The following is a 115,343-nucleotide window of genomic DNA, read 5'->3' as shown; positions in this document are numbered from 1 at the left end:
TGCTGACGCCGCAGGGCAAGATCCTGTTCGACTTCATGATCTGGCGCGACGGAAGCGGTTTCGTCTTGGAAACCGATGCGGAACAGCAAGAGGGCTTGCTGAAGAGGCTGACCATGTACCGGCTGCGTGCGGCCGTCGAATTGAGCGTCGATGAGGTCGAGGGCGTTACCGTCTCCTGGGGTGACGACGCGTCGGAAGGCCGGGAAGACAGCCGCTTTGCCAAGGCGGGCATCCGGCTGCTGCGCCGCGTCGGCCAGCATGGCGCTGATGCGGAAGCGCTCTATGAGGCGCTGCGCATCGAATGCGGCGTTGCTCTCTCGGGCGCGGATTTCGCCCTTTCCGACGCCTTTCCGCATGATGTGCTGATGGATTTCAATGGCGGGCTTTCCTTCCGCAAGGGCTGCTATGTCGGCCAGGAAGTCGTCTCCCGCATGCAGCATCGGGGCACGGCCCGCCGTCGCGTCGTGATCGTCAGTGGCGAAAACGCGCTGCCTGTGGCCGGAACTGAAATTTCGGCTGGCGGCAAGCCGATCGGCACGCTCGGGTCGGTGGTCGGCAACCATGGACTTGCGATCGTGCGGATCGACCGGGCCGGCGAAGCCATGGCAGCGGAAACGCCGATTCTCATCGGCGATGTGAAAGCTTCCCTGGCGCTGCCGGCATGGTCGGGCCTTGCCTTCCCGCCCAGTGCCGACGAGGCGACGGCGTGACGGACGCCCCGCGCGCATGGCAGCGCATGCTTTCCGGCCGGCGACTGGATCTACTTGATCCGTCGCCGCTGGATGTCGAGATCGGTGACATCGCCCACGGCCTTGCCCGCGTTGCGCGATGGAACGGGCAGACATCGGGCGAGCATGCATTCTCCGTCGCCCAGCATTGCCTCGTGGTTGAGACGATTTTCTGCAGGCTCGGAGCGACCACGGCGGACGAGCAACTGGTCGCATTGCTGCACGACGCGCCGGAATACGTGATCGGAGACATGATCTCGCCCTTCAAGTCGGTCGTCGGCGGCGGTTACAAGGCGGTCGAACACCGGCTCGAAGGCGCAATCCATCTGCGCTTCAGCCTTCCGGCCCACCCCTCCCCGGAACTCAAGGATCGCATCAAGAAAGCCGATACCATCGCGGCCTATTTCGAAGCGACGCTGCTTGCCGGCTTCAGCCGTGAGGAGGCGAAGAAGTTCTTCGGACAGCCGCGTGGCATTACGCAGGATATACTGCCCATCGATCCCATGCCTGTCATGGAGGCCCAGAGGCTCTTCTGCGAGCGTTTCGAAGCGATCGAAGCCGTGCGAGCCGACGCCAAAGCGGGGCTTCGTTCATGACGACCATCATCGTCTCTCCCCTCGCCCGCATTGCCGAAATGGCCGTCCGCCATGGCGCCCGCGAGATGATCAGCCTCATGGCCAAGGAACAGACCTTTCATCGCCCAGCGGTCATTCGGGCTGATCGGCATCTGCTCCTCAACATGAACGACATCACATTTGCCGGCACCGGCGATCTCGTGGCGCCCCAGGAATTACACGTCCGGCAGATCATCGATTTTGCACAAAGCTGGGATCGGAGCGCACCGCTGGTCGTCCATTGCTGGATGGGCGTCTCCCGCTCGCCGGCGGCAGCGCTGATCGCAATGCTCGCCGTTCATCCGGAAGAAGACGATCTCGCTTTGGTGGGGCGTCTGCGGCTCGCTTCGCCCTATGCCACGCCGAATGCGCGGCTTATTCAGATCGGCGACGCGATGCTCAATCGTGGCGGCCGGCTCGTCGAAGCGGTCCGCTCGATCGGCCGTGGCGCGGATGCCGACGGCAACGCCCCCTTCATTCTGGCCTCGGAAACCGAGAAACTCTTTGGTTGACTGACCTGACGGTCGCCCCATCTACCCCGTTCGACCTTGCGTAACGGATAGACGGCGGACATATGGAACAGCAGGCAACGGACTTCATCGTGGCAACACGGACCGCGCTCAGCCAGGCGAGCGCCCTTGCGGTCCAGTATTCCTTCTCGGTGCTCGGCGCCCTCATTCTTCTCATTCTTGGATGGGTGCTCGCGGGCATCGTCAGCCGCTCGGCCTATGAAGGACTGTCTCGCATCCACGGCATAGACGAGACCCTGGCGCGTTTCTTCACCAACGTCCTTCACTACGCGCTTCTCATCCTGGTCTTCGTCACCGTCCTTGCGCAGTTCGGCGTCCAGACGGCCTCGATCATCGCCACGCTGGGTGCTGCAGGCCTGGCAATCGGCCTGGCCTTGCAAGGCACGCTGCAGAACATCGCGGCCGGCATCATGCTGCTTGTGCTGCGGCCCTTTCGCGTCGGCGAGTATATCGAGACGGGAACGATCACCGGAACCGTGAAGGAGATCGGCCTTTTCGCCACGGAGCTGACGACCAGCGACGGCCTTTATCGGCTGGCGCCCAATTCGACGCTCTGGAATACGCCGATCACCAACTACAGCCGCGAGCCGACTAGGCAGCATCAGGTCACAATCGGAATTGTCTCGAAAGACGATCTGGAGGTTGCGCTTTCCACGTTGCTGGATCTCGCAAATGCCGAGCCTCGCATCCAGAAGAGGCCGGAGCCGCAGGCATATGTCAACAGTATCGGCGCGACGGTCAGCATAACATTACAATACTGGGTCAAGACCGGCGAGTGGGCGAGCGTCAGCCGCGAAATGATCATGAGGGTGAAGCGCACACTCGACGAAAAGGGCATAGCCATCAGCTGAGTGATTGTCCCCGGCGGAATCGGACAGCATCGCCCGACAAAAGAAAACCCAGGCCCGATCGGGCCGGACCCGGGTTCAGAAGATAGAGGCTCAATCAGGCGGAAAGAGCATCCGTCGGGTCGGAAGCATATTGACCATAGGTGTTCTGGTAGACGCTCATGGCCGCCTGCATCTCGGCAAGGAGATCATCCGACGAATTCTGGCCGGAGGTTGCTGGGCCGGAATTGCTGCCATTCGAATTGGACGGCTCCAGCGAGAGGACATCCGCAGCTGCCGAATCCGTCGAACCCAACACGTTGAGCCCTTCGGAGAACTGATCCTTATCGAGAGAGCCCGCGTTTTGGGTATCGAGCTTCTTGAACAAGGCGGTAGCATCGTCCGCGCTCATGTCCTTCGGGCGCCCGGCGACGAATTCGTCGGACGAAACCTTGCCGTCGCCGTTCGTGTCCATGCTCGCAAAGAGCTGATCGATCGGCGACTGATCCGTGGTGCCGTCGGTCGACGTGCTGCCGGACTGGGAGGCGCTGCTCTCCTGCATCTGCAGCAGCATGCTCGCCAGATTACCGGAAAATTTATCGGTCGCGCTCGGATCGCTGTTGTCATCCTCGTCGCCAAGGATGCTCGCCGAGAGAAGACCGGACTTCGCTGCCGCCTGCAGTTCTTCGGCGGAAACAACGCCGTCGCCGTTCGTGTCGAGCGGGCTGATATAGGCTGCGCTCGTGCTTGAACTGCTTCCGACGGAAGAAATACCACTCATATTGATCTCCTATAGTGGACGCGGCCGGGCCTTGCCCACGCCGCGTGAGAGGATTGCTGAAAATCAAATGTTGGGAAAACCGATCCGCGAGGGGAATGAGAACGATTCCCGCCCATCACACTGCGCATTCATCGCGCCCGGCACATCTCGGCTTTGCTTGTTCGGGGTCGCCCCCACGCTTTCCGGATAATCCCAGGACCAAAATGCAGGCAAAACCCCACATCAGCACCAGTCAGCACAGCTCACGCCCTATCCTTCAAACAGCAAGGCGATCATTGAAAGGCGATGATTTTCGTCAGCAGTCAGATCTGAGGATAGATGCGCAGAACAAGGTTGCCCGAGGCTGGCGGCCTCCTTGTCTTTCGCAATTCCGGATGCAGCCGCGCCTTTACTCGACGACTGCGCAGGCAAGCCGCTTCCCCGAGGAACCACTCGGCTGGCTGCGATTGTCGTCCGAATTCTCATGAATCATCAATGTGCGCCCGCGAATGGCATTCTTGTCGTCGAGCGTCACCATGCCGTTGAAGACCTGGGCGCGCAGCACGCCGTCCTGTCCAACATATTGGTTCGGCATGTCGCCCGCATGAGGGCCATTTGCCGCCAGGAGGCCGTGTTCCGCCTTGTCGGGATTGAAGTGCCCACCTGCCGAATCATACCCGTGGGCGGCATCGCATTTTCCCATCTCGTGAATGTGGAACGCGACCCACTTGTTGGCCGGCAGTCCCGAGATCTCCAACTCGATCAGGACCCCTGTTTTCGAAGCTGTCAGTGCTGCGCGACCGGATTGCTTGCCGTCTTCGCCGACGAAATTCGCCACTGCCGTCTGCTTCTCCTGAGCAAGGACGGGAGAGCCGGCGGCAGCGGCGAGTAGCGTAATCACGAGAAGCGCTTTCATGGAATATTCTCCTTCCAGGGTTTTTATTCCAACGCATCGAGGGAAAAGCTGTTCCGAGATATGAGCATTCCGCGGTAAGCCATAAGCAAAACGGCCCGTCTTTTGGACGAGCCGTTAAAACATATCACGAAATATCGCGGATCACGCAGCCATAGTACTCACGTCATACTGACCATAAGTGCCGCGATAGGCATCGCTTGCTATCTCGAGCCCGGAGTCCGTTGCCGAGCTCCCTGGCGTTGCGGCACCGTACGCTTCCTGCTTGCCGTTCGGAGCCGATTGAATCAGCAAAGCTATGATATTGCTCAGTGCGGCCTGGGAATTGCCGCTGCCGCTATTGGTGCTGTCATCGCCATCTTCGCCGAGAATTCCCGGGCGTTCGCTGGCTTGGATTTCTTCTTGGCTAAGCACGCCGTCACCATTCGTGTCGAGACGCGAAAGCGTTCCGTGAAAGGCATACGAACTACTGGATATGGAAGAAACATGGGACATACAAACCTCCTGAAGAAGGAGCCGCCTCATGCGACGTCGTTTGTACGCAATACAATTCGTTAACAGACAATAAGAATCTAATAAGCTGATTCGCCCAATACTTCAAAACAAATTCTTAATGGGAATTAACGATAATTTCCAAGTCGTAAACGCTCTGGATCGGGAACATTCGTCAAACCCTGGCTCGCCGAGATTGCGAGGTTTGGATGGCCGACGGGTTTCTTCATTCGCCGGCCAACATCTCTTCGCCCTTCTGCATCAACCCGAAAAAGGTCCTCCCAAGAACTGGAAGCGTGGCAGGACGCGGGTGCAGGAAGTTCGTTTCTTGCGCCCCAAGAAATGCCCTAAATTTTTAGGGGATTTTTCCCGGCCGGCCTCAGATTGACGGCATATTTAGTCAGTTCCTACATTTTTCCATTCTAAAGAATATGGAAAATCTTGTATCTTTTCAATATTTTGCAACTGATTATTAATAGGCGATGATCACTGTGCATCGATAGCGTGACAGCCGTGACCCGGTGATAGCAACCGGGCAAAGCCGTCGGATTACCTCGAGCGAATTTTCTAATTTGAGTTTTCGGAGAAAGGCATTCGATGCGCCTCATGCGCAAAGACGCCATCGGGTTCGATGCGAGGAAAGACAATGCAAACGTCCGGCATGAGCGTCGGGTTCGCGTCGGGGGATGTTCTCTGCTCAATGGATTCAGGGAGACCGCCCCTTATGCCGGATGCTGAGGCGCTCCTTAGGGAACAATACCGCCGCGCCGTTAAGAAGGACGGATCGCTGGACCAGCAGCGTCTGCTGGATATGATCGTCGATACATACCGGGAGCAGCGTACCGAAATAGTACGCACCGACGATGCGATCCTCGCGATTCATCTCCAGAATATCTCGCTGAAGGAAGAACTCGCCAATACTTCCTCCAACCTGTCGAGGCAGAACGCGATCATCGAGGCGATCGTTCACAATCTTCCGCTCGGACTGAGCGTTTTCGACGCCAATCAAAGGCTGGCCGTCTGCAACGCGCGCTTCCGCGATCTTTTCGGCTTTTCAAACAAGGACGTCGAAGTCGGTACGCCGATCGCAACGTTGCTGTCGCGCGTTCCGGGGATAGAGCATACCACCGGACAGCCTATGCCGACGCGGCCGGTGAAGCGCCTTCCGAGAGGAACGAAACTGCGCCGGCGCGAATGGCAGATGCATGACGGTCGATCGATCGAAAGCATCGTGACGATCCTGCCTGACGGCGGCAGCGTCTCGATCCATGAGGATGTCACCGACGAACGCAGGGCCGCCGAGCGAATTGCCTATATCGCCCATCACGATCCGCTGACGGGTCTGCCAAACCGCATCAAGTTCGGCGAAGAGGTCGAGCAGGCCCTGGGCAGGCTTGGGCCGGGAGAGCGTCTTGCTCTCGTGCATCTCAATCTCGACCGGTTCAAACTGGTCAACAACACGGTCGGCCTATCCATCGGCGACGACATCCTGCAGCAGGTCGCCGAACGGCTTCGATCGAGCGCCGGCAGCCGAAACATACTTGCGCGGCTTGGCTCCGATGAATTCGCCATCCTGCAGGTGGGGCGCCAGCAGCCGCTGAATGTCACCGCACTTGCGGAACAGATCAGCCGCGAACTGGCGACGCCCTTCATCGTCGGCGACAAGCAGGTGGAACTCAGCATTTCGTCCGGCATCGCGATCGGTCCGGAGGATGGCGCCGAAACCCACATCCTGATGAAGAATGCCAGCGTCGCGCTTGCGCATGCCAAGGCGGATGGCGGGCGACGCAGCCGCTTCTTTACCGGTGAGATGGAAGCGCAGATCCAGGTGCGTCACGCCTTGGAAGCCGACTTGCGTCACGCGGTGAAAAACGAAGAGTTCGAGCTTCATTACCAACCGCTTTACGATGTCGCGCGCGCCCGAATCTCCGGTTTCGAAGCGCTGTTGCGCTGGAATCACCCCGATCGCGGCCGGATATCGCCGATGGAATTCATCCCTCTTGCCGAAGAGATGGGGTTGATCGCCGATATTGGCCGCTGGGTATTACTGCAGGCCTGCCGCGATGCAGCCAAATGGCCGGGTGACATCAAGGTTGCTGTCAACGTATCAGCCATCCAGTTCCGCAATGGCGATCTTCCGGGCGATGTCATGGCCGCCATCGCCGCCGCCAATCTGTCGCCCTCGCGGCTTGAGCTTGAAATCACCGAAAGCGTCCTGATGGAAAATCGTGATCAGACGCTGCCGACGCTTCATGATCTCAAAGCCCGCGGCATCCGCATTTCCATGGATGATTTCGGCACCGGCTATTCATCTCTCGGCTATCTCAGAAGCTTCCCCTTCGACAAGATCAAGATCGACAAATCCTTCGTCAACGACATCATCGACAACAGGGAAGCGCAGGAAATCATGCACGTGATCATCCTGCTCGGAAATGCGCTCGGAATGCGCGTCACCGTCGAGGGGGTCGAGACGAAGAGCCAGTTCGACCGGCTGCGTCGGGAAGGATGCGACGAGATCCAGGGCTATTTCATCAGCCCGCCGAAACCCGCCGCCGATGTCCCGGTTCTTCTGGCCGCGCCCCTCGCCTCCCTGTAGTCAGCGGCTCTCCTGAGAATTGCACAGATTGTCTGTGCCCGGTAGGAACGATGGACGATCCGATTCCGGGAATGGCCAATGGACACGAATTCTATGGCGGGAGCATTCGCCCCGTTCGAGACGCTTGCAGCACAGCTTGTCGCCCACGCAACCGAGGGCGATGACGGCTCGCATGACATCGCGCATATTCTGCGCGTCTTCCGCAATGCGATGCGCATCCAGGCAGAGGAAGGCGGCAATGCCCGCATTTTGACGGCCGCCGTGCTGTTGCATGATTGCGTATCCGTCGAGAAGAATTCTCCGCACAGGGCTCAGGCCTCGGCGCTTGCCGCCGAAAAGGCCTCTCGCCTTCTTAGGGAACTCGGCTGGGCCGAGAGCGATATCGGCGCGGTTGCCCATGCGATCACCGCCCATAGTTTCTCTGCGAATATTCCGCCCGAAACGCTGGAAGCCAAAATTCTGCAGGACGCGGACAGGCTGGATGCCATCGGCATGGTGGGTGCGGCTCGCTGCTTCTATATTGCCGGTCGCATGGGCTCCGGCCTCTACGATCCTTTCGATCCGATGGCCGAGAACCGGCCGCTGGATGACAAGCGCTACGCCATTGACCATTTCGAGACGAAGCTGTTCAAACTGGCGGATGGGTTTCAGACCGAGACCGGCCGCATGTTGGCCCGCGAGCGGCATGCGCGGCTGAAGACTGTACTTGACCTGTTCATCGAGGAAATCTGAGAGCGCCATGCTGGTCAGTGATCTCTTCATCTATCCGCTCAAGAGTGCACGCGGCATTGCGAGGACCTCCTCGCCAGTCGATGCCTTCGGCCTTGTCGGCGACCGGCGGGCGATGATTGTCGATCCTGCAGGCCACGGCATCACCCAGCGCGAGTTGCAGTCCCTGGCGCAGGTCGGCGTCGAGATCGGGCCTGATCTCATTCGCCTGACCAAGGACGGAAAGGCGGATATCGTCGCAGCGCTGCCGCCGTCCGACAGACGCATGGATGTCGATATCTGGAAATCCGTCATCAGCGCCGCGATCGCCGATGACGAAACGAACATCGGGCTCTCCGAATGGCTGGGGCGGGATGTGAAGCTTGCCCATTTCGATGGGCTTGCAAGGCGCTCAGCAAGCATCGAGTGGGCCGGCAGCGATACGCCCGTCACCTTCGCCGACGGCTACCAGATCCTCGTGACGACGACGGGATCGCTGAAGGCGCTGAATGCCGATCTTGCGTCTCATGGCGAGGGATCGGTCAGCATGGAGCGTTTCCGTCCCAATATCGTCATCGATTGCGACGAAGCCTGGCCGGAGGATCGCTGGGCGGCGATCGAGATCGGCGGCATCAGGCTTGATCTTGTCAAGCCTTGCGCGCGCTGCATCATGACGACACAGGACCAGTTGAGCGGCTCTCGCGAGGTTCCCAATCCCATGCCCGCAATGGGCCGCATCCGCATGTCCGCCGACCGACGCGTGCCAGGCCCATTGTTTGGCTGGAATGCAGTTCCGCGGAGCGAAGGGACCATTTCAATCGGGGATGCCGTCACCGTCATCGAGACGCGTCCGGAAGGCTGGGCGTTCAAAATACGCAATCGCGCCTAGAGCATTTCCGCTCTTCTTCGAATCGCGGAGGCGCTCCATCTCTTTGACTTGACGCAATTCTGGACGCAAAACCGTGTGACACTTTTGCTGGAATTGCTCTGGCCTTATTTCCTCTTGAAGCGGCCCGAAGTCGCTCAGGCCGAGATCTTGCCGGACGGATGGGAATCGGCCTTCTCTTCACCGTTCAATGCCTTGAGTGCCGCCTGGATGAAGCCGTCGCGCGCGGCGCCGAAGTCGAGACCGCGCGGCTCGTAGACATGGCGATGCAGAAAGAAACCGGTCATACGGAAAGCGGCGGCGAGGCTCTCGCGATCGGCGGCCCCGCCGTCTCCCGTTCTCAGAAAAGCCGGTAGCGCGAACATCTTGTCGGCCCAGGGCGCACCGGCGCTGCGGCAGACTGCGCGACCAGATTTGGGCGAGACATAGGCCAGATCCTCGCGCGTGCCGGTCGCGGCGCATTCGGTCAGGTCGAGACCGAAACCGAGATCGTTGAGAACCGCAAGCTCGAAACGGACGAAAAGCTCGCCGGCATCGGCCGGATCGTGAAGGTTTTCCAGGATGACCGCCAGTGCGTCATAGAGATGCGGATGCGGGTCCCGCTCAGGCAGCAGGCGCAACAATGCGCCCATGGCCTGGACGCCATAGACCGAGGTCGCGGCTTCCATCAATCGCGCTGCCCTGAGCGTGACCGGCTCGATGCGGAACTCGCCCAGATGTTCATGCAGGCGCGCACGCCATGTCACGTCGACCTCATTGCCTGCCTGCAGCACCGGCTGCATGGAACGCGACCGCCCGGAACGCACCATGCCGAGGTGTCGCCCGCGATCGCGCGTCATCACCTCGGCGATGACGCTGGTCTCGCCGTGACGCTTGATGCCGATGATGATGGCGTGGTCCTGCCACTGCATGCAGGGTTCTTCCTATGAACGGTCCGATTCCATTTTAGAAGAAAGAAGCGGCGCTGTCATTGACGCCGACAAGGCTCACGCGAGGCCCAACGCTTTCAACCCAGGTCGCTGAGGCCGACGCGCGTCGGGAAGACCCTGTTCAGGAATGCCAGCATGGCGCCTTCATTGAAGGGCTTCACCAGCAAGGGAATATGCTGCAGATCTTTCGGGAAATCCTGTGTGTCGGAATAGCCGCTGACGAAGCCGAACGGTATCCCGCGCTCGATCAGTATCCGCGCGAATCCAAAACTCATCGCATCACCAAGATTGACGTCGAGCATGGCGCAATCATATTGCCCGCTGTTGATCGCATCGGTTGCCTGAGCCAGGTTTCCGACGATATCAACGGTCTCAGCGCCAATCTCCCGAAGAATTTCCTCGGCTTCCATGGCAATGATCAGGCTGTCTTCAAGAATGAGAACCCTGCTCGCCATCATGATAAAGCTGCTTCCATATACGCGCCCCCGCAAGCGCTGTCTGGCCTAGATTCCCGCATCGATTCCTCTGGCCCCACACGGCCCGTTGTCCTTCCGGATGGCGCCCGCCAATCCGTGTTTCTCAGCCGCAATTCACTGCTCGTTAATAAAATCTAAAACTGGTCGAAAAGTGACAATGTCGTCAACCTATTCCGTTCCCACTCATCATAGCATTTAAAAAAGACACTGCGCCTATAGGAATGCTAGATAAAGGGTCGCCTGGTTTCGCCGAGGCCTTCCCAGCCAGCCAGTTCCGACAGGCCCTCACCGTTCAGAATTTCGCATCCACGCTCCTGCCAGCGGATCAAACCGCGCTGCGCGAGCTTCTTGAGTGTCTTGTTGGTATGAACAATCGAAAGGCCCAGCGTATCGGCTATGTGCTGCTGCGTAATCGGCAGGAAATCCTTTGTAGAGAATAGCTTGAGCACCGTGGCTCTTTGGTACAGGTAGGCGAGCAGATAGGCGGCCCTTTCAAGCGCGGTCCGCCGCCCGACACTCAGGAGATGCTCATCAAGGATGCGCTCCTCACGCGCTGCGATCCAGGTGAGATCGAAGGCAAGGGACGGATGCGTGTTGTAGAGCGTCATCAGCTTGTCTCGCTCGAAGACGCAAAGCGTCACCGGCGACAGCGCCTCGACCGAATGCTGCATTTCCCCCATGATCGTGCCCTGCAGACCGACCAGATCGCCGGCCATTACATAGTTCAGAATCTGCCTTCGACCATCTTCCAGGGTTTTATAGCGGAAACCCCACCCGGAAAGCACCGTATAGAGATGGGCACTGTGCGAACCTTCGACAAGGATGGTTGCGCCGGCATCGATCGCGAGTTCGCCGCGCTTGAAATGCGAAACAAAATTTAACTCGTCCGGGGTGAATTCTCGGAAATGCGGCAAGTCTCTTAGCGGACACATCTCGCAGGATGTCTTCAAGGCATGCGTAGCTGGCGTCTTGGCCATTGGTGACCTTATGAAATTTCGGCGGGACAGCCCCTCACGCCTAGGCAGTTTCAGACACACTAATGCACAAAACCGAGCCCAGTTCTACGATGATGTTTCCTGTCGGGAATACTGTCCGCCAAGTCTCACGGGGTCAAATGGCGCTTCCTCAACGAGGAAATTCGAGGCCCATTTCGCGGAAGCGTTCGGGATCGTCGCCCCAGTTCTCGCGCACCTTGACGAACAGGAAGAGATGTACGGGCTGTTCGAGGATTTCCGAGAGTTCCTTGCGCGAAGCGGTCGAGATCGCCTTGATCGTCTCGCCGGCCTTGCCGAGCGCGATCTTCTTCTGGCTTTCACGCTCGACGTAGATCACCTGCTCGATGCGGACCGAGCCATCCTTGCGCTCTTCCCACTTTTCCGTTTCCACATGCGAGGAATAGGGAAGCTCCTGATGAAGGCGCAGGAACAGCTTTTCGCGGGTGATTTCGGCCGCAAGCTGGCGCATCGGTAGGTCGGAAATCTGGTCCTCCGGATAGTACCAGGGGCCTTCCGGCAGGGTTGCGGCGAGATAATTCATGACGTCGTCGCAGCCGGAGCCGTTTTCGGCCGAGATCATGAATGTCTGGTCGAACTTGATCTTCTCGTTGGCCGCAGCGGCGAGCGCCAGCAGGTCTTCCCGCTTGACGCGGTCGATCTTGTTGAGAACGAGGATCTTCGGCTGGTGGACTTCGTTCAGCCCTTCCAGAATGGCCTCGGCGTCGCCGCGCAAGCCGCGCTCACTGTCGATCAGCAGCATGATGAGGTCGGCATCCTTGGCACCGCCCCAGGCGCTTGTCACCATCGCGCGATCGAGGCGACGGCGCGGCTTGAAGATGCCTGGTGTGTCCATGAAGACGATCTGCGCGTTGTCATGGATTGCGATGCCGCGCACGATGGCGCGCGTCGTCTGCACCTTGTGGCTGACGATCGAAACCTTCGCGCCGACCAGCCGATTGACCAGCGTGGATTTGCCGGCATTTGTCGGGCCTATCAAGGCAACAAAGCCGGAATGGGTCGGACGATCATTGGTTTCGGGCGCGCCGTCGCCGGCCGCCATGTCTTCGTTTTCTGTCATTCTATCCGTCATTTCCTGGCGGGCAACGCCTGCCATACACCTTCCCGCTCCAATATCCGTGTCGCGGCCACCTGTTCGGCAGCGCGCTTGGAGCGGTCTATTCCGGTCTCGGGCGCAGTTCCGGCAACTTCCACCGTCACTGTGAAGCGGGGATCATGGTCCGGTCCGCTGCGCTCTTCAACCCGGTAATTCGGCGTCACGCCAAACTTTGCGTGCGCCCATTCCTGCAATTCGGTCTTGGCATCCCGTCGGGCGCCGTCAGGATGTATAGCACGGCCTTCCCAGTAGCGCAGGATGAACTTGCGCGCTACCTCAAGTCCGCCATCAAGGTAGAGCGCTGCAATCAGGCTCTCGACCACATCGGCGCGAACGTTCAGCATCCGCTTGCCTGTCAGCTTCTTTACGTCGGCGCCGGTGCGGATGAAGAGATGCAGTTCGAGCTCGTCAGCGACCTGCGCGCAGGTTTCGGCGCTGACAAGCTGATTGAGGCGAACGGAAAGCTCACCCTCCGAAGCAGCGCCGAAGGTCTTGAACAGCAATTCGGCGATGCAGAGGCCGAGTACGCGGTCGCCCAGAAACTCCAGCCGCTCGTAATTGGCACCCTTGACGGTACGGGCACTGGCATGGGTCAGGGCCCGGTCTAGGCGCTCCCTTTCCGCAAACTCATGTCCTATGGCAAGTTCCAGCCGGGCACGGTCCGCCGATGAGAGCGTCAATGATTTCGTCATTCGACAACCTTGAAGAGACGGTCCCAACGCATGTTGGTCGGCCATTTCCAGATCTCGCGGAACGAGGTGTCGTTGCCGAGCGAGAAGAAGATGATGCTGGCGCGGCCGACAAGGTTTTCCGCAGGCACGTAACCGACGTCAAAACGGCTATCGAGGGAGTTGTCGCGGTTGTCGCCCATCATGAAAAAGTGGCCCGGCGGAACGATGAATTCCTGGGTGTTGTCGCCGCGGGAAACCGGGGATTGATCGAGCGTATCGTAGGTCTTGCCGTTATCCAGCACTTCCTTGTAGACGGGCACGTCTTCGCCGGGATCGAGCTTGTAATCGGACGTAAAGGTACCATCCGGCTGGCGCGGCACGGCCTTACCGTTGATGTAGAGGATATCGTCCTTGACCTGGATATGATCGCCGGGCAGACCGACCACCCGCTTGATGTAGTCGATGTCAGGGTTGGGCGGGAAACGGAAGACCACGACGTCGCCGCGCTTCGGATCGCTGCCGAAAATACGGCCGCTGAACAGGTTGAGACTGCCGGGCAGCGAATACTTCGAATAGCCGTATGCGAACTTGTTGACGAAGATGTAGTCGCCGACGAGAAGCGTCGGCATCATCGAGCCGGAGGGAATAGTAAAAGGCTGAAAGAACACCGTTCGGATGACCAATGCCAGGAGCAACGCCTGGATAATGACCTTGATGTTTTCCAGAAGGGCATTCGATTGTTTTTCGGCTTTCTCGGACACGCGGTCTTATTCCTTTTTCGCACACCCACGGCGTAATTTGCTGAGGCACTCTCTAACCGCTTCATATCACGGCGGCAATGGTATGAACATTAAAAGCCGTCAAGGGGAGCGGATCACGCCTGGGATGGCAGGGCTTCGATGATCACAAAGGCTTGAGCCAAAGGAAAGTCATCCGTTATCGTCAGGTGGATTGCGGCATGGTGGCCTTCGGGAAGCATGGAGGCCAATCGGCTCGCCGCTCCGCCTGTCAGTTGCATCGTGGGCTTGCCGCTCGGCAGATTGACGACACCCATGTCACGCCAGAAAACGCCCTGAGCAAGCCCGGTGCCGAGAGCCTTGGAACAGGCCTCCTTGGCAGCAAAGCGTTTCGCATAGGAGGCGGCCCTGTTCTTGCGCCCATCCGACTTGGCGCGCTCGATATCGGTAAAGCAGCGCTGGGTAAAACGCTCGCCGAAGCGCTCGATCGACTTCTCGACGCGCCTAATATCGATCAGATCGCTGCCGATCCCGATGATCATGAGAAGGACCTCTCTTCTGGCATGGTGAAGCCGGCGCTCCGTCAGACGCTGGAAGCATTGTCCGCAGCGAGCGTCATGCGCGCCCGCGCACGCTCCATGAGACGATGCCTTCGCCGCGTCTGAAAACTCTTCACGCCATAATAGGTCACGGCGTAGACGATGACGCCCGAGATGATCGCCGGAGGAATCCCGCCAATCAGCATCGGCTCCAGCACCGGGCCCCACAGTTGCGACAGGTCGAGCTTATGGAAGAGTGCCGGCAGGTCTATGCCGTTCTGCTGGCCGCCATCCCTTTGCAGGATGATGTGGCCGATCTCCCAGGTGATGCCCCAGATGAACGGATAGGTGATCGGATTGCCTGCCGCGAGACAGCCGAGCGCTGCCGCAACCAGATTGCCGGCAACGAGATAGGACAGGACGATCGCCATGATGATGTGGACGCCGATGAAGGGCGTCCAAGAGACGACGATGCCGGCGGTAAAGCCCGCCGCGATCGCGTGCGGCGACGCAGTTAGCCGCACGATGCGCTTCTGGAAGTAGAGAATCGGGCGATGGAACCCTTTGCGCGGCCACAGGGCCTCGCGCAACTTTTCCTTTAATCCCGGTGGTTTTCGGCGACGGAACAACATGTCGCCTATGTAGTGCAACGGACGCCGCCATGACAAGGGCGACAAGACATATTACGCAGCCAATAGCCTGTTGCAGTTCTTTACTCGCAAGGGGCGTTGCGAATCTGCCGCCCCTACACCAACTTCAAAGTATTAATCAGCTATTAATACCGACGGAACAGGCCGCGGTCTACCTGGCGCTGACGATACTCAAGATCAAAGCGGTCATGCGAGTTGTTCAGGTAAGCCATTTCACGTTCCTCAACACTCGGAACGCGCAGGGCACGGGCGATCTTCTTGATAGGGGTAAACATTGGTTCTTCCTTTTTTCGGTTTCGATTATCCGATGACCAGAAGATAGGCCCTGCAAAGATTAATTACCACCTCTCTAAAATAGAGACAGCCATGCGCAAGACGCATGTCTAAGCCTCCAGATCGGAGAAACTGATCATAAAACGATCACAAAATGTGCAATCGCCTCCAAAATGAGGCGATAGAGCGGCTTAACTATTCGTAAAGCCGCTTTACCGTGGCGATGCAATCGAGCTCCTTCAGCTGCACCAGGAGCTGGTTGAGCTGCCTGAGATCCCAGACTTCGACATCGAGCTGCATTTCCGTAAAGTCCGCCGCCACCCTCACCGTGTTGAGGAGGCGAATGTTGACATCGATGTCAGCAACGGTTTGGGCCACCTTTGCAAGCGTGCCCGGCTCGTTCAGTGCATTGACGAGGATGCGGGCGGCAAAGCGGGATTTGTTGGCCTCGTCGAGATCCCAGCGCACATCGATCCACCGCTCCGGCTCATCGTCGAAGCGTTGGAGTACCGGCGACTGGATCGGGTAGATGGTGATACCCTTGCCCTTCTCCATGATGCCGACGATCCGATCGCCCGGAACGGCTCCGGTCGGTGCGAAATGCACCTCGACATCGGAGGCTAGCCCGCGGATCGGCAATGCCTCGGCTCCCTCTAGAACGGCGATGTCCGATGTACTCCCATCCGGGATCTTGAAGATCATCCCCGACGCGCTGCGCACGTTGAACCAGCCTGCATCGCCGGCGGGCTTGACGGTTACGCGCTCGTCCTGATGGTCGGGATAGACGGCGCGCAACACATCAAGCGACGACATCTCCCCTCGCCCGACGGCGGCGATCGCGTCTTCAACGTCCTTCTGGCCGAGACGATGCAGCGCCGGCTTCAGCGCCTCACGGGAAAAGATCTTGCCGGCGCGCTCGAATGTGCGCTCCAGAATGCGATGGCCGAGGCCGGCATATTGCTTGCGGATCGCCATGCGTGTCGCACGGCGGATGGCCGCGCGCGCCTTGCCGGTCACCACGATCTCTTCCCAGGCGGCGGGAGGAACCTGCACGCCTGAACGAATGATCTCGACCTCATCGCCATTGTTGAGACGGGTAACCAGGGGCATGATCCGGCCGTTGATCTTGGCGCCGACGGTCGTGTCGCCGATGTTGGTATGGACCGCATAGGCAAAGTCGATCGGCGTCGCACCGCGCGGCAGCGCGATCAGCTTGCCCTTCGGCGTGAAGCAGAAGACCTGGTCCTGGAAGAGTTCAAGCTTGGTGTGCTCCAGGAATTCTTCGGGGCTGTCGCCTTCCGCCAGAGCCTCGATCGTATGGCGAAGCCAGGAATAGGCATTGCTCTCGCGCGACAGCAGTTCGCCCTCGGCGTTGACGCCTTCCTTATAGAGCGTGTGGGCCGCAATGCCGTATTCGGCGATCTCGTGCATGCGCCGCGTGCGGATCTGCAGTTCGATACGCTGGCTGGACGGACCGACGATGGTGGTGTGCAGCGAGCGGTAATCGTTCTGCTTCGGCGTCGAGATGTAATCCTTGAAGCGGCCGGGAACGACGCGCCAGCGCGTGTGGACGATGCCGAGTGCGCGATAGCAGTCGGGGATATCTTCGACGAGCAGCCGGAAGCCATAGACATCGGACAGCTGCTCGAAGGAGAGCGACTTCGACTGCATCTTGCGAAAGACCGAATAGGGCTTCTTCTGCCGGCCCTTGACCACCGCGTGCGAGAGGCCGTTGACGACAAGGAGATCGCTGAGCTCCGTCTCGATCTTCTTGACCAGACCCTCATTGCGCCGCGACAGCTCCTCCAGCCGCTTGGTGACCGTGTCGTGTGCCTCAGGGTTGATATAGCGGAAGGAAAGCTCCTCCAGCTCGTCGCGCATGTCCTGCATACCCATGCGGCCGGCGAGCGGCGCATAGATATCCATCGTCTCTTCGGAAATGCGGGCGCGCTTTTCCTGCGACATGTGCTCCAGCGTGCGCATGTTGTGCAGCCGGTCGGCAAGCTTGACCAGGAGAACGCGGACATCGTCGGAGATGGCAAGCAGGAGCTTGCGCAGATTTTCCGCCTGCTTCGCCTTCTTGGTGACGAGGTCGAGCTTCTTGATCTTCGTCAGGCCCTCGACAAGACGACCGATGTCTTCACCGAACAGCTCGTCGATTTCGGCGCGCGTGGCGGTCGTATCTTCGATCGTGTCGTGCAGAAGTGCTACGGCGATCGTCGATTCATCCAGGTGCATGTCGGTGAGGATGGCGGCGACTTCGAGGGGATGCGAGATATAAGGGTCGCCGCTGGCGCGTTTCTGCTGTCCATGCTTCTGCATGGCATAGACGTAGGCTTTGTTGAGAAGAGCTTCGTTGGCGTCGGACTTGTATTTTTGCACGCGCTCAACGAGCTCGTATTGCCGCATCATCCAACGTCACTCCTAGCAAAAAATAAAAGCGCGCCAATCGGACGACTGGCGCACGCAATTACTCATATTATCGCTCCGGAATAGAGCATCAAGATTGACGATTAGTAATCGTCGCTCTTTTCCGGCGGAACAAGGCCTTCGATACCGGCAAGAAGCTCTTCTTCCGACATCTGATCGAAGGTGACCGCTTCCGGCTGGTCTTCGTCCGCATCGCTTTCGGTCGAAGCGACAGCGCCGGCAGCAGCAAGGCTTGCCGGATCGGGTTCCGGCTCGTCGACTTCGACATGCTTCTGCAGCGAATGGATCAGATCTTCCTTGAGATCGTCGGGAGAAAGCGTCTCTTCAGCGATTTCGCGCAGAGCAACGACCGGGTTCTTGTCGTTGTCGCGGTCGATGGTAATCGCAGCGCCCTGCGAAACGAGGCGGGCGCGATGGCTGGCGAGCAAAACGAGCTCGAACCGGTTCTCTACCTTATCAATGCAATCTTCTACTGTGACACGGGCCATTGCCTGTCCTTTACGGTCATGATGTCTTCGACATGTCTGGAGTTAGCATGCCCGATACAATCAAAAGAAGGCAAATTCAAGTTTTTCCTGCCTCCCCCCTCCCAATTGCTTGTTCTTACGCTAAAATTCCTTATACAAAAACACGCATTCTACTTATGGTTGCTTGGAATATCCCGAATCGTGCCCTAAATCTCGTTTATATGAATGATTCATAAAGTAAGTGAATTATTCCGCGCCATCGCGCAAAGCTTTGTTTTGATTGCATTTTGGCGAAGGTAATTGCGTTTTTGATAACAATGGATAAGCAAGTGATGTTTGACCCACGCGAAAAAATTGCACTTTTCATAGATGGCGCCAATCTCTACGCTGCATCAAAGAGCCTTGGCTTCGACATCGACTACAGGAAGCTGCTGAAGGCATTCCAAAAGCGGGGCTATCTGCTGCGGGCCTATTATTACACGGCCCTTATCGAAGATCAGGAATATTCCTCGATCCGCCCGCTGATCGACTGGCTCGACTACAACGGCTACAAGGTAATTACCAAGCCTGCCAAGGAGTTCACTGACTCCATGGGTCGCCGCAAGATCAAGGGAAACATGGATATCGAGCTGGCCATCGACGCGATGGAACAGTCCGAAACCGTCGACCATCTGGTGATCTTTTCCGGCGATGGCGACTTCACCACGCTGGTCGAGGCGCTGCAGCGACGGGGCCGAAAAGTATCGGTCATCTCGACGATGGCAACACAACCCCCGATGATTGCCGACGACCTGCGCCGGCAGGCCGATCACTTCATCGACCTCATTTCCCTGAAGGCCGAAATCGGCCGCGATCCGTCCGAACGACCCGTCCGCCAGACGGAACCGACGACGACAGAGGCCGATCACTAAGTTCGATGGGGTGGCGGATATGCGCCAACCCATCCTACGGAGATCACTCGGCCGGCGGCAGACGTGTCAATTCGTCGGCGCTGTCGAAGGTAAGATCATCCTTGCCGGTCCTCACACCAAACGTCGTTCCATGACTGCGCAACGACCGCTCCGAGATATCGATGAGCGGCTGCGCCTGAATTTGGTGAGCGAGCGGCAGAGGTTCGCCATGCTCTTGCGATGACGGATCATTCACGAGGATGCTTGCGCGTTCGCCGCGGGCGACTTCGAGCTGCCCGGCCATGATCGCGCGCTCCGCTCTCAGTTGACGAATTTCGGCTTTGGCAATTTCGAGGCTCGTCCGCAGCTGGTCGACATCATGACGGTCGGTCTCTGCGCGCATGTCCATGTCGCGGCGCAAGGTCTCCGTCTCGCGATCACGTCGGCTACGAAGCCCTTCGGATTCCTTCAGCCGAATGGTCAACTCATTGCACTGCGCGGCAAGGTCACGACGGGCAGCTTCGCTCTCCGCCGCGGTCGAACGAACGCGCGTGAGTTCCGACTCAAACCGCTCTGCCCGCGACGAGGCCGTTGCAAGATCGGACCGTACGCGCTTCAGCTCTGCCCTTGCGGTCTGCAGCTCTTCATCGGTCATCTTGTTGCGGCCATTGGCCGTCAGCAACAGCTTCTCGACGAGTTCCGCCTTGGATCCTACCGCTTCCTGCTTGGTGTTAAGCTGCGCGATCTCCAGAGCGGAAGAGGCCTGCAGATTTTCAAATTCTTCTTCAAGCCGTCGATGCCGCTCTTCGAAGATGGAAAGCTCCTGCTTGAGGCCTGAAGCGCTGGATTGAAGGTTGCGAACCAAGGCCTCCTGCTGCGCGAGGCTGCTTCTCAGATGGCTTCTCTCTTCGTTCAGGCGCGCCAGTTCGCGGGTATGAATCCCGTTCTCCCGACGCGTGGTCTCCATCAGAAGCTGATGTGCTGTCGTTTCCTGATCCAGCTTGTTGCGCGCAGCGGCGAATTCGCGGCTGCGCAGGTCCAATTCCTGCTGGGTCCGCTTGAGAAGCGTCGTCGCCTGATCATATTGACCGGCCTGCTCGGCCAATTCCCTTTCGACATCGAGCAGGCGCGTTTCGACGATCGTAAACTCCTTGCTCTTCACTTCATGCAAGGCCTGCAGCTTCACAAGCTCGTCGTGCACTGCTTCGATCTCGATAAGGAGCTGCGCGTTGTCCGCCCTCATCCCCTTGTTCTCAGTGGCGAGGCGAACGCTGTCCTGCTCGAATTTGCGGCGGGCGCTACCCTCGTAGTCCAGCAAGGAGGTGACACGCGCGCACTCGGAGCGCAGTGCGCCGACTTCGTCCAGCGAGCGGCTGTGGGCTCCAAGCAAGGAAGACACACGCTCCTGAATGGATGCCAGGCTGGCCATCAATTCGTGCGAAGACTGCTGATTTTCCTCCAGCGCGGAACCGAATGCCTCATAGTCGGAGACGTCAGGAGCAACAAATGGAGCAGCTACGGATTCAGTGGCCAGTGTAGATACCGGAGCGAAAACGCTCTCGTTTCTGGGCATCGCAAATCCGCCCTTTGCGCTGTCCTCGTTCCGACGAAAAAAACTTCTGACCATCCGTAGACCCCATTGGATATGAAATTTCTATAACGCTTCTATGTCGACATGATTTTGTACTAATAAAGGAGATTATGCACCAATAACTACTTTAGCTTTTTGAGTTAAACTCCCGGTTGGCGCAAGTAAAACGCGCCTAAGATTGCAAGTCAAAGACAGCGCGCCGGCGGAGGATGATCCGCAAGGGGAAATCAACAGCTTTTTTCATCGATCGAAGAAGGCGCCAGAATCCCGGGCTCATCATTCCCCTGATTATTGAGGGGAATGATGAGTGCGAGCCACAGCGAACTCAGATTCCTGCCAACGCGACGGTCGGCAGGAATGCACAAACTCACTCTGACGAGATGATACCGGCAGCAGTTCGGCTCTGCGGTTCAGCCGTTGTCCTTGAGCAGGCGGCTCTTCTGCCGGTTCCAATCGCGTTCCTTTTCGGACTCGCGCTTGTCATGCAGCTTCTTGCCCTTTGCCAGCGCCAGTTCCAGCTTGGCGCGGCCCTGATCGTTGAAATAGATCTTCAACGGGATCAACGTCATGCCTTCGCGGTTTACCCCGACACGCAGGCGACCGATTTCGCGCGACGACAGCAGAAGCTTGCGGCGGCGGCGGGGCTCATGGTTGAAACGGTTGGCCTGCAGATATTCCGGCAGATAGGAATTGATCAGCCAGATTTCGCCGTCCTCGTCGGATGCGTAGGATTCGGCGATGTTTGCCTTGCCTTCGCGCAGCGACTTGACCTCGGTGCCCATAAGCATGAGCCCGGCTTCATAGGTGTCGATGATCTCATAGTTGAAGCGGGCCTTGCGGTTCTCGGCCACGATCTTCTTTACGACGCGTTGGCTGCCTTTGGGTGCCATTGTTCCATCCTCGAAATTCCAGCAGCGACTTGCGCATACGAGAATGCGGGGCCTACTGACTTACAAGCCTTAAATAAGCGAGCGCGTCGATAATGTGAAGACGGCAGCGGGAGACACGTCCTGTGCCCCCCGTCATCTCTCGTCAGTTCAGGAGGCCTGCGTGACGCATCGCGGCGTCGATTGCGGCTTCCGTGGCTGGCTCGAGCGTCGACATCAGCGGCGAGCGGACGTTGCGGCTCATGCGGCCGAGACGCCAGAGGCCGTATTTGGCGCCGCAGACGCCGGGCTCCATGAAGATCGCCTTGTGCAGAGGCATCAGGCGGTCCTGATATTCCAGCGCGCTTGCGTAATCGCCGGAAAGCATGGCGGCTTGGAACTCTGCGCTCAGGCGCGGCGCGATATTTGCCGTTACCGAAATACATCCGACGCCACCATGGGCGTTGAAGCCAAGGGCTGTTGCATCCTCACCGGACAGCTGACGGAAATCCTTGCCGCAAGTTATCCGCTGCTCCGAGACGCGCTCGATCTTGCCGGTCGCATCCTTGACGCCGACGATATTGGAATGGGCGTTTGCAAGCGCACCCATCGTCTCCGGCGACATGTCGATAACCGAGCGGCCCGGAATATTATAGATGTAGATCGGAAGCTTCACGGCCTGCGCGACCGCGGAGAAATGGGCGAAAAGACCCTTCTGCGTCGGCTTGTTGTAATAGGGCGTCACCAGGAGAATGGCGTCGGCGCCAACCTCTTCGGCGTGCTGAGCCAGTTCGATCGCTTCGCGCGTATTGTTGGATCCTGCGCCTGCCATGACGGGTACCCGCTTCGCGGCGACCTCGATGCAGAGCTCGACCACCCGTTTGTGCTCAGCATGAGACAGGGTCGGCGATTCACCGGTCGTGCCGACGGGCACGAGCCCGCTGCTTCCTTCCTTGATCTGCCAGTCGACATGGGACGCGAAAGATGCCTCGTCGAACTTGCCTTCATCGGTGAAGGGAGTAACGAGAGCGGGAATGGATCCCTTGAACATGCAAGTCTCCTCAAGGCCGGACATTCATGCTTCGGCCGCATTCCATAGTTATGAATCCGCGCACCATAAAGCGACGACTTGACTGCGACAAGCGCGCTTTGCATGGTTCAGGGCAAATTCCGATATCATAATTGATTGAAATTCAGTGCCTGCGCTAAGGTTTCGTTAAGATGCCTTTCGGCAAATGGAGGGGGCCCGATTTTCTTGTTGCGAGTACCTGGATGAAAAAAACCGTCCTGATCCTGTCCGCCGCTGGCATGGCCTTCGCGTGGAGCAGCGTCGCATCGCAACTTCCTGGGCAGAACGTACCGACGCCGGGCAGCAAACCGACCACCGACGTGGCCATGACCGTGCCGGAAGAGGATGTCATCACCGGCTCCATCCCCCGGCCTTCGGGGGAAACGCCGGTCAATAGCGACCTCAAGGTGGGTCTTGATGCCCTCTCCTCCAAGAACCCGCTAAAGGCGCTTTCCGTTCGAGACGGGATGGCTGCAGGCTCGCTAGACCGACATATCCTGACCTGGGCGATCGTCACATCCGGTCAGCCCGGTGTGCCTTCGGCCGAAATCGCCGCTGCTGCGCGCGAATTGTCCGGCTGGCCCGGTCTCGGCAGCCTGCGCGGAAATTCCGAACGCGCGCTCTATAATGAGAACCCGCCCGCCGACCAGGTACTTGCCGCCTTCGGCAATACGCTGCCGGAAACACCTGAAGGTGCCGTCATCCTCTCTCGTGCGCTTGTGGCGCGCGGGCAGTCGGCAAAGGCTGCCGGGTTCATCTCCAGGATCTGGCGCACGGAAGCGCTCGACAAGCCGTTCGAAGACAAGATTCTCGCAGAATTTTCAGGGCTGCTCACCGCCGCCGACCAGAAGGCGCGTATGGACTATCTTCTCTATCGCGACCGGACAGCGCAGGCGAAGCGGTTCGGCGACCTCGGCAAGGCCCAGCCTCTCTATAATGTGCGTGCCGCCGTCAACAATCGCGCCGCCAATGCCGGTGCACTGCTGAATGCCATGGACCCGAAATGGCGCAGCGATCCGGGCTATCTTTTCGCGCGTATCGAATATCTGAGACGCCAAGATCAATATGACGACGCCGCAGCCCTGTTGCGGCAGATGCCGCGCGACCGCGCAGCGCTCGTGAACCCCAGCCAATGGTGGGACGAGCAGCGCATCATCAGCCGCGGATTGATGGATCAGGGCGAGTTCAAGGCCGCCTACAACGTCGTCGACAACAATGTCGCAACGAGCGCATCCGATATAGGCGAAGCGGAATTCCACGCGGGCTGGTATGCGCTTCGAGGCCTGCAGAACGGCGCGGCGGCGGAAACGCATTTCCGCAAGATACTTGACGTCTCCAAGGGGCCGATTTCGATGTCGCGCGCCTGGTATTGGCTGGGCCGCTCTGCGGAAGCCGGTGGGCCGGGCAAGGCAGCCGACTTCTATGTCAAGGCTGCCGGCTATCCCAGCACCTTCTATGGCCAGCTTGCCGCCGAAAAGCTCGGACGCAGGACGCTCGACGTTACCTACCCGACGCCGACGCCTGACGACAGGCAGCATTTCCAGTCACGCGAGGCGGTGCGGGCAATTTCTCGCCTTGAGGCGGCCGGTTACGGCTGGCGGGCCGATGCTCTCTATCGCGCGCTTGCCCAGCAACTGCAGAGCCCGGGTGAGATCGCCATCCTCGCTGCGCGCGCGGAGCGCGCCGGCAATCACCAGCTTTCGCTGCAGGTCGGCAAAATCGCCTATAGCCGCGGCATCGACGTCGCCGCGCTGGCATTCCCGATCGGCGTCATTCCCGATAGCGCCAATATCTCGGGCTCCGGCAAGGCGCTTGCCTATGCCATCGCCCGGCAGGAAAGCGCCTTCAATCCCGAGGCCGTATCCGCGGCAAATGCGCGTGGCCTTTTGCAGCTTCTGCCGAAGACGGCAAAGGCCGTGGCCGACCGCCATGGCATAGCATATTCCGCAAATAAACTGACTCAGGATCCTGGCTATAATGCAACGCTCGGCGCGCACTATCTCGGCGAGCAGATCGACGCATTCGGCGGTTCCTACATCCTGACTTTCGTCGCCTATAATGCCGGCCCCAACAAGGTTCCGGACTGGATCAGCCGCTATGGCGATCCGCGCGGCAAGTCGCTCGACGATGTCATCGACTGGATCGAGCGGATCCCCTTCCCCGAGACGCGCAACTATGTCCAGCGTGTCATGGAGAACTACCAGGTTTACAAGGCGAGGCTCGGCCAGAAGACCGATATCGAGCACGACCTGGTCTACGGTCGAGGTTAAGCAGAGCAGCCCCTCAACGCATCTGTCGCAGTCTGAGACACCCCTGCGTGCGCATCCCCTAAATTAGAGGGGTTACTCGAAGGGAGTAGGTTGTCGAAACCCCTAAAATACAGTTACAACTGTCGCGCGGAATGACGTCCGCGAGGTGCGCCGATGACCAGCGATTATGAAACTGGCTTTCTTGCTCGGATATTCACGGCCTCTGATGGGCTGAAGCTCTATGCGCGCGACTATGGACACGACAACCCATTGACTGCCGATCGCGCCCCCGTTCTCTGCCTGCCGGGGCTGACGCGAAATTCCCGCGACTTCCACCAACTTGCTCTGATCCTGTCGCGCGATACGATCGCGCCGCGCCGGGTGATCACGGTCGACGCGCGCGGCCGCGGCCTTTCGACATGGGACGAAGACAAGAGCCATTACAATCTGAACGTCGAGGCGGATGACGTGCTTTCCGCCTGCGCCGTTTTCGACATAGCGCAGGCTGCCTTCATCGGCACGTCGCGCGGCGGCCTTGTGCTGCACATAATTGCTGGCACGCGCCCCGATATTCTGAAAGCTGTCGTGCTAAACGATATCGGCCCGGTTCTGGAAATGGAGGGACTGCACGACATCCGGACCTATCTCAATCGCGAGCGGAAGCCTGCGGACTGGGATGACGCTGCAGAAATACTCAAGGAGAATCACGGCGCGAGTTTTCCGGCGCTGATCGCGGACGATTGGCAGGACATGGCTTACGCCATCTATGCCGAGATCGAGGGAAAGGTTACGGCGGATTTCGATCCGGCAATTGCGACGCAAATGCTGGCGCTCGACCTGGACGCGCCGCTGCCCGATCTCTGGCAACAGTTCGACGGCTTCAACAGCATCCCAATGATGGTGATTCGCGGCGAGAATTCAAAGCTTCTGTCGGCCGCGACGGTCACGGAAATGGAAAAGCGGCATCCCGGCATGATCGCAGTCGAGGCGATGGGACAAGGTCATGCGCCGCTTCTGCATCTCGACAATATTCCGCACGCGATACAGAGCTTCCTCGCCGCAAATTCATAAAGGCGGTTTGCCGCTAAGGGCGCCGTCCTCAGAGCGTTTCTGCTCTTCCCCGAAACACTGACGGGCTCAACTTTTTGTTTTTCCGAAATTGCGGACACAGGGTCGCCGCGGCCGGAATTGCCTCAGCCTTGAAAACGAAACTGGCCCGGGTGGGAGACCGGGCCAGCCTTGATTGATCGGAGGTTAATCAGATCAACTTGATATTAGAAGTTACGCTGGAAGCGGATTTCGCCAGCCCAGGTGTCTTCGTTCAGGCTGTCGTAGTTGACGTAGGTGACTTCCGGCTCGATGGTCAGGCCCTTAACCGGGGTGAACTTCACGTTCGTCGTAGCTTCGAAGGTCTTCAGGTCGTTGTAAGCGAGCTGAACGTTCCACTTGAGCTTGTCGTTAAGCGGAACGCCAACGCCACCCCAAACTGCCCAGTCGCCCCAGCCTACACCAGCGCCGCCAGCAGCAGCGTACTTGTTCAGCTTGTCGCCGTCGGTGTTCCAGCCGCCCATGACGAAGGCCTGAACGCCAGCGATGTTGGCGTCGAGGCGAGCCTTGATAGCGCCTTCTTCGACAACCGAGTCGTAGCCGCCAACAACCTTGAAGCCGAACTGCTTGGTCGTGTAGCCGAAGCCGAGGACGCCGTCCGGAGCGTAGTGGTTGGAGCTGTCTTCGCCGTTAACGCCCTTTGCGCCAGCGCCGGAGTTGTTGTCTTCAACCGAAGCTACAGCCGTGAAGCCGTTGCCAGCGTCGTAGGTGTAGGTGATCTGGTTCAATTCGTCGGTCGAGTTGATACCGTATTCGATCACGTCGTCGTTGATGACGTCGCCGGCGTAGCCGAGGTAGGACGAATACTGCGAGTCAGCCTTACCAACCAGGAAGCCGCCGAGGCTGATGTTGCCCCAGAGGAGCTTTACAGTCGTGGCATTGCCTTCGCTCCAGTCGAAGCGATAGGTCTGGTCGGTCTTCAGAGCACCCCATTCCGTGTCGGTAGCGGTGTCCATGCTGAACTGGTTACGCGTATGCCAGAAGGTACCACGGCGATATGCGGACTGGCCCTCAACAGCGTAAGCGTTACCCCAGGTACCTTCGGTACGGATGTAACCGCCGAACTTAAGGCAGGTCTCGGTACCAGGAATGTAGAAGTAGCCAGCGCCGTAGGCATCGCAGATGCGAACGTATTCGAGCGGCTCCGGCTCGGCAGCAACAACAGCGTCGGCTGCATGAGCACCGGATACTACTGCCAGAGCGGCAGCGGAGCCGAGAAGAAGGCTCTTGATGTTCATAGTAACTCCAGTTCTTAAAATAATTAGGTATGAGAATTGGCGTCTGCTTTGACGTACCTACCCTACCCCGGTTCAATGGATCCCTTGCGGGAGAACCAAGACGCTCCGGCCTTGTTTCCGAAGCTGAAATTACAGATCGAATTTTACAGAGCAATATCAACGGCAGACTATAGCGTCATATGACAGCGCGTTTGGAATATCGCGTTGCACAAAAAACACGTCACATAATTGTCACAAATAGAGAATGATAAGATATACTTAGTATCTAAGTCTAAAAACTGGAATATTGGGAAATAATATTGCACATAAATCGATTATATGCTTCTGTAGCACCTCAATATATACTTTTATACTACATTAGTATTCAATACTAAGCTAATTTATCTAATTCTTATTTATTGGCCGATTCGACTGCACGTGGGAGTGATTCTCGAAGAGAGTTCTCGATCGACGAAGAGTGTTCGCAAGCGACAAGGTACAGACCAAAAAAAAGCCCGGCTCGAAAGCCGGGCTTTTCCATTGGCCGAAGCCAACGATATTAGAAAGTACGTTCGAAGCGGAGGATACCGGAAACGGTGTCGTCGCTGATGAAGTCGTAGTGAACGTAGGTGATTTCCGGCTCGACGAGCAGGCCCTTAACAGGGGTGAACTTCAGGTTCGTCGTAGCTTCGAAGATCTTGCTGTCGCTGTAAGCGAGCTGCAGGTTCCACTTGAGCTTGTCGTTGAACGGAACGCCAACGCCACCCCAAACAGCCCAGTCACCGATACCGCACTGCGATTCTTCGACAGTACCGTCAGATCTCGTGCAAGCAGAAACGTTCTGGTTGGTGCCGGCATACTTGTTCAGCTTGTCGCCGTCCGTATTCCAGGTACCCATCAAGAAGGCTTCTACGCCACCGAACTTGGCATCGAAGCGAGCCTTGATAGCGCCTTCTTCGACGATCGAGTCGTAACCGCCAACAACCTTGAAGCCGAACTGGCCGGTCGAGTAGCCGAGACCAGCGACGACGTCAGGAGCGTAGTGGTCCGAGCTGTCTTCGCCGTTCGCGCCGGTAGCGCCAGGGCCAGAGTTGCTGTCTTCCAACGAGATCACGCCCGTGAAACCGGTACCGGAATCATAGTTGTAGGTGATCTGGTTCAGTTCGTACGGGCCGTCATAGATCACGTCGTCGTTGATGACGTCGCCGGCGTAACCAACGAACTGGTTGAAGTAGGAGTCCGTCTTACCGACGAGGAAGCCGCCGAGGCTGATGTAGGACCACAGCAGGTTGGTGCTGGTGGCGTTGCCGTCATTCCAGTCCCAACGGATGATGGTTTCCGTCTTCAACGCACCCCATTCGGTGTCGGTCGCGGTGTTGACGTTCAACTCAGCACGGGTGTGCCACTTGGTGCCCAGGCTACTGTCCGGGTTGTAAGCGTCGTACCACTGACCTTCGGTACGAACCTTGCCGCCGATCTTGAGGCAGGTTTCGGTGCCCGGGATGAAGAAGTAACCAGCGCCGTATGCGTCGCAGATGCGAACGTATTCCAGCGGTTCTGGCTCAGCAGCAACAACAGCGTCTGCTGCATGAGCGCCAGATACTACTGCAAGAGCAGCAGCAGAGCCGAGAAGAAGGCTCTTGATGTTCATATTGACCTCCAATCAAGTTTCAATCGGATCTGAGAACTTGCCCAAAGGCAATTCCCTGCCCCAGCTCCGTGTTTCAAGAAGTCGGACGATCAACGCCCTTGCTTCCGAAGTTGAAAATACAAGACGCCGTCCGTCACGCAATCGACATCTTGCTAGAACGGGGTGTTTGCCCAAGCCTTCCACAATTCCTGTTGCCGAAAGGACACAAGTCCATCATGCGGCCCGTCGCTTTCTTTATAGTTCGTTAAGAAAAGCCTTACGCGGCAGGAACTTAACCGGCTTCGGCAAGGGCGGGGCTTTCCATGAGCCGGACGCCAGCACTCTCAATCCCCCTGCCTTAAGGGACATCATAGCGGCCAAACGGGCCCAGCCGTGCCATCTTCCGACGGGAATTCACGGATCTGAACGCTTGTTGAGGCACGTAAACGCTTTGAAAAGCCGTTCGAGACGGATCCGATTCGGAGAATCAGCACCCTGTCTGCAACCATCTCGATTAGGCGCTGCCATATGGGCCGATCGACTTGGAAATCATGGTCGTTGGATTTGGTCAGTTGGGACTAGGTAGATAAGCGACGGAAAAAAGGCCCGGAGGGAAACCGGGCCTTCTCTCTTCTCTGATTGGAGGTCAATCTAATCAGGTCAGAAGTTGCGCTCGAAGCGGAGGATACCGGCAACGGTATCGTCGTTGATCGAGTCGTAATGGACGTAGGTCAGTTCCGGCTCGACGAGCAGGTTCTTGACCGGGTTGAACTTCAGGTTCGTCGTGGCTTCGAAGATCTTGGAGTCCGTGTAGGCCAGCTGCAGGTTCCACTTCAGCTTGTCGTTGAACGGAACGCCAACGCCACCCCACAGAGCCCAGTCACCCCAGCCGCAAAGCTCGGGACGGTCGGCCGGGCAAGCCGAGCGATCCTGGTTGGTGCCGGCGTACTTGTTCAGCTTGTCGCCGTCCGTGTTCCAGCCACCCATCAAGAAGGCTTCCACGCCGCCGAACTTGGCGTCGATACGAGCCTTGATGGCGCCTTCTTCAACGATCGAGTCGTAACCGCCGACAACCTTGAAGCCGAAGTTATCGACCTTATAGCCGAGACCCGCGACAACGTCAGGAGCGTAGTGGTTTTCCTTGTCGTCAGTCCACCAGCCGGCACCGTAGGAAGCCGAATCCGTGGATGTGGAGTTGCTGTCTTCCAGCGAGATCACGCCGGTGAAACCGGTGCCGCTGTCGTAGCTGTAGGTCAACTGGTTCAGTTCGTACGGACCGTCATAGATCACGTCGTCGTTGATGACGTCGCCGGCATAACCGATCCACTGGTTATACTGAGAGTCCGTCTTACCGACGAGGAAGCCACCGAGGCTGATGTAGGACCACAGCAAGTTGGTGCTGGTGGAGCCGCCGTCGTTCCAGTCCCAACGAACGATGGTTTCCGTCTTCAACGGACCCCATTCAGTGTCGGTCGCGGTGTCGACGTTCAACTCGGCGCGGGTATGCCACTTGGTACCAACCCGGCTGTTCGGATTGTAGGCGTCATACCATTCGCCTTCGGTACGAACCTTGCCGCCGATCTTGAGGCAGGTTTCGGTGCCCGGGATGAAGAAGTAGCCAGCGCCGTATGCGTCGCAGATGCGAACGTATTCGAGTGGCTCCGGCTCCGCAGCGACGACGGCGTCGGCTGCATGAGCACCGGAGACTGCTGCGAGTGCAGCAGCGGAGCCGAGAAGAAGGCTCTTGATGTTCATTTTAACTCCAATCTGGTGTCGATTGGGCATGAGAATTCGCGTCAGAGCGACGCGTCCCCCCCATCCCAGTCCTAGTTCCCTAAACAGACGAAGCACTAAGCTTCGCGTATGATTTGTGACCTTATGATCAGCCTATTGCAATATGTACTAAGGCGGACTGAGTGTTCTACAGGGCACAAGTGCGCGCGATGTTGCAAAAAGCACACAAACCGTGATCGCGGCGGGGCGACTTCTTTATATTCCCTTAAGATTGAGGAGGATGGCATGCGTTAGCCCGCACTTGCGCGGCGCGTCCGGTTGCCCTTCGAGGGCAGGATTCTGTCTGGAATGAAATTAGCCCGGTAAGAGATCAAGCTCAGTTGAAAGGCTGAAATGTCCGGGAAACAAGAATGGCGGAGAAGATGGGATTCGAACCCACGATACCCTCTCGGGTATACTCCCTTAGCAGGGGAGCGCCTTCGACCACTCGGCCACCTCTCCGGTGGGAGCCCTGATAGGGCCATTCGCCGGGATAATCAAGTTGCAATTTGCCGGCTGATAAATTTCCCCAAAAGCGACCTTAGACGAGAGGGCGCGAAGCTGCTTTGGTTGGGCAATATCCGATCAATAGCTGGGCGGTGTCCGATCTTCGTTGACGTCCGCCTGCCGGTAACGGCTGGAAAGGCGTTGGAGCGCTGCCGAGAATTCGGCCACATCCGCTCCGACAGCCACGAAACTCGCGCCAAGCTCCAGATAGCGGCGATTGAGCTTTTCGTCGAAGGTCAGGATACCCGCGGGCTTGCCGGCCTTCAAAATAGCAGCGATTCCCTTTTCTATGGCCGCCTGGACCTCAGGCGCGCCGAGATTGCCGGGAAAGCCCATGTCCGCAGCCAGATCGGCCGGACCTATGAAGACACCATCGATGCCGTCGATCGCAGCGATTCGTTCGATATCGGCCATCGCAGCGCGAGTTTCGGCTTGAACGACCAGGCAGATGTCGTCTTTGGCTCTCTCCGCATAGTCGGCGACGGTACCGAAACGCGATGCACGCGCGATCATTGCGCCCATGCCTCTGATGCCATCGGGCGGATATCTGACGGCGCGGACCAGCGCCTGCGCCTGTTCGGCAGAATCGACCATGGGAATCAGCAGCGAACGGGCGCCGATATCCAGCGCCTGCTTGATCATCCAGGTTTCGCCGACCGGCAGGCGAACCACCACTTCGGACGGCGATCCCTGCAGCGCCTGGAGCTGCGCCATGATGCTGCGGAGATCATTCGGGCCGTGCTCGCCGTCGACGACGAGCCAGTCGAAACCGGCATAGCCTGCGAGTTCGGCGGCATAGGCATCGGCCATGGCCAGCCAAAGTCCAATGATCGGGCGGCGGTCGCGCAATGCGGCCTTGAAGCCATTCGGCGGAAGGGTCATGGGCTTATCCAAGCAAGCTTTTGAGATCGGAGGCGGGGTCGGCAAGGACGGCACGGTCCGGATTGAGGCCGGTTTCCAACAGTTTCTTGCCGGTTACATAGGCACGGGCGTCGTTGATCGCATCGACGGCGATCAGCTTGCCCTCCCTAAAATACCAGACGGAGGCCGAGCCTTCGCGAGAGCCGGCGCGCAGCAGCGTCGAATCATAACCCTGGTTGAAGCCGGCGATCTGCAGTTTGACGTCGTACTGATCCGACCAGAACCAGGGGTTTGGGTCATAGGCTTCATTGCCGCCGGCGATGATTGCGGCGGCAGCCTCTGCCTGGTCGACAGCATTCTGCACCGATTCCAGGCGAATTCGCTCGCCGTTCCATGGCAATGCCGCACAATCCCCGACCGCATAGATTGCTGGATCCGACGTGCGGGCAAGCGAATCGACGACAATGCCGTTTGCGACCTCGAGACCCGCTTCCTTGGCGAGTTGATCGTTCGGCACGACACCGATACCGACAATGACGAAATCGACCTCGATCGTCGAACCATCGGAGAGCTCGGCGGCGGCGACGCGGCCATTGCGGCCGACAAGGTGTTTCAACCCGGTCTTTTCGCGGATGACCACATCGCGGTCCTGATGGATCACGCGCATGATATCGGCCGTTTCCTTGGCGGCGACACGCTGCAAGATGCGATCGCCCATTTCGATGACGGTGACCTCGAGGCCGCGATGGCGGGCAACGGCCGCCGCTTCCAGACCGATATAGCCGCCGCCTATTATAAGGACTCGGCGCCCCGCCCGCATTTCACCGGCCAGGAGATCGGCATCGCGCTTGTCACGGGCGACATAGACGCCGTCGAGATCGCCGCCGACGGCAGCCGGCAGGCTGCGCGGCGTCGAGCCTGTCGCAAGCGCCAGCGTCTCATATTCCAGCCGGGAGCCATCTTGGGTGATCACAATTTTCTTGTCGCGGTTGATCTGCTCGACCCAGGTGGAGAGGCGAATCTCGACATCATTATCGGCATACCAGTGCTCGGGCCGGAACAGCAGTCGATCGAAGCTCATTTCGCCAAGGAGATATTTCTTGGTGAGCGGCGGACGCTGGTAGGGAAGACAATCCTCGGCGCCGATGATGGTGATCGGCCGCGTGTCCTTCAGCGCCCTCAGTTTCGCAGCAAGCGCAAAACCCGCCTGCCCTGCCCCGACGATCACCAACCTGCCCGTCACGATCCGCACTCCTATATATAAGGAGAGGTTTCGCCCTTCGGCGCACCTTTCTCCCTCATTGCTGGCAGGCGTAACGCCTCTCCGGGAAGGCGTCAACCATGGGCGAGTTGTAAGGTAGGATGGGGATGGCCAAGGGCAATAAGCAATTAGCCGGCCAGCTGAAAATCAACCCGCGATCTCGATCCATCGCCTCTCCTGGAAGGATTGCGCCATGGCATGGACGGATTTTTCGATGCGCAGCCCGTTGGCAAAATCGACCGTCGATGAAGGCTTACCCGAAATGGCATGGATCAGTTCGTGGCATTCGATGATCTTCAGATCGTTGAAGCCGAGGCCGTGACCGGGTGCGGGAATGAAACGCTCATAGGGATGGTGGTCAGGTGCCGCCAATATCTTGCGGAAGCCCTGTTCCGTTCCTCGTCCGTCCGCCTGATAGAGTTCGAATTCGTTCATCCGCTCCTGATCATAGGCGATCGAACCCTTCGAGCCGTAGATCTGCAGGGCGATTCGGCCCTTGCGACCCCAGGCGGCGCGGTTCGCCATCAAAACAGCGGAGATGCCGCCGCCGAGCCGCATCAGCACGCTTGCCGCATCGTGATTCTCGACCGCTCGACGACCGCCTTCCTTCAAAGGACGATCCGCGTAGGGCTTCAGCATATCCGTGATGACAGCCTCGACATGGCCGAAGAGGAACCAGAGCAGCGACAGCGGATGAACGGCGAAATCATCGAGCGCGCCATAACCGGAAGACAGCTCGCTCTTCCAATAGAAGAGCGCCTCCGGATCGGCCATGAAATCCTCGTCCATCTCGACACGGACGTGGTTGACGGAGCCGATCGCTCCCTCGCCGATCAGCTGTTTGATGTGCCGCATGATCGGGTTCTGGATATAGTTGTAGCCGAGAACAGCGACCTTGCCCGAGGCCTTGGCAGCTCTAAGCATGCGTTCGGCGGCATCATAGGAAGGCGCCATCGGCTTCTCGCACCAGACATGCTTGCCGGCCTCCAAGGCAGCAATCGCCATTTCAGCGTGAAACTGATTCGGTGTGGTGACCGAGACGACATCGACCTCAGGGTCGGCGATGAGGGCGCGCCAATCGGCTGTTGCCTTCTCGAAGCCGAATTCGGAGCCACGTGCCGCTGCGAGTTCCGCGTTGGCTTCGGCGAGATGGACGAGCCTTGGGCGCTCCACGTCGCCGAAGACGGTCTTTACAGCATTCCAGGCCAGCGCATGGCATTTGCCCATGTAACCGGTCCCGATCAGCCCAACGCCCAACGGTTTCATGCATATCCTCCTCAAGCCCTCTCCGCTTTAATGCGATTTTTGGAATATTTGGACCGTTTTTACAAGATGGGATTCATCGCGTCGATGGCGCAAAGCGCCCGGATTTCGCGATTAATCACGACGATTCATAGACTTAAAAATATTCGTGCTGTGACCGTCGAAATCCGCTATGGTCAAAATATGGAATGTTTATTTCATTGATGGATGAAATTCGCGAAGGGCCAGCGATGGATAATGAGGTAAAGGCACAGCCGAAGGTGCCGCGTGATTTCGAGAGCCTGCGCAGCACCATCATCGAGCGAAAGAATGCGATGCCGAAGCGGCTTGCGCAGGTCGCAGCCTTTGCCCTCAGCAACCCCGACGAAATAGCCTTCGGCACGACAGCCAGCATCGCGGCGGCCTCCGATGTGCAACCCTCAACGCTTGTGCGACTGGCCCATCACTTGGGCTATGAGGGCTTTTCCGATCTGCAGAGCATATTTCGCGAACGCCTGCGTGACCGGACACTGAGCTATGAAGAGCGGCTGATTTCCCTGGAAGAGGCTGGCGGCGAGGACGAGGATGCCAATCTTCTTTCCGGCTTCATTACGGCAGCGAGCCAATCGATCAACCGGCTGGCCGCAACCGTCGAGACCGACACTTTCGCAAGGGCGGTCGACATATTGGCGGCGGCAGAAACCATCTATCTGATCGCCAAGCGGCGTTCTTATCCGCTGACGGCGCATATGACCTACGCCTTCTCGAAGCTGAATATCCGCCACCAGATCGTCGCCTCGCCCAACGGTGTCGATCCCGAGCTGGTGCAGTTCGCGACGCCTAAGGACGCGGCAATTGCCGCCAGTTTTTCCCCCTATGCGGCCGATAGCCTTGTTCAAAGCCAGGAGCTGGCGAACCGCGGGGTTCCCGTGATCGCGATTACCGATTCGGCCTTCTCGCCGCTTGCCGCCTGCGCCACGCATTGGTTCGAGATTGCCGAGGCGGATTTTGCCGGCTTCCGCTCGCTCTCGGCGTCCATGGCGCTCACCATGGCCCTGCCTGTTGCCATTGCCGAACGGCGGCGCAAACGTTCCGGCACAAAACACACTGCGCGGAAAATGGAATAAATATTCCGAATTGACAAAATATCGGAACCAATGTTTCATTATGCCAACCAGATGCAGACACCGGGAGATGTCTGCCGCGATCTTTACGGGAGGACATCATGGCGCCATCCAATCCCGGCTCCTCGCCGGAGCCGACCCTCGATGTGATCACCATCGGCCGTTCCTCCGTCGATCTCTACGGTCAACAAATCGGCTCGAGACTTGAGGATATTGCCAGCTTTGCCAAATCCGTCGGCGGCTGCCCGTCGAACATTGCGATCGGCACGGCGCGGCTGGGGCTCAAATCGGGTCTGATCACGCGTGTCGGCGACGAACAGATGGGCCGCTTCATCCGCGAGCAGGCGGCGCGCGAAGGTGTCGCGACCGATGGAATCGTCACGGACAAGGAGAGGCTGACGGCACTGGTGCTGCTGGCCGTCGAGGCGGAAGGCGTTTCGCCGATGATCTTCTACCGCAGCGACTGCGCCGACATGGCGCTTTGCGAGGAGGATATAGACGAGAGCTTCATCCGCTCGTCGGGTGCCGTGCTGGTATCGGGAACGCATTTCTCCAAGCCGAATACCGAGGCCGCGCAGCGCAAGGCAATCCGCATCATCAAGGCCAATGGCGGCAAGGTGATCTTCGACATCGACTACCGCCCAAACCTCTGGGGCCTTGCCGGCCATGCGGAAGGCTTCGAGCGCTACGTCAAATCCGACCGGGTTACTGAGAAGATGAAGGCGACGCTGCCGGACTGCGATCTCATCGTCGGCACGGAAGAGGAAATCCTGATCGCCTCGGGCGCCGACACCGTACTTAGCGCGCTCAAGGAAATCCGCCGCCTGTCATCGGCAACGATCGTGCTGAAGCGCGGCGCCATGGGCTGCATCGTCTATGACGGGCCGATTTCCGACAATCTCGAGGATGGCATTGTCGGCCAGGGCTTTCCGATCGAGGTCTTCAACGTACTCGGCGCGGGCGACGCCTTCATGTCCGGCTTCCTGCGCGGCTGGCTGAAGGGCGAACCCTTGAAGACCTGCGCCACATGGGCGAATGCCTGCGGCGCCTTCGCGGTCTCCCGCCTGCTCTGCGCGCCGGAATATCCGACCTGGGCGGAACTCGACTTCTTCCTGACCAAGGGAAGCAAGCACCGGGCGCTGCGCAAGGACGAGACGATCAACCACATCCACTGGGCTTCGACCCGTCGAGACGAGATTCCGCTGCTGATGGCGCTGGCGATCGACCACCGCTCGCAGCTCGTCAGCGTCTGCGACGAACTCAACGTGCCTTATGAGCGAATCGCCGCCTTCAAGCGGCTGGCCGTCGAGGCCGCCGCGCGCGTCGCCGATGGCCGCGAAGGCTACGGCATGCTGATCGACGAACGCTTCGGCCGCGACGCCTTTTTCGATGCCGCAACCAAGAACTTTTCCTGGATCGGTCGTCCGGTGGAACTGCCGGGCTCGAAGCCGCTGCGCTTCGAATTCAGCCAGGACATCGGCTCACAGCTGGTGGAATGGCCGACGAACCATTGCATCAAATGTCTCTGCTTCTATCATCCCGACGATCCGGCGGATCTCAAGCTCGAACAGCAGGAAAAGCTGCGCACGCTTTTCGAAGCGGCGCGCAAGGTCGGCCGCGAGCTGCTGGTCGAAATCATTTCCAGCAAGAACGGGCCTCTGACCGACGACACCGTTTCGACCGCCATGGAAGAACTCTATGCCCTCGGCATCAAGCCGGACTGGTGGAAGCTGGAGCCGCAGGCCTCGGCAGCGGCCTGGAAAAAAATCGATGCCGTGATTGCCAAAAATGATCCATGGTGCCGCGGTATCGTGCTGCTCGGCCTGGAGGCGCCGGCGGAGGAATTGTTGAAAGGCTTCGAGGCGACGCTCGCCGCACCCTCGGTCAAGGGTTTTGCCGTCGGCCGCACGATCTTTGCGGATGCGGCGCGGAGCTGGATGGCTGGCGGCATGAACGACGAAGAGGCGATATCAGATATGGCTGGGCGCTTCAGGCATTTGACGGAAGCGTGGCTTAGGACGCGCGGTTTGAATTGAGAATTTACCCTCCCCTTGAGGGGGAGGGTCGAGCGAAGCGAGGGGTGGGGTGATCTGCCGCGATCTCATACGTTGAGGCGTGTCACCCCCACCCGCGCGTTCCGCGCGACCTCCCCCCCTCAAAGGGGAGGTTAAGGCAAATAGAGTGAAGGTTCGGGAGGACCCGATGGGCAAGACGATCAGACTGACGATGGCGCAGGCCGTCGCACACTTCCTCGCCAAGCAGATGACCGTGATCGACGGCAAGACCGTGCCGATCTTCGGCGGCGTATGGGCGATCTTCGGTCACGGCAACGTCGCGGGCATGGGCGAAGCGCTCTACCAGGTTCGCGAGGAGCTCCCGACCTATCGCGCCCACAATGAACAGGGCATGGCGCATGCCGCAATCGCCTATGCCAAGGCGAGCTTCCGCCGGCGCTTCATGGCCTGCACGACCTCGATCGGTCCGGGTGCGCTCAACATGATCACCGCAGCGGGTGTTGCGCATGTCAACCGCATCCCCGTCCTCTTCCTGCCCGGCGACGTCTTTGCCAATCGCGCTCCCGATCCGGTGCTGCAACAGATCGAGGATTTCGGCGACGGCACGGTTTCCGCCAACGATGCCTTCCGCTCCGTCTCGCGCTATTTCGACCGGATCACACGGCCGGAGCAGATCATGTCGGCGCTGAAGCGGGCCATGCAAGTTCTGACCGATCCTCTGGATTGCGGCCCCGTCACGCTGGCGCTTTGCCAGGATGTCCAAGCCGAAGCCTTCGACTATCCCGAGAGCTTCTTTGCCGAGCATGTCTGGACGCATCGCCGGCCGCAGCCTGACGCCGATGAGTTGGCCAACGCCATCGTCTTGATCCGCAAGGCCGAACGGCCCGTGATAATCGCCGGCGGCGGCGTGCTCTATTCGCAGGCGACCAAGGAGCTGACGAGCTTTGCTGAAACGCACGGCATTCCCGTTGTCGTTACCCAAGCCGGCAAGTCAGCGATCGACGAACGCCATCCGCTGGCGCTCGGCTCCGTCGGCGTGACGGGAACCTCAGCCGCCAATGCGATTGCCGAGGAAACCGATCTTGTGATCGCGGTCGGCACGCGCTGCCAGGATTTCACGACAGGTTCCTGGGCGCTCTTCAAGAACGAAAAGCTTCAGATGATCGGGCTCAATATCGCCGCCTATGATGCCGTAAAGCACAATAGTCACCCCTTGGTGACCGATGCCCGCGAGGGGCTCAAGGCCCTGTCCGCCGGCCTCTCCGGCTGGAAGGCATGGCCAGCGCTCTCTGAGAAGGCCGCGAGCGAAAAGAAGGTCTGGATGGATGCCGCCGCCAAGGCGATGGCGCCGACCAATGCCGCCCTGCCCTCGGATGCGCAGGTCATCGGCGCTGTGTCGCGCACGATCGGTGGCGAGAATACGATCCTGCTCTGCGCCGCCGGCGGCCTGCCGGGCGAATTGCACAAGCTGTGGCCGGCCACCGCGCCGGGCAGCTACCACATGGAATACGGCTTTTCCTGCATGGGATACGAGATCGCAGGCGGGCTCGGCGCCAAGATGGCGCGGCCGGACAAGGACGTCGTCGTCATGGTCGGCGACGGCTCCTACATGATGCTGAATTCCGAGCTGGCGACATCAGTCATGCTCGGCCTCAAGATCACGGTCGTCCTGCTCGATAACAGAGGCTATGGCTGCATCAACCGGCTGCAGATGGCGACCGGCGGGGCCAACTTCAATAATCTGCTGAAGGATGCCCGCCACGAGATCATGCCGGAGATCGACTTCCGGGCACATGCCGCTGCAATGGGTGCGGTTGCAGTCAAGGTCTCCTCGATTTCGGAGCTGGAACAGGCGATCGAGGCTTCGAAGAAGAACGACCGCAGCTCCGTCATCGTCATCGACACCGATCCGCTCATCACCACGGATGAAGGCGGCCACTGGTGGGATGTCACCGTGCCCGAGGTTAGTCCTCGCGATGAGGTCAACAAGGCCCGTGCGGCCTATGAGAAGGCGCTGATGGCGCAGAAAATCGGCTAAATGGATAGCGTTAGCGCAAGGAGCCCCCTCATCCGCCCTTCGGGCACCTTCTCCCCACGGGGTCCGAAGGACGGGACGAGACCGGTGGCTCGTCCCCGGGTGGCGGCAGCCGGATGAGGGGGCCGCGCTCACTGATTTGAGAGAATGACGAGGAGAAATAGCAATGAAGGCCAAACTCGGCATGTCGCCCATCGCGTGGTGGAACGACGATCTTCCCGAACTCAGCGACGACGTCTCGCTTGAGGAATGCCTGCGTCAAAGCAGGAACGCGGGCTTTACCGGCATGGAACAGGGGCGCCGCTTTCCCAACAATCCGGCCGAGATGCTGCCGATCCTGCGCGCGGCCGATGTCACGCTCTGCGGCGGTTGGTTCTCGGGCACGCTCGTCAATGAAGAGCTGGCCGCCAACAAGGACCGCATCGCGCCGATGATTGAGCTGTTTAGGGCGGTCAACGCGCCCTGCATCGTCTATGGCGAAGTCGGCCGCTCGATCCAGGGCGACCGCTCGAAGCCGCTTGCCACCAAGCCGCGTCTTTCGGACGACGAGATGAAGGCCTATGGCCGCCGCGTCACCGAATTCGGCGAATGGTGCGCCGATCAGGGCATGCCGCTTTCCTACCATCATCACATGGCCGCGGTCGTCGAGACGGAGCCGGAACTCGATGCCTTCATGCGCAACTCAGGCGCCGGCATTCCGCTGCTGCTGGACGCAGGGCACCTCGCCTTTGCCGGCGGCGACGTGCTGCGCGCCATCGACAATCACCATGCCCGCATCAACCATGTCCACGTCAAGGATATCCGCCAGCCGGTCATCGATGGGCTGGATCGCAGCAGGCAATCCTTCCTCGACGCAGTGGCGCTCGGCGCCTTCACCGTGCCGGGCGACGGCTCGCTCGATTTCGGCGCGATCGTCAAGCGTTTCGCCGATTACGGCTATGAGGGCTGGTTCGTGGTCGAGGCCGAGCAGGATCCGCGCAAGGCGCCGCCGCAGAAAATGGCCGAGATCGGCCATGCGGAACTGATGCGGGTGATGACGGCTGCCGGCTATACGGTGGAGACGGAAGGGTTTCCGAAGGGGTGATAGGGTAACAAGCCCCCTCCCCAACCCCTCCCCACAAGGGGGAGGGACTTAATGCGCGGCGCCCTCTCGCCAAATTCGGGCCTCCTGCTGAATGCGACGTATCTGCGGGAATGCAGACAGTGCAGCGGGTTGGCCCCTCCCCCTTGTGGGGAGGGGTTGGGGAGGGGAATTTCTCGAAACAACTGAGGAGAAACACCCATGCCAAACCTCAAGGTAAGACCATCCGGCGCCTATGGCCGCGTCACGCATGTCACTCCGGAAAATGCCGGCTGGACCTATGTGGGTTTCGACATGCATCGGCTGAAAGCAAGCGAAACCGTGTCGGGCGAGACGGGCGAGCGCGAGGTCTGCCTCGTCTGGGTCAGCGGCAAGGGCACGGCGAAGGCGGGCACGCGGGATTTCGGCCTGCTTGGCGAACGCATGAACCCGTTCGACGGAGCGCCGCATGCGCTCTACATCCCGATGGAATCGACATGGACAGTCATCGCCGAGACGGATCTCGAGCTTGCGGTCTGCTCGGCGCCGGGCGGCGGCAGCTATGAGGCGAAGGCGATCCCGCCGGGGACGCATCCCGCGCTGACACGCGGCAAGGGCACGAATGTACGCCACGTCAACAATATCATGCCGGAGGATGACGGTTCGGCGCACTCGCTACTTGTCGTGGAAGTGATCACGCCGGGCGGGCACACCTCGTCCTATCCGCCGCACAAGCACGATCAGGACGACCTGCCGAACGAGAGTTTTTTGGAAGAGACCTATTACCATCGCCTGAACCCGCCGCAGGGTTTCGGCTTCCAGCGGGTCTATACGGACGACCGCTCGCTCGACGAAGTGATGGCGCTGGAAGACGGCGACGTGACGCTGGTGCCCAAGGGATATCACCCCTGCGCCGCCTGCCACGGTTATGATCTCTATTATCTCAACGTCATGGCCGGGCCGAAGCGCATCTGGAAATTCCACAATGCCGTCGAGCATGAGTGGCTGCTGAAGGCTTGATGAATGAGTTGCCGCGCCGAGCAGGCGCGGCTTTCTTTCAGGCCGGCAACAAACCATACCGCCAGCCGCGTGCCTTCGCGAGGCGCGAGAGCACCGTCGCGGCGATGACCAGCATGCCGCATTCCGCAAAGACCGGCACCATCCAGATGCCGATTTCGCCGAAGATACGCGGCAGCAGGAAGGTCAGCGGCAGTATGAAGACATAGGGCCGCGACAGGCCGAATATGGCTGCCCTCTTGGCATCACCGATCGCCTGGAAATAGCCTGACAGCACGATCATCTGGCCGAACAGGAAATAGGCGCCGACCGTCCAGGGCAGGATGCGCGAAACCTCGGCGATAAGGACGGGATCGGCAACGAAGATAGCGCCCAGCCGGGTCGCAAGACTTTCGACTGATAGCTCTACGGCGGCGCAATAGATGAGGGCCGACAGAAGCGCAATCTGCACGCTCCGCCCGACGCGGTCCATTCGCCCTGCGCCGAAATTATTGCCGCAGATCGTCTGGAAGGCGATGTTGAGACCGAGCAGCGGCAGGTAGGCGAAGGTCATGATGCGGGTGATGATGCCGTAGGCGCCGACGGTCGCGACATAGTTCGCGCTTTCGAAGAGCGACAGGTTGAAGATGACCGCCGCCGACCCCAGCGAGATGCCGATGAAGCCGAGGCTCATCGGCGCGCCAAGCGCGATGATCGCCTGCCATTCGCGCGGATGGAATGTCCTGATGGGGCGAAGTGCAGCGGCATGTCGCCAGCGGAAAAACAGGACGGCGGCAAGGCAGATCGCCTGCGCGGCAACGGTGCCGATGGCGGAGCCGGCAACGCCCCAATGCATGACGGCGATGAGGAACCAGTTCGCCAGGATGTTGAGCAGCGTCGAGGCGAGCGTGACCATCGTCATGAAGCCGATCCGTCCCTCGCATCGGAGCGCATCGATGTTGAGCGACAGGAAGAAGGCGACCGGCGAGGAAGCGATCATGACCGCCATGAACTGCCCGGCATAGGCCGCGACCCGGCCATCTCCCGCAGCCGCCGCCTCTATGATGGCGGGACCGATCAGCCAATAAACGGCGTTCAGCGCTGATATAACAAGGATAGCAAGGACATGGGCAGCGGCGAAGGTCTGGCGGGCAGCCTCACGATGCCCGGCGCCGAGCTGGCGCGCCAGGATGCTCGCCATGCCGTTCGACACCAGCGACTGCAGTGCCACCATCACCATCAGGCCGGGGAAGATCAGGGTGACGGCCGAAAGCGCATCCGGCCCGACATAGGCTCCCAGGAAATAGGCATCGACCACGGCGAAAAAACCGCTGATCGTGGTGATCAGGATAATCGGCGCTGCCGTGCGGGCAAAGACCTGCGGCAGCGGACCGGTGAGAAAGCTATTCTGTTCGGGATCGTCTCTCATTTTATGAAATCCATGTAATCGGCCTCCCGCGAAAGCGAGATGGTCGACGAAAACCACAGGTTGACGCAATTAGAGGTCGAGCACCAGATGCGGCACACCATTCGACGTCTTGCGCGGCGAAATGCCGTTCTCGTCGATCTGGGCGTTGATGCGCTGGCGGAAGGCCGAAAAGCTCTCGAAGGTCACCACATCCACGGGCTCGTCGAAGTGGATGGTGATCTTGTATTGGCCGCTGCCTGAAAGTTCCTGCAGGGCGAGCACCTTGCCGGTGAAGGGTTGGTCGAGATAGCGGCCCCGGATCTCTGCGCCGACCGAAATTCGGCTTGCCGGCGGCGTGTTGGGCTTGGCGGCGAGCGCCGACAGCGTGTTCCAGTCGCGCGCGCCATGTTGCTGCGCCAAGAGTTCAAGTGCGGCGCTATGCGATACGGGCGTGCCGCGATCGGTCATGGCCTGGCGCAAACGCTTGGCCTGCGCCTTGAGGTCGTCGATGGAGGGATAGAGAGTCGTCACGGATTCTGGCCTTTCAAGGCATGCCATTTCGACTTCGCAGGGAGCTCGCATTACCAACAGTCAGCATGCATCGGATTGGCTGTGACGTGTCTCAACAAGGCTTCACCATGGACTCTTCGTCCGCGAGCGGCAGGTGCCTTGAACCGACAGGTGATATGCGTGAAATAGCGGGCAATGTCAATTCAGCTCAGGATGAGCCATTTGCTCACCTTGGGATGGCTCATCTGCCTGTTTTTCCGACACCGGCCACAAAAATTGTGCAACAATATCTTGCATTTGAGTGATCAAGGTCGGGCTTTCTAAACAATCATGTCCTATTCTGATCCCATAAAAACAGCGGAGGGTAACATGCCCTTTCAGACGCACCTCGACACGCAGCATCCCCAGCCCGAACGCGCATTGGAAGAATTCTCCATCGACCGTCCCGGGGGCATCATCCTCATCGGCCATCATCTCAGCACCAGCCAGCAGATTCGCTGCCTCATTCGCACGATCTCGCTTTCGGGCGCTGTCATAGAGGTCAATTCCGGGATCGAAGTGCCCAACCACTTCTTCCTCGAAATTCTCGGCATCAAGGACGAAATCGGCTCCACGCTCGTCAAGCGCGACGGCGCCATGGCGACCATCAGCTTCAACATGCTGCTCAATCCGGAATTCCTGCATCATGTCCTGCGGCTGGACTTCGAGACCAGTCACTGAACGGCAAAGGCGCGGCCCGCCCAAGCGGACCACGCCTTGTTTTTCAGCTTAGCAGGGGATGTCAGGCTGCAAGATGCCGCTCGATCTGATCGATGGGGAAATTCGTCAGGTCTTTCGGGACCTCCACTGATATCGCAGCCTGTACGTCGGCACTAAAATTCGCGCGCAAGGCGCCGAGCGCCTTCGGTGGCGCTACGATCACGATCCGCTTTGCCTCCTTCTCATGCACCAGTTCGTCCAGCCTTGTGGCAACCTCCTTCAGAAACTGCTCTTCTGCCTGATCGTGCCAACTGATCTCTTCGACGGCACTGCCGCTCATGCCATCCGCGGCATGCGACCGGCCCGGCTTGTCGGTTCCGATCTCCCGGTCCGCCTCGTTCGGTTGCGTCAGGGTTTCGTGCACCTGCAGGTTCAGCAGTTCGGCGTCGCCGGCGTTTTGCAAAATCAACGCTTTGGCACCATCGCAAACCACCACCCACGACTTCCACGGAACCGTGATCCTATCCATTGTTCTGTCCTCGCAATGTTTGTTCGGCGCATCCTTGCGATGTGCCATCTCACCATGGACTAACGTCCGACAGCGCGGAGGGTTCGAAGAAATGTGGCAGCATTTTACCTGCGCCTGCGCTCCAGCGTTGATGGGGCACTCCGACACGGCAACCCTGCAGAGCAGACGGTGAGAGACCGCGAGCGGGACCCCTCACAAATCACGGAGTTTCTAAAATTCTAACGTTCTCGTTGACGAAAGCACAAAACCTTCGTGCAAGCCTCGCCGGTGTAGGATCGAAATCAGTTCGATCGACAACGAGGAATGACTATGCTTCGCGCAACGCATCTGGCTAAGGTCAAATCCGAAGTTTATGAGCACCAATGGGAGCGCTTCTATGTGCAGCGGCCTGCACGCCTCGTCGCGGTGCGGCCCTGCCTGACAGGGGTTTCCATTCGTAGCGCAGAGATCATCGACATCTCCCAAGGCGGCGCCACATTCGTCGTCGGCACGACTGTCGGGCTGTCGCAGCATTACTATCTCAATATTCTCGGCCTTGCCTATCGTATCGGTTGCGCGGAGAAGCATCGCAGCGACAACAGGGTCACGGTCCGCTTCATCAATCTGCTAACTCCAGAGACGCTCCGCCTCGTCGTCCGCGCCGATTTCATGATCGGCAATACGGAGGCAATGGCGGCGCGCGGTATTCGCAGGCACTGACGCCAGGATCACTCGGACTGTTGCAACGTCGATGCAAGCGCCTATTGTGCGTGCGTCTTGCAAACAGTCCGGGAAAACAGTCAGAATGTCCGCCTTCTCGCGCATCACGCCGCTGATCAGCGCCCTGCCCTCCACAGTTCCTTTCGTCGGTCCGGAAGCGCTGGAACGCCAGCGTGGCCTGACCGTCCAGGCCCGCATCGGCGCCAATGAAAACGGCTTCGGCCCGGCGCCCTCGGTGCTGCAGGCAATGCGCGAAGAAGCCGGCGATATCTGGAAATATAACGATCCGGAAAACTTTGCGCTGAAGCAGGCACTGGCCGCCCATCTCGGGGTCAAACCGGCCAATGTCTGCGTCGGCGAAGGCGTCGATGGACTGCTCGGCCTGATCGTCCGCATGGTGGTCGAGCCGGGCACGCCTGTCGTAAACTCGCTGGGCGGCTACCCGACCTTCAATTTCCACGTCGCCGGATTCGGCGGCCGGCTGGTCACCGTTCCCTACGTCGATGACCACGAGGACATTGAAGGGCTGCTGGATGCCGTCAAACGCGAAAACGCGCCGCTGGTCTATTTCGCCAATCCCGACAACCCGATGGGAAGCTGGTGGGATGCCGATAAGGTCGTAGCTTTCGCGCGGGCATTGCCGGAAACCACGCTTCTGGTGCTCGACGAAGCCTATTGCGAGACTGGTCCGGCAAGTTCCGTGCCCGCAATCTCCGACCTGATCGATATGCCGAACGTGCTGCGCACCCGCACCTTCTCCAAGGCCTACGGCCTTGCGGGCGCTCGCGTCGGCTATGTCATCGGCACGCCGGAGACGGTTCTGACCTTCGACAAGATCCGCAATCATTTCGGCATGAACCGGCTCTCGACCGTTGCGGCACTCGCGGCGCTGAAGGACAAGGCCTATCTGAAAGACGTCATCGACCGCATCCATGCGGCGCGCGAGCGCATCGGGAGGATCGCTCGCGACAACGGGCTTTCGCCGCTCGCCTCCGCAACCAATTTCGTGACCATCGATTGCGGCCGCGACGGGGTCCATGCGAAAGCCATCGTCGACGGGCTTATCCAGCACGGCGTCTTCATCCGCATGCCCGGAGTGGCGCCGCTCAACCGCTGCATCCGTGTCAGCGTGGGGCCGGATCGCGATCTCGATCTCTTTGCCGAAGCCCTGCCGAAAGTGCTGGGCACGCTTCGATAGCGCATAAACGAAAAGACCGCGCCGGCCTTGTTTCGACCGGTCGCGGTTCTTTCATATGGCCGCCGCCCCTGTCCGGATTGCGGCCGCTTCCCCCTCTTTTGAGGTTGTTATTTCTGGAGTCTCGTTGAACTGCGCTGAGTTGCCTCAGTGCATCGTCATCCATTCGCGAGCGGCGCGAAGGGCAGCAGCCAGTTCCATCTTGGAGAGCGTAGCACCGACGTCGGCACGCAGTTCGGCCGCACGATCGCTGCCCTTGATGGCGGCGATGTTGAGCCATTTGTGCGCGGCGACGAGATCGATGTCGCAACCGCGGCCGGTTGCGTACATCAGACCCATTTCACAGAAGACGTCGGCGTTATTGTCGCCACCCATGGTGGCCATTTCAGAAGTCGTCATTTCGAAGCGTGCCATTGGTTTTAATCCCTGTTTCAGCCTGTTGGTTACTACCCTGTCTTACCTTCCGGACCGCGCTGTCTATCGCAGCTTTTTGTCCTTCCGGGCGGCGGGTTTGCCCCGCTCGTTTGATGGCTTCACTATCGCAGACGGCTTTCAAAAAACGCCTAAAATGCATGATTAATTCGATGCAAACAAAGTGCAAATGCTTGGTAAACTTGGGTTTTTGTTAAACATCACATCCCTTGCAAATTAAGGACTTTTGCGAGACTTTTACGAAAAATTCAGACTTGGATTTAAACGGATTATTCACCTTAAAATCAGCTCTCGTTCGAGCCGATGTTATTTTCTTCCCATCGAAAGCCCCACAAATCCTGCCTTTTCGGGCTCGCGCTTCCGCCGCTTAAGCGCCTCGCGTCGATCCGATGTTCGGTCGCTCCCGCTATTCATAAAGCTGAACGCCCGATGAACCCGCCTCTCAGCATCGGTTCAGCCCAACCGTGTCAAAACTGCGTCAACGATGGGGCAGGTTCAGATGCAGGACACGAGTATGGTCGTCATGGCGCGGCGTTTGGTAATTATCATGCTGTTTGGTGCGATCTTCGCATTCACGTTTTCGACTGCCGTTCAATATGGCGGCCGCAGCGGGGCACAGTCGCATTTCGGCGCCAGCTTCACCTGCGTGCAGCAGGGAAGCCCATATTGCACGACAATCCAGTAAAAACCGGCGGGCCAGTAAGAATCAGCGGGTAGCAGACTAATTTCCGTCCAATCCGAGCAAATCCGCTCGAAAATAGCGACGAAATCTTCCTTTGGGCACCTTCGCGTCGTTTGCTTGTCAAGGACAACCCTCTATAATGCGCCATGACAAAACGAATCTCTTCTTTACTCGACATCTCCTCGCCACCAGCATTTCATCCGCAAAGCTTCGACGACCCCGCAAAGGCCGTTGAGGTCATCATAGAGCTTTACGAGCGCAACACCGCTTTCCTGATCAACAGCTTCACTGAGCTGGCGAAGGGCGCGCCGATCGAGCAGCGCTACCGCGCCTTTTATCCGCAGGTCAGCATCGAGACGACAAGCTTCGGCCATGTCGACTCCCGCCTCTCCTATGGTCACGTCACGGCTCCCGGCGTCTATACGACGACGATCACACGGCCGAAGCTTTTCCGGCATTACCTGGAAGAACAGCTGGCGCTGCTGATCCGCAGCCACAATGTGCCCGTCGTGGTTTCGGAATCGGCAACGCCGATCCCGCTGCACTTTGCCTTTGGCGAAGGTGCGCATGTCGAGGCCTCGGCTTCGGCCTTCGTCGATATCCCCCTGCGCGATATCTTCGATACGCCCGACCTCAACACCACGGACGACGAAATCGCCAACGGCGAATATATCCCGCCGCCGGGCGAGCCCTCGCCGCTTGCCCCCTTTACAGCGCAGCGCATCGACTACTCGCTTGCCCGCCTCGCGCACTATACGGCGACGAGTGCCGCGCACTTCCAGAATTTCGTGCTGTTCACGAACTATCAGTTCTACATCGACGAATTCTGCAGCTGGGCCCGCAAGCTGATGGCGGATGGCGGCGACGGCTACACCGAGTTCGTCGAACCCGGCAACATCGTCACCAAGGCCGGCTCCAGCCAGCCGGAGACGGATGCCGTGCTTTCGCGGCTGCCGCAGATGCCTGCCTATCACCTCAAGAAGAAGGGCCATGCCGGGATCACGATGATCAATATCGGCGTCGGCCCTTCCAACGCCAAGACGATCACCGACCACGTTGCTGTGCTCCGCCCGCATGCCTGGCTGATGCTTGGCCATTGCGCCGGCCTGCGCAACAGCCAGCGCCTTGGCGACTATGTGCTGGCTCACGCCTATATGCGCGAGGATCACGTGCTCGACGACGATCTGCCGGTCTGGGTGCCGATCCCGGCGCTGGCCGAAGTCCAGGTGGCGCTCGAGGCGGCCGTTGCCGAGATCACCGGCTATGAGGGCTTCGAGCTCAAGCGGATCATGCGTACCGGCACCGTCGGCACGATCGACAACCGCAACTGGGAACTGCGCGACCAGGCAGGGCCTGTGAAGCGGCTTTCCCAGGCGCGCGCCATTGCACTCGACATGGAGTCGGCGACGATTGCCGCCAACGGCTTCCGTTTCCGCGTTCCCTACGGCACGCTGCTCTGCGTTTCCGACAAGCCGCTGCACGGCGAGCTGAAGCTGCCGGGCATGGCGACGGCCTTCTATCGGACACAGGTCAACCAGCATCTGCAGATCGGCATTCGCGCCATCCAGAAGCTGGCGGCCATGCCGACGGAAGCGCTGCACTCGCGCAAGCTCAGAAGCTTCTTCGAGACCGCTTTCCAATAGACCTGCCGCGGCTCATTCCGCGTCGGACGGACCTTGCAAACGATCGGCTGCAATTGCCTGCAGCCGATCGTTTTTGTTTTCATAGGCCAGGTTCAGCGACCCAACCATAAGGGCAAAGACCCCGAAGCCTATGGCAAGCCGCCAGCCGAGGCCTTTCATCTCTCCCGACTGCATGAGTTCTTCTTCCGTCAACCGTCTCGGTCGCAACAGCGCGAAACCCCAGGGGTACATGAGCGTCTCTCCTCATTTGACATGACGGAAGCTTATCGAATGGGGAGTCGCGTTTTCGACAGCAGTCGATGATCGAAAAAAATCGAATGTGAAGGCATGATGGCTGTCGATTTGCCCGATGCCCGTTCGTCCATGTCCGTCAGCAGATGCAAGGAGGAGAATCCGATGAAATATCTTTGTCAGGTCTGGTTCGAGAGCGCGACGCTCGAAGCCATGTCGAAGGAGGAGAAGGAGACGCTGGACCGGGACTCGTTGGCTTATGACGAGCGACTGGTGGAGAGCGGGCATATGATCGTCGCCGAAGCGCTGCAGTCGCCACGCTCGGCCGTAACAGTCAGAATGCGCAATGGCGAGATCTTGGCGACCGACGGTCCCTATGCCGAAACCAAGGAGCAGCTCGGCGGCTTCATCCTGATCAATGCCAAGGACCTCAATGAGGCGATCCGCATTGCCGGCGGCATCCCACTTGCCAAGATGGGCAGTATCGAAGTCCGGCCGATCCATTCCTTCGACAAGTAAGCCGGGAGGCGATCATGAAATTTCTCTGCCAGGTCTGGTTCGATACCGCCGAGATCAGCAACATCTCCGAAGAGGACGGCAAGCGGCTGACCGCCGACTCCATCGTCAACGACGACAGATTGCGAGCGAGCGGACATCTCCTGGAAGCGCAGGCGCTTCGCGCACCTTCCACGGCGATGACAGTCAGCGTCAGGGATGACAAGATGTCTGTCACCGACGGCCCATTTGCGGAGATCAAGGAACATCTCGGTGGTTTCGTGCTGATCGAGGCCCGCGACATGGAAGAGGCAATCTGCATTGCGGCCACCTTCCCCGTCGCCAGATATGGCAGAATAGAAGTCCGTCCCGCCTATTCGATCAAGGAGGAGTGTTGAGCCATGCGTTATGTCTGCCTCATCTATAATTCCGCCGATACCGACGGCACGCTGACATCTGCGGAAACCGACGCGCTGATCAAGGCGCATTTCAGCTTCGACGACACGCTCCGGCAAAACAGCGCATTGATTTATGCCGACGCGCTTGAAATGCCCGACAAGGCATCGGTCCTACGCGTGCGCGACGGACATGTTTCCCTCACCGACGGGCCCTATGTCGAGACCAAGGAGCATCTTGCCGGTTTCTATGTGATCGAGGCGGCAGACGATGCCGAGGCACGCGAGATCGCGGCCAGCATCCCTTCAGCCCGATATGGCGCAGTGGAATTGCGGCCTGTCCGACTCCTAACATTGCCGGAATGAGGTATCCCGTTTGGAGACAGTGATCGAGGAGGTTTACCGATCCCAGTCGCGGCGCGTGCTTGCGACGCTGATCCGGCTGCTCGGCGATTTCGACCGTGCGGAGGAGGCCTTGCACGACGCCTTCGCGGCCGCCGCCCGTCAATGGCCGGTCGATGGCCTGCCCGCCAATCCCTATGCGTGGCTGGTGTCGACGGGCCGCTTTCGCGCCATCGACCAGCTGCGGCGTCGCGCGCGTTTCGACGCTTCGCAGGCACATATCGTCGACAGCCTTTATCCGGAGGGCGAGATGATCCAGAGCATCGATGGCAACGAGATCGAAGACGACATGCTGCGGCTGATCTTCACCTGCTGCCATCCCCTCCTGCCGAGGGACGCGCAGATGGCAATGGCGCTGCGGGAAATCTGCGGCCTGACGACGGAAGAGATCGCGCACGCTTTCCTCGTGCCTGCACCGACGATTGCACAGAGGATCGTGCGGGCAAAGAGCCGCATCCGTACGGCCAACCTTCCCTACGAGGTGCCGGACAAGGCCGCCTTACCGGACCGGCTGGGAGCAGTGCTGCACGTGATCTATCTCGTCTTCAACGAGGGATATCTCGCCTCGTCAGGCGAGGAGCTGATCAGGGCCGATCTGGCCTCGGAGGCGATCCGCCTTGGCCGGACGCTCGCCGGCCTGCTGCAGCACTCCGAAATCTCGGGCCTGCTGGCGCTGATGCTGCTGCAGGATTCGCGGCGGTTTGCCCGAACCGATGCGAAGGGCGAGCTCATCCTTCTGTCGGATCAGAACCGCTCGCTCTGGAACAGGGAGATGATCCGCGAAGGGCTGGAATTGGCAGACGATGTCCTGCGTAACGGGGAGATTGGCCCCTACACGCTACAGGCAGCGATCGCGGCGGAACATGCCCGTGCGGCGCGGCCGGAAGACACGGACTGGAGCCGGATCGCAGATCTCTACGGGCGCCTGCTCGAGATCCAGCGCTCGCCGATCGTCGAGCTCAATCGGGCCGTGGCGATTTCGATGCATGAGGGACCGGCGAGCGGCTTGCGGCACGTGAATGCCATTCTGGAACGCGGCGATCTCCAGAAATATCATCTTGCGCATTCCGCAAGGGCTGACTTTCTGCGCCGGCTGGGCCGAACCGAGGAGGCGCGACAGGCCTACGAGCGCGCATTAAGCCTTTGCCATCAGGCTTCCGAACAGGCCTTCCTGCGGCGGCGACTGGCAGAGCTTGCGGCAAGCAAAGAGGGCTAACCCTGGATCAGCGCGTTTTCCGCTTGGGCACGAGAAGCGCCAGCGCCGTGCCGGTCAGGGCAGAAACGACGATCAGGAGGTGGGTATTGATGCTTGCCTGCGCTAGAATATCCAGCGCCTCCTTCTGCCGCGATGCGCCGAAGGCGATGGCACCGGCTGTAATGCCGGCTGGATAGGTTCCGACCCCGCCCGGCGCGTGCACCGGCAATACCGACGACAATTCACCCCCGAGCGCGCCGCCGAAGCTTGCCGCAAGGGGCGCCACCTGCATCAGACCAAGCGCCCAGGCGAGGACTGCGACCTTGACCAGCCAGTTCACGATTGTCGTCATCCACGCGCGCGCAAAGGCAGCGGCATCTGCCGGCAGGCCGCGCTCGATCTCGTCCACCAGCGCCTTCGCCTTGCCGGGCAGCACCTTTGCAGCAAGCCGGATCAGCGGTCGTCTCAGCGCGAAGGCTGCGACGGGTACCAGCAGGAAGCAGAGCCAGACGACCCAGGCAAGAATGCGATGAGGCGACGCGATCGCAAGGCCGACGCCCGCTGCAGCAAGCAAGGCGTGAAGATCGAGAAGCCGCATGACGAGGAGCGCCGACGTGGCCCGCGCCAGCGGGATGCCGAATTCGGAGCGCATCAGGACGGGGAAGCTGGTTTCTCCCGTGCGAAAGGGCATCATGATGTTCAGCAGATTGTGTATCTGCGTGACGCGGAACAATGTGCCATAATGGCCAGCCGTTTCGCGCGGAAAATAGTCATAGAAGCGCCAGGTGCGAAGAAAATAGGTGCTGGTCAGCAGGAGCAGCGCAACCAGTATCGGGACCACGCCGACTTCAGCCCACTGCGCCAGGATGGAATTCCATCCCCAGAACCACTCAATGAATGCGGCATAGGCGAAGACGACGACCAGTGTCAGCAGCATCATGCGGTTGCGAATAAACCAGGATTGTCGGCTGGCAACCATCGGAGTCTTCATGTAGTTAAGGCCCAACACGAGCGGCGGCTGGCAGCCGGACATACCGCTCAATCCGTCCGACCGTTTGACGGTCTTTTAGGAGAAAGAAGAGTTGCAGACAACGGCAGAGTCTATCCGGGTAGTTACGGATGCAGCGGGCCCGGTCGAGCTTTCGCTGGTCGTGCCGGTTTTCAACGAGGAAGAAAGCGTCGGGCCGCTGATCGAGCGCATCACTTCGGCGATGGTCGATTTTTCCAGGCCTTGGGAGTTGATCCTTGTCGATGACGGCAGCACGGATGCCACCCTCGTCAACGCTCGCCGTGCTCTCGGCCAGGAAGGCCTGGTTCTTCGCATCATCGAGCTGCAGCGCAATTTCGGCCAGACGGCGGCCATGCAGGCTGGTATCGATGCAGCAACCGGCCGGCTGATCGCCACCATGGATGGCGACCTGCAGAACGATCCGAAGGACATCCCTTCGATGGTGGCGGAGCTGGAGCGGCGAGAACTCGACCTGCTCGTCGGCTGGCGTCAGAACCGGCAGGACGGCCTGTTTCTTCGCAAGATCCCGTCCTGGTGCGCCAACTATCTGATCGGCCGCATCACCGGCGTGAAGCTGCACGATTACGGCTGCAGCCTGAAAATCTACCGCGCCTCGATCATCAAGCAGGTGAAGCTGATGGGCGAGATGCACCGCTTCATCCCGGCCTGGGTCGCGGGCGTCGTCCCGAGCTCGCGCATCGGCGAGATGGTCGTCACGCACCATGCCCGCCAGCACGGCAAGTCGAAATACGGCATCTCGCGTACCTTCCGCGTGATCCTCGACCTGCTCTCGGTCATGTTCTTCATGCGCTACAAGGCGCGGCCAGGCCATTTCTTCGGCTCGCTCGGGCTTGGGCTCGGTGCGCTTTCGGTGCTGATCCTGCTGTGGCTTTTCGTTTCGAAGTTCATCTTCGGCGACGATATCGGCAACAGGCCGCTGCTGCTGGTCGGCGTGGTCCTGCTGCTCGGGTCCGTGCAGATGATCACGACCGGCATCCTCGCCGAAATGATCGCGCGCACCTATTATCGCGACGACGCATCGCCAAACTACATCGTCCGCAAGATCTTCGATCGGGATAATAAGGATGCATAAACTTCTGGTCCGCCGACCAGATGCCGTCATTCTTCTGATCGCCGGCTACTTCGTGCTCGAATTCCTGACGCGCATGGCGATGCCGCACAGCATGCGCTACGACGAGTCGCAGCAGGTCTTCTTCTCGCAATGGCTGACGCTCGGCTACGATTCTCAGCCGCCGCTCTACAACTGGCTGCAGACGCTGTTCATATCGATGTTCGGCCTGTCGCTGGCGGCGATCTCGATCGTCAAGAACATCGTCCTGTTCCTGATCTACCTGACCTATTACAAGCTGGCGCGGCTGGTTCTGTCAGACAAGGTCTTTGCCGTCATCGCGACGCTGTCGCTTTTGACCATTCCGCAGTTTTTCTGGGAGGCACAGCGCGATCTTACCCACACCGTCGCGCAGCTGCTGACGATCAACCTCTTCCTCTACGGCATCATCCGCACCCTGAAGGCGCCGTCGCTGGCGACCTATCTCATCACGGGCGCCGCGCTCGGCCTCGGCATGTTGTCGAAATACAATTTCGCGCTGCTGGCGGCCGCCGCCCTTGTCGCCGTTTGGCTGCATCCGCAAGGCAGAGCGCGGCTGTTCGACAAGCGTTTCCTGCTGACGGTCGTCGTGGCACTTCTCATCTTTCTGCCGCATGGCCTGTGGCTCATCCACAACCTCGGTCTCGCATCCGGCCGGACGCTCGGGATCATGGAGCAGAATGCGCCGAAGGACGGCTTCATAAAGATCATCCAGGGGCCGCTCGAATTCATCGAACTGGTGGCGGTCATCTGCGCGCCAACGCTCGTGTTCTATTCGCTGGTCTTCGGCAAGACGCTCTTTGGCAACCTGCGTCAGACGGACGAATGGACGCGTTTCTTCGAAACGCTGCTGCTGGTCATCGGACTGCTGGTGCTGGTGCTGATCCTCGGCATCGGGATGACGGCGCTGCGCGACCGCTGGCTTTTGCCCTTTCTGTTCCTGCTGCCGATCTATCTTTGCCGGAAGATGGAGATCGCGGGTGTCAGAGGCGAGGATTTCGCCAAGCGCTTCGTCTATGTCCCGCTGGCGATGATGCTGATCATCCCGACGCTTCTGCTGGCACGGGTGACTTTCCCCGGGCTCTTCAAGTCCTACGAAGCCTATAACGTGCCTTATGCCGCCTTCATGCAGCAGGTCGTCACCGAAGAAGGCAAGAAGCCGGGTCTGGTCCTGACCGACGACTGGTTGCCCGCTGGCAATCTGCGCCTGCAGGTTCCCGATGTGCCTGTTATGTCGATGTTCTTCTCGAACCTCAAGGTCGGCTACCAGTGGACAGCCGACAAGCCCATCCTGCTTGCCTGGCTGCCGAGGAAGGGCGCGGATGACATGCCAGCCACGCTGACCGCGTGGCTGCACGACACTCTAGGCCCGGATTATGCCGCCCCAGCAGTCAGGCAAGCGCAAGTTCCCTATATCCACGGGCGGGATGGCGATACTTACCGCTTTTACTATTCGTGGGTCTATCCGAAGTAAGACCGCGGGATGCCCGGGATAAAGCGGGAAGCCTCAGGCTCGCCGCTCTTGCCAAACAGCATCGAGCGCCTGACGGGCGATGCGGACCATCGTGTCTACTTCTTCATGGCTGATGATCAGCGGTGGAGACGCGAGCATGCGGTCGGAGGTCGCGCGCAGTACAAGCCCGTTTGCCAGCGCGTGATTGCGGACCGCCGAGCCGGCGGCGTCCGGCTTGGCGAAGCGGCGGCGGGTCTTCTTGTCGGCCGCAAGCTGCAGTGCACCCATCAGCCCGACACTGACAGCCTCGCCCACCATATCGTGATCCGCGAGACTGCCCCAGGCCTTGGCGAAATAGGGACCGATATCGTCGCGAACATACTCGACGAGCCGCTCTTCCTCGATGATCCGCAGGTTCTCAAGAGCCGCAGCGGCGCAGACCGGATGGCCGGAATAGGTGAAGCCGTGATTGAACTCACCGACCTCGTTGATGAACACGTCGGCGATGCGGTCGCTGATCAGCACGCCGCCGATCGGCAGGTAGCCTGACGACAAGCCCTTGGCGACGGGGACGAGATCGGGCTCGACGCCATAATATTGATAGCCGAACCATTCGCCGAGGCGACCGAAACCGCAAATGACTTCGTCGGCGACCAGAAGGATGTCCCGTGCCTTGCAGATGCGGGCAATTTCCGGCCAGTAGGTCGGGGGCGGAATGATCACGCCGCCAGCGCCCTGGATCGGCTCGGCGACGAAGGCGGCGACATTGTCCTCGCCGACTTCGTCGATCTTCTCTTCCAGTTCCCTTGCGACCTTCAGTCCGAATTCTTCTGGCGTGAGATCGCCGCCCTCGGCATACCAGTAGGGCTGGTTGATGTGAACGACGCCTGGGATCGGCAGGTCGCCCTGCTCGTGCATGTATTTCATGCCGCCCATGCTGGCGCCGGCGACAGTCGAGCCGTGATAGGCGTTGCGCCTTGCGATCACGATCTTCTTCGTCGGCTTGCCCACGGCGCTCCAGTAAACGCGGGCCATGCGGAACCAGGTATCGTTGGCCTCGGAGCCGGAATTGGTGAAAAAGACATGGTTGAAATGCGGTCCGGCATGGGCACAGACCTTTTCGGAGAGCAGGGTCGTGGGTGTCGTCGTCGTGCCGAAGAAGAGGTTGTAGTAGGGAAGCTCGTTCATCTGCCGCGCCACGGCCTCGGCAATCTCCGTGCGGCCATAGCCGATGTTGACGCACCAGAGGCCGGCAAAGCCATCCAGATATTTCCTTCCCGTCGCGTCGAAGATATGCGCGCCCTCCCCGCGCTCGATGATGCGCGTGCCTTCCGCGTTCAGCTTCTTCATATCGGTGAAGGGGTGGATATGGTGGGCGGCGTCGACGGCGGCGAGGTTGGACGGGCGGCTTGTGTCGGACATCGTTTGCAACAATCCTTCGATCTGCTTGGCCTTGGGGCGGCTCGCTCCCGGGAGTCTGTTCGGAAAGGCGGAATTGAAAGGCCGATCCCGATCGTTTACGACCATGACGTCGGCAAGGGGGATTTTCAAGAGCATGTCGGATGGAACTGCAACTGGAAAGACAGGTGGCGGCATGCCTCGGATCGAGGTGCTGACGATCGACATGAATGGCCGGTTGCGCGGGAAGCAGTTGCCGATCGATGCCGAAAAGAAGATTTGGGAGGGCGGCGTCCGCCTGCCGCTGTCGACGCAATCGCTCGACATCTGGGGCGACGACAATGACGATCTGACCGGGCTGTCGCTGACAATCGGCGATCCGGATGGAACCTGCGTTGCCGATCCGCGCACCCTGGTCGACATGCCCTGGGCTGCGGCGGGATCGCGGCAGGTGCTGGCAAGCATGTACGAACTCGACGGCCGGCCGAGCTTCATGGATCCTCGCGCCATCCTGTCTGCGATGGTCGACCGCTTCAAGGCGATGGGGCTGACGCCTGTCGTCGCGACGGAACTGGAATTCTACATTGTCGAGGATGGCTGGCGCGAGCGCGGCATCCCCTCGCCGCCGTCAAAGCTGACCTATCGCGGCGAACCGAATGGCTTCCAGCTCTACGACATGGATGCGGTCGACCTGCTCGACGACTATTTGGAAACGCTGCGCAACTATGCGAAGGCGCAGAACCTGCCGGCGGATGCGACCACTGCTGAGTTCGGCCCCGGCCAGTTCGAAGTGAACCTTTTGCATCGCGCCGATACATTGGCTGCCGCTGACGATTGCATCCTGCTCAAGCGGATTGCCGAGCAGGCAGCGCGGCGGCATGGTTTCAAATCCACCTGCATGGCCAAACCCTATACGGACCACGCCGGATCCGGCCTGCATGTGCATGTCAGCGTCATCGACGAGCAGGGCCGCAACATCCTGGATGCAGCGGGTGGAGAGCCAACCAAGCTGAAGTCCATCTGCGCCGGCCTGCTGCTGCAGACATTGCAGGATGCACAGCTGGTTTTCGCGCCCTTCGCCAATTCATACCGGCGCTTTCAGCCGGGCTCCTTCGCACCAATCGATCTGACCTGGGGCTTTGGCCATCGCGGCACCGCCGTTCGTATCCCCGAACAGAATGGACCTGGGGCACGAATCGAACACCGGGTGGCCGGCGCCGACGCCAATCCCTATCTGGTCTTGACAGCAATTCTTGGCGGAATTCTCCGCGGGCTGGAATGCGATCTAGATCCCGGCGAGGAGACGACGCCGAGCCATGTGCCAACAGATGCGCCAAAACTGACTCACGACTTCCTGACTGCCGTCGAGCGTCTTCGCGCGTCCGTCTTCATTACCGACATCTTTGGCGATCGCTATCAACGACTCTATGGCGACACCAAATACAAGGAGGCGGTGCGTCATCTGCGAACGGTGTCGGACTTTGATTATCGGACCTACCTGCCGCGACTCTGATCGGCGTGCCCAGAGCATTTCCGAACGCAAACCGCATGACACTTTTGCTGGAATTGCTCTAGACGGCTTCGCTTTCCGCTTCCCGGGCCAGCCGTCTCGCAGTCCCCTGCCTTACCATCACCTTCAGTTCGCCTGGATGCGCCCTTAAGGAAACGTCCTGTGCCAGCGGTGAGAGTTCGCCATCCATGACACAGTTGGCCTTGGGACTCATTTTCGGGAAATGCAGGTCCAGCATTTGCGTATGCATCACCTTGAGGTCGGCATTCTCGCGAAAGCGGCCGCGCAACATGTCGACGGCCAGGCGGGCTACGCCTAAGGGCTTCATGGGCTTTGCGGTGTAGAAACCGAGCGTGCCTGTCGTCAGGTCGTCGGCATAAAACAGCGTGTTTTGTCCGAACGGATTATTGGACACCGATATCGCGGAAACATGCCGGCGCTCGCGAATTTCGTCAGCGCAGAACTCCACATCGAATTCCGGAGGATTGAACACGACGCCGAAGGCGGCGCGCATGCTTGCCGACATCTTGCCGATGCGGGACCGATAGGTGAAGTTGTTGCGGTACCGGACCATGCGGGCATGCATGCCCGCCGAAAACTGGTGGATGAAGGGCCTGCCGTTGGCGCTGCCAATATCGACATGTTCGACATCGCCATAGGCCAGCACGTCGAGAACATTCCATATGTCCAACGGCAGGCGCAGCGAGCGGGCGAAGAGGTTCATCGTGCCGGCCGGGATGACGCCGAGCGCAATGCCGTTTCTCCAGGCAACGCTGGCGGCCGCCGAAATCGTTCCATCCCCACCGCCGGCGACGATGCCATCGATATCGTCACGTCGGGCGGCGCGCTGCATTGCAGGGACGATATCCCTGCCGGCGATTACGATGCCTTCGAAATCGTGGCCCGCCTCGCGAAAAACCTGTTCCGCCCTCTGCTCATAGACAGCCATGTCAGTTGTCCTGAACGTACCGCCGTCGCGATTGAAAAAGCCGATCAGTTTCATCGAGGATCCCGGTTTTCCTCAGCCCAGCGCCCACGCCAAACATGACGCGCAGGGCAGCCGTGACACTTTCAATCTGCTCCACAATTTCATCCTTCGATCGATGCCGTTTCAAAGGAATTCTGCAGGAGCCTGGCGCATCTGAAGGACAACCCACTCCTTCGATACATCTGGAGAAATGGTCTCCCCAACAGCCATTTCAAGCAGTTGACCCATTCCTTTCACGATAAGAATCAACCGGAGGTCGCTGCACCAGCGCAAGGCACTTATGCACCGAGCGCCATACTGCACTGCAAAAAATGCACACGACAGCGACAAGCCCGTGAATCATAAGTCTTATTAGGGCGTTTTGCGCCTTCCCAACCATTTTTCCAATATGTCGTCCCAGCCCGCCAACCGTAACGATCGGCTCGCTTCAGACGATATTTGCATGACAAGCGCCAAGGAGCAGCCGTGAGCGATATCGCAGTTGAAACACTCGATTCGGCAAGCGTGGCGGAAGCCCCTTCTGGCACTGCAATCGCGCTTGTCACGCTTGCGCTTGCGGTCGGAAGCTTCGGCATCGGCACCGGCGAATTCGTGATCATGGGCCTGCTGCCCAATGTCGCCGACACGTTCGGCGTTACCACGCCGCAGGCGGGCCATGTGATCAGCGCCTATGCGCTCGGCGTCGTCATTGGCGCCCCTGTCATCGCAGTTCTCGCCGCAAAGATGGCGCGACGCACATTGCTGCTTCTGATGATGGCGATCTTTGCGATCGGCAACATATCCAGCGCGCTTGCCCCGACCTTTGAAAGCTTCACCATCCTGCGCTTTATCACCGGCCTGCCGCATGGCGCCTATTTCGGCGTCGCGGCGCTGGTGGCCGCTTCGATGGTGCCCGTTCAGCGCCGCGTCCGCGCCGTCGGCCAGGTCATGCTCGGCCTTACCATCGCTACGCTGATCGGTACGCCGATCGCAACTTTCCTCGGTCAGCTTTTAAACTGGCGCGCCGCCTTCATGATGGTGGGCAGCATCGGCATCGTGACCATGTTGCTGATTGCCCTGTTCCTGCCGCGCGACAAAGTCGAGGAAGGCGCCAGCATCGCCCGTGAACTTGGAGCGCTCCGCCGCATACAGGTCTGGCTGACGCTTGGCGTCGCAGCGATCGGCTTCGGCGGCATGTTTGCGATCTTCAGCTACGTGGCTACGGCAACGACCGACGTCGCGCGTCTGGGACCCGAAATGATCCCCGTCGTGCTGGCGCTCTTCGGCATCGGCATGAATGTCGGCAATATCGTCGGCTCGCGCCTTGGCGACATTTCGCTGAAGGGAACGATCGGCGGCATGATGGCGCTCAACATCTTCATCATGGCACTCTTTGCCCTGACCGCCGCAAATCCGATCATGCTCTGCCTCTGCGTCTTCCTCGTCGGCTGCGGCTTTACCGCCTGCCCGGCCGTTCAAACGCGACTGATGGACGTCGCCGCCGACGCCCAGACCCTGGCTGCCGCATCCAATCATTCGGCATTCAACATCGCGAACGCCGTCGGCGCATGGCTCGGAGGTCTCGTGATTTCCTGGGGCCTGACCGCCGCTGCGACGGGTTATGTCGGCGCGATCCTCTCCGCTGCCGGCCTCGTCGTGTTTGTGATTTCAGTTTCCCTGGAGCGCAACGGCCGGACCGCATGAGCCTTCCGCGGTAACGTCGCGGATGTGGCGCCCGTCCGGGCGGCAGAAGACATATTCGTCACCCCAAGCCGCTAAAGCCAGTATGACGGGCTTCAACGTCTCTCCCAGCGGCGTCAGCGCATATTCCACGCGTGGCGGGACAACGGGATAAACGGTCCGGGACACGAGACCGGACTCTTCCAGCTCCCTCAATTGCTTCGTGAGCATGCGCTGCGTGACGGCCGGCAGCTTGCGCCGCAATTCGTTGAAGCGCAGCGTGCCGTCCATGAGGTGGAACAGGATGACGCCCTTCCATTTTCCATCGAGAAAACTCAGTGTCGCCTCGACCGGACAGCCCGGGAAATTCTTGAGCAGCTTGGCGCGGGGGAGCGACATTGACGGTATCCTTTTTGGTACTACGTACAGAATTTGTGCATTCTTGCGCTTATCGAACATAAGTCGCATCTAGCCTCCGTGCAACAAACACAGGAGTTCTTCCCATGCGCGCCGTCGCCTACAAGACCCCGCAACCGATTTCCGCCGAGACCTCATTGATCGACATTGAGCTGCCAGTCCCGGAAGCCCGAGGCCGTGACCTTCTGGTCGAAGTGAAAGCCGTTTCCGTCAATCCCGTCGATGTGAAGGTTCGCGCAAACGCCGCGCCCGAATCGGGCCAGGCACGCGTGCTCGGCTTCGACGCCGCCGGCGTCGTCAAGGCCGTCGGGTCTGATGCCAGCCTCTTTAAGGTCGGCGACGAGGTGTTCTATTCGGGCGTCATCAACCGGTCGGGCTCCAATGCCGAGTTCCAGCTGGTCGACGAGCGCATCGTCGGCGTCAAGCCGAGGAGCCTCGACTTTGCGGCAGCGGCCGCCCTGCCCCTGACATCGATCACGGCCTACGAGACGCTGTTCGACCGGTTGAAGGTCCAGGACCCCGTTTCCGGTGCAGCGAATGCGATCGTGATCATCGGCGGCGCCGGCGGCGTCGGTTCGATCGCCATCCAGATCGCCCGCACCCTGACCGACCTCACGATCATCGCCACCGCCTCGCGGCCGGAAACCCAGGCCTGGGTGAAGGAGCATGGCGCTCATCATGTCGTCGATCATTCCAAGCCGATCGCCCCGCAAATCGCGGCACTCGGTATCGGCGCACCCGGCTTCATCTTCTCGACGACCAATACCGATCGGCACATCGCCGATATCGTCGAAGCCATTGCGCCGCAGGGCCGCTTTGCCCTGATCGACGACCCGAAGGTGATGGATGTCATGCCGTTCAAGCGCAAGGCGGTCTCGACCCATTGGGAACTGATGTTCACCCGCCCGCTCTTCGGCACGCCCGACATGATCGAGCAAAACAAGATCCTCAACAAGATCTCCGAGCTTGTCGATGCGGGCAAAATCCAGACGACGCTGACGGAAACTGTCGGCACGATCAATGCCGCGAATCTGAAGAAGGCGCATGCCCTCGTCGAGAGCGGCAAGATGAAGGGCAAGGTCGTTCTGGCCGGCTTCTGACCCTCACCCTTGAGCTGTCCGGCCGCCGGAACAAACGCGGCCGGATTGCGTTTTTACCTTTTGGAAACAGAAATTTAATCCTCGGTTCAGGCTGTTAGCCGCCAAACTAAAAAAACGCTGCGACATTCTGGCATTAACCCACTCCGTCTCTTGACTTTTCACGATATCGGAGCGACCTATCGCCACGTGGAGAACATGCAGTTTTTCATACCGATTAACCGGAGCCATCTCACGATGCCTAGCGACAGTAGTAGTCGATTGCCTTTGCCGTCCGCGGCGTTCGTGCTCTGACCGACTCCTGTCGGCTCGCCACGATCTGCTGCGACGGCGGATCGACAGAAAGGCGAGCATATGAACATCAACAGCTTTCCTATCCGGGCTGGTAACGCTGCCCGCGCCCTCATGGGCAACACCCGCGGCACTTCGATCGCGGAACGCGTTGAGGCGCTGAACGCGGTTAGCGTGTCTGAAGCCGCTCGCACCATTTCGCACATGCCGCTGGAACGGGCCGTTGCGGTCCTCGACCGGCCGGAACTGCGCAATGCAGCACCCGTGCTCGCGCATATGAGCGCCGATGCGGCAGCCAAACTGCTTCACGGCATGTCGAATGACCGCGTTGCAGACGTGCTGCTCGAAATGGACGACGACATCCGCGCTCGCCTGTTTTCCCGGCTCGATGAGCCCGTCCAGGTCGCGATCTCGCACCTGATGGGCTATCCGCCGCGCACGGCAGGCAGCATCATGACGACGGAATTCGTCAGCGTCTATGCCAGCTGGACCGTTGCGCAGACGCTGGATCACGTTCGCCAGGTGGAGCGTTCGCGCGAAACCGTTTATGCGATCTATGTGTTGGATGACGACACGCATGCCCTGCTGCATGTGGTTACCCTGCGTCGTCTGATCACGGGTCAGGCCGATGCCTGCATTCTCTCGATCGCCCAGAAGGGTACGCCTATCACGGCCAGCCCGCTGATGCGCCAGGAGGACGTTGCTCGCCTGATCCGCAAGCACGATCTTCTTGCCCTGCCCGTCACAGATGAAAACGGTCACGTGCTCGGCATCGTCACGGTCGACGACGTGATCGACACGATGATTGCCGACACCACCGAATCCGCACAGCGTTTCGGCGGTATGGAAGCCCTTGGCAAGCCGTATATGAAAATCAGCTTCGCCGGCATGATCCGCAAGCGCGCCGGCTGGCTCTGTGCCCTCTTCCTCGGCGAGATGCTGACGGCAAGCGCCATGCAGCATTTCGAAGGCGAGCTTGAGAAGGCCGTCGTGCTAACGCTTTTCATTCCGCTGATCATGAGCTCTGGCGGCAACTCAGGTTCGCAGGCAACGTCGCTGATCATCCGGGCACTTGCTGTCGGCGAGTTGAAGCTCTCCGATTGGTGGCGGGTACTGCTGCGCGAAATTCCAAGCGGTATCGTGCTCGGCGCCATCCTCGGCATCGTCGGCATGGCACGCGTCATCTTCTGGCAGCAGACCGGCCTCTACGACTACGGTCCGCACTGGCAGCTGGTCGCCTTGACGGTCTTTGCCGCCCTTGTCGGCATCGTCACGTTCGGCTCTCTCTCCGGCTCGATGCTGCCGTTCATATTGCAGAAGCTGCGTCTCGATCCGGCAACGGCATCTGCGCCCTTCGTCGCAACGCTGGTCGACGTCACCGGGTTGGTCATCTACTTCTCGGTGGCCTTGCTGATCCTCAGCGGCACGCTGCTCTGATCTCAATCCAACGGGATTTCGAAGGGGCCGGAGACGGCCCCTTTTTTCATGCGCCTTCCGGCAGCTTGAGCACGCCGCCCGTCTTCATGGTACGGATAGCAAAATTCGAGCGAATGTCGCTGACGTTCGGCAAAGTCAGCAACGTCTCGGTCAGCAGCCGCTCATAGGCAGCCAGATCTTCCACGACCACTTCGGCCAAGAAATCCGCCGTTCCCGATATGAGGAAACAGGAGACGATCTCCGGGATGGCCAGCAGCGCCGCCTGCTGCGCCTCGGAATTTTCGCGGGTGTGATGTGCTACCTTCAATTCGACAAAGATCGTCAATCCGAGACCGACCTCCTTTCGGTCGATGTCCGCACGGTAGCCGCGGATGACGCCCGATTTTTCGAGGTTACGAATACGGCGCAGACAAGGCGACGGCGAAAGGTTTACCTTTTCCGCAATCTCGACATTGGTGGCGCGCGCATCCTCCTGCAGGCATTTCAGGATGGCGAGATCGAACTTATCCAGATTTGGCATCTTTTGTAATTCTGATGATAGAATTTGGCAGATCATTGCTGATAGCACGATTTTGACGCCATAGATAGCAAGGACATGCCCTGCCCATTGGCAGTATCTTTTTCTTCGACCGGACAGGATCCGGATGGAGAAAAGGAGTAGATCGATGAGCGCTCTGACATTTTCGACCGAGAAGTCTTCGTCTCCCGCCGCAGGCTATGTCGGCGGGGCCGTGACCGTGCTGATCTGGGCCACCTGGATTCTCGCCACGCGCCACAGCGCCGCGACCAAGCTTGGGACGATCGACATCGGGCTCATCCGATATGGCATTCCGGCGATCGTTCTCGCGCCGGTCTGGCTGAAGACCGGTCTGCTGCCGAAGCAGGTTCCGTTGAAAATCCTGGCGCTGATGGTCACTGGTGCCGGGGCGGTCTTCTTCCAGTTGACGACGCACGCGATCCATTCCACGCCCGCGGCCTCCGCCGGCATTCTTCTCGGTGGTTCGATGCCGCTTGCAACCGCGCTGATCGGCGTCGTGCTCTTCAAGGAGCGCCCCGATATCACGCGTTGGGTTGGCCTTGGGGCAATTGTCGTCGGCGTCACGATCCTGCTTTTGCGCAGCCTTTCCGATGCGAGCCTTCCCGGAACGAGCTTCATCCTGCTTCCCGCCGGCGCCGTTCTCTGGGCCTGCTACACCCATGCATTCCGTCGCTCCGGCCTCACCGCCATCCAGGCAAGCGCACTGATCGCCATCTGGTCCTTCCTGATCAATCTGGCGCTGGCCTTCGTCTTCGGCACATCGCTGATGGAGGTGCCGCTTCCGGAGATCGGTCTGCAGGCGCTGAGCCAAGGATTGCTGTCAGGGCTTGCCGCAACCGTGGCCTACGGCATTGCCGTGCAGCGGCTCGGCGGCACACAGGCAGCGACCTTCACCGCGATCACGCCGGTGCTGACAACGATCGGAGGCGGCGTGCTGCTCGGCGAAGAGATCGGTTTTGCCGAGATTGCCGCCGCCGTCATCACCGGCGCGGGGGTGGCATTGTCGACAGGAATTCTGAGCAAGCGGTAGCGCTGCATCTCCAGCGAATATCTCAAGCGTAAAACGGGCCGAAAAAACAAAGCGGCCCGTCGTCGTTATTCTCGCGAAGCGCGTCTATTACATATTCGGATAGACCGGCCCCTCACCGCCCTGCGGGGGGACCCAGTTGATATTCTGGTTGGGGTCCTTGATGTCGCAGGTCTTGCAGTGGACGCAGTTCTGGGCGTTGATGACGTAGGTTTCCTTGCCGTCCTTCTCCACCCATTCATAGACGCCGGCCGGACAGTAGCGGGTCGACGGACCTGCGAAGATGTCGTGCTCGGACGACTTCTGCAGCGCCATGTCCTTCACCTTCAGATGGACCGGCTCGTTCTCCTCGTGATTGGTGTTCGACAGGAACACCGAGGACAGGCGGTCGAAGGTGAGCACGCCATCCGGCTTCGGATAGGCAATCTTCTTGTGCTTGGCGGCCGGCTCCAGCGACTGGGCGTCCGTCTTGCCATGCTTCAGCGTGCCGAAGAAGGAGAATCCGAAGAGCTGGTTCGTCCACATGTCGAGGCCGCCAAGGCCGATGCCGACGAGCGTGCCGAACTTCGACCAGAGCGGCTTGACGTTGCGCACCCGCTTCAGGTCCTTGCCGATCGCCGACGAGCGCCACTCGTTCTCGATCTCGATGACCTCGTCGTTGGCGCGGCCCGACGCGATCGCTGCCGCGATCTTGTCGGCGGCCAGCATGCCCGAGAGTACAGCATTGTGGCTGCCCTTGATGCGCGGCACGTTGACGAAGCCGGCCGAGCAGCCGATCAGCGCGCCGCCGGCAAAGGTCAGTTTCGGCACGGACTGATAGCCGCCCTCGGTGATGGCGCGGGCGCCATAGGAGAGCCGCTTGCCACCTTCGAATGTGCCGCGGATCGCCGGATGTGTCTTGAAGCGCTGGAATTCTTCGAAGGGATAGAGATAGGGGTTCTTGTAGTTCAGGTGCATCACGAAGCCGACGGCGACGAGATTGTCTTCCAGATGATAAAGGAAGGAGCCGCCGCCTGTGTTCATGTCCAGCGGCCAGCCGAACGAATGCTGGACGAGACCCTGCTTGTGGTTTTCCGGCTTCACCTGCCAGAGTTCCTTGATGCCGATGCCGAATTTCTGGGGCTCGGCATCCCTCGACAGGTCGAATTTGGCGATCAACTGCTTGGCCAGCGAGCCACGCACGCCTTCGCCGATCAGCACATATTTGCCGAGCAACTCCATGCCGCGCGTGTAGTTGGGGCCGGGCTCGCCGTTCTTCTCGATGCCCATGTCGCCGGTCGCAACGCCGATGACGGCACCTTCGTCATTATAAAGGACTTCGGTTGCGGCAAAGCCCGGATAGATCTCGACGCCGAGACCTTCGGCCTTTTCGGCCAGCCAGCGACAGACGTTTCCGAGCGAGACGATGTAATTGCCGTGATTGCTCATCAGCGGCGGCATGATGAAATTCGGCAGGCGGATCGATCCGGCCGGACCGAGAAACAGGAAATGGTCGGCGGTGACTTCGGTCTTGAAGGGATGCCCCTCCTCTTCGCGCCAGCCGGGCAGCAGGCGGTCGATGCCGATGGGATCGACGACGGCGCCGGAAAGAATATGCGCGCCGACTTCCGCCCCCTTCTCGAGCACGACGACGGTCAGATCCGGATTGACCTGCTTCAGGCGTATCGCAGCCGACAGGCCGGCCGGGCCTGCACCAACGATCACAACGTCGAATTCCATGCTCTCGCGTTCGGGCAGTTCACTTGCTTCGGTCATTCAGATCTCCGCCGGTCGTATGCGACCCCATTTCCCCGTTTTGGCTTTATCTCTTGTCAAAACATAAAGGGATTGTCGAGCCGTCAAGCGACAGGCAATGGCTCAATTCGCACCTGATGAAAGTGGTGGGCACAATCGCCCGCATATGCCCTTTCAATGTCTGCCCGCCTCGATCATAAATTCCCTGATATCGAAGTTGGATTTCGCAGAGAAAGGCCCCGTCATGGATCTCGGTATAAAGGGAAAACGCGCACTCGTTCTGGCTTCTTCCAAGGGCCTCGGTCATGGCATTGCCGTCGCGCTGGCGCGGGAGGGGGCAAATGTGCTGCTTTGCGGCCGCAGCGGCGAGATCCTTGAGGCAAACTGCGCGGCAATCAATGCCGAGGGCCACGGCAGAGCCGACTGGATATGGGCTGACCTCACAGACGAGAATTTCATTGCGACCGTCGGCAGGGGCGTTGCCGACAAGTTCGGCGGCCTTGATATTCTCGTCAACAATAGCGGCGGCCCGACACCGGGCACGACCGAGGACATGACGGAGGAGAAGCTGGAAACCTACTTCATCTCCATGGTCGCACGCATCATCTCGCTGACGAACAGCCTGCTGCCCGGCATGAAGAAGCAGGGTTGGGGCCGTATCCTGACCGTCGCGTCCTCCGGGATCATCGAGCCGATCACGAACCTGGCGCTCTCCAACACCATGCGACCGGCTCTCGCCGGCTGGAGCAAGACGCTTGCAAGCGAGGTTGCGAGCCACGGTATAACGGCCAATATGCTCCTGCCGGGAAGCATCGCCACTGCCCGCCTTAACGACATCGACACTGCGAACGCCAAGCGCACGGGTAGAAGCATGGACGATATTCGCGCCGAAAGGCAGGCTCGAATCCCCGCCGGACGCTATGGGCGAGTCGACGAATTTGCCGCTACCGCCGCCTTTTTGTGCAGCGAGCCGGCGAGCTACATCACCGGCGCAATGATCCGCTGCGACGGAGGTGCGGCCCGATCGGTTTGATTCTCACCGAGATATCTCGAAAATGTGAAGGGCGGCGCCCTGCCCGCCGCCTTGCAATCATATTGCCGCTCCGGCGCAGATTCGGAGCTGCAGCCATCCATTTGAATGACAATTGACGCCTTAAGAGGCCTTTGAAGCGCTTCGAATGACAGTTTCAGCATCAAAAACCGGAGCTTTTTATCGTCCGGATGATGCACCGCAACATGACCGCGCCCACCAAAGCTTTCCAAGCTTTAATTTTTCGGCTGGGTGAACTGTGTTAAGTTGAGCGTGAACTAGCGTTCATAATTTGACGTTATAGGGATGAGAAAATTGTCCCAGAATGGTGGTTGGTGGCGATGTGATTGGCTGTGGCGGCCTGTAATTTGTTTTGCGCCGCAAAAAGTCAAATTGCCGGTTACCGCTTGCGCCCCACAACTCGCCTCGACCGGTTCTTAAATATGAAGAAATTTTGGCTTACCTTCGGCATTCTCATTGTTGCCGCCTTCGCGGTTTGGTCCTACCGCGATCGCATTCCTTACGTCTCAGCGCTCATCGACAAAGCGTCTGCTGCGACGAAAAGCGGCGACACGACCACCGCCTCCAAGTCTAAGGCCAAACAGGCCGGGCCGATCAGTGTAAAGACGGTTGCCGCTGTCAAGACCGCGCTGCCGATCGATGTTTCGGCGACCGGATGGGTAGTGCCGATCGACTCGACGACGATCGCGGCGCAAGAAGCCGGGCTGATCACGCAGATCGCGGTTAAGGACGGTGCGACCGTCAAGGCCGGCGATCTGATCGCCAAGCTCGATCCGCGCACAGCGCAAGCTGCCGTCACCAAGGACCAGGCAAATCTTGCCAAAGACCAGGCAAACCTGGCCCAAGCCGAAACGGCATTGACCCGCGCAAATAGCCTGCTCACCAGCAATGCCGGCACTCAGGCGACCGCCGACGAAGCCCGCGGCGCGCGAGACGCAGCCGTCGCGACCGTGAACGCCGACCAGGCACAGATTGCTTCGGATCAGGTTCTCCTCGAACACACCGATATCCGCGCGCCCTATGACGGCCGCCTCGGCGACGTTCAGTTGAGCCTTGGCGCCTATGTCAACCCCGGCACCGCAGTCGTGACCATCAGCAAGTACGATCCGGCATACATCAAGTTCACCATGCAGGAAAACAACCTGCGCGAACTGCAGGAGCAGATGGCCGCAGGCCCGGTCAAGGTCACCACCGTTCCACGCTCCGCGCAGGGCAAGGCCCGTACCGGAACGATCACCTTCTATGACAACACGGTTGACCAGGCTTCCGGAACGATCGCCGTCAAGGCAACCTTCGAGAACGCCAACGGCGCTTTATGGCCGGGACGCTCCGCGAACGTCATGGTCCATTTTGCCGACAACGAGCAGTTAGTCGTTGTTCCGACCGTTGCGGTCAGCCCCGGACCGGATGGCTACATCGCTTTCGTGGTGAAGGACAACAAGGTCAAGGTCACGCCGGTGACGATTGCGCGCGCCAACGGCAGCCGCACGGCCGTCGCTACGGGCCTCTCGGTCGGCGACCATGTCGTCGTCGAGGGCCAGTCGCAGCTGAACAACGGCACCGAGGTCAAGGAACAATTCAGCGACAATCCGAGCGAGAAGGTCGCCTCGGCCGATGATGGCAAGACCGAAACCATCGCAGTTGGAGCACAGCAATGATCCCAGCCTTCTGTATCCAGCGACCGGTCGCCACAACGCTTCTTGCCATCGGCGTGGTTCTGGCCGGTCTCGCCGGCTACCAGCTCATCCCCGTCGCGGCGGTGCCGCAGGTGGACTTCCCGACGATTAACGTTTCGGCCCAGCTGACAGGGGCCTCGCCGCAAACCATGGCGACATCGGTCGCCACGCCGCTCATCAAGCAGTTCGAGACGATCCCGGGCATCAGCGAAATTTCCTCGACGAACTCGCTCGGCAATACCAGCATCGTGCTGCAGTTCAACCTCGACCGCAACATCGACGCCGCCGCAGGCGACGTGCAGGCGGCGATCTCGACCGCACAACGGAAACTACCGAACAATCTGACCACGCCGCCGAGCTACAGGAAGACCAATCCTGCCGATGCGCCGGTCATGCTCATCGCCGTACAAAGCGATACGCTTCAGCGCAGCAAGCTCGACGATATCGCCGAGAACATCATCGCTCCATCGCTTTCGACACTGCCGGGCGTTGCCGAAGTGAACGTAAACGGCGCGCAGACCTATGCCGTGCGTATCGACGTCGATCCGAACAAGCTTCTCGATCGCGGTATCGGTATCGATTCGGTCAATAGCGCCGTCGTCAACGCCAACAACCAGGTCCCGGTTGGTACGCTGCAAGATGCCGCGCAAAGCATGACGATCAATGCGGATACGCAGCGCGTCAACGCCGACCAGTTTCGCACGCTGGTTATCGCCAATCCCAACGGCAATCCTATCCATCTCGGCGATGTCGCCGATGTGCAGGACAGCGTCCAAAATCAGAATATCGGCAGCTGGTACGATGGCCAGCGGGCGATCATCCTGGCTATCCAGCGCCAGCCGGACGCCAATACGGTTGATGTCGTCGACTCCATCTACAAGACGTTGCCGAAGCTGAGCGCCGAAATGCCGGCTTCCGTCAAAATGACCGTCATGAACGACTCGGCCCAGCCGATCCGCGAGGCCATTTCCGACGTCAAGTTCACGTTGATGCTGACCATCGGCCTCGTCGTTCTTGTCATCTACCTGTTCACGGGCCACGTTACGGCAACGATCATTCCCGGCCTCGCCGTGCCTCTATCGCTGATCTCGACCTTCGGCATGATGTATGTGCTCGGCTACAGCGTCGACAACATCTCACTGCTCGGATTGACGATCGCCGTGGGCCTCGTGGTGGACGACGCGATCGTCATGCTGGAGAATATTCTCCGGCATATGGAAGAAGGCATGCCTGTGCGGCAGGCAGCCCTGAAGGGTGCGGCTGAAGTCAGTTACACCATCATCTCAATGTCGATCTCGCTGATCGCGGTCTTCATCCCCATCCTTCTGATGGGCGGTGTCGTCGGCCGCATCTTCAACGAGTTCGGCATGGTCGTGGCGATTGCCATCGTCTCTTCGGCCATCGTTTCGCTGACCGTCACGCCAATGCTTGGCTCGCGTCTCTCCAGCGCCCACAGCCATCCTCCCCTGCCTGTCCGACTGTTCAACAAGGGCTTCAACTGGACTGAAGTGAATTACGGCAAGGGCGTCGAATGGTGTCTTCGCCATCGCGTCACGGTGATTGGATGCTTTCTTGCCTCGGTGGCTCTGTCCGCCTATCTCTTCGTCACCTTGCCGGCCAGCTTCTTCCCACAGGAAGACATCGGTCGCCTGCAAATCTCGACCCGTGCTCGCCAGGATATTTCCTATCCGGCCATGCGTGATCTGCAAAACCAGGCCGCGGCCGCGATCAAGGCAAATCCGGCTGTCGAGCATGTGATGTCGGTTGTCGGCGCCAGCGCTCGCCAAACCCTCAACAACGGCACGATCTATGCCCAGTTGAAGGATAAGAAGGATCGCGAGCCGCTCGACAAAACGCTGCGTGAAATGCGCGCCGCGGTGTCGCAGATTCCGGGCATCCAGGTCTTCATCAACCCGCAGCAGAGCCTGCGCTTTGGCGGACGCCAGACCGCCAGCCAGTATCAGCTCATCATCCAGGCCCTCAATGCTGACCTGACGAACCAGTGGGCCAACAAGATGCTGCAAGAAATGCGCAAGGATCCGCGGTTTACCGACGTGACCACCGATGCGCAGTACAACGCGCTTCAGGCCAATGTCGTCGTCGACATGGAAAAGGCAGCCGCCTACGGGATCAACAACAACCTGCTGCGCACGACGCTCGAAGAGGCCTTCTCCGACTACGCAGCTGCGCAGATCCAGTCGACCGGCGACAGCTATGACGTGATCATCGAATACGATGCCAACCAGCCCTGGGACGACCAGAAACTGTCGCGCATCCATGTCACGTCCTCGAAGGGTGAGCAGGTTCCATTGTCGGCCTTTGCGCACATCGTACGCAATACCGGACCGGTAACGATCAACCAGACGGGCCAGCTCGTTTCAACCACCGTGTCCTTCAACCTGCCGGCCGGCGAACCGCTTGGCGACGCAACCGGCGTGATCGAACAGATCAAGAAGGACATCAACATGCCGGCTGACGTCTTCACGTCATACGGCGGCACGGCACAGATCTTCCAGCAGTCGCAGGGCAGCACGCCTTACCTGATCCTGGCGGCCGTTCTGACGATCTATGTGGTGCTCGGCGTTCTCTACGAGAGCTTCATCCATCCGCTGACCATTCTTTCCGGTCTGCCGGCTGCCGCTCTCGGTGCACTGCTCGCGCTCAAGCTTTTCGGCTTCGACCTCTCGGTCATCGCTCTCATCGGCTTGCTGATGCTGATCGGTATCGTGAAGAAAAACGCGATCATGATGATCGACGTGGCGCTGGAAACATTGCGATCGACCGAGGGCATATCGCCGATCGAGGCGATCCACGAAGCCTGCGTGCGCCGTTTCCGCCCGATCATGATGACGACGTTCTGCGCTCTGCTCGGCGCTCTGCCGATCGCGCTCGGCGGTGGTGCGAGCTCGGAGCTGCGCCAGCCGCTCGGTATCGCTGTCGTCGGCGGTCTGGTCGTCTCGCAGGTCCTGACGCTGTTCATCACCCCTGTCATCTTCATCGAGATGAACCGACTGAACAATTTCGTCGGCCGCCTCGGCCGCAAGAAGCACCAGGAGCCGGAAGAACACGTTCCGACCGCCATCGCGGCGGAGTAAGACGGGAATACATCATCGAACGGGCGCCCATTCGGCGCCCGTTTTGTTTGAGCCTTGCGCTTGAAGCTTAGCCATGCCATGACGCGCCCTCTTTGATGAAAGGCGCGTCTCGCCTTTTCCGGGGCTCCGTTCCCCTTCCAGACATTTTTGGCAGTAAGGAGTGCGAGCATGGCTCAGGCACTGGGTTTTGACTTCGGTACGACGAATACGGTGCTGGCGCTTGCCGACGGGCGCGACACACGGTCGGTCGCGTTCACCAGCACGGCGGGTACGGCAGACAGCATGCGCACCGCGCTGTCCTTCATGAAGGATCCTGATCTCGGCGCCTCTGCGCTGAAGGTCGAGGCGGGGCATGCCGCGATCCGGCAGTTCATCGACAATCCAGGCGACTGCCGCTTCCTGCAGTCGATCAAGACCTTTGCGGCAAGCGCCCTCTTTCAGGGGACCTTGATCTTTGCCAAGCGCCACTCCTTTGAAGACCTGATGGAAATCTTCGTGCGCCGGCTCCGCGCCTATGCAGGCGAAGGCTGGCCATCGGGCATCGGCCGCATCGTTACCGGCCGGCCAGTCCATTTTGCCGGCGCCAACCCCGATCCGGCGCTTGCCACCCAGCGCTATAACGAAGCCCTATCGCGTTTCGGATTTCCGGAGATCCACTATGTCTACGAACCCGTCGCCGCCGCGTTCTATTTCGCCCAGAACCTGAAATCAGATGCGACGGTCCTGGTTGCCGACTTCGGCGGCGGTACGACGGACTATTCGCTCATCCGCTTCGAGACCAAGGCCGGAAAGCTGACGGCGCAGCCGATCGGCCATTCGGGTGTCGGTGTAGCCGGCGACCATTTCGACTTCCGCATGATCGATAACATCGTCTCGCCGGAGATCGGCAAGGGCAGCCAGTTCAAGAGTTTCGACAAGCTGCTGGATGTCCCCTCCTCCTACTATGCGAATTTCGGCCGCTGGAACCAGCTTTCCATCTTCAAGACCTCGCGTGAGTTTGCAGAATTGAGGAAGCTGGTGCGCACCAGCATGGAACCGGAAAAGCTGGAGACCTTCATCGAGCTTGTCGATCACGACGAAGGCTATCCGCTCTACCAGGCCGTCTCGGCGACGAAGATGGCGCTATCGGCGACTGACGAAGCAGAGTTCAATTTCCCGCCGCTCGGGGCCGCCGGGCGCAAGACGGTACGTCGCGCCGATTTCGAGAGCTGGATTGTCGATGATCTGGCACGGATAGAAGGCGCGCTGGACGACATTCTGGAGAAGACCAACACGGCCGCGGGCGATATCGACAAGATCTTCCTCACGGGCGGCACATCGTTCGTTCCTGCCGTGCGGCGCATTTTCACCGAGCGCTTCGACGCCGATCGCATCGAGACCGGCGGTGAGCTGCTGTCCATCGCCCACGGTCTGGCGCTCATCGGCGAACGCGACGACATCACCCAGTGGACCGCATAGGGAACAGAGCGTTGGCGGGTGAAGACGCCCTTCCCTACCTGCCGGCACTTCGATAGACTCTGCCCATGATCTCCGCCAGCGACCTATCCCCGGCCGAACTCGCCGCACTTCTGCATTTCCATGCGGATGCCGGCGTCGACTGGCTGTTGGAGGAAGAGCCCGTCGACCGCTTTGCGGAATTCGAAGCAATGAAGCTGACGCGGCAGGGTGCGCGCGCAAGCCAGCCGAGAATTGACGCGCCGTCGCAGGCGCCTGCGTCAGCCGCTCGCGCGCAGACGGAACGCCGGCCCGCCGAACGCCAACCGGCACCTTCGGCCTCACCACAATCGCGCAATGCGCCAGCCATTCCCGACGACCAGGCGATCGAGCAGGCAAGGTTCGCCGCCGAGAGCGCACGCTCGCTCAGCGAACTGAAGACAGCGCTGGAAGCCTTCAATGGCTGCAATCTCAAGAATAGCGCCCGCTCGACCGTCTTTGCGACCGGCGATCTGGAAAGCCGCATCATGGTGATCGGGCCGATGCCTGGCGCCGACGACGATCGCGAAGGAATTCCTTTCGCCGGGAAGGCCGGGCAGATGCTGGATCGTATGCTCGGGGCTATCGGCCTTGATCGCCAGCAGATCATGCTGACGAACGTCATTGCCTGGCGGCCGCCGGGTAACCGTGCGCCCTCGGTACCGGAAATGGAAATATGCCGGCCCTTCATCGATCGGCAAATCACGCTGGCGGAGCCGAAGGTGCTGCTGCTGCTCGGCAACTTCACGGCGCGATTCTTCTTCGGTGGCAATGACACGATTCTTGGGGTTCGTGGCCAGTGGCGCGACGTCTGGATATCGGGAACCAAGATACCGGCCATGGCGAGCCTCCATCCACAGGAATTGCTCACCGCCCCAATCAACAAGAGATTGGCCTGGAACGACCTTTTGGCGTTCAAATCGCGTGTTCGGACGGAATTCCCCGGCTAAAGTTTCGGCAATATTAAAGTAAAATGAAACAAGCCATGTATTTTTCGCATAGCAGTACCACATTTGGGCACATTGCAGAATCAATGCTGCACTGCAATATTAGCGTTGTGTCTTGGGAGGAAACCCGATTGTCAGGAACCAAGGCCATGACCGCACGCTATCGTCCTATCCATTGTGGGTTTGAAACCCTCCGCCATGCCAGCGAATCGGCACGCAACAGCCAGACCTACCGCCGCATCGGTTCCGCTGCCAATGAGCAGCTGATTGCCCGGGGCACAGGTATTTCCGCGCGTGTTGCCCGTCCAACAGCCATTTTCTCCGATTTTCGCGAGTGCTGATCTGTGCTTGTCACCAACATCATGCAGGGCCAAGCGCAGCTGAAATCCAATGCGATTTCGGCAAGGGCAGGATGAAAATCCTGCCCTTTTTATTTTCGCATTTTCAGTAGACCTTTTCATCACGCAAGCGCCGGGCAATTTGCCCGGCGTTTTTTATGTGCCGCTTGCGCCCATATTCTGGGTCGCCCAGGCAAAGGCTTCGTCGACAATCGAAAGCTTGACGGCCTGCCAGCCGCAATATTCGTCGAGAAAATCGCGTGACATCCACAGCTGCGTTTTCTTCGGAGGATCGTACCAGCCGACGCAGCCTCGACCAGCGGCCTTCCGCAACAGTCGCTGCAGATGCGTTCGCGACATCATGAATTGTCCGGCGAGAACACGCGTGTCGATCCGGCCGATATCAATCTGCTCATTGTTCCGAACCTGGCAATCGAGGTTAGCGATCAGATGATCGACCACCAATCCACCCGCTTCCGTCCACAGGAAGAGCCCTACCCGCTCCGGTGGCTCGCGCCAACGAAGATCGTTCAGGCAATTGCGAGCCACCCGCGGCTGCAAGAGATGCATGAGGTGCGGGTTGGCGGAGAGGACATCGGCGCGATTGCCGTTGTCGAGCAGATCGAGTGCGGCCAGATTGGCAAGGCACCATCCGAACATCGCCTTCTGACTGACATCAGTTGGCACATATCGCCGTGGACGGCGTCCCTCCTCCTCTGGAGGGGAGAGGATGAAGCGATAGGTCTTCAACTCTTCGATGAAACTCAGAACGGTATTCCGGCTCGCGACGCGATATTCGGTGATCGCATCCCTCAGGCCCACCGTGGTCAGCCCCGAAAACGGCTGGGCCGGATCACGCTCGTGATGGAGCGCATAGGCAACCTGCGTCAGAAGCCAGCGTTGATGGGACGCGAGAAGACGGGCGAGCCTCGGCCCATTGTCAAAGCGCTCTCGCAGAGTTTTCGCCAGAAAGCGAAGGGAGGGGACGATATTGGGATGACGAGCAATCTGCTCGGCTGGGAGCGTCAAGATGGGCCTCCTCATGCGCCCAAAACACACAAAAGAATTCTTCCGGACAAGAACGTCCGGCTTATATTTTCGTTCGAGATGCCACTCCAGGCAGGAGCCCGGAGCATCACATAGCATGCTATAATTGTGCGAAAGCTCCGATCATGCAAGATCATTCACTTATAAATTATCGCTGTTCTCCGAGCAACGCTGACCGTCTTGAAGACGTGCTTCGCCGTCCATGATGTCGCTTGCGTCAGTGCCTGTCGCGATTGATCGCGCCTGGTTCGTAGGATAGAGCAAGGTTCACTCTGAACGCGGTCATCCTCTTAAAGACTGGAAATCCCATGCTGGTCAGCCTCGTCTCGATCGCCAGTCTCATGTTGTCAACGCTGTTGATGATGATTGGCTACGGTCTCATGAACTTCGTCGTGCCGATCCGCTCTGTCGCGGAAGGTTGGTCGACCTTCACGATTTCCTGTATCGCAACGGGCTACACGTTCGGGTTCACGATCTCGTGTATCATTACGCCCAAATTCGTCCAGCGCGTCGGTCACGTCAGGGTTTTCGGGGCGCTGATATCGCTGCTCTGCATCGGCGTTCTGCTTTGTGCGCTTATGGTGGATTGGCGCGCCTGGATCGCCTTCCGCTTCATTAGCGGTTTCGGCATAGCGGGAAGCTATCTCATCATTGAAAGCTGGCTCAACGAGCGTGTCACCAACGACAACAGGGCGACGATCTTTTCCGTCTACATGATCACCTGCCTTGTCGGGTCGATCGGCGGCCAATATCTCGTTCCGCTCGGCGATCCCAAGACAACCTATCTCTTCATCCTCTGCGGCGTCATCTTCTCGCTTGCCATGTTGCCGACGGCCCTGTCGACGGCGCAATCACCGACGCCGATCGCCCAGGCCAAATTCGACCTGCCGAAACTATACCGGCTGTCGCCGATCGCCTTCGTCGGCTCGCTTCTGTCGGGCGCTCTCTCGGGCACCTGGAGCAGCCTGGGCGGTGTCTACACGCAGAATATCGGGATGAACACGGCGCAGGGCGCCACGCTTCTCTCCTGCGTTCTGGCGGGCGGCGCGGTTTCGCAAATGCCGATCGGGCGCATTTCCGATATGATCGACCGACGCATCGTCATGATCGTCTGCGGCGTGGTCGGTGTCGTCGCCTGTGTTTCGATGACGCTCCTCAGCGTGGAGTCGCAGGTCGCTCTCTATATAGGCGGCTTCTTCGTGGGCACGATGCTCTACCCGATCTATTCCATCAACGTCGCCCATGCGAACGATCGCGCCGCGCCGGACGAATATGTGACCATATCGAGCGGCATCATGATCCTTTACGGTCTCGGAACGGTTTCCGGACCGCTCGTCGGCGGCGCCTTGATGCAGTTTGCCGGCCCCCCCGGACTTCTGTGGTTCCTTGCCCTCGTCTTTGCATTTTACGCCGGCTATGCCGGCTGGCGCATGGCAATGCGCAAGGCGAATGAAGGCCGGATCGAAAAGACGGGCTTTCAGTCCCTGCCCATTCCGGTCCGGGGGACCGATGCGACGCCACGTTCCGCGATATCGCCAAGCGAATAGTTAGCCGCCCACCGGCGGCAGCACGGCTGCGTTCAATTTCCGGTGAACAGACGGCGACTTCGGCCACAAATAAAACTTGCGGTAACCCTGCCAGCAAAACTTGGAAACTCCGTCGAGAGGCTTTAAGTTTAGTTCAGAATTTAATGTAATTGTACCAACAGAAGTCTCCATCCGACGTCTTACCCCGAAGAGCAAAACCGGGGACGGCAGGCCTGACCAGGAAACACCATGCGCACAGATACCGGCCAGATCATTAATCTGGCAGACTACCGTCCCACCGATTTTGTCCTTGAACGCGTGGATCTCACCTTCGAGCTCGATCCCACCGAAACCAAGGTCGAAGCCCGGCTGATCTTCCATCGCCGCGAAGGCGTCGAGCCGAGTGCTCCGCTTGTTCTCGATGGCGATGAACTCACGCTCTCCGGTCTCCTGCTCGACCAGTCGGAAATTCCGGCCGAGCAATATACGGTCCTGCCGGAAAGCCTGACCATTCGCGATCTTCCGGCGACGGCTCCGTTCGAAGTGACGATCACCACGATCATCAATCCGGAAGCCAACACCCAGCTGATGGGGCTTTATCGCACCGGTGGCATCTACTGCACGCAGTGCGAAGCGGAAGGTTTCCGCCGCATCACCTATTTCCCGGATCGACCCGATGTATTGGCGCCCTATACGGTCAATATCATCGCCGACAAGGCTGCGAACCCGTTGCTGCTGTCGAACGGTAATTTCCTCGGCGGCGCCGGCTATACCGAAGGCAAACATTTTGCGGCCTGGTTCGATCCGCATCCGAAGCCGAGCTATCTCTTCGCACTGGTCGCCGGCGATCTCGGCGTCGTGGAAGACACTTTCACCACGATGTCGGATCGCGAAGTCGCCCTGAAGATCTATGTCGAGCACGGCAAGGAGCCGCGTGCAGCTTACGCCATGGACGCGCTGAAGCGCTCCATGAAGTGGGACGAAGAAGTCTTTGGCCGCGAATATGATCTCGATATCTTCATGATCGTCGCCGTCTCCGACTTCAACATGGGCGCGATGGAGAACAAGGGCCTCAACGTCTTCAACGACAAGTACGTCCTTGCCGATCCCGAGACCGCGACCGATCAGGACTACGCCAATATCGAGGCGATCATCGCGCATGAGTATTTCCACAACTGGACCGGAAATCGCATCACCTGCCGCGACTGGTTCCAGCTCTGCCTCAAGGAAGGCCTGACGGTCTACCGCGACCACGAATTCTCCGCCGACCAGCGCTCGCGCCCGGTCAAGCGCATTGCCGAAGTGCGGCACCTGAAATCCGAGCAGTTCCCGGAGGACAGCGGTCCGCTCGCCCATCCGGTCCGCCCGACGAAATATCGCGAGATCAACAACTTCTATACGACGACGGTCTACGAAAAGGGCAGCGAAGTCACGCGGATGATCGCGACCTTGCTCGGCAAGGACATGTTCAAGAAGGGCATGGATCTCTATTTCGAGCGCCATGACGGCCAAGCCGTAACGATCGAGGATTTCGTCGCCTGCTTCGCCGACGTCAGCGGCCGCGATCTCACCCAGTTTTCGCTCTGGTACCACCAGGCCGGAACGCCGCTGGTCACGGCATCCGGCAGCTATGATGCCGCCGCCAAGACATTTTCGCTGTCGCTCGAGCAGATGATCCCGGCAACGCCCGGCCAGTCGTCCAAGGAGCCGATGCATATCCCGCTGCGCATGGCGTTGCTTTCCGAAGACGGTTCGCTGATGACGCCAAGCTCGGTTACCGGCGCGGAACTGACCGACGATGTCTTGCATCTGACAGACCGCACGCAGACTGCGGTCTTCCACGGCATCCCGTCGCGCCCGGTCCTGTCGCTCAACCGCAGCTTTTCGACGCCGATCAACCTGCATTTCACGCAGAGCGCCGCCGACCTGGCGCTGGTCGCGCGCTTCGAGACCGATCACTTCGCTCGCTGGCAGGCGCTGACCGATCTGGCGCTGCCGAACCTCTTGCAGAGTGCCCGCGACGCCCGCCAGGGCGCGCCCGTGACCTGCGATCTCGCCTTCATCGATGCGCTGCTGGCAGCTGCCTCGGACGAAAGCCTGGAACCTGCCTTCCGCGCACAGGCTCTGAGCCTGCCGAGCGAAGCCGACATCGCGCGCGAACTCGGCAGCAACAATGACCCTGATGCCAATCATGCCGGACGTCAGGCGGTCCTCACCCAGATCGCCGAAGCCGGAAAGGACATCTTCGCCGCGCTTTACGAGAGCACGCAGACCCCGGGCGACTTCAGCCCGGATGCAGCCAGCGCCGGCCGCCGGGCTCTGCGCAATGCCGCACTCTCCTATCTGTCGCTCTCCGACAACGCAGCAGCCCGTGCCAAGGCGGCGTTCGACGCCGCCAACAACATGACGGATCTCAGCGCCGCGCTGACGATCCTTGCCCATCGTTTCCCGGATTCGCCGGAGGCGCAGGAGGCGCTGTCGACCTTTAGGGATCGTTTCGAAAGCAACGCGCTCGTCGTCGACAAGTGGTTCGTGATCCAGGCAGGCATTCCCGGCGCAGGCGCGCTCGAGCGCGTTCAGAGCCTGATGGAAAGCCCTCTCTTCAAGCGCACCAATCCCAACCGTGTGCGCGCCCTGATCGGCACTTTCGCGTTCGGCAACCCGACGGGCTTCAGCCGTGCCGACGGCGCCGGATATCGCTTCCTGGCCGACGAAATCCTCGACATCGACAAGCGCAATCCGCAGCTTGCCGCACGCATTCTGACCTCGATGCGCTCATGGCGGTCACTGGAATCAGGTCGTGCCGACCATGCACGTTCAGCCCTGATGCAGATCGATCGCGCGGCAGATCTTTCGACCGACGTGCGCGATATTGTGGAGCGCATTCTCAAGGAATGAATCGGCGCTTGCATGAGTGATTCGCAAGGCGGGTGTTTTTACATCCGCCTTTTTTCGTTGAGCCTTGCAACAATCGTTACGGTGCCGACTCGTTCGCGAAGAAAATCGTGCGCGTGCAAACAGTTAAGAAAGTTTTACCGCAGGCTCTGGACAAGGCGAATCAGCAATGATTCATTACGACAGGTTCGGGCGAGCGGCGCAGCGAATCATACGAGGGACAAGGCTAACGAGATGGTGGACGTGCGGCGGGCAACCGCAGCCGATGGGCGGCTGCGTGTCAATTTCGGCGGGCTGAAATCGTGGCATGGCGGCCTTTCCAGCCGGACGGGGTTGAACGCCGCCGCTGTCTCACGGCGCTTTCCCCAGATCGAACTCATCCTGAGACGTGCCATCCCCATCCTGATCGTTGCCTTTCTTGCTGTCGTCGCTGCGTCCCGCATGTTCGGCATGATGACGGAGCATTCGCGGATAGAGTCGGCTTCGCGGCATGCAACGTCGCTCTCCGCTGCGGCCGCATCCGCCGCCTTCTCCAATGATCCCGGTCTGTTTCAGGCCGCGGATCGTGGATCGGCCGAAAAAAGACTTTCCACCTATCTGCCGCAAGACCGGCTCGACGGCGGTGCCTTCATCCTCCTTGTGCAGGCGAGCGGTCGGGTCTTTGCCTCATCCGCAGCGGGCTCGTCCTATGTTGGTCTTTCGATTTCCGATTTCTTTCCCGAGGTTTCGGCCATCCGTCACTTCGGCGACCGCGCAGGCGTGATAGAGACAACGATCGCCGGCGCTCCCTACTACGCGGCAATCTCCCTCATCGGCGACCGCGGCGACTTCATCATCTCGGCGGCGTCGCTTAACCAGATTGACGAGCTCTGGCGGCAGGAACTGACCCTCAACGTCACGCTTTTCGCCGGTATCTCGTCCATCCTTCTCGTCATCCTCTATGCCTATTACACGCAGGTCCGCCGCGCCCGAGATGCGGACGAGATTTTCCTGGAATCCAACCTGCGCGTTGAAACCGCCCTGTCGCGCGGTCGCTGCGGGTTGTGGGATTTCGATTTTTCCAGCCGCGAATTCTTCTGGTCGCGATCCATGTACGACATGCTCGGCTTGCCGGCATCCGACAAGACGTTGTCCTTCGGCGATGCGGCGCGGCTGATGCATCCGAACGACAACAGCCTCTACAAGCTCGCCCGCACCGTCGCCAAGGGCAATGCCGGCCAGGTCGATCAGATCTTGCGCATCCGCCACGCCAAGGGCCACTACGTCTGGATGCGGGCTCGCGCCCAGGTCATCCGCACCAATTCCGGCCGCGTCCACATGATCGGCATCGCCATGGACGTGACAGAGCAGCATCGGCTGGCGCAACGCTATGCAGAGGCGGACCAACGTTTGGCCGATGCCATCGAATGCACGTCCGAGGCCTTTGTCCTCTGGGACAAGAACGACCGGCTGGTGATGTGCAACGCCCACTATCAGCAGGCCTACGGGCTGCCCGACAACGTGCTCGTTCCGGGCACCGAGCGTTCGGTTGTCAATGCGGCGGCGGCCCGCCCCGTCATCGAGCGACGCATCGCCGATCCGGATCGATCCGGCTACTCGCAGACAACAGAAGTGCAGCTCGCCGACGAGCGCTGGCTGCAGATCAACGAGCGCCGCACCCGCGACGGCGGCCTCGTCTCGGTGGGCACCGACATCACCCTCCTCAAGCGCAACCAGGAGCGCCTACGCGAATCCGAGCGCCGCCTCATGGCGACGATCAACGACCTCTCAGCGTCGCGGCAGATCCTTGAACGCCAAAAGGCCGAGCTTTCCACGGCCAACACCAATTATCTGGCCGAAAAGGATCGTGCCGAGGCGGCAAACAAGGCGAAATCCGAATTCCTCGCCAACATGTCGCATGAGCTTCGCACGCCGCTCAATGCCATCCTTGGGTTCTCCGAAATCCTGCAGAACCAGATGTTCGGTCCGCTCGGCTCCGGGAAATACAATGAATATGCCAAGGATATTCATGACAGCGGCAAGCATCTGCTGAACGTCATCAACGATATTCTCGACATGTCGAAGATCGAAGCCGGTCACATGAAGCTCTTCTGCGAAAAGATCGATCTCGCACCGCTGATCGAGGAATGCCTGCGCTTCACCTCGGTTCCTGCTGCCTACAAGGATATCGTCGTCGAGCAACGCATCTCGTCGGATATCAAGCTGGTCGCCGATCGGCGCGCCATGAAGCAGATCCTGCTCAACCTTCTCTCGAACGCCGTAAAATTTACCAACAATGGCGGACGGATCGCTGTACGCACACGGGAAACCCGGAACGGCGTGGTATTGACGATCGCCGATACCGGCATCGGCATTCCGAAATCGGCTCTCGGCAAGATCGGCCAGCCCTTCGAGCAGGTTCAGAGCCAGTATGCCAAGAGCAAGGGGGGCTCGGGTCTCGGCCTTGCGATCTCCCGCTCGCTCGCCTCGCTGCACAATGGCCGCATGAAGATCCGCTCATGGGAAGGCCAGGGGACGGTGATTTCCGTCAGCATTCCCGACCAGGGCAACGGCCGGACCCCCGCCGTTTAGAGCATTTTCGCTTTTCTTCGAATCGCGGAAACGCTCTACCTATTTGATTTGACGCAATTTCGGACGCAAAACCGTGGCACGCTTTTGCTGGAATTGCTCCCATTTCATGCAGCGACGGTCCGCTGAAAGACAGCACGCACCGCCTTCGACAGCCGCCGCAGCTCTGCTTCCAGCGTCCTGATATCAGGGCAATCCCCTGCCCGGCAAACCAGCTCGATCAAGCCCGCCGGCGCCTTTTCCGGATCGAAGGGACCGTCGACACACAGGCGAATAAGCTGCGAAAGATCCGTATAGAGCCGCAACGCCTCCAGGCAAAGATCGAGATCATTTCGATCCATCAGCCGCTCGCCCAGCTGCCGCAGCGCCTCATCGGTGCTGACGCCGTTGGTATTCAGATGCAGGGCTTTCGCGGGCGCGATCAGTCGCAGATATTGCGCGATAAACTCGATATCAATCAGCCCGCCGGGAATGAGTTTCAGATCCCAAATACTGGCCGGCGGCTTCTCCTTCTCGATCAGCGCCCGCATCTCGGCGACGTCTTTGGTGATCTTGGCCAAATCCGGTTGAGTAGACAGCACCTCGTCAATAACGCGCTCTGCATCACTGATGAGACCGGCGTCGCCGCATAGAAGACGGGCGCGGCTCAGCGCCATGTGCTCCCAGGTCCAGGCTTCCTCGCGCTGATACTTCTCAAAGGAGTTGATGCGGGTCGCGACAGGGCCCTTGTTGCCCGATGGTCGCAAGCGCATGTCGACCTCGTAAAGCACGCCTTCTGCAGTTGGGGCGGACAGCGCGGAAATCAGCCGCTGGGTGATGCGCGTGAAATATCGTGTTGCATCCAATGGCTTGGCGCCATCGGAATCGTCCGCGGCATCATCATAATCATAGAGCAGGATGATATCGATATCGGAGCCGGCCGTCAGCTCGAAGCTGCCAAGCTTGCCCATTCCCATCACGGCCACGCGGCCGCCTGGATAATTGCCATGCGCTGCCCTGATCTCCTTCAGAACGGCATCAAGCGCGGCTTCGACGATCAGGTCTGCCAGATGGGTGAAGGCATGCGCGGCCATGGCGCCGTTGATCGAGCCTGTCAGCAGGCGGATGCCGATCAGGAAGCGCTGCTCGGAGGCGAAGATGCGCAGCCGGTCGAGCGTTTCCTCATAATAGCGCGCCGGCGCCAGGAACCCCTTGATCCGCTCTGCCAGATATTCCCGCGTCGGCAATTCTGCCATCAGGCCGCGATCGAGCATGCCGTCGAAGACATGCGGCTTGGCCGCGATGATCTCGGCGAGGCGCGGTGCTGACGACATGATGTTGACGATGAGGGACAGCAGCGCCGGATTGTTGCCCAGGAGCGAGAAAAGCTGGATGCCGGCCGGCAGTCCGGAAATGAAGTTGTCGAAACGCAGCAAAGCCTCGTCAGCCCGCTTGCTTTCGCCGAAGACGCGAAGAAGTTCCGGTATCAGTTCCGTCAGCCGCTCGCGCGCCTCGACCGATTGCGTGGCGCGGTAACGGCCGTAATGCCAGGTGCGGATGACCTGAGAAATGTCGGAGGGCCTCTCGAAGCCGAGCCTGCGAAGGGTCTTGAGCGTATCGGGATCATCCCCCTGCCCGGTGAAGACAAGGTTGCCCGTCTCCGTCGACAGCCTCGCCTCCTGCTCGAAAAGCTGGGCGTAGCGATGCTCCACGATCCTTAGAATGGACACGAGCCGTTCGGAAAAACTCGACGTGTCATCGAAACCCATCATGAAGGCGATGCGCTTCAGCTCTACCTCCGTTTCGGGCAGAAGGTGGGTCTGCTCGTCGCGGACCATCTGGATGCGGTGCTCGACATCGCGCAGAAACCAATAGGCCTCTATCAGTTCGTCGCGTGTCTCGGCATCGATCCACTTTGCCTTGGTGAGCTCTCCCAAGGTCTGCTCGGTCGCGCGGGACCGCAATGCCGGCATTCGCCCGCCGGCGATCAGCTGCTGCGTCTGGACGAAGAATTCGATCTCGCGGATACCGCCTCGCCCGAGCTTGACGTTGTGGCCTTTCACCGCAATGGCGCCATGTCCCTTGTGGGCGTGGATCTGCCGCTTGATGGAGTGGATGTCGGCAATCGCGGCATAGTCCAGATATTTGCGGAAGACGAAAGGCACGAGGTCGCGAATGAAGGCGGCACCCGCGTCGAGATCGCCGCCAACAGGGCGCGCCTTGATGAAGGCCGCACGCTCCCAGTTCTGGCCCCTGCCCTCGTAATAGATCATGGCCGCATCGACGGGGATGGCGAGCGGGGTTGAGCCGGGATCGGGCCGCAGACGAAGGTCGGTGCGGAAAACATAGCCATCGGCCGTGCGCTCCTGAAGGATGCGCACTAGGCGCCGCATCAGCCGCGGGAAAATGTCGATCGCATCGTCGGGATTGGGAACGATGCCCGCCGTTTCATCGAAAAAGACAACGAGATCGATGTCGGATGAATAGTTCAACTCTTCCGCGCCAAGTTTTCCCATGCCGAGAACGATGACGCCGGAGCCTGTGCTCGGAGCGGAGGGATCGGGGAGCACGAGCTTGCCGCCTTCGTGCGCCGACAGGAGCAGGTGATCGATGGCGGCGGAAATGGCAGCTTCCGCCAACGCGCTTAGCCACCAAGTCGTCATGCGGCCATCGAAGATACGGGCGAGATCCGCAAGCGCAATCAGGAAGGAAGCCTTGCGCTTGGCGATGCGCAGGCGGCTCATCACATCCGATTCCGAGGGCGACCCTGCGCCTTCGGAAGGAAGCCACGCCCGCCGCGCCTCAGCGACCAGTTGCTCGATCTGCGGTTCCAGTGGCTCGCTGATGGCGGCTGCCAGCAAAGCGGGATCGAGATTGGCCATTTCGCGCAGATGCGGCGACAGGGTCAGAACGCTGACAATGAAATCGCGCAGAGGCATTGCACCATCGACAAGGGCGGCGACCGCCGGCTCCGTCGCGCCGATAGCCTTCAGATCGGCCAGCGCAGATTTCGCCTCCGTCTGGTTGAGAGGCCGCAGCAGCGCGGATGGAACGTCCTGAATGCGATGATCGGATTTCGTCATGCGGCTTTTCCGATTGATGGGACAATGGCGGAAGCCGCAGGAGGAATCACGAAGCGGCCTGCAGCCTAAACTAGGGCCAGCTTTCGTTTGCGCCAATAGTGGACTTGGCCGGAACGCCGACACATCAAGCAGGACGGCTCAGGCGGCCTTTGCGGGAAATACCATGCTGGCCGTCAGGCCCCGCGCAACCATATTCTCGGGATCGGTATCAGAGAGTTGCAGCTTGCCGCCGTGAAGCTCCATCACGGCCTCGATCAGGGAAAGGCCAAGCCCCGTGCCAGGCTTAGAACGGCTTTCGTCCAGCCGATAGAAGCGCTTGATGACGTCCTCGCGGCTCTGTTCGGGAACGCCGGGACCGTGATCGGCGACGCAGAGATGAACGCCATCCGGCTTGCGCGCCAGCCTCAACACCACTTCCGGCTTGCCCGCGCCGCCGGGCGCGTATTTGACCGCATTGTCGATGAGGTTGAAAATCGCCTGGCCGATCAGTTCGCGGTTGCCCTGCACCTCGACGCTGGGCTCGATATCCGTTGTCAGCGACAGGCCCGCCTCTTCGGCAACCGGCTCGTAGAGTTCGGCGGTATCGGCAACGATCGAGGAGATATCGACCGCCGTCATCTCCGCCGCAACCGACCCTGCCTCGACGCGGGAAATCATCAAGAGCGCGTTGAAGGTGCGGATCAACTGATCGGATTCGCCGATGATGCCCTCGAGCGCGATGCGACGCGCCTCGTTGTCGCGGGTTTCAAGCGCGTCGGCCGCCTTGTTGCGCAGCCGGGTCAGCGGCGTCTTGAGGTCGTGGGCGATGTTGTCCGAAACCTGACGCAACCCCTCGTTCAATTTCTCGATGCGCTCCAGCATATTGTTCAGCGATCCGGACATGCGATCGAACTCGTCGCCCGATCCGCCGACCGGCAGACGCTGGGAGAGATCGCCGGCCATGATCTTGCGGCTGGCGTCGGTCATCCGGTCGATGCGCTTCAGCGCATTGCGGCCAATGCCGAACCAGATGACGAGCGCGCCGAGCCCCATGATGGCAAGCGCCAGCATCAGCGCCTGGCGGACAAGCAGACGGAAGCGCTCGGGTTCGCCGAGGTCGCGGCCGATCAGAATGCGCAAACCGTTATCGAGGGTGAAGATATTGGCGAGCGCCAGATGCCGCCGCTCCGCTCCGGTATCCGTATAGCGCTCATAGAGGAAGGGAATTTCCGTCCAACCGGCGTCGTCGAACACGCCCGGCTGTACCGAAGCGACGTTGCCGGCCAGGATGTCGCCGGAGGGGCTGGCGATGACATAGAGATTGGCGCCCGGCTGTCGGGAGCGACGCTCCATGGTGCGCAGCAGGAGATTGAGTCCGCCCGCGTCATAAGCGCGCTTGACCTGGTTCACTTCCTGCTGGACGGCGTCACGGATCTGTCCGGTCAGCAGACGCTCGGACATGGCCGTTACATAGAAGACAAGGGTGGCTGCGCAGAGCGCAAACAACAGGATATAGAGGGCGGAAAGGCGGACTGCGGTGGACTTGAAGAGGACGCGGAAGCGACTCATCCCTCGTCCTTGATCATATAGCCGGCACCACGGATCGTCTTCAGGATGGGCTGGTTGAAGTCCTTCTCGATCTTCGAGCGCAGACGGGACACGTGGACGTCGATGACATTGGTCTGCGGATCGAAGTGGTAGTCCCAGACATTTTCGAGCAGCATGGTGCGCGTCACCACCTGACCGGCATTCTTCATCAGATATTCGAGCAGACGGAACTCGCGGGGCTGCAGGAGGATCTCCTTGCCGCCTCGCCGAACCTCGTGGGAGAGCCGGTCGAGTTCAAGATCGCCGACGCGATAGAGAACATCCTGATCCGGAGATCCCTTTCTGCGGCCGAGGACTTCGACGCGGGCGAGAAGCTCGCTGAAAGCATAGGGCTTCGGCAGATAGTCGTCTCCGCCGGCGCGCAGGCCGGTCACACGGTCATCCACCTGACCGAGGGCGGAGAGGATGAGGACCGGGGTGTGCACGGCCTTGCGCCGCAGCTCGCTGATGACGGAAAGTCCATCGCGGCGCGGCAACATGCGGTCGATGACGATGACGTCATAGGTGTTTTCGGTGCCCATGAAGAGGCCGCTCTCGCCATCGCTGGCGTGATCCGCAACAATACCGGCCTCACGAAACGCCTTGGTCAGATAGGCAGCCGCTTCGAGGTCATCTTCGATAATCAGAATCTTCATGTGCGTGACATTACCTGCCGGTCCCGCTTCTGCACAACCGGATTCGGAAGGCTCGATAACGTGCTGACTACCTGTGGTCATCTTTTCACCCATGAACTGATTATCGATCGCAAGACCCTAGAGCATTTCCGCTTTTCTTCGAAACGCGGAAACACTCTATCTCTTTGATTTGACGCAATTCCGGACGCAAAACCGCGTTACACTTTTGCTGGAATTGCTCTAAGCAAAGAGCCGCGCAAGCCGTCAGCCTGCGCGGCTCCTTTTCATTAAATGGGACTGAAATCAGCCCTGACCGTTGATCGAAAGCGCGACGAAGCGGCTTCCGTCATTCGACTGGATCTGGAAGAGCGCCCGGGTGCGGCCGTTCTTCTTGGCATCGTCGATAGCCTTGGCGATATCCTGGGCGTTGGTGACGTCCTGATTGTTGACCGAGGTGATCTTCTCGCCTTCCTTCACGCCCTTGTCGGCGGCATCGGAGTCCGGATCGACGGAGGTGATGGCAACACCCTTGCCGTCATCCGACGGGCCGACTGCCAGGCCGAGATCGGCAAGAGCCTTCTCGGAAGCCGGCTGCTGCGGCTGCGGCTGCTGCTGATCCTTGTTGTCATCGGAGGCCTGGTTCTGGTCTGCCGGCAGCGTGCCGAGATCAACCGTAACCGACTGTGCCTTGCCACCGCGCCACAGCGAGACTTCCACCTTGGAGCCCGGCTGCATCGCACCGATGCGGCGGGCGAGATCGCGCGGATCCTTGACGGTTTCGCCATTGACCGCCGTCACGACGTCGCCGTTCTTGATGCCGGCCTTCTGGCCCGGAGAGCCATCCTGCGGGGAAACGACCAGCGCGCCGCTTGCCTCGGACAGACCGACGGATTCGGCGATATCCTTGGTGACGGGCTGGATCTGTACACCGAGCCAACCGCGGGAAACATTGCCCGACTTGATCAGGTCGGCCACGACGCTCTTTGCAGTCGTGGACGGGATTGCGAAGGCGATGCCGACGCTGCCGCCCGACGGCGAGAAGATGGCGGTGTTGATCCCGACGACTTCGCCGTTCAGGTTGAAGGTCGGACCACCGGAGTTGCCGCGGTTCACGGCGGCATCCACCTGGATGTAATCGTCATAGGGGCCGGAGCCGATATCGCGGCCACGGGCCGAAACGATACCTGCGGTGACCGTGCCGCCGAGGCCAAAGGGGTTGCCGACGGCCACGACCCAGTCGCCGACGCGAACCTTGTCGTCATCCGCCCACTTGACGTAGGTGAACTTGCGCTTGTCGTCGACCTTCAGGACGGCGAGGTCGGTGCGCGGGTCCTTGCCGATCAGCTTGGCATTGAGTTCGGTACCGTCGTTCATCACGACGACAAATGCCGCGCCATCCGAGACGACGTGGTTGTTGGTGACGATATAGCCGTCTTCGGAGATGAAGAAGCCGGAGCCCTGGGCGACAGGACGCAGACGACCCTTGCCTTCGTTCTGGCCCTTCTGCTGGTTCTGCTGGTTGTGACCGTTCTGCTCCTGGCCGAACTGGCGGAAGAACTTCTTCAGCGGATGATCATCGGGGAGTTCATCGAAACCACGGCCGAGGCCGAAGGAATCATCGTCATCCGCAACGGGATTGACGCGGGATTCAACGCGAACTGAAACGACGGCCGGCGAAACGGCATCAACGACATTGGCGAAGCTCGGAACCTGGGGAGCCTGAACGCTGACAGCGTCGGCATAAGACTTGGTGATTTCGAGCGGAATACCGGTCGCCAGAACGGCGACAGCCAGACCAGCAACTGCCGAAGCCTTCACGGCGGTGCTGCGGGACAAACGGTCCTTAATATTCCTGAACATGTGGGTACCTTCTCTTCTCTCGTCTGATTTTTATTGGACCGGTGAGACCGGCGGCGATCAGTTGATAGTGCGAATATAGGAAGTCTGAGGTTACAGCGAACTGTCTGAGGAATGAAAAGTTCGTAATGTGGCGGAATGTTGCGCTGACGGTAAAATTCCTCGAGCGAACGTTACTTGCCGAGTATTTCGTCCAGGCGCGTTTCCTCCTCCGCCGTCAGCCGGGTCCCTGTCGGCTTGCCGGCACGGCGCCTTGCGAAGACCACCAGGGAAATGCCGCCGAGGACGAACAGCGCGATCGGCGCACCCCAGAGCAGCCAGGTCTTTTCGCTGAAACGCGGCTTCAGCAATACGAACTCGCCATAGCGCGAGACGATGTAATCCACCACCTGCCGGTCGCTGTCGCCGTCCACCAGACGCTTGCGCACCAGAAGACGCAGATCGCGGGCGAGATCGGCGTTGGAATCATCGATCGACTGGTTCTGGCAGACCATGCAGCGCAATTCCGCAGAAATCGTCCGGGCACGCGCCTCGAGGGCCGGATCGGGCAGGACTTCGTCGGGATTGACAGCGAAGGCTGGCAGCGGGGAGAGAAGCGTGAGCGCCAGCATGAAAAGAAGTGCGAGCCACCGCTGGAGTTGGACCCGCCTCCTCATTCCGCAGGCTCCACCACGGGCACGACCGCGGCCTTCGCAGCCCTCGTCCGCCTGCTCGGCGCGCCCACGCGAAGACGGCGGTCGCTGAGCGAGACGATGCCGCCCAATGCCATGATGATTGCGCCGCCCCAGATGCAGATGATGAACGGCTTCCACCAGATGCGAACGACCATGCCGCCATCCTTGCTGGCATCGCCGAGCGAAACATAGAGCTGGTTGACGCCAAACGTCAGGATGCCGGCTTCCGTGGTCGCTTCACGCCGCGCGGTAAACAGGCGCTTGGCCGACGAAACCTCGGCAACCGCCACGCCGCCGCGGATAACGGTGAAGTGGCCGCGGTCCTCGGTGAAGTTCGGGCCGACGCCGGCCTGCATGCCGTCGAAGCGCAGCGTATAGCCGCCAAGCTCCGCCGTGCCGCCTGGCTTCATTTCAGTGATATTCTCCGTCTGGAAGGTGGAGACGGCGACGATGCCAAGGACGGTGACGCCGAAACCGGCATGGGCGAAAGCCGTGCCGAAAGCCGAACGCGGCAGGCCGCTCAAGCGGCGCCATGCGACGTCCAACGAAACCTTGCCGACGCCGGCACGAAACCAGAGATCGGCAACTGCGCCGAAGATCAGAAAGAAGCCTGCGGCGAGACCGAGGATCGCCAGAACCGGGCCGCCATGCTTGACGTAGAAAAGCACCAGGCCGGCGATGAAAGCCAGGATCGCCGCGACGTAGAGGCGCTGCATCGCGCCCAGCAGATCGCCGCGCTTCCAGGCAAGCAACGGCCCGAACGGCACGGCCACCAGAAGCGGCGTCATCAACAGGCCGAAGGTCAGGTTGAAGAAGGGCGGGCCGACGGAAATCTTGTCGCCATTCAGCGTTTCCAGCGCCAGCGGATAGAGCGTGCCCGTCAACACCGTGCCGCAGGCGACCGTCAGGATGAGATTGTTCAGCACCAGCGCGCCTTCGCGCGAAATTGGCGCAAACAAGCCCCCCGACGTCAGGACCGGCGCGCGGAAGGCGAAGAGCGACAGCGCGCCGCCGATGAAGATCAGCAGAATGCAGAGAATGAAGACGCCGCGGGTCGGGTCGCTGGCAAAGGCGTGAACCGAAGTCAGCACGCCGGAGCGGACGAGGAACGTGCCGAGCAGCGACAGGGAGAAGGTCAGGATCGCGAGCAGCACCGTCCAGATCTTTAGCGAGTCACGCTTTTCCATGACCAGCGCCGAGTGCAGCAGCGCCGTGCCGGCAAGCCAGGGCATGAAGGATGCGTTTTCGACCGGGTCCCAGAACCACCAGCCGCCCCAGCCGAGCTCGTAATAGGCCCAATAGGAGCCCATGGCGATGCCGAGCGTCAGGAACGTCCAGGCGGCAAGCGTCCAGGGCCGCACCCAGCGAGCCCATGCCGCATCGATGCGACCTTCCATGAGTGCCGCAACAGCAAAGGAAAAGCAGACCGAGAAGCCGACATAGCCGAGGTAAAGCAGCGGCGGATGGATCGCCAAGCCGATATCCTGCAGAACCGGATTGATATCCTTGCCCTCTGCCGGCGCCGGATCAAGGCGAAGGAAGGGATTTGAAGTCAGCAGGATGAAGACGAGGAAGGCAACCGATATCCAGGCCTGCACCGATAGTACATTGGCCCTGAGAGTATCCGGCAGATTGCGGCCGAAGAGCGCAACGAGCGCGCTGAACAGCGACAGGATCAGCAGCCAGAGCATCATCGAGCCTTCGTGATTGCTCCAGACGCCTGACACCTTGAAGATCACCGGCACCAGCGAATGCGAATTCTCCCAGACGTTTGCGACGGAGAAGTCGGAAACGAGATAGGCGTAGGTAAGGACGCCGAAGGAGAAGACGACCAATCCGAACATGGCGAAGGAGCCGGGAATGGCAACGTCCATCATCGACTGGTCCAGACGTCTGGCGCCGAGTGCGGGAACGATCGAGACGATGATCGCGGTCGCCAGTGCCAGAACCAGCGCGTAATGCCCGAGTTCGATGATCATTGGCTTGCTTCCTCGCCCTTCCAGACACCATCAGCCTTCAGCTTGTCGGCGACTTCTTTCGGCATATAGCGCTCATCATGCTTGGCGAGCACGCTATCGGCAACGAAAACATTGCCGCCGGGTTCAAACTTGCCCTCGGTAACGACGCCCTGTCCCTCGCGGAAGAGATCAGGCAGGATGCCCGTATATTTGACGTTGACCGTGTCCTTGCCGTCGGTCACGGCGAACTGCACCGTCGTTCCGTCGCCGCGGACAACGCTGCCTTGTCCGACAAGCCCGCCGAGCCGAATCAAGGTACCGGGGCTGACGGGATTCTTGGCAATGTCGGCCGGCATGTAGAAATAGGCGACCGACTGGCTGAAGGCGAACATGACGAGCAGCACGGCCGCAATGATGAAGCTCATGCCGCCGCCGATCACGGCCAGACGTTTCTGTTTACGGGTCACCGCTGCGTCTCCTCCGTCGCAACACCGAGTTCCTTTCCGAGCGCCAGAAGCTGCTGCCCCTGCCCGCCATCGGCCGGGAAGGCCGACAAGCCGCGCTTTAATGCATCGGCCGCGCGGTCCTTGTCATTCAGCACGGCATAGGAGCGGATGAGGCGCATCCAGCCTTCGAAATTGTCGGGATTTTGGCGGAGTTTGGCATCGAGACTGTCGACCATGCCGCGGATCATCTGCTGGCGGTCGCCCGAATTCATGGTGTCGGCGGTCGCGACCTCGTCGGCGCTCGGATTGCCCGGAGCATCCGGATTTGCGGCCGCAATCTCGGGCGTGCCGCCGTTCTTGGCGATATGCTCGTTGACGAGCGGCAGCCAGGGCGCACCGGCGGGCGATGCCTTGGCAAGAGCGACAAAGGCGTTCTTCGCATCCGCCTGCTTGCCATCCTGCTCCAAAGCCAGCGCCAGATAGAATTCGGCGCGCGGATTGTTGGGCTCCAGCGACAGCGATTGTTGCAGCGCCTGCCGCGCATCCGCCGTCACGACGCCATCGGAGGCCGCAATGAGGGTTTCCGCCAGACCTCCGAGACGCTCGGGAGTAGGGCCCAACAGGCGAATGGCATTGCGATAAGCAAGCTCCGCATCGCCGACGCGCATCGACTTGAAATATATCGGGGCAAGAATATCCCAGCCCTTACCGTCGTCGGGGTGTTCGGCGAGATGCCGTTCCGCCTGGGCGACAAGCACGGCCATGTCGTTGCCCGGATTTTTCACGCGCGCCGACAGCGGCTGCGACGGCAGGCCCGGATTGCCGACCGTCAAGTAAAGACAGAGCCCGATGGCGGGCAATAGAAGGATGATGAAGGCCTGCGTGAGACGATAGGTCGATGCGCGAGCCGGCTTGCCGGCGACCGGCTGGGCAGTCGAAACGGCAAGCAGCCGGCGGCCGATTTCGGCGCGGGCATAGGCTGCTTCCTCCGGGGTGATCAGGCCGCCGGTGAGATCGCGATCGAGTTCGCGAAGCTGGTCTCGATAGACCGCAGCCTCGCCGGCACGGCCACCGTCTGCCGCCTTTGCTGTGCGCAGAAGCGGATAGAGCAAAACGGCGCCGACACCCGCCGTCAGAACGGCCACGAGAATCCAGAAGAGCATAGACGCCCAATACTTTACCAGGGCGCTTATTCCAACCGTGAAAGCGGAAATGACGAAGATTTGAGGCGTTTGGCCGCGATTTTTGGGCGTGACCGAGAAGACCTGGAGGAGAGAAGCCGGGACGTTCGCCCGCCCTTGTCGCTCGCCGTTTTCGTGTTATCCGATGCGGGTGTCATTCGGCGGGGGCGATTCTGTGGCAGCAATTCCATCAAAGCTCAAGGCTGGCGATCGGGTGCGCTTCGTATCGCCGGCGAGTACGCCCGAACGGGAAGGCATTGCTCGTCGCGCGGAGATATTGGAGAGTTGGGGGCTGAAGGTCGATTTCGGCCGACATGCCTTCGAAAAGAAGGCCTATCTGGCCGGCACGGACGAGGAGCGGCTGGCCGATCTCAACGAGGCCATCAACGATCCGGAAATCCGGGGGATATTTTCGACGCGTGGCGGCAAGGGATCCTACCGGATCGCCGATCGCCTTGACTTCGATGGTGTTCAAAAGGATCCCAAGTTCCCCATCGGCTTCAGCGACATCACGATGCTGCACCTGAGCCTCTATAAGCGCTGCGGATTGATCGGCCTTCATGGCGCACTGGCGGCGGAAGAGGATGGCAACTTCAGCGCGGAGAACAGCGAAGCTCTTCGCAGGGCGCTTATGCAGCCGGGTTTTGCCGCGGTTCTTTCAAGGCCGGAGGAGCCGACCTCGGCGCTGACGACCGGGGGAACTGCTAATGGCAGATTGATCGGGGGAAATCTCGATATGGTTGCGATGGCTGTCGGATGGGCGCTGCCTGATCTCCGCGGCGCGATATTGCTGCTCGAAGTGGTCAATATGCACATTGGTCAGGTCGATCGCCAGCTGACGATGCTTCGCAAGGCGGGTCATCTCAACGGACTGGGAGGTGTGGCGCTCGGTCAATTCACCGGTTTCGATCTGAAGAGCGATTTTTCGGTCATCAACCTGCTCCGCGAGCATCTCGACGCTCTCGACGTGCCTGTGCTGGGCGGATTGCCTCTAGGACATGGAAGCAGGCCCTTGGTCGTGCCGATCGGCACTACAGCCCGGCTGGACACCGCAGCTGGAACGCTATCATTTCCAGATTGATAGGCGTTCGACGGTCCTCAGTTCAGCAGAGACCACGTCCCATCGTCATTGCGGCAGGCAGCGCCGCGCGCTTGGGTCTGGTTGCCGCTGACGGTCACGGTATGGGTATATTGGCGGCAATTCTGCGAGCCGACCTGATAGGGTGCTGCGGCCACGACCTGGCCGCTGACGCCCCGACCGCTCCAGACGACAGGCTGGCCGCCCGGGGCAGCTTCCAGAGCGCGATACTCCGCTTCAAGCGCGCGCTGCTGATCGCTATCGCTCAATTTCACGCCCGTACGGCCGACAATGCCGCCATCCAGCGCCTTGATATAGGGGGCGGATGGGCTCGGCTTTGACGGAGAAAGCAGGCTGAGGCTTCCACCTGTCCCGCTTGTTCCGTGCGTCGTGTTGCAGGCGGAAAGGGCGGCCATGACAAGAAACAGGCTTGCGGTCGTACGTGGTATGCAGCGATTCATGCAATTCAACCAGATTGGGGGGACGAACCGGGTTAACGTATACTGCGATGCGGCATCCTCATGATGCGCTTCGCCTTTCTGTCATTAGAGCGAGTGTCACGCAACATCCTTCGTCACTCCCGGCAGAATAAGACTGGCCCTTAAGCCACCCCATGTGCCGCGGGAAAGCTCCAGCCTCCCCTGATATTCATTGGTTATTTCGCTGACGATCGAAAGACCGAGGCCTGTGCCCGGCTTGCTTTCGTCCAGACGGCGGCCGCGCTTCATCGCTTCGCGAATCTGGTCCGGCTCCAGTCCGGGTCCGTCATCCTCGACGACAAGTTCGACCCAGGATTTTCGAGCCGGATCGATGCCCCTCACCTCCGCGGGCGCCTCGCTGGCTGCGACACGAACCTTGTGCTCGGCAAAGCGGGCGGCATTTTCGAGCAGATTGCCAACTGTCTCCTCCAGGTCCTGCTGCTCCATCGCAAGCGCGAGGTGTGGCGTGACTGACAGCTCGAACTCCTTGTCGGCATTCAGGCGACGCATGACGCGCACCAATCGCTCAAGAGCCGGCTCGGCATCGGTGCGCGCAAGCACGGACTCCCGTTGAGCGGCGATGCGGGCACGGTTGAGATAGGACTGCACCTGCCCTTGCATGGATTCGGCCTGATGCTTCACGAGATCGCCATGGGAGCGCTCGAGCACCCGCGACTCGTTGAGCAATACGGCAATGGGGGTCTTCAGCGAATGCGCCAGATTGCCGACCTGCATGCGCGCCCGCTCGACGATGCGCCGGTTGCTGTCGATCAACGCATTGACTTCGTTGGCGAGGGGAAGGATTTCGCGGGGGAATTCCCCCTCCAGCCTTTCGCGATCGCCGGCGCGGATGCGCTCCAATGCCCGACGCGCCTTATCGAGCGGCCTGAGCCCGTAAAGAATGGCGAGCGCGTTGACGATCAGGCTGCCGACACCGAAGCCGGCCAGCGCCAGATAGAGGCTGTGGGAAAAGGTGCGCACATCGTCCTCGACGACGGCGATATTGCCGGTAACGCGGAAGCGCGCAGCGCGGCCGTCGGTATCGAGCACCACCTCGGTTTCCGCAACCTGAACGTGATTTCCGAAAGCATCCGTGACGATGTAATAGCGCTCGTAGTTCTTGTCGAACGGTGCCTCAAGCACTGATAGGACAGGGAGGGTCGAAGCGCCGAGCGACGGGGAGACGAGCGGGGCCGCCGTATAAGTGCCCAGGGGCTCGACCATCCAGTACCAGCCGGTCTTCGGCTGGGCGAAACGCAGGTCGCCGAGCTGCGGGCTGCCGGCAAGGGCACCCTGGTCGCCGATCGTCACTGAATTGATGACGTTATAGAGCTGGGCGCGCAGCAGATCCTGAAAGCCGCGCTCGGCGCTCTTGCGATAGAGCGTCGAAATGACAAGACCGATCACCACGAGCGCTACCGCCGACCACAGCGTGGTCAGCAGCAGCACACGCGCGGTGAGCGATTTAATTCGCAGTGGACGGGGCTTGGATTCGATAGCCTAGTCCTCGCACGGTCTCGATCAGGTCCACGCCCATCTTCTTGCGAAGGCGGCCAACGAAAACCTCGATCGTGTTGGAATCGCGGTCGAAATCCTGGTCGTACATATGCTCGACCAGCTCCGTGCGAGAGACCACCTCGCCCTTGTGATGCATGAGATAGGCTAGGAGACGATATTCATGAGAGGTAAGCTTGAGCGCCTTGCCGTTGACTGTCGCCTTCGAACTCTTGGTGTCGAGGCGAACAGGGCCGCAGACGATTTCGGAAGACGCATGGCCGGCAGCGCGGCGGATCAGCGCGCGGATGCGGGCGAGCACCTCTTCGACATGGAAGGGCTTGGCGACGTAATCGTCGGCGCCTGCGTCGATACCGGCGACCTTGTCGCTCCAGCGGTCGCGCGCCGTCAGAATGAGAACAGGCATGCTGCGGCCGGCAGCACGCCATTTTTCCAGCGCGGTGATCCCGTCCATTTCGGGCAAGCCGATATCGAGGATGATCGCGTCGTAAGGCTCGGTTTCGCCGAGAAAATGGCCCTCTTCGCCATCGAAAGCGACATCGACAACATAGCCGGCCTCTTTCAAGGCCTCGGCAAGCTGACGGTTCAGGTTGATATCGTCTTCAACTACGAGAATGCGCATGTTTCCGCCCAATTTCTGCCGATTCGCGAGGCCTCTGCGGAGCTTACTACATCGGCACCTTCACGGTCACCTTGCGTGGCCGCTGGCCGTTGCCCTGGACGAGAACGGTGATGACACAGCTGTCACCGGACGGTTGGGCGGAAAGAAGCTGTCCCCCGGTCTTGGCGACAACCTGGGCGGCAGCATCGCTGCAATCGCCGCCGGCGCGCGCGACCAAGGTCGGCGTCGTCACCGGCAGCACAGCCGACCCCGCCGTAATGGCGGCCGCTGCTGCTACGCTCAAGAGTGATGCCATGCTCATACTTCCACAGGGACATTAACTTGAGCGAATATGTACCCAAACCCGCCTGAATGGCAAATGAATGGGTGGTAACTTTCTCTTGGGCAACCGCTCGACCGGGTATCCGGCTATCAGCTTGATTTAATGGCGGAAGTTGCCGTCACTCGGCCGTAGACTGCGACCAGACTGCCCACCGCACCGGCGATTGCGACCGCCGAATCGGCGATGGTGGATTGATCCGCCGCGCCGACCTGAATGCCGGTGAATTGCAGCACCGAAGCACCAAGCGCGAGCAACGCGCCCCACACGGTTTTCGAAAGATACCACTGCTTGACGTCTTCCATGGAACACTCCTTTTTGGGTTGGAAGCTAGGGGGTGACGATCGCAACCGCCGGGATGCCAAGCGGCACGCGCTGGCCCATCTGGGCGACGATCACCTGAAGTCGAGATTGTTTCGCGCCGAAATCGGCGAGCTCATCGGCCGCGGAATAAAGCCATGTCGGCTGCGTCACCTCGACCTGCCGGATGACCGCGCCGTTTCGTATGATCTGCAGCTGGTAACGCTCCGTCGGCTCATCGAGCGGGATATCCGGCGGGATCCAGTTGTCGGCGTCGATCCGGCCGCGCCTGATCCAGCTGATCGCTGTCGCGCCACTATCGTCGCGGCTAGCCGTGATATGAACGGGAGACAAAGGCGTTTGCGCGCGCAGCCCGCCTTCGAAGGCGAAGGGACCTGCCATGCCCTTTGCGCCGGCCGCTTCGGCGATCCAGTTGAGGGCAAGGCCCATTTCCTCGCTGGCAAGCCCAAGCGGCTGGACTGCATCGTCGAGAAAGACAATCGTCGCGCCCGCTTCAGCGCCTGATACCATCGCGTCTTCGGTGCCGGCGAGCCCGCGCAGCAGGCCCGTGAGCTGCCATCGATTGGCGGCAATCTCTTCCGCGTTCAGAAAGGCGCCGATCTCCCAGGTGCCGCTCATCGTCTGCAAAGCGAAGAGATTGCCGCCGTTCAGGACCGAAAGCTCGGGCAGTGAACTCAGCCCATCGAAGGGCAGATCAAGGAGGAGCGGCTGTGACCAGTCGAAACGACCGCTCACACCCGCAACAACGGGCGCGACCAAGCTGCCGATCTTCGCCGGCTTGTCGAGGAGAACCCGCGTTGCATAGCCCTCCGATGATGGAGAAGCGGAAAGCATCGTGGTTCGCCACGGTTTCGCATAGACCGCCCCGCGGGCAAAGCTCGAGGCATCGCCGCTTGAAAATTGCGACAGGTCCATGAGCTCGACGATCGGGGCAAACAGGCTGGAAGCGATGCCGGAGGAATTCCGGCCGGATCGGCTGCTCTCGACGGCGACGCCGCCGGCAAGCGGCGCGAACTCACGCGCCTCAATCTTGCGTGACGTGCCATCCTCGATGCGGGTCACAAGAAAGCGGCCATCCGGCCCATCCTCAATATCAAGTACATCGCCGGGTTGAACGGCGATCTCGGTCGGCGCAAGGGAAAGTGTCAGCGAGCGGCGCGAGATGCGGTTGTCGCGCAGCAGAGCCTCAGCCGCCGCCAGCGCGGCTTCCTCCGGCATGGTTGCGCCGAGGTCATAGCGCAGGGTGCGATTGGATGAGGACGGCGCCCGGCGCGATCTGACGCTCGATTGCTCATAATCCGCGTCGGGATCGAAGAAGGTGACGATCGCGTCTGCGGCATAATCGCTGTCGTGGCCACGGACCTCCTGCCAGAGCGGCTGATTGTCGATATCGGCAACCGTCGCAATCGGAATGGCTGGCAGGCTGGCGCGTGTGCGCGAGCGGAAGCGCAATACGCTGCCATCCTCTATCACGTCGATCTGGAAAACCTCCAGCAGCGGATCGATCAGGCTGCGGGCGGAGGTGACGTCGCCCTGGACGTAGCCGGTCAGATCGCCAGTAACCTCCGAGACGTCGAAATCGGTAAAATTCTGATCCCGCAGGATTGCCGCGATAATATCGGCCAGCGTTCCGGAGCCGAGCCTGCCGTTCAGCCAATGGCCAGTACGCCAATTGCCGCCATCGCTCCAGATCGACGTATCAAGCGGAAAGGCGGGATAGGGCCGTGCATCCCAGGTCCAGACGAATATGTGGTCGGGATCGACCATGCCCGAGGGTGCAGGAGCGCTGCTCCAATGGTCATGATGCGCTTCGAGGAAACGGCGCTGCATGCTGTCGGCGCGCATGCGGTTGGAGAAATAGGGTGCGGCCGACTCTACGGACTTCGGATCGAGGAAGACATTCGGCTGGTTGGCGCCCTTGTCGATGGCAGGGCAGCCGAGCTCGGTGAACCAGATAGGTTTGCTGCGCGGTGACCACGCCGTCGTAGCGGCATGTTCGGTGCCGCCTGTGCGCTCGTGATGTGGATTGGACCACCAGCTTTCGATATCCTTGTAGCGGAACGTCCAGGGCTTGCCCGCCAGACCATCGGAAATAACAGATCTCTTGCGATCGAAGCGGTCCGCATCGCTCGCATAATACCAGTCGAAGCCCTCGCCGCTGGTGATACCCGCATCCATGGCCGCGAGATCTTCCGGCATCTGGAAGCCGTCGGGATTGAGCGCCGAGAGATCGTCGTCGCGCCAGTCGGCCAGCGGCATGTAGTTGTCGATGCCGATGGCATCGATATCAGGCGAGGCCCAGAGCGGATCGAGATTGAAATAGACGTCGCCACTGCCATCGGCGGGGTGATAGCCGAAATATTCGCTCCAGTCGGCGCCGTAGGTCAGTTTTGTCCTCGGCCCGACCACTGCCTTGATATCGGCCGCCAGGGTCGCAAGTGCCTGTACGAACGGAAAGCTGCCGCTGCTATCGCGCAGTTGCGTCAACCCGCGCAGTTCGGAGCCGATGATGAAGCCATCGACCCCGCCGGCGGCTGCGGCCAGATGGGCATAGTGCAGCACCAATCGCCGATAGCCTTCATCGACGCCGTGATAGGCGATGGATTGCCCGTTCACGGAGAAATCGCCGGCTGACGCGCTGCCACAGAAGGCCGCGATCTGCGCGCCGGCAGCGCTGGTGCGGTCGGCCGTGCCGGGCTGACCAATCGCGGGGAAACAGGTGATTCGCCCTCGCCAGGGATAGGTGGCCTGTCCAGCGCCACCATTGGGATCCGGCAGCCCGTTACCGGCCGGGATATCCATCATCAGGAAGGGATAGAGGCAGACTTTCAGCCCGCGCGCCTTAAGGTCCGCAATCGCCTGAAATACGCTGAGGTCGTCTGGTGTGCCGCCATAGGCAGGCCCGCCATCGCTGAGGCTGATCAGATGGGCATCGGCGCGCAAAATGCCGGACACCGACCAAGGACTGCTTTCGCTATCGCGCGCATTGGTCTCGATACCTGGCGCGATGCGACAGTTGCCGGCGCGCAGATCGGTTCCGAACCAGGCGACGACGAGCGCCACGCTTTCGAGATTGGGGCAAAGGGCGGTGAGTTCATCCAGCGAGGCCTGCCAATCCGTGGAGGCCGTCAGCACGTTGCGGTTCATGACCCGGGCGCTGCCGGCGCCGGTCTTCTCGGTCACATCAGTGGTGGCGTAGCCATGTTCCGTCGAGCCGGGGATGAGGGTTACCGCACGGAGCTGGTTCTCGAGCCGGCCGATCGGACGCACGACCTCGAACTGGAAGAGCGGAATACGATTGCCATAGGGGTCGAGCGGCAAATGATCGAAGACGACATAGGCAAGGCCGCGATAGGCCGGCGCATCCCCCGCCCCCTGCTTCGCCTCGATCAGCGGGTCCGGCAATTGCGTTTCGCTGCCAGTGTAAACCCGCATCTCGATTTCGGTGAGATCGATCTCCTTGCCATCGGCCCAGACACGGCGGATGCAGGCGATCGGCCCTTCGCAGAGACCGATCGCGACATTGGCGAAATAATGGAAGGTCTCGACCTTGGGGCCGGTCGCCTTGCCGCCGGTACGCTCCGTCGACACCTCTTCCTCGAAGCGCGTCGCCCAGATCAGCGTGCCGCCGAGGCGCGCGCTGCCATAGAGACGGCTGATGCCCGTGCCTTCATCGGCGCCCGGAATGCGCGCAGTCGAAAGCCGCGCGCCCGATATCGTTTGGCTGCCGTTGATCAGCGTCTTATCCAGAACGCTGCCGGCAAGAGCTCCTGCAGCCTGGCCGATGATCGCGCCGACAGGACCGAGCACGCCGCCGAGCGTTGCGCCGGCCGCCGCAAAGAGAATGGTTGCCATTGGGGCTCCTGAAAAACGGCGCGTTCACGCGCGAATAGTTCGCGCCGACAGACGGTCGGCTTGAAAATGCTCTTTAAAATTGCACTAAATTGGAGCGATCGAGCGCTGAAACAGCGCGTGCCGCACGGGCCGGCATATCGGTGAATAGACCGCGCCGACCTACGTCGGAAGCTTCATGACCCAATCCCGTTGAGCATCGGTGTCTGGGATTGGCAAACCTCTCGCCTTTTCGATTGCCGATAGCGCTGCAGAGGGAATGACGCCCCTGGCAATCAATATGGCGGCGGCCATGACAGAAGATCGACCGATCCCGGCTCGACAATGAATGGCGACCGTCTTGCTTTTGCCCGCCACCTCTGTCGCGAAACGCATGGCAAATCTGACATCGTCGGGTACACCTCGATCGGGAATGGGGAACGACAGAAATTCAATGCCGTTGTTCTCGCAGAGCGCTGCCTCCATGCCCAGCCCGAGATCGCCCACCTCGTCACGTTCCAACAGGCTGATGACGATCTCCACGCCTGAACGCTTCCAATGCGCGACCTCGTCTTCCAGCCAGTCACCTGCTCGCGGCCTCGCCATAATGGCAAGTTTGTATGGGCCAGCAGCCTCGATCCAATAGAGTTCTGAGTGCACTTGTCCGATTAAACCTGGTGCCCCCGACCTTTGCAAGACGCAACCAAACCTGGCTTTTCATCGATCCGGAAACAGGAAGGTGCCGGCAATGCGTCGTCGCCAGGAGGGCACGAGAGCGGAGCGGACGACGGTTGCCTGTTCGTAGGCGTGAATGAAATGCCGCCCGCCGCAGAGGATGCCGGCATGCTTGGCGGCACAATCCGGCCGCCAGCGGAACAGCACGAGATCGCCCGGCGTGCCTTCGCTTATCGGGATCGGTGGCCCGAAATGACGGATCGCGGCGTTCATCAGCCGCTCCTCCCCGCTCCGTTCCGCCCAGTCGCGGGCATAAGGACCGGGCAGCTCCGGCTCGCGACCATAGAGTTCGCGCCAGATGCCCCTGACAAGGCCGAGGCAATCGCAACCGACCCCCTTGGTGGAGCCCTGATGGCGATAGGGCGTGCCGATCCAGCTCTCGGCGATCGAGAGTACCTGTGCCTGAATATGCTCGCTCATGGAAACAACGGACTCCCGTCATGGAGGCTGATGCCGTCGGCATAGGTGTAGGCGAAATCGGCGCCGGGCATGTGGGGAAAACCGCGGAAATTCTGAGGGTTGGCGAATTTCGCGCGGCAGGTCGCAAAGGCCTTGTCGCAGCCGGCGATCAGTACGATGCGGTCGCCGACATCAGGCATGGTGTCCAGCGGCAGCCAGAGCGTTACCTGCAGTCCGGCGGATGTCGCTGAATGACTATCGATATCCGCGGAAAGCCCCGCATTCGCGCCCTCAACGAAGGTCAGCTTGCCATGCGCGAAGAAGTCAGCCGCGACGTCGCCTGTGCCTGACAGAACAAGCCGCGTCGTGTCGAGCACCGCCGCGACGGCGCCTTCGGCCCGATACTGCGGCAAGTTCAGATCGATGCCGCATCTAGCATCGCCGAGGACCGCGTTGCAGCGCCTGGCATAGATGCGCCCCTGCGGCTCGGAAAGCCTTGCCGCAAAGCTGCGCAGCTCGGCCTGGAACTGGCCGGTCTGCCGCGTCACTTCGCCGATCTCCTGCACCTTGAGCAGCAAATGCTGGTCCGGCGCCGCCCAGTTGACGAGATAGACCTCGACGCGTGCGCCATCGTAAAGCCCGGCGTTCAGATCCGCCTCGGTGATCGCATCATGAGAGAAGCCTCCGGCGACATTGCTGGTCGCGGCCGGCAATCCCGCCTCTTCCTCACCGTCGCTGGCGGAAAAGCCGCTTGCGGCCAGGAACTGCGTGCCGACGAAGCTGAGGTCATGGTCATGTTCAGTGAAGCCGAGTACAGCGCCGTCGCGACGCAAGACGCGCCAGCAATGACAGAGCGTCGTCGCATCACCGGAAAGATGTGCGGCCAGATCGGGATCGATCGCTCTCAAGGGATGATCTCCATCAAGGGAATGGACGGGATACGACCGGCATTAAAGGCCGAGAGGTTGATATCGATGCGGTCGATAGCGAAGCGCACGGGGACATCGAATTCGAAACCGGCGGTGATGGTGTGGCCAGCCGGTGGGATAGCGATTGGCTGGAAGGTGACGATCCCCGTTGACGGATCGCAGGCGACATTGGCCGCCGGCTGGATCACGCCATTGACTGCGACGATCACGGAACTGGCAACCGGCTTTGCGATTGTGCGCACGGCGCGCCCATCGGCGTCGCCATAGGTTTTCGCAAGCTGGAAGCCCGTGGTTGCTCCATCGCCCGTCCCGATCACCTGATCCAGCGCCGTCACTGGCGCGCCGGGGCGGCCGGAGGCGAAATCGACCGGATCGCGGAAACGAAAGCCATAGAGTTCGCCGCTGCGCGCCTCGAAAAATTCCAGGACGTCGTAGAGATCGGCGACCGAGCGGATGCCCGAACCGGCATCATAGCTGCGACGAGCGTCCCGCCAGCGGCTGTTGCGGCTCTCCCGGCCATTGGACAGATTGACGATATCGGTACGCCTGATCGGGCCGCCCGATGTCGCCAGCGACAGGCGCAGGGGAAAACGGACCTCGTGAAACCCTGATGCCATGGATGTCTCCTCAGAGATTGCGCTGGCCGCGCATCGCCGTGCGCGCCAGCATGGCCGAGATCTGCGCTTCGCTCTTCTGGAAGCTCTGCGCATCCGGCGTCGAGACGTTGAAGACGATCTGCTGCGATCCGCCGCCTGATGTCGCGACACCGAGCGAACCGTCCGAGCCGCGCCTCAATGGCAGGACGGCTTCGGTTCCCGCCTCGCCCATCAGGCCGAGATCGCCACCCATCGGGAAATAGGTCGGCGAGGAGACTACCCCGCCGTCGGCAAAAGCCGTCACCCGCCCCGGCACGCCGCCCTTGGCGAAGGTGAAGAGATTGCCGATGCCGCTTGTAAGGCTCGTCACGCCGCTGCCGATTGCCGTTTCGAGCGGTTTCAGCCCTGCCGAGAGCGCTATATCCGTCAGGCGATTTCCGAGGCTTTGCAGGACGGTATCGAGGCTCTTGCCGCCTGTCGTCGCAGAGGTCAGCGCGCTCGCCAGCGCAGAGCCGAAGGAGCGGGAACGGCTGTCGAGATCGTCGAGGGTTTGCTTGAGCGTATCCGCCTGTTCCGTGGTGGCGGAAAGGTCGGTGTCTTCGGTGGGCATGGTGTGTCTCCAGATGTGGCCGATGTTATTTCGCGCCGCCCCCCACCCTGGCCCTCTCCCCGCATGCGGGGAGAGGAGACGTGCCCCATGCAACGTTCGCGAGGGAGGAAAGGCAGGCGGATGAGGGGCGCCGCACAACGCTACCGATCCGGAAACCGCTCCATCATCGCCCGCAATACCTGCCGATCGAGCCTCGCAGCCCTCGGCGACAATCCGCCGGCCATGGTGTGGAATTCGATCGGGGTCATCGCCCAGAAAGTCTCAGGCGGAAGCCGCATCCGCTCTTCCCGGCCATTTTTAACCGAAATTTGCTCTTTAATATCAATCACTTATTATATTTTAATCATGCCTAACTACACATCCGGACCTATTGAATATCCTAGTGTAACCCGTGGGCGATCCGGGTCGGCTCGTGGCGAGAATATCGCATAGATGAGCTTGGGAGCCCGACTTTGTTTTGGAGCGGTGGCGAAGTGGCGTGCCGCAAGGACGAAACAGGGCATCGCAACGCGATTGCTACGCCTTTCGATCCCTAAAGCTCCGGAGTAATCGGATCTCGCAGGTATAAGGTGCGCTGATTTAGCATGCCAAATCAGCACAGAGCCTCGTGGCCTTTGCGTCGGCCAGTCCGATGATAGCTGCCGCATCATTTGTAAGAGCTTGCGTCATCCCGGCAAACCCATATTCCGAAAATAACCTGGCATATTCGATCGCCATAATCCAATCACGTAGAGAGATTTTCCCTTCATCTGTCCCCGGCAGGAGGAAAATCCGACTTCCCACGGTAAATGCCGGTGCATTACTAAACGGCTGAGGGACAAGGTCACTATTTTCGAGAACTGAAACAGTCAGGGATTTGAGAAATTGTTCTTGATAAGTATCGTGTGTCGTGAGCACGCTAACCACAGGCGCCGGCAATGGTGTTTGAGGCGTCGGCAGCAAAAGTAACTTCTGGTAGTTATTTTCGCCAGGCTCACCTTTCAGTGCTTTGCATTCAGCGACAGCTTTGCTCTTTGCTATCTCACACGATAGCTTTTCGCTCGCCTTAGACGCCTCGCATTGCGCCTTTTGGGCCACGCCGGCCGCTTCCATTGCAGCATTCTGACTTGCCTTGGCGGCCTCACAGGCAGGATCGTTTCCTCGCTGAATACAGCTCCCGGTCAAAGGATTTTTAAGCAAACAAACGTAGCAGTTTCGGGTGACTGGCTGAAAGGAAGGGGCTGTGCAATCCCGATTCGGCGTGCAGTCCCTGATTGGGTTGCAGAATTGATCAACAAATCCGTCATTTCCGACCGCCGCAGTGGTGAGCATGAACACACTCGCCAAGATCGCCAGCAGAGGACGCATTTTCATTTGCTGCACTCCTCAACTGCATCAGTGGCCTTTTTAGCCGTCTCGTCAGCAAGCGACTTCTTCTTCGCGAGGTCTGCCACTTGCTGCTTTCCCGTTTCAATATCGACAATTATGTCCGCAGTTGCAGGGTCTTTTTGTAATCGCGCTAATCTTATGTTGAGATCAATTATATCACTTTGAAATACACGCGATTGCTCCTCGTTATCCACTCGCTGTATTGTGGCCCCCAGGAAGCATTGGATGCGGGCAACATATACTTTTGTTGCAAACGTCGAATAAATCCAAATACAACCGCCGATGAAAAAGACTATAATGCTTATGATTTCTTTATATTCGTTCAATTTTGAAAGAAGCTCTTTACCTTTTTTTGCCTTTCCGTCAGATTCGTCTTGTCCATCTGATGTTTTTTCATCGCACGCTTGCTCCGACCCAGTCTCCGCTGCAGACGGGGTGGTGATTGCCGCGGACTTCTTTGAGACTGGATCGTCGTTGGGTTTTTGATCCTCTGGTTCCATCCGACGGCAGATCCTCCCCAAGCGAACATTTACGACGACGTACTTTCGGAGCAGTGGCAGATCGGAAATAGCCGAGTCGAAAAGCCCAATTCCGATCAACTGAAGAGCGCGCGGTAAGCGCAAGTGTAGTATAGTACAACCACAATTCAGGGTCTAGAATGAGACCCAAGAAATCTACGATTGGCGGGTCGCCGGAACTCGGATTTTATTATTCTAAGGCCAGTGAACACGCCTCGCCAAAGTATCAAGCCACCTGCAAAGTATGCGAAAACTTAATCGTCTAAAATGGCTTCGACTTAGGCCCGTTATATTAAGCACGATATCATGGCGGAAACAAAACCGATCCGGATTGTGAAACGCAAGCTTCAGCGCCGAAAGGCTCGGGAAGAACACGTCTATTATGTAATCGCGATCAACGACTGGGAATGGAGTTATTCGTTCAGTTCTAACCACATGAAGGATCGGCACGAACTCTATAACGAGTACCGGCACCTGCATCTGATAGGGAAACTGCTGCGGCCCTCACAGACGAAGGTGGAGACGGTGCGCCTCACATTCCTTCCCAATGACGCCTACAACCGTGATCAATGGGACCGGCAGGTCAGAGCGTACGTGGGTACGATTAGCCTTTATCGCAGTCATATGGATGGGTTATTTTCGCTACCATCGGATATATTGCCAAATCTACTGACCATGTTGACGGCGGACAAGATAAGATTCGCTGTACTTCATGGCGCGAAGCTTCACCGCGGCCGGGCTGATATAACAGGCTTTCGCCTGGAGAAGAGCGTTAATGACGACGACCTTCCGCCGGAGGGCTGACAGCAGAGCATCAGCCGTTGCGATTGTGGTCGACGCCGAGAGGGCAAGCGAAGGCTGGGAAATCGATTCACTCAATGAACTGAAACCGCAGGCACCAGGATTCGAGCGTATGATCTGCGGCGGTGGTTATAGGTTTTATTCTAATTCAGACGGGGCTGCGCCCGATATGCGCCAAGCTCGTGGATAAGCCTTGGCTCACCTAGAAAACAGATAACTCCCACTTACGAGTGTGGTGTACCCGAGCACAGCGATCGAGCACGCCACGATCGATGAAATCACAGCCAAAGCCGACAGCCTCGCGATGCGATAGATCGGTTCGCCGCTCTTTACGCGTTTCCATTCTGCTTTCAAAACAGCATTGGTTTCGACGACTAGACGCTTCTGGAGCACATTTAGGGCACTCGGATCGCCTACCGAACCGCCGTTCCCATTTCGGAAGAAAAATGCCTCAATTTCCTCTATGGTGTCCAATATCCGCTTTGATGTGTGTTCCTCGGGATTTAGGCGAAGCCGAATCTTTCCCGTTACGTCGTTCAACCCCAACAGATCGTCCTTCGTATCAGCCCAGGCGTCTTTCACGTCTTTCCACGGTACACGACTTGAACCGTGCAAGGAATTGATCCTAGCAATCAAATTCGCGATGTCGTTCCGTAATTCGTCTATCCAGTTCTGCCTAAACTCCGATATCTTTTGCTCCTTGGAAATAATTAATCCAATAAGAGAGACCGTGCCTGCGATCAGTGAAGCGAATACGGCTCCTGCCGCGGCTGCCGGAATGCTGAGCATTGACCACTCTCCATAGGGACTGTTGCGTCGATCCGATTACATCCAGCACGGTTAAAGGTCTGTGTCGCACTTTAAGGTGCCTGCTTAGATTTATGGCAATGCTAGATGCATGTACGACCGTCGTGAGACGGCTTCTACAAGCTTTGGCGAGACCGCTGATCTTCCATCGACTCATCGAACAGTGTAACCCCAGTCGGGGAAAGCATTGAAATGATGGGGCTCTATCTACATGGCGGGTTCAGTGAATAAGAAATCCAACAAAGCCGACCGCGCAGTCACAGACGACGCGGAAGTCCTCGGACCGCAAAATGAAGCCGAGATGGATGAAGCACTGGTCGACGAAGCGGGGGCGGTGGCAACTGGGTACCTCAAAGACTTCATAAGCGGACTACAGGTTCGTGCGACACCGGAGGAAGTTCAAGCCACGCAGGTGTTCTCTCGTCGCCTGGTGGAGGATTTTGGCTACCCAAAAAGCTACATCATTACGCGTCCACAGTTCAGAGTGAGCCGTCGGCCTTCCGATGTCAAAAAGTCTTATCCGGTAGACATTGCTGTATTTTCCAGCGAGAGTCGCCTGGAGAATGATTGCATTATGATCGTCGAGTGCAAGTCCGAGTCTGAAAAGACCGGAAGAAAACAATTGGAGATGTATCTTACTCTTTCTGACGCTTATATTGGCGTATGGTTTAACGGAAAGTCGCACCTTTATATTCACAAATACTATGACAACGGAAAGGTAATATTCAAAGACCTTCCAACCCTTCCAAGATTTGGCCAGAGGGTCGAGGATATTGGACTATACAAGAGATCTGATCTGGAAAAGAGCGCAAGTCTAAAGGCCGTTTTCCGGGATATTCGTCATCACCTTGCTGGCAATACTGTAGGTATCACTCACGATATTCGCCTCGCCCATCAGATTATAAATGTCCTTTTTTGCAAGATTTATGACGAAACAACCAAAGGGCCAGATGAGCTAGTTGAGTTCCGTGCCGGCGTGGATGAAGCTGCCCGCACTGTCAGAGATAGAGTTCTTGATCTCTTCTCAAGCGTTAAAACTCGCTTCAATGACGTTTTCGACCCAACTGAAACGATCGAGTTAGATGAAAAGTCGCTCGCATACGTCGTCGGGGAGTTACAGCCGTATTGCATCACCGAGTCGGAAAGAGACGCCGTTGGCGACGCCTTCGAAGTATTCATGGGTCCAGCACTTCGTGGAGAGGAAGGTCAGTTTTTTACGCCCCGCAACGTTGTGAAAATGATCGTCGACATTGTTGATCCCCAACCAGAGGAGTTGGTAATCGATCCTGCTTGTGGCACGGGAGGCTTTCTTGTCACAGCTCTCGACCATGTGTGGAAGGTACTCGACGCCTCAGGCACCAAGCGAAAGTTCTCTCCCGAAAGAATACGCGAAGAACAAAGGCATGTGGGTGCGCGATATTTTCGGGGGATTGAGAAGGATACCTTTCTAGCGAAGGTTGCCAAGGCCTACATGGCAATCCTTGGAGATGGACGCGGCGGTGTCCATTGCGCGAGTTCCTTGCATCCCCCAGGTGAATGGCCTCCCCTGCTACGTGAAACGGTTAAGCTGGGAACGTTTGATGTAGTGCTAACGAACCCGCCATTTGGAGCAAAGATACCGATCAAAGGAGTGGACACGCTGAGGCAATTCACCCTAGGATTCAAGGCGAAGCGAGACAAAGATACCGGCAAGTTTGTTTGGACAGACAAATTGCACGACAAGCAGCCACCTCAAATACTGTTTATCGAGCGATGCCTTCAATTACTCAAGCCGGGCGGTCGAATGGGTATCGTTCTTCCCGAGAGCGTGCTCGGAATGCCAACTTACACGCATATCGTTCAGTTTTTGCGGGAGCGAGTGCGCATTGTGGGTGTCGTATCAATGCCCGACGAATTATTTCAGCCTCATACGCACGCAAAAACAGCCGTGCTGTTCGTCCATAACAGTCCGCCAAGAAAAGACGATAAGACTTTCATGAGCGTAGTCGAGTGGTGCGGACATGACTCGCGCGGCAACCCTACCGTGAGAATTCACCCCGATGGAAGAGAAGAACTCCTTGACGATATCCCCAACGTGTCAAGTGAATTCAAGCGTATTATGGGTAATCCTTTCAAATGAGACGTGAAGTACAGACTGGCTTTACGGTCCCCACGGATCAGATTGTCAATAACATTTTCATCCCTCGCTACTATGATCCGAGAATAGCCGGCGATCTTGAAGATCTATCAGGCTTCGATCTCGTGACATTGAAGGAGCTAGTGAGCAGCGGAGCTGTCCAGCATACGCATGGCAGTTACGTGCCGAAAATGCATTATGGCACAGGGCCTTATCCATATGTTCGAACCAGCGACTTCGCGAATTGGGAATTAAAGTCTTCGCCAAAGCATGGCGTTTCTGAAGACGTATTTGCTGTTTATTCAGCAGACCAAGATGTCAGACCTGGCGACATTCTGTTCGTTCATGAGGGAACCTATTTGATCGGCTCAAGTGCAATGGTCACGCACTTTGACGGTCCGATTTTGTATCAACATCACCTCGCCAAATTTAGAGTGCCCGAGGGAGGATCGTTTTCGAGTTGGTATTTACTTGCCGCTTTTAGCTCTCCGATTGTCCAGAGGCAGATACGGGCAAAGCAGTTTTCAGCAGACATAATCGATTCGGTCGTCGGCCGATTGGAAGAGATAGTGATCCCCATACCTCGCTCTTCGGAGTATCACGATCGAATTGCGGATCGGGTGAAAAGGGCTGTCGAAGGGCGTGCCGAGCTAAGGGAGCAGCTATCTCATTTTCTATCGACTCTCGAAGCGGCATTTGCAGCATCAGATACGATGATCGCAGTTCATGCCGCTTCCAAATGGCGACCTAATCCTCAGGCTTACGCTGGCCGACCGACGTTTCTCGGCGGTCGCAGCTCAAGCATATCTTTCGAATGCAAAGCCGAGGAGATTTCAGATAATATACTAATACCAAAATACTATGATCCTACGATCAACGCTCATCTGCGAACGCTCAGCACTTCATGCGACTTGCTGACGATCCAGGAACTGATTGATAGGGACTTAATATCACTTAGCACCGGCGATGAGATCGGAAGACTCGCTTACGGATCCGGAAAGATTCCATTCGTTAGAACCTCTGATCTTGGGACCTATGAACTTAAAACTGATGCGAAGCACGGCATAAGTGAGACCGTTTGGGAGCAATTCGAAGAATCGCAGAATGCCCAGCAAGGCGATATTCTTCTCGTCCGAGATGGCACTTATCTCGTCGGTTCATCAGTGATGGTAGATCAGGCAGATTTGCCGCTGTTGTTCTGTGGAGGCATAAACAAGCTCAGTTTCCCACAACCACAATTACTATCGTCAGCTTTGTGCTACGCTTTGCTCAATATTCCAATTGTACGCAAACAGATGCGAAATAAGCAGTTCACGAGGGATGTTATTGATACCCTGGGCCATCGACTTCGAGAGGTAATACTACCAGTCCCGCGGGATGCTGGTGTGCGAGAGGCGATCGGAGCATACGTCTCTGAGGTCTGCAAAGGGCGCGTTCAATCAAGAGTTGAGCTCGCTAAGATATGTGAGGAGCTTTTTGGCATCGCAGCAGAAGCCTGATCGACATGCTGAACGATATTGTGGCTGACCAGGCCCGCAGCAGGATGGTGGCGCCGGCAACGACACAGCTCATCAGATAATCGTTCTGTGTACTCGCGACACTGAACTGTGAGCGTCCGGTGAGCTGTTTTTGCTGATCGGGTAAATCAGGCGATGTTCTGGCATTAGAACCAGCGTTAGTGCTGACATTAATACCAGAACAAAGAGGTTTCATGGCTCGCATAGAGATCATGTCCGGTACCGAGCGCAGACGGCGTTGGTCGGACGAGACGAAGCTGAGGATACTTGCGGAAGCTGATGAGCCCGGTGCTCGCATTGGCGATGTGGCGCGCCGGCACGACATTCATCCGGGCCAGATCCGCTTGTGGCGGCAATCATTCAGCTATGCCGATCGGCCGACGGTGTTCCTCCCGGTGGAAGTCACCGAGGAGGTTGGCGTAAGCCAGCCGTCCACCGCAGCAACGAGGCCGGCGATCGTCGAGATCTTGCTTCGAAACGGTCGGAGCTTGAAGGTTCCGGTTGACGTTGAGTTGAAACTGCTTGGCCCACTCGTCGCTTGCGTGGAGGCGGCATGATCGGGCCATCGGGGAATGTACGGGTCTATCTGGCCTGCGGAGTGACCGATATGCGGCGTGGCATCGATGGCCTATCGGCGCTGGTCGAAACGGTCGTGAAGGAGGCGCCGGGCTCGGGCGCGATCTTCGGCTTCCGCGGAAAGCGCGCTGACCGGATCAAGCTTCTCTGGTGGGACGGCCAGGGGTTCTGCCTGTTCTACAAGATTTTGGAGCGCGGATAC

Annotated in this window: 103 protein-coding genes, 1 tRNA gene and 1 pseudogene (1 of these 105 running past the window's edge); 46 read left to right on the top strand and 59 right to left on the bottom strand. The window is 59.5% G+C overall.

Annotation, left to right across the window (positions count from 1 at the left end):
- From DTW90_RS14845 to DTW90_RS14830, 4 genes are all read left to right on the top strand, one after another.
- Positions 1-710: the 3' portion of a folate-binding protein YgfZ gene (locus tag DTW90_RS14845; protein ID WP_149339275.1), read on the top strand. Its footprint begins 130 nt before the window's first position; the window shows 710 of its 840 coding nt (coding positions 131-840); its start codon lies off the left edge, out of view; its stop codon occupies positions 708-710.
- 26 nt (positions 711-736) lie between these two features.
- Entirely contained in the window at positions 737-1,324 is a 588-nt protein-coding gene (locus tag DTW90_RS14840) for an HD family hydrolase (protein WP_245512585.1), read from the top strand.
- Complete coding sequence (locus DTW90_RS14835) at positions 1,321-1,854, top strand: tyrosine phosphatase family protein (protein ID WP_132517245.1); 534 nt, start codon at positions 1,321-1,323, stop codon at positions 1,852-1,854. Before DTW90_RS14840 ends, DTW90_RS14835 begins: the two co-directional genes overlap by 4 nt.
- Positions 1,855-1,916: 62 nt before the next feature.
- Positions 1,917-2,723, top strand: coding sequence for a mechanosensitive ion channel family protein (locus DTW90_RS14830; protein ID WP_132517247.1), 807 nt, complete (start codon positions 1,917-1,919; stop codon positions 2,721-2,723).
- 94 nt (positions 2,724-2,817) lie between these two features.
- Here DTW90_RS14830 and DTW90_RS14825 read toward each other — a convergent pair whose 3' ends face one another.
- The 3 genes from DTW90_RS14825 to DTW90_RS14815 all read right to left on the bottom strand — a co-directional run bounded on the left by DTW90_RS14825 (position 2,818) and on the right by DTW90_RS14815 (position 4,867).
- Positions 2,818-3,480, bottom strand: a complete 663-nt coding sequence (locus tag DTW90_RS14825) for an EF-hand domain-containing protein (RefSeq protein ID WP_132517249.1) — start codon at positions 3,478-3,480, stop codon at positions 2,818-2,820.
- 388 nt (positions 3,481-3,868) lie between these two features.
- Positions 3,869-4,375 carry a superoxide dismutase family protein gene (locus DTW90_RS14820; RefSeq protein WP_132517251.1) on the bottom strand — a complete coding sequence of 169 codons (507 nt, stop codon included), beginning with the start codon at positions 4,373-4,375 and terminating at the stop codon, positions 3,869-3,871.
- Positions 4,376-4,516: 141 nt separating this feature from the next.
- Complete coding sequence (locus DTW90_RS14815) at positions 4,517-4,867, bottom strand: hypothetical protein (RefSeq protein ID WP_132517253.1); 351 nt, start codon at positions 4,865-4,867, stop codon at positions 4,517-4,519.
- Between the two features lie 721 nt (positions 4,868-5,588).
- Here DTW90_RS14815 and DTW90_RS14810 point away from each other — a divergent pair.
- From DTW90_RS14810 to DTW90_RS14800, 3 genes are all read left to right on the top strand, one after another.
- On the top strand, positions 5,589-7,460 hold the full coding sequence (locus tag DTW90_RS14810; protein WP_149339271.1) for a bifunctional diguanylate cyclase/phosphodiesterase: 1,872 nt from the start codon (positions 5,589-5,591) through the stop codon (positions 7,458-7,460).
- Positions 7,461-7,538: 78 nt separating this feature from the next.
- Entirely contained in the window at positions 7,539-8,192 is a 654-nt protein-coding gene (locus tag DTW90_RS14805) for an HD domain-containing protein (protein WP_246664952.1), read from the top strand.
- Positions 8,193-8,199: 7 nt separating this feature from the next.
- On the top strand, positions 8,200-9,057 hold the full coding sequence (locus DTW90_RS14800) for an MOSC domain-containing protein (RefSeq protein WP_149339269.1): 858 nt from the start codon (positions 8,200-8,202) through the stop codon (positions 9,055-9,057).
- Between the two features lie 134 nt (positions 9,058-9,191).
- Here DTW90_RS14800 and recO read toward each other — a convergent pair whose 3' ends face one another.
- From recO to rpoZ, 11 genes and pseudogenes are all read right to left on the bottom strand, one after another.
- Positions 9,192-9,965, bottom strand: coding sequence for a DNA repair protein RecO (gene recO, locus DTW90_RS14795; RefSeq protein ID WP_132517260.1), 774 nt, complete (start codon positions 9,963-9,965; stop codon positions 9,192-9,194).
- 95 nt (positions 9,966-10,060) lie between these two features.
- Positions 10,061-10,444, bottom strand: a pseudogene (locus DTW90_RS14790) (hypothetical protein); the annotation flags it as partial.
- 239 nt (positions 10,445-10,683) lie between these two features.
- Positions 10,684-11,436, bottom strand: a complete 753-nt coding sequence (locus DTW90_RS14785) for a Crp/Fnr family transcriptional regulator (RefSeq protein WP_132517264.1) — start codon at positions 11,434-11,436, stop codon at positions 10,684-10,686.
- 148 nt (positions 11,437-11,584) lie between these two features.
- Positions 11,585-12,532, bottom strand: coding sequence for a GTPase Era (gene era / locus DTW90_RS14780; protein WP_149339265.1), 948 nt, complete (start codon positions 12,530-12,532; stop codon positions 11,585-11,587).
- An 8-nt stretch (positions 12,533-12,540) separates the two neighbouring features.
- Positions 12,541-13,260, bottom strand: a complete 720-nt coding sequence (gene rnc, locus DTW90_RS14775) for a ribonuclease III (protein WP_149339263.1) — start codon at positions 13,258-13,260, stop codon at positions 12,541-12,543.
- The gene (lepB, locus tag DTW90_RS14770) at positions 13,257-14,000 is read right to left on the bottom strand and encodes a signal peptidase I (protein ID WP_132517270.1); all 744 of its coding nucleotides are present in this window, start codon (positions 13,998-14,000) and stop codon (positions 13,257-13,259) included. Before lepB ends, rnc begins: the two co-directional genes overlap by 4 nt.
- Positions 14,001-14,113: 113 nt before the next feature.
- A complete protein-coding gene (gene acpS, locus DTW90_RS14765; protein WP_132517272.1) occupies positions 14,114-14,518 on the bottom strand; it encodes a holo-ACP synthase in 405 nt (134 codons plus the stop codon).
- 41 nt (positions 14,519-14,559) lie between these two features.
- Positions 14,560-15,147 carry a DUF2062 domain-containing protein gene (locus tag DTW90_RS14760; protein WP_132518058.1) on the bottom strand — a complete coding sequence of 196 codons (588 nt, stop codon included), beginning with the start codon at positions 15,145-15,147 and terminating at the stop codon, positions 14,560-14,562.
- 143 nt (positions 15,148-15,290) lie between these two features.
- Positions 15,291-15,440: a DUF3563 family protein gene (locus DTW90_RS14755; protein ID WP_132517274.1), complete on the bottom strand. Its 150-nt coding sequence runs from the start codon at positions 15,438-15,440 to the stop codon at positions 15,291-15,293.
- A 193-nt stretch (positions 15,441-15,633) separates the two neighbouring features.
- Positions 15,634-17,850 carry a bifunctional (p)ppGpp synthetase/guanosine-3',5'-bis(diphosphate) 3'-pyrophosphohydrolase gene (locus DTW90_RS14750; RefSeq protein ID WP_149339261.1) on the bottom strand — a complete coding sequence of 739 codons (2,217 nt, stop codon included), beginning with the start codon at positions 17,848-17,850 and terminating at the stop codon, positions 15,634-15,636.
- Between the two features lie 101 nt (positions 17,851-17,951).
- Positions 17,952-18,356: a DNA-directed RNA polymerase subunit omega gene (rpoZ, locus tag DTW90_RS14745; RefSeq protein ID WP_132517278.1), complete on the bottom strand. Its 405-nt coding sequence runs from the start codon at positions 18,354-18,356 to the stop codon at positions 17,952-17,954.
- Between the two features lie 311 nt (positions 18,357-18,667).
- Here rpoZ and DTW90_RS14740 point away from each other — a divergent pair, with 311 nt between their 5' ends.
- A complete protein-coding gene (locus DTW90_RS14740; RefSeq protein WP_132517280.1) occupies positions 18,668-19,246 on the top strand; it encodes an NYN domain-containing protein in 579 nt (192 codons plus the stop codon).
- A gap of 43 nt (positions 19,247-19,289) precedes the next feature.
- Here DTW90_RS14740 and DTW90_RS14735 read toward each other — a convergent pair whose 3' ends face one another.
- The 3 genes from DTW90_RS14735 to dapA all read right to left on the bottom strand — a co-directional run bounded on the left by DTW90_RS14735 (position 19,290) and on the right by dapA (position 22,733).
- Entirely contained in the window at positions 19,290-20,798 is a 1,509-nt protein-coding gene (locus DTW90_RS14735; RefSeq protein WP_246664951.1) for a hypothetical protein, read from the bottom strand.
- Between the two features lie 428 nt (positions 20,799-21,226).
- Positions 21,227-21,706: an SsrA-binding protein SmpB gene (gene smpB, locus DTW90_RS14730; RefSeq protein WP_132517284.1), complete on the bottom strand. Its 480-nt coding sequence runs from the start codon at positions 21,704-21,706 to the stop codon at positions 21,227-21,229.
- Positions 21,707-21,848: 142 nt separating this feature from the next.
- Positions 21,849-22,733, bottom strand: a complete 885-nt coding sequence (gene dapA / locus DTW90_RS14725; protein ID WP_149339257.1) for a 4-hydroxy-tetrahydrodipicolinate synthase — start codon at positions 22,731-22,733, stop codon at positions 21,849-21,851.
- Positions 22,734-22,954: 221 nt separating this feature from the next.
- Here dapA and DTW90_RS14720 point away from each other — a divergent pair, with 221 nt between their 5' ends.
- On the top strand, positions 22,955-25,021 hold the full coding sequence (locus DTW90_RS14720) for a lytic transglycosylase domain-containing protein (protein ID WP_149339255.1): 2,067 nt from the start codon (positions 22,955-22,957) through the stop codon (positions 25,019-25,021).
- Between the two features lie 153 nt (positions 25,022-25,174).
- On the top strand, positions 25,175-26,071 hold the full coding sequence (locus DTW90_RS14715; protein ID WP_149339253.1) for an alpha/beta hydrolase: 897 nt from the start codon (positions 25,175-25,177) through the stop codon (positions 26,069-26,071).
- Positions 26,072-26,274: 203 nt separating this feature from the next.
- Here the strand turns inward: DTW90_RS14715 and DTW90_RS14710 are convergent, their stop codons facing one another.
- The 7 genes from DTW90_RS14710 to DTW90_RS14680 form a co-directional block, all read right to left on the bottom strand.
- Positions 26,275-27,345, bottom strand: a complete 1,071-nt coding sequence (locus DTW90_RS14710) for a porin (protein WP_149339251.1) — start codon at positions 27,343-27,345, stop codon at positions 26,275-26,277.
- A gap of 538 nt (positions 27,346-27,883) precedes the next feature.
- Positions 27,884-28,975: a porin gene (locus DTW90_RS14705; protein WP_149339249.1), complete on the bottom strand. Its 1,092-nt coding sequence runs from the start codon at positions 28,973-28,975 to the stop codon at positions 27,884-27,886.
- A gap of 639 nt (positions 28,976-29,614) precedes the next feature.
- The gene (locus DTW90_RS14700) at positions 29,615-30,709 is read right to left on the bottom strand and encodes a porin (protein ID WP_132517296.1); all 1,095 of its coding nucleotides are present in this window, start codon (positions 30,707-30,709) and stop codon (positions 29,615-29,617) included.
- A gap of 390 nt (positions 30,710-31,099) precedes the next feature.
- Positions 31,100-31,189: transfer RNA gene (locus DTW90_RS14695), tRNA-Ser, on the bottom strand.
- Positions 31,190-31,312: 123 nt separating this feature from the next.
- Positions 31,313-32,116 carry an HpcH/HpaI aldolase/citrate lyase family protein gene (locus DTW90_RS14690; protein ID WP_149339247.1) on the bottom strand — a complete coding sequence of 268 codons (804 nt, stop codon included), beginning with the start codon at positions 32,114-32,116 and terminating at the stop codon, positions 31,313-31,315.
- Between the two features lie 4 nt (positions 32,117-32,120).
- Positions 32,121-33,338 (bottom strand): FAD-dependent oxidoreductase, encoded by a 1,218-nt coding sequence (locus DTW90_RS14685; RefSeq protein WP_149339245.1) that lies wholly within the window; start codon positions 33,336-33,338, stop codon positions 32,121-32,123.
- 165 nt (positions 33,339-33,503) lie between these two features.
- The gene (locus DTW90_RS14680) at positions 33,504-34,622 is read right to left on the bottom strand and encodes a Gfo/Idh/MocA family oxidoreductase (protein WP_149339243.1); all 1,119 of its coding nucleotides are present in this window, start codon (positions 34,620-34,622) and stop codon (positions 33,504-33,506) included.
- Between the two features lie 227 nt (positions 34,623-34,849).
- On the opposite strand from DTW90_RS14680, the gene DTW90_RS14675 reads away from it, so the two are divergent.
- The 5 genes from DTW90_RS14675 (at position 34,850) to iolB (ending at position 41,852) form a co-directional block, all read left to right on the top strand.
- Positions 34,850-35,725, top strand: a complete 876-nt coding sequence (locus DTW90_RS14675) for a MurR/RpiR family transcriptional regulator (protein ID WP_132517304.1) — start codon at positions 34,850-34,852, stop codon at positions 35,723-35,725.
- 98 nt (positions 35,726-35,823) lie between these two features.
- Positions 35,824-37,758, top strand: coding sequence for a 5-dehydro-2-deoxygluconokinase (gene iolC, locus DTW90_RS14670; RefSeq protein ID WP_149339242.1), 1,935 nt, complete (start codon positions 35,824-35,826; stop codon positions 37,756-37,758).
- Positions 37,759-37,924: 166 nt separating this feature from the next.
- Positions 37,925-39,775 (top strand): 3D-(3,5/4)-trihydroxycyclohexane-1,2-dione acylhydrolase (decyclizing), encoded by a 1,851-nt coding sequence (gene iolD / locus DTW90_RS14665; protein WP_149339240.1) that lies wholly within the window; start codon positions 37,925-37,927, stop codon positions 39,773-39,775.
- A gap of 163 nt (positions 39,776-39,938) precedes the next feature.
- A complete protein-coding gene (iolE, locus tag DTW90_RS14660) occupies positions 39,939-40,856 on the top strand; it encodes a myo-inosose-2 dehydratase (protein ID WP_149339238.1) in 918 nt (305 codons plus the stop codon).
- Between the two features lie 198 nt (positions 40,857-41,054).
- A complete protein-coding gene (gene iolB, locus DTW90_RS14655) occupies positions 41,055-41,852 on the top strand; it encodes a 5-deoxy-glucuronate isomerase (protein WP_149339236.1) in 798 nt (265 codons plus the stop codon).
- A 37-nt stretch (positions 41,853-41,889) separates the two neighbouring features.
- Here iolB and DTW90_RS14650 read toward each other — a convergent pair whose 3' ends face one another.
- Both DTW90_RS14650 and DTW90_RS14645 read right to left on the bottom strand, forming a co-directional pair.
- Positions 41,890-43,257 (bottom strand): MATE family efflux transporter, encoded by a 1,368-nt coding sequence (locus DTW90_RS14650; RefSeq protein ID WP_149339234.1) that lies wholly within the window; start codon positions 43,255-43,257, stop codon positions 41,890-41,892.
- A 69-nt stretch (positions 43,258-43,326) separates the two neighbouring features.
- Complete coding sequence (locus DTW90_RS14645) at positions 43,327-43,767, bottom strand: glyoxalase superfamily protein (RefSeq protein ID WP_149339232.1); 441 nt, start codon at positions 43,765-43,767, stop codon at positions 43,327-43,329.
- 348 nt (positions 43,768-44,115) lie between these two features.
- On the opposite strand from DTW90_RS14645, the gene DTW90_RS14640 reads away from it, so the two are divergent.
- Complete coding sequence (locus DTW90_RS14640) at positions 44,116-44,466, top strand: hypothetical protein (RefSeq protein ID WP_149339230.1); 351 nt, start codon at positions 44,116-44,118, stop codon at positions 44,464-44,466.
- A gap of 61 nt (positions 44,467-44,527) precedes the next feature.
- Here the strand turns inward: DTW90_RS14640 and DTW90_RS14635 are convergent, their stop codons facing one another.
- Positions 44,528-44,974, bottom strand: coding sequence for a host attachment family protein (locus tag DTW90_RS14635; protein ID WP_149339228.1), 447 nt, complete (start codon positions 44,972-44,974; stop codon positions 44,528-44,530).
- A gap of 303 nt (positions 44,975-45,277) precedes the next feature.
- Here DTW90_RS14635 and DTW90_RS14630 point away from each other — a divergent pair, with 303 nt between their 5' ends.
- Together DTW90_RS14630 and DTW90_RS14625 are read left to right on the top strand one after the other, a co-directional pair.
- Positions 45,278-45,673, top strand: coding sequence for a PilZ domain-containing protein (locus DTW90_RS14630; protein ID WP_132517322.1), 396 nt, complete (start codon positions 45,278-45,280; stop codon positions 45,671-45,673).
- A gap of 85 nt (positions 45,674-45,758) precedes the next feature.
- Entirely contained in the window at positions 45,759-46,871 is a 1,113-nt protein-coding gene (locus tag DTW90_RS14625; protein WP_149339226.1) for a pyridoxal phosphate-dependent aminotransferase, read from the top strand.
- Between the two features lie 144 nt (positions 46,872-47,015).
- On the opposite strand, the gene DTW90_RS14620 is transcribed toward DTW90_RS14625, so the two are convergent.
- Positions 47,016-47,282, bottom strand: coding sequence for a sel1 repeat family protein (locus DTW90_RS14620; RefSeq protein ID WP_132517326.1), 267 nt, complete (start codon positions 47,280-47,282; stop codon positions 47,016-47,018).
- Between the two features lie 517 nt (positions 47,283-47,799).
- Between DTW90_RS14620 and DTW90_RS14615 the strand changes: the two genes are divergently transcribed.
- Together DTW90_RS14615 and amn are read left to right on the top strand one after the other, a co-directional pair.
- A complete protein-coding gene (locus DTW90_RS14615; RefSeq protein WP_132517328.1) occupies positions 47,800-47,985 on the top strand; it encodes a hypothetical protein in 186 nt (61 codons plus the stop codon).
- Between the two features lie 143 nt (positions 47,986-48,128).
- The gene (gene amn, locus DTW90_RS14610) at positions 48,129-49,625 is read left to right on the top strand and encodes an AMP nucleosidase (protein ID WP_149339224.1); all 1,497 of its coding nucleotides are present in this window, start codon (positions 48,129-48,131) and stop codon (positions 49,623-49,625) included.
- Between the two features lie 12 nt (positions 49,626-49,637).
- On the opposite strand, the gene DTW90_RS14605 is transcribed toward amn, so the two are convergent.
- Positions 49,638-49,856, bottom strand: coding sequence for a hypothetical protein (locus DTW90_RS14605; RefSeq protein ID WP_132517332.1), 219 nt, complete (start codon positions 49,854-49,856; stop codon positions 49,638-49,640).
- A gap of 165 nt (positions 49,857-50,021) precedes the next feature.
- Here DTW90_RS14605 and DTW90_RS14600 point away from each other — a divergent pair, with 165 nt between their 5' ends.
- Genes DTW90_RS14600 through DTW90_RS14585 form a run of 4 tightly spaced genes read left to right on the top strand, consistent with a single transcriptional unit; the run spans position 50,022 to position 52,364 of the window.
- Positions 50,022-50,375 carry a YciI family protein gene (locus tag DTW90_RS14600; RefSeq protein ID WP_149339222.1) on the top strand — a complete coding sequence of 118 codons (354 nt, stop codon included), beginning with the start codon at positions 50,022-50,024 and terminating at the stop codon, positions 50,373-50,375.
- Between the two features lie 14 nt (positions 50,376-50,389).
- The gene (locus tag DTW90_RS14595) at positions 50,390-50,749 is read left to right on the top strand and encodes a YciI family protein (protein ID WP_149339220.1); all 360 of its coding nucleotides are present in this window, start codon (positions 50,390-50,392) and stop codon (positions 50,747-50,749) included.
- Positions 50,750-50,752: 3 nt separating this feature from the next.
- Positions 50,753-51,112 (top strand): YciI family protein, encoded by a 360-nt coding sequence (locus DTW90_RS14590; protein WP_149339218.1) that lies wholly within the window; start codon positions 50,753-50,755, stop codon positions 51,110-51,112.
- A 10-nt stretch (positions 51,113-51,122) separates the two neighbouring features.
- Positions 51,123-52,364, top strand: coding sequence for an RNA polymerase sigma factor (locus DTW90_RS14585; protein WP_149339216.1), 1,242 nt, complete (start codon positions 51,123-51,125; stop codon positions 52,362-52,364).
- 7 nt (positions 52,365-52,371) lie between these two features.
- Here the strand turns inward: DTW90_RS14585 and DTW90_RS14580 are convergent, their stop codons facing one another.
- A complete protein-coding gene (locus tag DTW90_RS14580; RefSeq protein WP_149339593.1) occupies positions 52,372-53,334 on the bottom strand; it encodes a lysylphosphatidylglycerol synthase domain-containing protein in 963 nt (320 codons plus the stop codon).
- 91 nt (positions 53,335-53,425) lie between these two features.
- Between DTW90_RS14580 and DTW90_RS14575 the strand changes: the two genes are divergently transcribed.
- Together DTW90_RS14575 and DTW90_RS14570 are read left to right on the top strand one after the other, a co-directional pair.
- Complete coding sequence (locus DTW90_RS14575; protein ID WP_149339214.1) at positions 53,426-54,445, top strand: glycosyltransferase family 2 protein; 1,020 nt, start codon at positions 53,426-53,428, stop codon at positions 54,443-54,445.
- A complete protein-coding gene (locus tag DTW90_RS14570; protein ID WP_149339212.1) occupies positions 54,438-55,934 on the top strand; it encodes a glycosyltransferase family 39 protein in 1,497 nt (498 codons plus the stop codon). The genes DTW90_RS14575 and DTW90_RS14570 overlap by 8 nt, the downstream gene beginning before the upstream one ends.
- A gap of 33 nt (positions 55,935-55,967) precedes the next feature.
- Here the strand turns inward: DTW90_RS14570 and DTW90_RS14565 are convergent, their stop codons facing one another.
- On the bottom strand, positions 55,968-57,335 hold the full coding sequence (locus DTW90_RS14565; RefSeq protein WP_149339210.1) for an aspartate aminotransferase family protein: 1,368 nt from the start codon (positions 57,333-57,335) through the stop codon (positions 55,968-55,970).
- 103 nt (positions 57,336-57,438) lie between these two features.
- Between DTW90_RS14565 and DTW90_RS14560 the strand changes: the two genes are divergently transcribed.
- Positions 57,439-58,824 carry a glutamine synthetase family protein gene (locus DTW90_RS14560; RefSeq protein ID WP_149339591.1) on the top strand — a complete coding sequence of 462 codons (1,386 nt, stop codon included), beginning with the start codon at positions 57,439-57,441 and terminating at the stop codon, positions 58,822-58,824.
- A gap of 58 nt (positions 58,825-58,882) precedes the next feature.
- Here the strand turns inward: DTW90_RS14560 and DTW90_RS14555 are convergent, their stop codons facing one another.
- Positions 58,883-59,824, bottom strand: coding sequence for a diacylglycerol kinase family protein (locus tag DTW90_RS14555; protein WP_149339208.1), 942 nt, complete (start codon positions 59,822-59,824; stop codon positions 58,883-58,885).
- Between the two features lie 450 nt (positions 59,825-60,274).
- Between DTW90_RS14555 and DTW90_RS14550 the strand changes: the two genes are divergently transcribed.
- Positions 60,275-61,492 (top strand): MFS transporter, encoded by a 1,218-nt coding sequence (locus tag DTW90_RS14550; RefSeq protein ID WP_149339206.1) that lies wholly within the window; start codon positions 60,275-60,277, stop codon positions 61,490-61,492.
- Here the strand turns inward: DTW90_RS14550 and DTW90_RS14545 are convergent.
- Positions 61,457-61,867 carry a helix-turn-helix domain-containing protein gene (locus tag DTW90_RS14545; RefSeq protein WP_149339204.1) on the bottom strand — a complete coding sequence of 137 codons (411 nt, stop codon included), beginning with the start codon at positions 61,865-61,867 and terminating at the stop codon, positions 61,457-61,459. The two genes, DTW90_RS14550 and DTW90_RS14545, sit on opposite strands and share 36 nt — an antisense overlap.
- A 104-nt stretch (positions 61,868-61,971) precedes the next feature.
- Between DTW90_RS14545 and DTW90_RS14540 the strand changes: the two genes are divergently transcribed.
- Together DTW90_RS14540 and mgtE are read left to right on the top strand one after the other, a co-directional pair.
- On the top strand, positions 61,972-62,985 hold the full coding sequence (locus tag DTW90_RS14540) for a zinc-binding alcohol dehydrogenase family protein (RefSeq protein WP_149339202.1): 1,014 nt from the start codon (positions 61,972-61,974) through the stop codon (positions 62,983-62,985).
- 351 nt (positions 62,986-63,336) lie between these two features.
- Positions 63,337-64,710: a magnesium transporter gene (mgtE, locus tag DTW90_RS14535; RefSeq protein WP_149339200.1), complete on the top strand. Its 1,374-nt coding sequence runs from the start codon at positions 63,337-63,339 to the stop codon at positions 64,708-64,710.
- 46 nt (positions 64,711-64,756) lie between these two features.
- Here the strand turns inward: mgtE and DTW90_RS14530 are convergent, their stop codons facing one another.
- Positions 64,757-65,230, bottom strand: a complete 474-nt coding sequence (locus DTW90_RS14530; protein WP_149339198.1) for an Lrp/AsnC family transcriptional regulator — start codon at positions 65,228-65,230, stop codon at positions 64,757-64,759.
- Between the two features lie 145 nt (positions 65,231-65,375).
- On the opposite strand from DTW90_RS14530, the gene DTW90_RS14525 reads away from it, so the two are divergent.
- Complete coding sequence (locus DTW90_RS14525) at positions 65,376-66,278, top strand: DMT family transporter (protein ID WP_149339196.1); 903 nt, start codon at positions 65,376-65,378, stop codon at positions 66,276-66,278.
- Between the two features lie 87 nt (positions 66,279-66,365).
- On the opposite strand, the gene DTW90_RS14520 is transcribed toward DTW90_RS14525, so the two are convergent.
- Positions 66,366-68,030: an electron transfer flavoprotein-ubiquinone oxidoreductase gene (locus DTW90_RS14520; protein ID WP_149339194.1), complete on the bottom strand. Its 1,665-nt coding sequence runs from the start codon at positions 68,028-68,030 to the stop codon at positions 66,366-66,368.
- A 223-nt stretch (positions 68,031-68,253) separates the two neighbouring features.
- Between DTW90_RS14520 and DTW90_RS14515 the strand changes: the two genes are divergently transcribed.
- The 6 genes from DTW90_RS14515 to DTW90_RS14490 all read left to right on the top strand — a co-directional run bounded on the left by DTW90_RS14515 (position 68,254) and on the right by DTW90_RS14490 (position 76,592).
- Entirely contained in the window at positions 68,254-69,042 is a 789-nt protein-coding gene (locus DTW90_RS14515) for an SDR family oxidoreductase (RefSeq protein ID WP_132517366.1), read from the top strand.
- 440 nt (positions 69,043-69,482) lie between these two features.
- Positions 69,483-70,718 (top strand): efflux RND transporter periplasmic adaptor subunit, encoded by a 1,236-nt coding sequence (locus tag DTW90_RS14510; RefSeq protein WP_132517368.1) that lies wholly within the window; start codon positions 69,483-69,485, stop codon positions 70,716-70,718.
- On the top strand, positions 70,715-73,831 hold the full coding sequence (locus tag DTW90_RS14505; protein WP_132517370.1) for an efflux RND transporter permease subunit: 3,117 nt from the start codon (positions 70,715-70,717) through the stop codon (positions 73,829-73,831). Before DTW90_RS14510 ends, DTW90_RS14505 begins: the two co-directional genes overlap by 4 nt.
- Before the next feature lie 168 nt (positions 73,832-73,999).
- Positions 74,000-75,289, top strand: a complete 1,290-nt coding sequence (locus DTW90_RS14500) for an Hsp70 family protein (RefSeq protein ID WP_149339192.1) — start codon at positions 74,000-74,002, stop codon at positions 75,287-75,289.
- A gap of 65 nt (positions 75,290-75,354) precedes the next feature.
- Complete coding sequence (locus tag DTW90_RS14495) at positions 75,355-76,254, top strand: uracil-DNA glycosylase (RefSeq protein ID WP_149339190.1); 900 nt, start codon at positions 75,355-75,357, stop codon at positions 76,252-76,254.
- 146 nt (positions 76,255-76,400) lie between these two features.
- Positions 76,401-76,592, top strand: a complete 192-nt coding sequence (locus tag DTW90_RS14490) for a hypothetical protein (RefSeq protein ID WP_149339590.1) — start codon at positions 76,401-76,403, stop codon at positions 76,590-76,592.
- Between the two features lie 153 nt (positions 76,593-76,745).
- Here the strand turns inward: DTW90_RS14490 and DTW90_RS14485 are convergent, their stop codons facing one another.
- Positions 76,746-77,618, bottom strand: coding sequence for a hypothetical protein (locus DTW90_RS14485; RefSeq protein ID WP_149339188.1), 873 nt, complete (start codon positions 77,616-77,618; stop codon positions 76,746-76,748).
- A 326-nt stretch (positions 77,619-77,944) separates the two neighbouring features.
- Here DTW90_RS14485 and DTW90_RS14480 point away from each other — a divergent pair, with 326 nt between their 5' ends.
- From DTW90_RS14480 to DTW90_RS14470, 3 genes are all read left to right on the top strand, one after another.
- Complete coding sequence (locus tag DTW90_RS14480; RefSeq protein ID WP_149339186.1) at positions 77,945-79,183, top strand: MFS transporter; 1,239 nt, start codon at positions 77,945-77,947, stop codon at positions 79,181-79,183.
- Positions 79,184-79,411: 228 nt separating this feature from the next.
- Positions 79,412-82,060, top strand: a complete 2,649-nt coding sequence (gene pepN / locus DTW90_RS14475; RefSeq protein WP_149339184.1) for an aminopeptidase N — start codon at positions 79,412-79,414, stop codon at positions 82,058-82,060.
- A 231-nt stretch (positions 82,061-82,291) separates the two neighbouring features.
- A complete protein-coding gene (locus tag DTW90_RS14470; RefSeq protein WP_149339182.1) occupies positions 82,292-84,628 on the top strand; it encodes a PAS domain-containing sensor histidine kinase in 2,337 nt (778 codons plus the stop codon).
- 104 nt (positions 84,629-84,732) lie between these two features.
- Here the strand turns inward: DTW90_RS14470 and DTW90_RS14465 are convergent, their stop codons facing one another.
- From DTW90_RS14465 to ccmI, 8 genes are all read right to left on the bottom strand, one after another.
- Positions 84,733-87,687 carry a bifunctional [glutamine synthetase] adenylyltransferase/[glutamine synthetase]-adenylyl-L-tyrosine phosphorylase gene (locus DTW90_RS14465; protein WP_149339181.1) on the bottom strand — a complete coding sequence of 985 codons (2,955 nt, stop codon included), beginning with the start codon at positions 87,685-87,687 and terminating at the stop codon, positions 84,733-84,735.
- A 138-nt stretch (positions 87,688-87,825) separates the two neighbouring features.
- Complete coding sequence (locus DTW90_RS14460; RefSeq protein ID WP_132517386.1) at positions 87,826-89,235, bottom strand: ATP-binding protein; 1,410 nt, start codon at positions 89,233-89,235, stop codon at positions 87,826-87,828.
- A complete protein-coding gene (locus DTW90_RS14455; protein WP_132517388.1) occupies positions 89,232-89,990 on the bottom strand; it encodes a response regulator transcription factor in 759 nt (252 codons plus the stop codon). The genes DTW90_RS14460 and DTW90_RS14455 overlap by 4 nt, the downstream gene beginning before the upstream one ends.
- A 201-nt stretch (positions 89,991-90,191) precedes the next feature.
- Positions 90,192-91,748 carry a Do family serine endopeptidase gene (locus DTW90_RS14450; RefSeq protein ID WP_132517390.1) on the bottom strand — a complete coding sequence of 519 codons (1,557 nt, stop codon included), beginning with the start codon at positions 91,746-91,748 and terminating at the stop codon, positions 90,192-90,194.
- A 170-nt stretch (positions 91,749-91,918) separates the two neighbouring features.
- Positions 91,919-92,356: a cytochrome c-type biogenesis protein gene (locus DTW90_RS14445; protein WP_149339588.1), complete on the bottom strand. Its 438-nt coding sequence runs from the start codon at positions 92,354-92,356 to the stop codon at positions 91,919-91,921.
- A 41-nt stretch (positions 92,357-92,397) separates the two neighbouring features.
- Positions 92,398-94,398 carry a heme lyase CcmF/NrfE family subunit gene (locus tag DTW90_RS14440; protein WP_149339179.1) on the bottom strand — a complete coding sequence of 667 codons (2,001 nt, stop codon included), beginning with the start codon at positions 94,396-94,398 and terminating at the stop codon, positions 92,398-92,400.
- Positions 94,395-94,844: a cytochrome c maturation protein CcmE gene (gene ccmE, locus DTW90_RS14435; protein WP_132517394.1), complete on the bottom strand. Its 450-nt coding sequence runs from the start codon at positions 94,842-94,844 to the stop codon at positions 94,395-94,397. Before ccmE ends, DTW90_RS14440 begins: the two co-directional genes overlap by 4 nt.
- Positions 94,841-95,986 (bottom strand): c-type cytochrome biogenesis protein CcmI, encoded by a 1,146-nt coding sequence (gene ccmI, locus DTW90_RS14430; protein ID WP_149339177.1) that lies wholly within the window; start codon positions 95,984-95,986, stop codon positions 94,841-94,843. The genes ccmE and ccmI overlap by 4 nt, the downstream gene beginning before the upstream one ends.
- Positions 95,987-96,179: 193 nt before the next feature.
- Here ccmI and DTW90_RS14425 point away from each other — a divergent pair, with 193 nt between their 5' ends.
- Positions 96,180-97,085 carry an LD-carboxypeptidase gene (locus tag DTW90_RS14425; RefSeq protein ID WP_246664950.1) on the top strand — a complete coding sequence of 302 codons (906 nt, stop codon included), beginning with the start codon at positions 96,180-96,182 and terminating at the stop codon, positions 97,083-97,085.
- Between the two features lie 17 nt (positions 97,086-97,102).
- Here the strand turns inward: DTW90_RS14425 and DTW90_RS14420 are convergent, their stop codons facing one another.
- The 14 genes from DTW90_RS14420 to DTW90_RS14355 all read right to left on the bottom strand — a co-directional run bounded on the left by DTW90_RS14420 (position 97,103) and on the right by DTW90_RS14355 (position 109,306).
- Positions 97,103-97,543 (bottom strand): hypothetical protein, encoded by a 441-nt coding sequence (locus DTW90_RS14420; protein ID WP_149339174.1) that lies wholly within the window; start codon positions 97,541-97,543, stop codon positions 97,103-97,105.
- A 96-nt stretch (positions 97,544-97,639) separates the two neighbouring features.
- The gene (locus tag DTW90_RS14415; RefSeq protein WP_132517404.1) at positions 97,640-99,037 is read right to left on the bottom strand and encodes a HAMP domain-containing sensor histidine kinase; all 1,398 of its coding nucleotides are present in this window, start codon (positions 99,035-99,037) and stop codon (positions 97,640-97,642) included.
- The gene (locus DTW90_RS14410; RefSeq protein WP_132517406.1) at positions 99,027-99,698 is read right to left on the bottom strand and encodes a response regulator transcription factor; all 672 of its coding nucleotides are present in this window, start codon (positions 99,696-99,698) and stop codon (positions 99,027-99,029) included. The genes DTW90_RS14415 and DTW90_RS14410 overlap by 11 nt, the downstream gene beginning before the upstream one ends.
- Before the next feature lie 46 nt (positions 99,699-99,744).
- Positions 99,745-99,993: a hypothetical protein gene (locus DTW90_RS14405; RefSeq protein ID WP_132517408.1), complete on the bottom strand. Its 249-nt coding sequence runs from the start codon at positions 99,991-99,993 to the stop codon at positions 99,745-99,747.
- 116 nt (positions 99,994-100,109) lie between these two features.
- Entirely contained in the window at positions 100,110-100,322 is a 213-nt protein-coding gene (locus DTW90_RS14400; protein ID WP_149339172.1) for a hypothetical protein, read from the bottom strand.
- A 25-nt stretch (positions 100,323-100,347) separates the two neighbouring features.
- Complete coding sequence (locus DTW90_RS14395; RefSeq protein WP_149339170.1) at positions 100,348-104,193, bottom strand: glycoside hydrolase/phage tail family protein; 3,846 nt, start codon at positions 104,191-104,193, stop codon at positions 100,348-100,350.
- A gap of 159 nt (positions 104,194-104,352) precedes the next feature.
- Positions 104,353-104,775, bottom strand: coding sequence for a protein-tyrosine phosphatase family protein (locus DTW90_RS14390; protein WP_149339168.1), 423 nt, complete (start codon positions 104,773-104,775; stop codon positions 104,353-104,355).
- 111 nt (positions 104,776-104,886) lie between these two features.
- Positions 104,887-105,324 carry an NlpC/P60 family protein gene (locus tag DTW90_RS14385; protein ID WP_149339166.1) on the bottom strand — a complete coding sequence of 146 codons (438 nt, stop codon included), beginning with the start codon at positions 105,322-105,324 and terminating at the stop codon, positions 104,887-104,889.
- Positions 105,321-106,211 carry a DUF2163 domain-containing protein gene (locus DTW90_RS14380; RefSeq protein ID WP_149339164.1) on the bottom strand — a complete coding sequence of 297 codons (891 nt, stop codon included), beginning with the start codon at positions 106,209-106,211 and terminating at the stop codon, positions 105,321-105,323. The genes DTW90_RS14385 and DTW90_RS14380 overlap by 4 nt, the downstream gene beginning before the upstream one ends.
- A complete protein-coding gene (locus DTW90_RS14375; protein ID WP_149339162.1) occupies positions 106,208-106,849 on the bottom strand; it encodes a TIGR02217 family protein in 642 nt (213 codons plus the stop codon). The genes DTW90_RS14380 and DTW90_RS14375 overlap by 4 nt, the downstream gene beginning before the upstream one ends.
- Positions 106,850-106,859: 10 nt before the next feature.
- Positions 106,860-107,438 carry a phage tail tape measure protein gene (locus DTW90_RS14370; protein WP_149339160.1) on the bottom strand — a complete coding sequence of 193 codons (579 nt, stop codon included), beginning with the start codon at positions 107,436-107,438 and terminating at the stop codon, positions 106,860-106,862.
- Positions 107,439-107,578: 140 nt separating this feature from the next.
- Complete coding sequence (locus DTW90_RS14365; RefSeq protein ID WP_149339158.1) at positions 107,579-107,716, bottom strand: phage tail assembly chaperone; 138 nt, start codon at positions 107,714-107,716, stop codon at positions 107,579-107,581.
- 301 nt (positions 107,717-108,017) lie between these two features.
- Complete coding sequence (locus DTW90_RS14360) at positions 108,018-108,791, bottom strand: hypothetical protein (protein ID WP_149339156.1); 774 nt, start codon at positions 108,789-108,791, stop codon at positions 108,018-108,020.
- Positions 108,788-109,306, bottom strand: coding sequence for a hypothetical protein (locus tag DTW90_RS14355; RefSeq protein WP_149339154.1), 519 nt, complete (start codon positions 109,304-109,306; stop codon positions 108,788-108,790). The genes DTW90_RS14360 and DTW90_RS14355 overlap by 4 nt, the downstream gene beginning before the upstream one ends.
- Positions 109,307-109,630: 324 nt before the next feature.
- Here DTW90_RS14355 and DTW90_RS14350 point away from each other — a divergent pair, with 324 nt between their 5' ends.
- Positions 109,631-110,128, top strand: a complete 498-nt coding sequence (locus DTW90_RS14350; protein WP_149339152.1) for a hypothetical protein — start codon at positions 109,631-109,633, stop codon at positions 110,126-110,128.
- Positions 110,129-110,323: 195 nt separating this feature from the next.
- Here DTW90_RS14350 and DTW90_RS14345 read toward each other — a convergent pair whose 3' ends face one another.
- A complete protein-coding gene (locus DTW90_RS14345; protein WP_149339150.1) occupies positions 110,324-110,914 on the bottom strand; it encodes a hypothetical protein in 591 nt (196 codons plus the stop codon).
- A gap of 241 nt (positions 110,915-111,155) precedes the next feature.
- Between DTW90_RS14345 and DTW90_RS14340 the strand changes: the two genes are divergently transcribed.
- From DTW90_RS14340 to tnpB, 4 genes are all read left to right on the top strand, one after another.
- Complete coding sequence (locus DTW90_RS14340; RefSeq protein WP_188079949.1) at positions 111,156-113,051, top strand: N-6 DNA methylase; 1,896 nt, start codon at positions 111,156-111,158, stop codon at positions 113,049-113,051.
- Positions 113,048-114,547 carry a hypothetical protein gene (locus DTW90_RS14335; protein ID WP_149339146.1) on the top strand — a complete coding sequence of 500 codons (1,500 nt, stop codon included), beginning with the start codon at positions 113,048-113,050 and terminating at the stop codon, positions 114,545-114,547. The genes DTW90_RS14340 and DTW90_RS14335 overlap by 4 nt, the downstream gene beginning before the upstream one ends.
- 212 nt (positions 114,548-114,759) lie before the next feature.
- Complete coding sequence (locus tag DTW90_RS14330; protein WP_132528677.1) at positions 114,760-115,122, top strand: transposase; 363 nt, start codon at positions 114,760-114,762, stop codon at positions 115,120-115,122.
- On the top strand, positions 115,119-115,343 hold a 225-nt coding region (gene tnpB / locus DTW90_RS14325; RefSeq protein ID WP_149339144.1), incomplete at its 3' end, for an IS66 family insertion sequence element accessory protein TnpB. The genes DTW90_RS14330 and tnpB, both read left to right, overlap by 4 nt.

This window comes from Neorhizobium sp. P12A (genome assembly GCF_008365395.1).
In the GTDB taxonomy this organism is placed as follows: Bacteria; Pseudomonadota; Alphaproteobacteria; order Rhizobiales; family Rhizobiaceae; genus Rhizobium.
The sequence above is the reverse complement of the archived record's forward strand: the minus strand, read 5'-3'. Positions and strand labels throughout refer to the sequence as shown.

Excerpts from the sequence above, each read along its gene's own strand:
- DTW90_RS14840 (WP_245512585.1), top strand. The coding sequence starts at position 737 with ATGCTTTCCGGCCGGCGACTGGATCTACTTGATCCGTCGCCGCTGGAT.
- DTW90_RS14835 (WP_132517245.1), top strand. The coding sequence starts at position 1,321 with ATGACGACCATCATCGTCTCTCCCCTCGCCCGCATTGCCGAAATGGCC.
- DTW90_RS14830 (WP_132517247.1), top strand. The coding sequence starts at position 1,917 with ATGGAACAGCAGGCAACGGACTTCATCGTGGCAACACGGACCGCGCTC.
- DTW90_RS14825 (WP_132517249.1), bottom strand. The coding sequence starts at position 3,480 with ATGAGTGGTATTTCTTCCGTCGGAAGCAGTTCAAGCACGAGCGCAGCC.
- DTW90_RS14820 (WP_132517251.1), bottom strand. The coding sequence starts at position 4,375 with ATGAAAGCGCTTCTCGTGATTACGCTACTCGCCGCTGCCGCCGGCTCT.
- DTW90_RS14815 (WP_132517253.1), bottom strand. The coding sequence starts at position 4,867 with ATGTCCCATGTTTCTTCCATATCCAGTAGTTCGTATGCCTTTCACGGA.
- DTW90_RS14810 (WP_149339271.1), top strand. The coding sequence starts at position 5,589 with ATGCCGGATGCTGAGGCGCTCCTTAGGGAACAATACCGCCGCGCCGTT.
- DTW90_RS14805 (WP_246664952.1), top strand. The coding sequence starts at position 7,539 with ATGGACACGAATTCTATGGCGGGAGCATTCGCCCCGTTCGAGACGCTT.
- DTW90_RS14800 (WP_149339269.1), top strand. The coding sequence starts at position 8,200 with ATGCTGGTCAGTGATCTCTTCATCTATCCGCTCAAGAGTGCACGCGGC.
- recO (WP_132517260.1), bottom strand. The coding sequence starts at position 9,965 with ATGCAGTGGCAGGACCACGCCATCATCATCGGCATCAAGCGTCACGGC.
- DTW90_RS14785 (WP_132517264.1), bottom strand. The coding sequence starts at position 11,436 with ATGGCCAAGACGCCAGCTACGCATGCCTTGAAGACATCCTGCGAGATG.
- era (WP_149339265.1), bottom strand. The coding sequence starts at position 12,532 with ATGACAGAAAACGAAGACATGGCGGCCGGCGACGGCGCGCCCGAAACC.
- rnc (WP_149339263.1), bottom strand. The coding sequence starts at position 13,260 with ATGACGAAATCATTGACGCTCTCATCGGCGGACCGTGCCCGGCTGGAA.
- acpS (WP_132517272.1), bottom strand. The coding sequence starts at position 14,518 with ATGATCATCGGGATCGGCAGCGATCTGATCGATATTAGGCGCGTCGAG.
- DTW90_RS14760 (WP_132518058.1), bottom strand. The coding sequence starts at position 15,147 with ATGTTGTTCCGTCGCCGAAAACCACCGGGATTAAAGGAAAAGTTGCGC.
- DTW90_RS14755 (WP_132517274.1), bottom strand. The coding sequence starts at position 15,440 with ATGTTTACCCCTATCAAGAAGATCGCCCGTGCCCTGCGCGTTCCGAGT.
- DTW90_RS14750 (WP_149339261.1), bottom strand. The coding sequence starts at position 17,850 with ATGATGCGGCAATACGAGCTCGTTGAGCGCGTGCAAAAATACAAGTCC.
- rpoZ (WP_132517278.1), bottom strand. The coding sequence starts at position 18,356 with ATGGCCCGTGTCACAGTAGAAGATTGCATTGATAAGGTAGAGAACCGG.
- DTW90_RS14740 (WP_132517280.1), top strand. The coding sequence starts at position 18,668 with ATGTTTGACCCACGCGAAAAAATTGCACTTTTCATAGATGGCGCCAAT.
- DTW90_RS14735 (WP_246664951.1), bottom strand. The coding sequence starts at position 20,798 with ATGCCCAGAAACGAGAGCGTTTTCGCTCCGGTATCTACACTGGCCACT.
- smpB (WP_132517284.1), bottom strand. The coding sequence starts at position 21,706 with ATGGCACCCAAAGGCAGCCAACGCGTCGTAAAGAAGATCGTGGCCGAG.
- dapA (WP_149339257.1), bottom strand. The coding sequence starts at position 22,733 with ATGTTCAAGGGATCCATTCCCGCTCTCGTTACTCCCTTCACCGATGAA.
- DTW90_RS14720 (WP_149339255.1), top strand. The coding sequence starts at position 22,955 with ATGAAAAAAACCGTCCTGATCCTGTCCGCCGCTGGCATGGCCTTCGCG.
- DTW90_RS14715 (WP_149339253.1), top strand. The coding sequence starts at position 25,175 with ATGACCAGCGATTATGAAACTGGCTTTCTTGCTCGGATATTCACGGCC.
- DTW90_RS14710 (WP_149339251.1), bottom strand. The coding sequence starts at position 27,345 with ATGAACATCAAGAGCCTTCTTCTCGGCTCCGCTGCCGCTCTGGCAGTA.
- DTW90_RS14705 (WP_149339249.1), bottom strand. The coding sequence starts at position 28,975 with ATGAACATCAAGAGCCTTCTTCTCGGCTCTGCTGCTGCTCTTGCAGTA.
- DTW90_RS14700 (WP_132517296.1), bottom strand. The coding sequence starts at position 30,709 with ATGAACATCAAGAGCCTTCTTCTCGGCTCCGCTGCTGCACTCGCAGCA.
- DTW90_RS14690 (WP_149339247.1), bottom strand. The coding sequence starts at position 32,116 with ATGACCCTTCCGCCGAATGGCTTCAAGGCCGCATTGCGCGACCGCCGC.
- DTW90_RS14680 (WP_149339243.1), bottom strand. The coding sequence starts at position 34,622 with ATGAAACCGTTGGGCGTTGGGCTGATCGGGACCGGTTACATGGGCAAA.
- DTW90_RS14675 (WP_132517304.1), top strand. The coding sequence starts at position 34,850 with ATGGATAATGAGGTAAAGGCACAGCCGAAGGTGCCGCGTGATTTCGAG.
- iolC (WP_149339242.1), top strand. The coding sequence starts at position 35,824 with ATGGCGCCATCCAATCCCGGCTCCTCGCCGGAGCCGACCCTCGATGTG.
- iolD (WP_149339240.1), top strand. The coding sequence starts at position 37,925 with ATGGGCAAGACGATCAGACTGACGATGGCGCAGGCCGTCGCACACTTC.
- iolE (WP_149339238.1), top strand. The coding sequence starts at position 39,939 with ATGAAGGCCAAACTCGGCATGTCGCCCATCGCGTGGTGGAACGACGAT.
- iolB (WP_149339236.1), top strand. The coding sequence starts at position 41,055 with ATGCCAAACCTCAAGGTAAGACCATCCGGCGCCTATGGCCGCGTCACG.
- DTW90_RS14650 (WP_149339234.1), bottom strand. The coding sequence starts at position 43,257 with ATGAGAGACGATCCCGAACAGAATAGCTTTCTCACCGGTCCGCTGCCG.
- DTW90_RS14640 (WP_149339230.1), top strand. The coding sequence starts at position 44,116 with ATGCCCTTTCAGACGCACCTCGACACGCAGCATCCCCAGCCCGAACGC.
- DTW90_RS14635 (WP_149339228.1), bottom strand. The coding sequence starts at position 44,974 with ATGGATAGGATCACGGTTCCGTGGAAGTCGTGGGTGGTGGTTTGCGAT.
- DTW90_RS14630 (WP_132517322.1), top strand. The coding sequence starts at position 45,278 with ATGACTATGCTTCGCGCAACGCATCTGGCTAAGGTCAAATCCGAAGTT.
- DTW90_RS14625 (WP_149339226.1), top strand. The coding sequence starts at position 45,759 with ATGTCCGCCTTCTCGCGCATCACGCCGCTGATCAGCGCCCTGCCCTCC.
- DTW90_RS14620 (WP_132517326.1), bottom strand. The coding sequence starts at position 47,282 with ATGGCACGCTTCGAAATGACGACTTCTGAAATGGCCACCATGGGTGGC.
- DTW90_RS14615 (WP_132517328.1), top strand. The coding sequence starts at position 47,800 with ATGCAGGACACGAGTATGGTCGTCATGGCGCGGCGTTTGGTAATTATC.
- amn (WP_149339224.1), top strand. The coding sequence starts at position 48,129 with ATGACAAAACGAATCTCTTCTTTACTCGACATCTCCTCGCCACCAGCA.
- DTW90_RS14605 (WP_132517332.1), bottom strand. The coding sequence starts at position 49,856 with ATGTACCCCTGGGGTTTCGCGCTGTTGCGACCGAGACGGTTGACGGAA.
- DTW90_RS14600 (WP_149339222.1), top strand. The coding sequence starts at position 50,022 with ATGAAATATCTTTGTCAGGTCTGGTTCGAGAGCGCGACGCTCGAAGCC.
- DTW90_RS14595 (WP_149339220.1), top strand. The coding sequence starts at position 50,390 with ATGAAATTTCTCTGCCAGGTCTGGTTCGATACCGCCGAGATCAGCAAC.
- DTW90_RS14590 (WP_149339218.1), top strand. The coding sequence starts at position 50,753 with ATGCGTTATGTCTGCCTCATCTATAATTCCGCCGATACCGACGGCACG.
- DTW90_RS14580 (WP_149339593.1), bottom strand. The coding sequence starts at position 53,334 with ATGAAGACTCCGATGGTTGCCAGCCGACAATCCTGGTTTATTCGCAAC.
- DTW90_RS14570 (WP_149339212.1), top strand. The coding sequence starts at position 54,438 with ATGCATAAACTTCTGGTCCGCCGACCAGATGCCGTCATTCTTCTGATC.
- DTW90_RS14565 (WP_149339210.1), bottom strand. The coding sequence starts at position 57,335 with ATGTCCGACACAAGCCGCCCGTCCAACCTCGCCGCCGTCGACGCCGCC.
- DTW90_RS14560 (WP_149339591.1), top strand. The coding sequence starts at position 57,439 with ATGACGTCGGCAAGGGGGATTTTCAAGAGCATGTCGGATGGAACTGCA.
- DTW90_RS14555 (WP_149339208.1), bottom strand. The coding sequence starts at position 59,824 with ATGAAACTGATCGGCTTTTTCAATCGCGACGGCGGTACGTTCAGGACA.
- DTW90_RS14545 (WP_149339204.1), bottom strand. The coding sequence starts at position 61,867 with ATGTCGCTCCCCCGCGCCAAGCTGCTCAAGAATTTCCCGGGCTGTCCG.
- DTW90_RS14540 (WP_149339202.1), top strand. The coding sequence starts at position 61,972 with ATGCGCGCCGTCGCCTACAAGACCCCGCAACCGATTTCCGCCGAGACC.
- mgtE (WP_149339200.1), top strand. The coding sequence starts at position 63,337 with ATGAACATCAACAGCTTTCCTATCCGGGCTGGTAACGCTGCCCGCGCC.
- DTW90_RS14530 (WP_149339198.1), bottom strand. The coding sequence starts at position 65,230 with ATGCCAAATCTGGATAAGTTCGATCTCGCCATCCTGAAATGCCTGCAG.
- DTW90_RS14525 (WP_149339196.1), top strand. The coding sequence starts at position 65,376 with ATGAGCGCTCTGACATTTTCGACCGAGAAGTCTTCGTCTCCCGCCGCA.
- DTW90_RS14520 (WP_149339194.1), bottom strand. The coding sequence starts at position 68,030 with ATGACCGAAGCAAGTGAACTGCCCGAACGCGAGAGCATGGAATTCGAC.
- DTW90_RS14515 (WP_132517366.1), top strand. The coding sequence starts at position 68,254 with ATGGATCTCGGTATAAAGGGAAAACGCGCACTCGTTCTGGCTTCTTCC.
- DTW90_RS14510 (WP_132517368.1), top strand. The coding sequence starts at position 69,483 with ATGAAGAAATTTTGGCTTACCTTCGGCATTCTCATTGTTGCCGCCTTC.
- DTW90_RS14505 (WP_132517370.1), top strand. The coding sequence starts at position 70,715 with ATGATCCCAGCCTTCTGTATCCAGCGACCGGTCGCCACAACGCTTCTT.
- DTW90_RS14500 (WP_149339192.1), top strand. The coding sequence starts at position 74,000 with ATGGCTCAGGCACTGGGTTTTGACTTCGGTACGACGAATACGGTGCTG.
- DTW90_RS14495 (WP_149339190.1), top strand. The coding sequence starts at position 75,355 with ATGATCTCCGCCAGCGACCTATCCCCGGCCGAACTCGCCGCACTTCTG.
- DTW90_RS14490 (WP_149339590.1), top strand. The coding sequence starts at position 76,401 with ATGACCGCACGCTATCGTCCTATCCATTGTGGGTTTGAAACCCTCCGC.
- DTW90_RS14480 (WP_149339186.1), top strand. The coding sequence starts at position 77,945 with ATGCTGGTCAGCCTCGTCTCGATCGCCAGTCTCATGTTGTCAACGCTG.
- pepN (WP_149339184.1), top strand. The coding sequence starts at position 79,412 with ATGCGCACAGATACCGGCCAGATCATTAATCTGGCAGACTACCGTCCC.
- DTW90_RS14470 (WP_149339182.1), top strand. The coding sequence starts at position 82,292 with ATGGTGGACGTGCGGCGGGCAACCGCAGCCGATGGGCGGCTGCGTGTC.
- DTW90_RS14465 (WP_149339181.1), bottom strand. The coding sequence starts at position 87,687 with ATGACGAAATCCGATCATCGCATTCAGGACGTTCCATCCGCGCTGCTG.
- DTW90_RS14460 (WP_132517386.1), bottom strand. The coding sequence starts at position 89,235 with ATGAGTCGCTTCCGCGTCCTCTTCAAGTCCACCGCAGTCCGCCTTTCC.
- DTW90_RS14455 (WP_132517388.1), bottom strand. The coding sequence starts at position 89,990 with ATGACCACAGGTAGTCAGCACGTTATCGAGCCTTCCGAATCCGGTTGT.
- DTW90_RS14450 (WP_132517390.1), bottom strand. The coding sequence starts at position 91,748 with ATGTTCAGGAATATTAAGGACCGTTTGTCCCGCAGCACCGCCGTGAAG.
- DTW90_RS14445 (WP_149339588.1), bottom strand. The coding sequence starts at position 92,356 with ATGCTGGCGCTCACGCTTCTCTCCCCGCTGCCAGCCTTCGCTGTCAAT.
- DTW90_RS14440 (WP_149339179.1), bottom strand. The coding sequence starts at position 94,398 with ATGATCATCGAACTCGGGCATTACGCGCTGGTTCTGGCACTGGCGACC.
- ccmI (WP_149339177.1), bottom strand. The coding sequence starts at position 95,986 with ATGCTCTTCTGGATTCTCGTGGCCGTTCTGACGGCGGGTGTCGGCGCC.
- DTW90_RS14420 (WP_149339174.1), bottom strand. The coding sequence starts at position 97,543 with ATGAATCGCTGCATACCACGTACGACCGCAAGCCTGTTTCTTGTCATG.
- DTW90_RS14410 (WP_132517406.1), bottom strand. The coding sequence starts at position 99,698 with ATGCGCATTCTCGTAGTTGAAGACGATATCAACCTGAACCGTCAGCTT.
- DTW90_RS14405 (WP_132517408.1), bottom strand. The coding sequence starts at position 99,993 with ATGGCATCACTCTTGAGCGTAGCAGCAGCGGCCGCCATTACGGCGGGG.
- DTW90_RS14400 (WP_149339172.1), bottom strand. The coding sequence starts at position 100,322 with ATGGAAGACGTCAAGCAGTGGTATCTTTCGAAAACCGTGTGGGGCGCG.
- DTW90_RS14395 (WP_149339170.1), bottom strand. The coding sequence starts at position 104,193 with ATGGCAACCATTCTCTTTGCGGCGGCCGGCGCAACGCTCGGCGGCGTG.
- DTW90_RS14390 (WP_149339168.1), bottom strand. The coding sequence starts at position 104,775 with ATGGCGAGGCCGCGAGCAGGTGACTGGCTGGAAGACGAGGTCGCGCAT.
- DTW90_RS14385 (WP_149339166.1), bottom strand. The coding sequence starts at position 105,324 with ATGAGCGAGCATATTCAGGCACAGGTACTCTCGATCGCCGAGAGCTGG.
- DTW90_RS14375 (WP_149339162.1), bottom strand. The coding sequence starts at position 106,849 with ATGGCATCAGGGTTTCACGAGGTCCGTTTTCCCCTGCGCCTGTCGCTG.
- DTW90_RS14370 (WP_149339160.1), bottom strand. The coding sequence starts at position 107,438 with ATGCCCACCGAAGACACCGACCTTTCCGCCACCACGGAACAGGCGGAT.
- DTW90_RS14365 (WP_149339158.1), bottom strand. The coding sequence starts at position 107,716 with ATGCGGCTTCCGCCTGAGACTTTCTGGGCGATGACCCCGATCGAATTC.
- DTW90_RS14360 (WP_149339156.1), bottom strand. The coding sequence starts at position 108,791 with ATGAAAATGCGTCCTCTGCTGGCGATCTTGGCGAGTGTGTTCATGCTC.
- DTW90_RS14355 (WP_149339154.1), bottom strand. The coding sequence starts at position 109,306 with ATGGAACCAGAGGATCAAAAACCCAACGACGATCCAGTCTCAAAGAAG.
- DTW90_RS14350 (WP_149339152.1), top strand. The coding sequence starts at position 109,631 with ATGGCGGAAACAAAACCGATCCGGATTGTGAAACGCAAGCTTCAGCGC.
- DTW90_RS14345 (WP_149339150.1), bottom strand. The coding sequence starts at position 110,914 with ATGCTCAGCATTCCGGCAGCCGCGGCAGGAGCCGTATTCGCTTCACTG.
- DTW90_RS14335 (WP_149339146.1), top strand. The coding sequence starts at position 113,048 with ATGAGACGTGAAGTACAGACTGGCTTTACGGTCCCCACGGATCAGATT.
- DTW90_RS14330 (WP_132528677.1), top strand. The coding sequence starts at position 114,760 with ATGGCTCGCATAGAGATCATGTCCGGTACCGAGCGCAGACGGCGTTGG.